Raw genomic sequence first — 115,343 nt, forward strand, 5'->3', positions numbered from 1 at the left:
TAGCTGTTTAAGCAGCGTTTCCCGCGAGTAAGTCGGATCTCCCGGCTCTGTAAATTGAGGGACGATACCGTTAAAACGGTCAACTGTCGTAAACGAATTGCCCTCATGAAGCTTCAATGTGCCACGAATGGACTCGTAAGAAAGCGAAGTCAGCGAAGAGGACGTTTGCTTCCATTGATGCGGGAGGAGTGCCATCAGCGTCGTTGGCTCCATGTCCGCGCGCTTCTGATCGATCTCGACGTCGAAGCGGGTAGTGACTTCGGAGGTGTTCTCATCGAAGCCCGGAGTTACGGTCGTATTTTTAATGAAGGCATAGCCGTGTTTATAAAAATAGTTCAAATCGCTGGCAGCCGGCATAGAGGCAAGAGACAGGTAGTTCTGTCCGCTGCCGAGTCGAACTTTGATCTTGTTGCCGACTTTCATGAAGACGGAGCCTTGCGGTGCGAACAAGCCATAGTGGCGAGTCACGGGTTTGGATTGCGGTGAGCCATCCACGTTGTTAACGGTAAAACCGATGTGGTCTGCCGTCAATGTAGTGCCTTCACCTAAGAGAACCGGATTCCCGTTGTCGTCATAAAAGCTTGTGGAAACCGGGAAGTTCAATTCCGGTGTCGTTGGATCGCTGAATTCCGAATACAGGTACGGCGAGCCTTTGACGAACGTCGTTTTCATTTTCTCCGTGTCGTTGTCGCTTAGCTGAACGGTTGCAGACCAGTCGCCATAGCCGGCTACTTTGTTCTTAATATGCGATGGGGAGATGTTTCCGGCGTTCAAGTAGAAGTCAGGCGCGCCATCGGCTGCTTGGGAGTTGCCTGTGTCATTCACCCAACCCGCACCCGGGTTCAGGATACCGAGGCCCATCGTCGTATATTTGGATTTGAGCGGAAGCGTGATGAGGCTGTCACTCAAGTTTTTAATAAGAACGGACTGCCACCAATCATTAGAAGGAATCGGACCTTTCACGTCATCTGTTTTATTTACAGGGGGACGGGGCTGCGGCATGTTGATGTCGCTGCTCAAATAGCTGCCTTTGCCTACTTCAACGGTCGATGCGGTAGGAAGGGAAGGAATGGTATAAGCCGGTTTCGGATCGCCATCCACATAATCGTACACACTGAAATTGAACAGGGAGTAGCCGTAGCTCGTCGTGCGGGAGATCCCTTTCATACGAACGTAACGTCCACTGGCATATACCTGCGTATCCATCCAGCCGTCTTGACCGTTAATTTCACGGTAAATCGTTGTCCAGTTCTGGGCATCGTCCGATACTTGCAAATCATAGATACGACCGGCTGCATTTTCCCAGTTCAAGCGGATGCGGCCAATGTCATGTTTGCTGCCAAGGTCAACATAAATCCACTCATCGCTCGTGCTCGCAGAAGACCATCTTGTTGTCGCATTGCCATCCACCGCATATTCAGGCAATAAAAGGGGCTTATCTTTGTCAGGCGCAGCGGTTGAAGAAGCCGTTACCGGTTTATTCAAAGCGACATCTTCGCCAAGCACGACAGGGAGCGGGTTGCTGCCGCCTGTACCGTATACTTCAAACTCATAGAGGGAAACGCCATAGCCTCCGCTGCGCTCAAGCGACAGCATGCGGACGTAACGTCCTTCGCCAGATAAGGCGATGGTGTCAACGCCACCGTCTCCTTTGGTATCTGTGTAGATGTCTTTCCAGTTCGTTTCGTCGTCAGATACTTGGATCTTGTACGACTTTGAATAGGCATTCTCCCAGCGGAGCACGGCTTTGTCGATCTTGGCTTTGGAACCAAGGTCTACGTAGATCCACTGCTCGCCGGCGCTGAACGCACTACCCCAACGGGAGTCGGTATTGCCGTCGAACGCTTTGTCCGCCGTCAAACCTCCTTCGGTTGACGAGGCGTAGGCTGCACCTTCATAAGTCAGAAGGTGGGACGTTTCGCCTGCATTCGCAGCCGATGCCGGGGCAGGCATTCCGCTCCAGGACCCAAGAAGCACAGAAAGAGCGAGCGCTGATGATGCGGTTTGGGTCAATTTCTTGCGTATTCTTTTCTTGGGTGAACTCATTCCTTCATATTCCTCCTTTTTCGCCCGATAGGGCTTACTAGCTTGAATGTTGTGAACTGACAAAAAGAAACAACATTCTTCATTATTTTGGAAATTTTATTTCCAACGCGATTATATCTTCTGTCGAATCCTGTTTACAATAAGCGGAAATTCCTAGTCAATTTTTGGAATTAGGCCTGTATGCCTACGAGAAAAAAATGAATCTAGGTCATTTTTTGTCCGCCGGTCGAATAAAAAAGGGTTCGTCTATCATGATGTCAGGTTTAGACTCAATTAGAAAGCGGTCCTGTAAGTTTATTCAATTAAAAATTTAATTGGTCATAGGGACCTAAGTTTATATGACAAACGTAATAGGTCTCAAAATGTTTTCTTAATAAAATATTTACAATCGATCCTAGGTCAAAATAGCCGGGAACGCAAAGCTGTACATATTTACATATTATTCAAAGTGAGATAACACTTACTTGATTTTGTCTTGTTACGATGACCCTATAAATAAGTCAAATTATTTTACTAATTACTGGCTTCGCTAATAAATGAGAGGAGGAACCACCACATTGTCACTGAAATCATGGAAAACGAATGTTGCCGGTTATTTGCTGCTGGCGCCGTCTCTGCTCGTTATTGCTATTTTTGTCCTTATTCCTGTCCTCTATAGCGCAGGCTTGAGCTTGTACTCCTGGGACATGCTGCGCCCGACGCCAACCTTTGTAGGCGTAGATAATTACCAGAGGTTGTTTACGAATGAAGAGTTTTATCATTCATTGAAGATCACCTTTCTTTTTGCAGCTATGACGGTGCCGTTATCGATGTTGATCGCATTGATTTTTGCACTTCTGCTTGATCAGGGTTCCAAAAAACTGATGATCACGTACCGATCGATGTTTTTCGCTCCTATGGTTACTTCCACCGTCGCAATCTCGGTCGTTTGGATGTTCATTTTCCATCCGGATTATGGCCTGGCGAACGCGATAATAGAAAGTTTTGGTTTTAAACCGCTCCGTTGGCTCAATGATACGAACACATCGCTAATGTCATTAGCCATTATGTCGATTTGGAAGACGCTGGGCTACAATGTCATCATTTTGTTAGCCGGCTTGCAGAACACGGATTCCAGCGTGCTGGAGGCAGCGAAAGTAGATGGCGCAAATAAGTGGCAAATTGTTACGAAAATCCGCATACCGCTGTTGACTCCATCGCTCTTTCTATTATTAATTCTGCTAACGATCGAGCAATTCCAGACATTTACTCAAGTCAACGTAATGACAAAAGGCGGTCCTGCAAAGAGTACGGAGTTAGTGGTGGTGCAGCTTTATCACTATGCCTTTGAGCTGTTCCAAATGGGATACGCTTCGGCGATTTCGATGGTCATTTTTGCGATTGTTTTGCTGCTGGTTGTCCTGCAAATGATCGTGGTCGGCCGAAAGGTACACTATCAATAAAATCCGTTATTTTAGAAAGGTATGAGGCAAGATGCGTATATCCAAGCCGGTTACAGTCGGACAAAAAGCAACACTGAAACCCGTGGGTGGGAAAACGACGACAGCAAAACGCGCTGAAAGATTCCGTTCGCTAAGCAAACTGCCGATGGATCTATGGTTGAAGCACGCGGTACTGCTGGCAGGTGGGTTATTTATGATGCTGCCCTTCATCTGGATGTTTCTATCTTCTGTCAAATCGACGGAAGAAATTTTCTCGGGGAGCTTATTCGCTTTGCCGAAGATATGGCACTGGGAGCATTATGGACAAGCCTGGAAAAAGGCTCCGTTCGACCGCTTTTTTATAAACAGTTTGGTGATGTCTGCCGGCATTGTCGTGGGTCAATTGATGACCAGCTCGATGGCTGCGTATGTCTTCTCCTGGGTTCCAATCCGTGGAAGAAAACTGTTGTTTCTTCTGGTTGTCTCTTCAACGATCGTCCCGTTCGAATCTACGATGATTCCATCCTACTTGGTCATTAAAGAACTGGGGTGGATCAACAGCTATGCTGGACTTATCGTGCCAAGCACAGCGAGTGTGTTCGGGATATTTTTACTGAGGCAGTTTTTTCTGACTATTCCCAAAGACTTGATGGATGCTTCACGGATCGACGGGTGCGGGCACTTTCGAACCTTGATACAGATCGTTATTCCGATGTCCAAAACGGTGCTGGCAACACTAAGCCTCTTTGCCTTCCTGCACGCCTGGAACAGCTACCTGTGGCCCTTGCTCATCACGAATACAGCGAATATGCGAACCGTGCAAGTAGGGTTGCGTTATATGATCGATGCGGAACAGGGAACGGATTGGCCGAGTCTGATGGCGGCATCGACGTTTATCATCCTGCCGGTCCTGCTGTTCTTCCTGGTCAGCCAAAAATATTTTGTCAGGGGGGTGATGAACGCCGGTGTGAAATAAGATTTGCAAGAGGATGACGATAAACCAAATTCAAATAAAAAAACAAGATAGGTGGAGGAACCATTTTATGAAAAAAACGATGATTGTTTTGCTTTCGTTATCCATGTTGGGATTGACGGCGTGTGGAGCAGCTAACCAACCGGCTGGGAATACAGACGCAGGGAAGACGGCGGAAAAGCCGAGTCAAACGGCTCAAGCTGAACAAAAACCGGTTACACTGAGTGTATGGACAACCAATAAAGACTTGCTCGCCGACCAGGTCAAAGCTTTTGAAGCCAAATATCCTACGATTAAAATTAAAGCTGAATTCATGGGCGGCTATGATGAAATGGCTCAAAAGGTCATGGCAGCTGTTGTATCCAACACCTTGCCCAATGTGGTCCAGCTAGGCCAACGGCATGGCATCCCGCAAATGGCTGACAGCGGGAAGCTGATTCCGATTGAACAATTCATGAGCGAGCAGGAGAAAACGGACGTATATCCCGCTTTTTGGGATCGATTCCGATATAAGGACAAGCTTTGGACCATTCCGTACAACAGCAGTACGCCTATGCTCTACTACAACAAAACGCTGTTCGACCAAGCCGGTCTGAAGGCGCCGAACACATGGGATGAGTTGGTAAAAGCAGCGCAAACGCTGACCAAAGATACAAACGGCGACGGTAAAGTGGATGTATGGGGCTTTAATACGGCGGCTGATTCTCCTTGGTATGTTCAACCGATGACGTGGAATCGCGGAGGAAGTATCGTGGATAAGGCGGGGAAAGTTACGGTAAACAGCAAGGAAGCGGTAGAGGCGTTGAAGTCGTTCCAGGACTTGGTTCATGTGCAAAAAGCCATGGCGCCGAATCAGCATAACACGGCGGAGCAGGATTTCAGTGCCGGTAAATTGGCGATGATTTATAAATCCGGTTCTGCTTTGGCGGGCACTCAAAAAGAAGTGGGGCAAAAGTTTGAAATCGGTGTAGCTTACCTTCCGATGATCAAGGACCGCAACGTGCCGATTGGCGGAAACAGCTTGGGGATTTTCAAGTCCGATCCAGATGTGGAAAAAGCGTCCTGGACGTTCGTCTCCTTTTTGACGAATACGGAAAATGCGGCAGCGACCAGCATCTCGACGGGGTATGCGCCAATTAAAAAATCGGCAACAGAAACAGAAGCTTTCAAGAAGAAAATGAGCGAAGATCCGAATTTTAAAATTATCATGGATCAAAATCAATTCCTGCGCGGTCAAGGCATCCATCCGGCGGATTCCTTGATTTGGTCGGGGCTCGTTACAGCGCTTGAAACCGTGGAAGGCGACGCCAAGGCTGATCCGCAAAAAGTACTCGACAAGTTGCAAGCCGATGTAGACAGCTTTATGAAAAGCTACAAATAACAGAGAGTGAGGAGTGTTCACAATGTTCATGAATTTAGCCCACCGAGGTGCTTCGGAATATGCACCTGAAAATACATTGGCTGCTTTCTACAAGGGGCTTGAGCAAGGTGCAAACGGGATTGAGACCGATTTGAAGCTATCGAAAGACGGCGTCGTTATTTTATTTCACGATAATGAGTTGGACCGTACGACGAACGGTCATGGTCTTCCGTCGTCCTATACGTGGAAGGAGCTTCAGGAGTTGGATGCCGGCTCCTGGTTCTCCCCGGCCTACACGGGAGAGAGGCTTGTCTCTTTTGAGCAATTTCTTCATTATTTTGGTAGAAAAGAGGCTTTGTTTGCCTTAGAATTAAAGGATCCTAACATCGAGCTGCCAGTTCTGGAGTTGATTAGAAAGTATGATGTGCAGCATCAATCGACGATTACCTCTTTTCGATATGAGAATTTGCAAGCCGCAAGAGCTGTAGACCCATCGATCCGACTCGGACATTTAATCCGAAAAATTGATGAGGAGGCTATTGCTCGTTTGAAAGAAATCGGCGCTGTGCAAATTTGCCCTTGCGCGGATGGACTTGAGCAAGAGGATGTGCGGATTGCGAAGTCACATGGTTTTGAAGTCAGGGCGTGGGGTGCTTTTACCCCTGAGCTGATGAATCATGCTCTACAATGTGGCGTTGACGGCATGACCATCAACTTCCCGGACAAGTTAACAGCAGCAATCCGCATCGCATCGGCCAACAATTAGAGCAGCATGGAGGAATCCGCTTGAAAGAAGATTACAACAGTTTTCGCTGGATGAAACTTCAGAATAAGAAGAAGGTGCTTGAGCTCCTCCATCAGGAAAAGCTGATTTCACGCATCGACATTGCGCGAAGGGCTAATCTGCAGAAGATGACCGTTACGAATATTGTGAATGAATTGCTGGCCGAAGAACTTGTCATAGAAGAAGATGTTTTAGCTATTTCCGGGGTCGGGCGCAAGCCCGTCCTTCTTCGTTTAAATCGAGAAAACCTGTATGCTATCGGTATTGAGGTGACGAAAAGTTATATCATTGGTTTAGTGATGAGCTATAACCGGGAGGTTGTTTATCAAGAGAAGGTGTATCTCGTGGGCACATCGGCTAGTGATGTTACTCCTTGCCAAGGGGAAGCCTTAACGAAACGTCTTGAGAAGCTGATTGACGGATTGTTGGAACGGGTTCCAGCTTTCGTTCGCAATGTGGGGATCTGCGTGGGTATACAGGGCATTATTGATTCGCAAAAAGGGGAAGTCGTTCATTCCCCGTATCTTGGTTGGTTTCAGTTCGGGATTAAAGAGCATCTCTCGAAGCGGTATGCGATTCCTGTGTATATTGACAATAATGTGCGCGCTTTTGCCCGGGGAGAAGTTTGGATGAGGACTGAAGAGCAGCTGCGGCATGCCCTGTGTATTTACTTGGATGAAGGCATCGGCTCCGCATTGGTGATGAATGGCGAGATTTATACAGGTGATGGTTATTATGCAGGCGAGATTGGACATATGAAGATTGGCTGGGGCGGCCCTTTATGTTTTTGCGGGCAGCGGGGATGTCTGGAAGCCTATGTTTCCGTCCAAAGGATAAGGGAGGAGCTCGGCTGGCCCGTAGGAACTTTCACCGATATCATGCGGCTGCTGGAAGAAGGGCATCCGCAAGCAAAGATGTTATTCGAGCAGGTGGGTCGACACCTCGGGTTCATGCTTGGCAATACGCTTAATTTGCTTAATCCTACGGTGATCATTCTTGGTGGAGAGCTTGTTACGGCAGCGGGTTGGTTTAAAGAGTCCATGCTTCAAGCCATTGAAGAAATAACGATCCGTCCAACTCGCGATACGCCAATTATTTATAGTGATTATAATCAAAATAATTGCAGCATGGGAGCTGCTGCGCTCGTTTTTCACCAGTGGATATTTCAATGTGAGTGAAGTAATTTTATAGCAAATGTTCGAATAAGTTTCTACTAGGCTTCAAATTTAAAAGGAGTGATAGAATGGAAACTTTCGACATTGTTATGATCGGCAGCGGACACAATGCTTTAATAACGGCTGCTTACTTAACTCGTGCTGGTCTCAGTGTGCTAGTTTTAGAGAAAAACGATCGCCCTGGCGGCTTTGTGCGGACCGAGGAACTCACCTTGCCAGGATTCAAGCATGATGTGTATGCGGCGGCGCATCCTCTTTTTACAACAGGGCCTGCTTATACAGAGCTGAGGGAGGATTTGGAAGCTCGCGGGTTACGTTATGTGAATACGGACTTGCCGACTGGAGTTTCTATGGAGGATGGGCACACGGCCGTATTGTCACGATCCTTCGAGGAGCTTATCTTAGAGGCGGAGCGTTTGGCTCCTGGAGATGGCGCTGCTCTGGCCGGCATCTTCGAACAGTTAAACCCGCACGTCAACGACGTGTTCGGTTTATTCAGCATGGATCTTTCCAGCCAGGAGGCTGCCCCTATCCTGAAACGGTTGCTCCATGAAGAGAATAGCTCAGGCTATTCGGCGTTTGCCGGGCAGTTATTCGGGACAGCCCGACAGGCGGTGAATTCGCTGAAATCTCCAGTGACGCGGGCCATGCTGGCCTCATGGGTCACCCATCTGGGCCGCACGCCGGATGAAGTTGGAAGCGGCATTTGGGTTCCGCTCACGGCCATGGCCTTGATGGGCGGCGGTATGCCAACTCCGGCAGGAGGCAGCGAACAATTGGTTCAGGCGTTGGTACAGTTGATCAAGGATCAAGGCGGAGTGATTGTAACGGACACGCTGGCCGAGCGTATCGTAGTAGAGAATGGCCGAGCTGTCGGCGTGCGAACCGCGGAAGGCAGGATATACATCGCGAAGCAAGCGGTTGTGGCATCGACTACGCCGGATCAACTCTATCTCTCGCTGCTGGCTGAGAGTGATGCCCCTTCGGCACTGCGCAGCCAAGCGAAGCAGTTTCGGTACGGCCGCGGCTGCGTACAGATTCATCTGGCTCTTAACGAGCCGCCGCGTTGGCCAGATGCCCGCTTTGACCGTGTAGGACAGCCACATCTGACAGATGGGCTGGATGGATTTACGTTAGCGATTGCCCAGGGGATGGCTGATCTGCTTCCGGCGAAACCAACCTTTACTGTCGATTGTTCCACGAATCTTGATCCAACGCGCGCGCCCGCTGGCAAAGCGATCATGCGGATTCAAGTGCTTGAAGTGCCTACTCGACCACGGGGAGATGCCGCCGGTCTGATCGATGTTGGAGATGGCCGATGGACACAGGATCTCACGGAACGTTTTACAGAGCGCGTACTGCAGGTTGTGAGCAAACATATTCCGAATATACCAAGCGCGATCATTGGCAAATATGTTGTAACGCCGGACGTTATCGCCCGATTCAATCCGAACGCCGGACCGGGAGATCCATACGGCGGCGCGCACGATCTGGCGCAGAGCTACCTGCTCCGTCCATTGCCAGGACAGCCAAGCCACCAGACGGTGATACCGAATGTGTATATGCTAGGTGCTGCGACTTGGCCAGGCCATGGAGTGAATGGCGGCTCGGGTTATATCGTAGCTCAGCAGCTATTGTCGCGGTTATAAGATTACATAGAAAGGAGCTGTCTGTTGGCAGCTCCATTGTGTTTTTGGGGGGGAGGGGGGTTTAAGCTCCCTTATTTGCGTTCCGTCAAGAAATACAGGAATGCTATGAAAGTTAGTGCCACCCCGATGCATGCACTCGATACCCAACCGCCATGCGCATAAGTCAATCCACCTAAAAATGAGCCTACTGCTCCGCCGATAAAGAAAATGGCCATGAATAATCCATTGAATCTTCCCCTGGCTTCATTCCCCAGTGAAAAAATAATTCGCTGGCTGGCTACCAGGTTGCCGGAAACCGCCATATCAAGCGTAACCGCGACGACGAAAAGCAGGATGAGCGAAAAAAGTGAACCGTTGTGAAACACGGCAATAAGCAGAAAGGACAAGATTGCAGTTGCAATTGCGCCTATGGTGATCACTTTGGTAAGGCCTTTGTCCGCCAATCTTCCGGCAATAGGAGCAGCGATAGCTCCCGCCACACCAACAAGGGCGAATAAAGCGATGCCTTGTTGGGACATACCATATTCATCCGCCAATCGGAGAGGTACGGTCGTCCAAAAGAGGCTGAACGATCCGAAGAGGCAGGCTTGGTAAAAAGCGCGTCGTCTCAAAATCGGGTTCTTTTTGAACAATTCAATTAAGGAAGCCACAAGCTGCGAGTACGTTAAGGTGCTTTCGGGGCTCCTTTTTGGCAGCACTCTAGCCAGTGAAAGAGCTAGAAGAGCCATGACGACGGCGGATAACACGAAAATGGTACGCCATCCCCAAATGCCGGCGATCAGGCTGGAAATCGGCCTTGCGAGCATGATGCCGAGTAAAAGGCCGCTCATGACGTTGCCGACGACTCGGCCGCGCTGTTGGTCGCTAGACAAATAAGCGGCAAGAGGGACGAGAATTTGCGCAACTACGGAACCGGACCCGATGAGCAAGGCTGCAGTCAGGAACAGGACGGATTCCGAGGAAACCGCGGCCAGGATCAAGGCGAGGACCACGACGGCAAGAGATGTCACGATCAATCGGCGATTCTCTATTTTGTCGCTCAGCGGAACGATGAACAGCAAGCCGGCTACATAGCCGATTTGCGTTAAAGTTACGATCAACCCGGCTGCGCCTGAAGGCAGGCCAAGCGCTGCGCTGATGGGACCCACAAGGGTTTGAGAATAATAAAGGTTGGCTACAATAAGGCCGCATGCCGCTGCCAGAACAACCATCATTGTTGTTGAAATCTCGTTTTGCGGTTTTGAAATGGACTTGCTCATAGAAATGTTCCCCCTCTACAACAATGAATTTACATTAAGTGAACGTTTCGTCTACTTAATAGGTATCACTATATACTGAACGAAGCGTTTTGTAAATACGCTAAATTTCATATATACTGATGGCAAAGGATAGAAAGGGGTCAGTTGAATGGCTCAAAAAGGTCGCCCGAGAGATGTAAAGCTTCAACATGTAATATTGACTGTAGCTTATGAGCTGCTATTGGAGGGCGGATTTGAAGAAGTAACCATTGATAAAATTGCTGAAAAAGCGGGCGTGAGCAAAGCGACCATCTATAAGTGGTGGCCCAATAAAGCCGCTGTCGTGGCTGAAGGTTTTTTTGAAGCTGCGGCCAGCCGCCTGCCTGTCCCGGATACAGGCTCTGTTCTGAAAGACATTACGCAACATGCCGTAAATTTAGCTTTGTTCATGGAAAGCAAAGAAGGTAGAGTGATCTCGGAGTTAATCGGCCAAGGACAGTTGGACTCTGCATTAATCCAGGTTTTCCGAGAATACTACGTAAAGCCTCGACGCTCAGAGTCCGCTATGATTCTGAGAAGAGGGATTGACCGTGATGAGTTAGGAAAAGAACTGGATGTAGAGTCCAGCATCGATTTGATCTATGGACCTTTGTTTTACCGCTTGTTAGTTAGCGGGGAGGCATTAAGCGAGGATAAAGTGAAGCGGATGATTTATACCGTTTTCAATGGATTGATTTCCACAGGCAAGGGAAAGATAAATATATTGGATTTATAGATGAGAATGTAACCTGCAGAGTGGGATACTCTCCATCTCGCAAAGAAGACGCCAGGGAAGGCCCGGCGTCTTTCTTGTTATTTCAAGTATGAGTGCGCTCTCCATTATCCTTAACCTTGAGCTGCATCCGTGTTCATGCAGTTGATTGCCCACATATGGCCGTCCAAGTCCTCGAAGGCCCAATGATACATGAAACCATAATCCTCAGGTTCTTCGTACGATTTCCCACCCAAGGAGACCGCAGTATTCACGATTTCATCCACCTTTTCTCGGCTTTCGAAGGCCAATGCGATCGTCATTTGCGCATACTTTTCCGTATCAACGGTTTCCTTCTGCGTGAGCGACTTTAAAATTTCTTTGGTGAGCAGCATGACCTGCAGGTTGTCGCCGATCACGATGGCTACCGAATTCTCATTCTCGGGGAATTGCGGGTTGAGCTCGAATCCGAGTCCGGTGAAGAACGCCTTCGATTGTTCTACTTTGTTTACGGGCAGATTGAAGCTCGTGAATGTGGACATTAATGCCATTTTTAAACACCTCATCGTCAAATTGGATTGTTGTCATGAGAGCCTTCGTTTATTTTGCAAACCCAGTATATCAATGAACTTCTCAACACACCAGAGTTACATGGAGCCAGATTCTGTTTGTCGATCACACTGGACTTCATATCGACGTCACTCCGTCGCCCGGGGATGAAGCTGTAGCCTGAAGTTGATGCTGAAGCTGAATTGGCGGCGAGGCGGCTGAGCAGCAAACTAGGAGGCTTACGTTGCATTTGTACAACATATTGGCGTGGTCTGACTGCGAATGCGATCCTTCCCTAATTGACGGGAACTACGGTCCGTTATTTAGCCGTAAAGGTATACTTTCCACGCGGAAGTGGAACTGTGGGTCGCTATTTTGCTGATTCCAGCTGTATAACGCGCTATCGCGGATAAATAAGAGCCTGTAGTTCCGCTCGGACAGGATGCAGCCCTTTTTTCTAGAAATAGGGGACTCCAGTTCCCTTTAGAGTGGTGATGGGGGCAAAACTGCTGAAGTGCACGCAAGGAGTGTCATGGATAAACTTTCCTGAAAGTTTTTATATGGAGCTTTATGTGCTTCGTGCTTTTCTGCGAACAGTGGCGCGCTATGTGACATTTTCTGCACTAAACAAATAGCTGAAAAAATGTATACGCTTTAAATTTTAAGTGTGATAGTTTACATAACATAGGAGAAATAAAATTTCAGAAAAGTATTTACAAAATGAAATAATACTCATTATAATGAGGATTATAAGTTAGCTTTATTAACATAAAATTGAGATATCGAAAAAAACGATTGAGGATGTTGCCTATGTTAAAAGGTGGATTAGTGAGCATAGAAGCTGCTATGGCAAGCTTGACGCCGAGTGAGCGCAAAGTTGCACAGTATATTTTGGAACATCCGCAAGAGGTAGTTAGCCTTTCGGTACAGAAATTGGCGGAGTTCGCCGGTGTTAGTGAAGCGACAATTATACGGCTTTCCCGTTCGCTTCATTTCAAAGGGTTTCAGGAACTTAAGATGCGTGTCGCCGGGGATTTGTCGCAGACGTCATTACCGACAGAAGCTTATCAGGAAATTAATGCGAACAGTTCAGTAGGGGAACTCATTAAATCAGTCACAACAAACAATATTGTTTCAATTCAAGATACACTAACCGTTCTTTCGCCAGAAAGTGTAGAGAAAGCTATACAAACGCTAAGCGCTGCGAGGAAAATTGGTGTGTTTGGCGTAGGCGCCTCAGGGGTCATTGCGGAGGATTTCAAGCAAAAGCTTTCACGGATTAACCGGTGGTGCGAGATTGGTACGGGGTTCGATGCCCAAGCTACGATTGCGGCCAACTTGCTTCCGGGTGATGTGGTTTTCGGCATTTCTTACACGGGCCAAACGGAAGATATGATTCGTTCGCTCGCTGTAGCCAAGAAAAATGGCGCAGTTGTCATTACATTGACGAGATTTGGAGCTAATCCGGTGGCGGAGCTTGCTGATATCCAGCTGTTTATTAGCACATTGGAGAAAAGTATTCGCAGCGGAGCGATGGCATCAAGAATTGCTCAGCTGAATGTCATAGATATTTTGTATGTAGGAATCGCGGGTTGCCATTACGAGGAAAGTGTGAAATCGCTGGATATGACTCGGCAAGCAGTTAGTGTAGGAAAACGTATCGGTTAACGGTTTGGTCCTCTTGTGGTTGTGGAGGTTAAACATAGATATGAAAAATTAAAGGGAGGCTTTTTTTATGAAACGTTTATTCAGTGGGGCAGTTTTAACGATGGTCGCAGCATCCTCCATGCTTGTAGCATGCAGCAGTAACACCGCAACGCCAAGTGCAACTTCCGGTACAGCAAGTACTGCACCAACAACAACAGCAGCGCCACAGGATAAAGTAAAGCTGACAATGGGTAGCTGGCGTACAGAAGATACAGAAGCTTACGCAAAGATCATTGCAGAGTTCAAAAAGAAAAACCCGAACATTGATATCGAGTTTAAACCGACCAAGAATACAGAGTATAACACAGCTCTGAATACAGCTCTACAAAGCGGGAATGGTCCTGATATTATTCATCTTCGTCCTTATGCGGCAGGTGCAGCTTTGGCGGATGCGGGCTACTTGGAGCCGTTGACGAATGTTAAGGGCATGGATGTTTTCTCGAAAGATACTTTGCTCGCTGCTACGGGATCCGACGGGAAAGTATACGGGGTTCCAACTGTTTTCAGCTCAACGCAAGTGTTCTATAACAAGAAAATCTTCCAAAAATATAATCTTCAAGAACCTAAGACATGGGATGAACTTGTAAAAACAGCGGATACATTGAAGAAAAATAAAGTAACGCCATTCGCGTTTGGTTCTAAAGAAGGCTGGATTCTTTCGCTGACGGAAGGAACGCTTGGGCCGTCTGTTTACGGAACGGATTTCATGAAGAAAATTCTTAGCGGTGCTGCGAACTTCAAAAGTCCGGAGTATGCGGCTTCCATTAAAATGATGAAAGATTTAACCCCTTATTTCCCGGATAATTATGTAGGAATCGGCATGGACGATATGAGAAATATGTTTGTTACGGAGCAAGCAGCCATGATGGTTATGGGAGATTGGGAGTATGCCGTTATGAAGAAAACGAATCCTGATCTACAAATGGATGTATTCCCGGTTCCGCCAGTGAAAGCAGATGGCAAGCAAACGGTAACGACTTGGGTAGACGGTTCATTCTCCGTTAATGCCAAATCCGCTCATAAACAGGAAGCTCTGAAGTTCATGGAGTTTTTGACGTCCAAAGAGTTCGGAACGCTTGCTGTGAATGAATTGCAGAAACCAAGCACGATTCCAGGTGTAGCGGCAAATGATCCATTGGTAGCTAAAATTGCTAAAAATGCCGACACGATCTCCACGCCATATGCTGCAGTCGTTTATTTTAATGCAGGTAACCCGACGACGAAAGCGACATTGGAAAACTCCATCCAAGGGATGTATTTGAACAAATTAACACCGGAGCAAGTGACAGAGGAAGTTCAAAAGAGTGCAGATTCCTGGTTTAAACCAAAGAAATAAGTAAAGTAAAGGTGTGGGGGACATGAATAACTTGGCCAAAACGTCCGGGTGGAAAAAGGGAGCCGTTCATCTGTTCCCGGTCCCTGCCCTTGCAGTGTATATCCTGTTCGTTATTTACCCGATTCTATCCGCGTTTGGTTACAGCTTCTTTGATTGGAAAGGTCTCGTTCGCGGAGAATTCATTGGTCTAGGCAATTTCGTAGATTTGTTTACGAAGGAGCCGTTTAATCATCTGTTTTGGAACGCCTTTGGCCATAATCTTTATTATTTTGCTGTAGAGATGGCTGTACAAAACGTACTTGCCTTTGTGCTTGCATATTTGGTTTATAGTAAAGTTAAAGGTTCTAATTTCTTGAAAATGGCCTACTTCTTACCGAGATTGCTGTCTGTCATCGTGGTAGGTTTCTTGTGGAAGCTCATGTTGAACCCGAATAATGGCGTTGTAAATGTTATGCTCAAAAAGATCGGTCTTGTTTCATGGGCCAAGCCTTGGCTGGGGGATCCAGCTACGGCGCTAACCTCGATTACCATCGTCAATAGTTGGTTTGGTGTTGGTTTCTCGATGCTAATCTTCCTTGCCGGTTTACATGCAATTTCTACGGAAGTTATTGAAGCGGCTAGGATGGATGGCGTTAAGGGTTTTCGCTTAATCCGCTCGATGATCCTTCCAATGATGAGTCAGTCACTAATCATTATTACGGTTTTCACGTTTATCCATGCTTTCGAAGCCTTCGAGTTGATTTATGCGATGGAAGGCTCGCAAGGTGAGCCCTACAACTCGACGGACACGTTGGCTGTATTCTTTTATCGCATTGCATTCGGTGGCTCGTCCGGCGGAGATTCGGTGGCGCTTGGTCTTGGCTCCGCATTGGCTGTCGTATTATTTTTCATTATTGCAACGATTTCCGCTTTGTTCCTGTATTTCACCAGGAACCAGTCGGCTCAGCATTAAGACAGGAGGCGGACCATGAAAACCAACAAATCAGTTCGGGGGCTCCAATATGCTGCGGCGTATTTGGGGGCGCTGGTCAGTTTGTATCCGATTTTTCTGATGCTGACCTCCTCGTTGAAAACGAATATTCAAATTTTGAAAAATCCGATGTCATTGCCAACGTCCATATCGTTTGCGGCCTACAGTAAATTAGTACATCAAATACCGTTTTTCAGTTATTTCTGGAATAGTCTTGTAGTGAGTGTTGTGTCTGTGGTTCTCATTTTGCTATTTGGTGTTATGGCTTCCTTCTATATTGCCAGATATCCGTTCCGATGGAATGGAGCCTTGTTCTTTTTCTTTCTCTTGGGCATGATGATACCTATCAAACTTGGGATCGTACCTTTGTTTCTTCTAATGAAGAAACTTTCGATGCTAAACAGCATTTGGTCGTTGGTTAGCGTGTATACGGCGATCGGATTGCCGTTAGCCATTCTAATCTTAACGGGCTTCTTCAGAACGCTGCCGAAGGAATTGGAAGAAGCGGCGCGCATCGATGGTTCGTCTGATTTTGGTGTGATGTGGCATGTTTTACTGCCTTTAATTCGGCCAGCGCTCGGGACGGTCATGATTATGAATTTCATCATGGCATGGAATGATTTCTTTTTCCCGCTAATTTTCATACAAGATGATGCGAAGAAGACGATTCCTGTCGGTATGCTTTCCTTGTTCGGGCAGTACTCGACAGACTTAAGTATGCTGTTCGCTGGACTAACCCTGGCCTCTGTGCCGATGATGGTTATTTTCTTCTTGGCTTCCAAACAGTTTATGGAAGGCATGACGGCTGGAGCGGTTAAGTAATTTCGTTTTGAAAAAATCACAAAAAGAACCTCCACATCCACGATACTGGTGGAAATGGAGGTTTTTTTACTTGCGACAGACGATGATTAGTTGTTCACAACGGGGCCTGCCGTTACGATTTCCTGCAAACGCTCCTGTAGATTGTCGGTGCAAACACCGCCATGGAAGGCGATAATTGCGTTAAGGTCCAGCTCTTGGAGCTTCGCAATGGATGCGAGTGCCGTTTCCTGATCCGGTGTATAAGCCGGGTTATAGGATTGCAGAACGCCATCCTTCGCTGTTAGAGCATCGCCGGCGATCAGGGTCTTGCTCGGGATATGATAATAAGAGGTATGATCCGGCGTGTGACCTGGCGTATAGACGACACGAATGCCGCCAACAAACGGTAAAATATCGCCGTCTTTCAGCGCTACGTCGACCTTGACGGGTGGAGCGAGCTTTTTGCTCTTCACGAGCGGGATTTCCCCGGCTAGATAAGGCACGGCTGTTTCGTGAGCCAGCACTTGAACCTGGTCTCCGAGAGCTTCCACAAGCGCCGGAAGGCTGCCGATATGATCCATGTCTTGATGGGTAATAATAATTTTGGTCAACTTCTCGAAAGGAATGGACAATTCCTGGAACGCGGCACGAATCAGCTCTAGTTGGCCGGGAATGCCTGTATCAAAGAGAATGACGTCTTGATCGTCCCATAAGATAGTAGGGATGAAGGAGTTGCTGTTGTTTGCTACGCTTAGCTGAATAGTTGTAATGCCTGAGCCCAATTGAACCAATTCGAACACCGCCTAATTAAGATTGTATACTCTCTTATTATTCCTCTATTGCTGTAGAAAAACAAGTTCTGCGTGGAGGGATAAAAGAGAGCAAGCGAGGGAGGGGACTAGGCGTCCCCTCCCTGTTCGTTTTGTTTATTTCGATAACAAACGGTACAATACCTGCGCTGCTTCAGCTCGCGTTGCGAAGCCTTGAGGCTCGAATTGGCCTTCGGAGCGGCCTTGTATCAAGCCTAGAGCAGCAGCTGCTTTTACATCAGCCAAGGCCCATTCTCCGATGGCGGCTTCGTCCGAGAAAGAGGACGCTGCTGCCGGATCGGTTTTACCGTGCTGAAGCCTGTACGACCGCATCAGTATGGCTGTCATTTCTTCGCGCGAGACCAGAGCGTTCGGCTCGAAATTATCGGTTTCTCTGCCATTTACGATGCCAGCTTGCACGGCAGCCGCAACCTCAGGTGCGAACCAGTCAGATGGTTGTACGTCTTTGAATAAAGTTGATGAATTGGTCACCTTCAAATTCAAGGCTCTTGCCATAAGTGACGTAAATTGTGCGCGTGTGACCTTGCTCTCGGGTTCGAAGGTTTGATCGCTTGTACCGCTAAGAATAAGTTTAGAGGCTAGTTCTTGAATGACATCCGCCGCCCAGTGGGAGGAAGGGACATCAGCGAAAGATTTAGCTACTTCCAGAACGGTGTATTTGCTGAAATGAGAGATGTCGGTACTTAACTCACCACTTAGGTAAGTTCCTCCTACGCGCTCCAGCCCTCCATTATCCGAAATGTAATACACACTGCTAAGTTTCGGATCTACAGCTGAATCAAGAATAAATCGCATCTGAGTAGGTTGTTCGAAACTGGTGAGGCTCAAGGTTTGGCCTGCTTTGGTCGTTACATACAGCTTAATGTTGTAGATCAAACTGCCTAGCTTTACGCTCGCGCCTAGTTGATTTGTAGCCTCACTAAGCACCCCTTCGCCAACAGCTGGCTCGTTATCCGGCTCTATGGCTAAGGTGATTTTACTATCGGAGCGTTCCGGCTCGCTGACAAGATGGATCAGCTGTGTAAACACTTTCGCTGGCAATTCCAGTTTGAGCTTCTCCGCTTGAATCTCAAGCTTCTTATCGCCTAACAATTCGGCGGTGTTAGAAGGTAAAAGAATCTGCTGAGCATTTGTTGGCAGAGAGATGGCAATCTTCTCTGTTCCGCTGGTCTGTAGTTGTTCCGGTTTCACGGAAACAACATTTGGTTCTACAGGGGTTGAGGCCGCCGGTATCGGATAGCTTCCTAATGTCGGCCTTTCTCTGCTATTTACCAGGAGGGTCGCCTTGGCATTCGGCGTAAGCAGCTTCTCTTCCTTGAGGGAGCTGGTGCTGATCTTGACTTGTTTTAGCGTTAGATCTACCGTGCCGGTACCTACTGCCCTGAAAGTTAAAGTACCGAGTTTGACAGAGCCGTTCAGACCGGTTAATGATCCTGTTTTCGTATAGACGAGCTGCGCGTGTGTACCGCCTTCCTGCACAATCTTGATTGGAAGTGCAAAGCCGTTCAGATCGGCAAATTTTTGCGTAGTATCCGGCTGAAGGATGGACTCGTCATAATACAGGTTAAGCTCATAGGCGAAAAGATCATTTAAGGAATCCCCTTGGATGTCCACCGTTACCGATTGATTTAGTGACATAGCATTTGTTGAAGTTGTTACAGAGAACACAGGATCGACAACGGCTGCCGCAACCTGCGGAAGCCAAAGTCCAACAGCTAAACATAAGGATAAAGATAACCCAAGCAACATACGTGCCATATCTAGGTCCCGACCTTTCATTGAAAATTGCTTACGGTGTTAATACGAGCTTGGACTCCTCCTCAGTTGTTAGGGCGGGGGTGGACGCCGGCATCGTACGAACGTGGGTCGCTTGTTCGAAGGAGTACGCCAGTTTAATCAAAGTTCCTTCATCGTACTCTCTCCCCAGGAGTTCGATACCGAATGGAACTTGGTTGTTGTAGCCTGCCGGGAAGCTGATGGCTGGGAATCCGGAATAAGGGCTTAACCGGTTCGCATTCCCTGATGTAGTTGCATACATGACGGCATCTAACGAATTTTCGCCTAATACTTGAGTTAGCGATTGTTGTGTGAGTTTCGTACGTTCCCAAAGATCTTTATAGTAGTTCAGCGTTTCCAATGTTGTCACGTTATCGCGCTGAATCATTGAACTTTTTTGGCTTTGTAAAACATCGTTGGAAGCAATGATTTCCGTCAGTGTCTTGTAGGGAGCGTTCGCGCCGAGTGTAGCCAAGTAATCATTTAAATCAAACTTGAATTCCGTACCGCTCAAGCTGGCGTAGCCGAGGATTTTGGATTGGTTCGGGATGGTTACGTCGATGACGGTTGCGCCAAGCCCTTTCATCTTGTCGATTGCCGCATTGAAAGCGGCGTCGTTGCCTGTAGACAGTGAACGTATAACGCCGATTCTCGCTCCTTTTAGACCGTCCTTATCCAAATAATCGGTGTAACTCTTCGGAATATTACCGGTTGATAGTGCGGTGACCAGGTCGTTCGGGTCATATCCGCTTACAACATCAAGTGCAATCGCAGCATCGGCTACGGACCGAGCCATTGGACCGCCGACATCCTGAGAGTGGGCGAGAGGAATAATGCCTTCACGGCTCGTCAATCCGATTGTAGGACGAATGCCGACGAGTGCGTTGCGGGAGGATGGAATTCGAATGGAGCCGCCTGTATCTGTTCCCAGGCCGATCGTGCCGAAGTTTGCCGCTAGAGCCGCACCGGTACCGCCGCTTGATCCACCGGGATTCGTGGTCAGATCATAGGGGTTTTTGGTTTGTCCGCCAAGCGAACTGAGTGTTGTCGTTCCGAAGGCGAATTCATGAAGATTTGATTTTGCGAGTATAATTGCGCCTGCATTCTTCAGCTTTTTAATCATATACGCATCGGTCGAGGTGTTGTTTGCTTTAAGACAAATACATCCGGCTGTCGTTGGCATGCCAATTGTATTGAAGTTGTCCTTCACAATAACGGGGATTCCATGAAGCGGGCCTCTAGGTCCTTTCTCGCTGCGCTCCTTGTCGAGAGCCGCAGCTTCTTCGAGTGCCTTCGGATTGATATTAAGAATGGCCTTGATTTCAGGGCCTTTTTGATCATATGCATTGATACGCGCCAAATATTTCGTGACAAGCTGGACGGCTGTCAGTTTACCGGCGTTCATCGCATTTTGAATATCCATCACGGACGCTTCCATCAGCTCGAATTGCTTTGTGTCATACAGTACTTTTTTGCCTAATAGGCCTAAATCGGTCAGATCGATTGATCCGTTTTGATTGAAATCGGCACCAGCCACCGAGGACCATGAAGCGTGAGTTGATGTAATACCGTAATAAGGAGCGAGCCAGGCCAAATCGCCGATATCAAGCGCGCCATTGCCGTTTAGGTCTCCGGTAACCTGGTTCGTTTGCAGGCTGAGGTTGCCGACACGCGTTGCCTGGATTACGCCGGTATCTGCAAGGCCAAGTTCAGCGCTGACTTTAATATCCTGTACGCCGCCATTTGCTTTTGCTTTGAATTTAAGGCGGATCAGTGTTTTATTATTGACGGCTGACTCGCTAATGCTGGCGGCGACGACTGTTGCCTTACCTAGCTCTGCATTTTGTCCAACGATAGTAGTTGAACTGTCTACGGCTTGTACATCGATGAAATCAACTCGGGCGGGATTAAACTCGATGATAAACTTCTGGGCGGTCACTTTTCCGGTAACACCGGTTAACGCTACATCAACATCGAATAACGCTCCGCTGATTGTCGTTGAAGGGCCAGTCAGAAGGACGGATTCAGAACCTGGTGGCAAGATGACAACATTAGGAGCTGTTTGATATACAGCTTCTGTTACTGTAAACGAACTGTTCGGTGAATCGACGCTGGAGATAGAGGTTTCTGCGGCAGCATTCAGTGCTCCTATAGGCAACGTAGCTGCAATAAGGGCCGTGGAAAGAATCTTTGAAATAGAGCTTCTGGATAATAAGGATTTCATGAAGACGCCTCCAATAACAATTACGAATTTATCGAACGTGGAAAATTCAAAGAAAATGCTAGGTTGATAGAAATGATGAAAATGATGAATTAACCTGAGACCAATAACTTGAGAGAAATAATAAAGTGAATGTTATGTCAGATAATATCACCTCGATTTGTTTATTTTCACTTATGGACATCATTCTATTACATCATTTGTTAATCAACAAGGTAGATTCTTCCAAGAAAGCGCATGCAAATATTTTAAAATTTATAGAGTAATAACACTAAAAAGATAGATAAACTGGTGAATTATCTCGTAAAATAACGAAAACGTAATATGTATGCGCTTTTATGATTATGTTATGTATTTGATAAAAAATATAACATTAAATACGATTGGGATATGTTTAAGCGTTTAAATCAAAAAAAATACCTAACATGGAGGTTTTCTTACGTGACATTTATTCATGAAAGTAAACTCAGCAAAAAGGTCCTCATCCCGTTCCTTGTTTTGGCTCTCTTTAGTATGATGTTGGTATTTATGAATCCGGCCTCTGCGAGTGCGGCTGCGGCGATCCCTCCGCTATCCGATAGCAGAAATCCCCAGCTGTCTAACGTTATCGTTATCGCAACCGGCGGTACGCTTGCAGGTAAAGCAACGGATGCAACGAGTTTTCAGACTTATCAAGCAGGAACGTATCTGATGTCGGACTTGGTAAACCAATTGCCGAATAAAGATAAAATCGCCAATGTGAACACCTATCAATTTGGAAATAAAGGGTCAGGCAGCTATTCCATTGGCGACTTATACGATCTATCACTTGCCGTGGATCAAGCTTTGGAAGTCTATGATGGCGTTGTTGTGACTTCCGGGACGGATACGATGGAAGAAATCGCGTATTTTCTTGACCTCACGGTTAGAAGTGAAAAGCCGGTTGTCGTTACTGGGGCTATGAGACCTTGGGATGTTATTGGAACTGACGGTCCAGCGAACCTGTACAACGCCATTAAGCTTGCAGGAAGTGGAAAAACGAAGTCGTTTGGTACTGTCCTTATGCTGAATGACACCATTCAGGCAGCGAGAGAAGTGACCAAAACGAACGCTCACCGTATGGATACCTTTGAAACGCCAATCCTCGGCGCACTTGGTTATATCGATGAGACGAATATTAGTATTTATCGTGCTACGGCTAGAGCGCTTAAAGCAGGTGAAGCGGATTGGGCGACGCCATTTGACTTGAAGACGATTACGAAGGACAAGCTCCCTGCCGTAGAGATTGCTTATGCTTATCAGGATGCTGGAGGCGGCGCGATTAACGGTCTGGTGGCCGATGGCGTTAAAGGGATTGTGACGGCAGGAACAGGTGCGGGCGGCATTTCATCGAAGATGAGCGCAGCGCGCAGCAATGCCATCAAGCAAGGTGTTATTTTCGTCACCACAACACGGACAGGTTCAGGTACCATGTACCCTAGTTCAAGCAACGGCATTATCGCCGGGGATAGTTTGAACGCACAGCATGCTCGAATTATGCTTCTGCTTTCCATGGCTTTTTCCAGCGATTTTAACGTGATTAAAGGGTGGTTTGGCACTTATGGTACGCAAGATGTGGAAGAGGCATCCTAATTCAGCGGGAGGTAAGGTTTAATGAATGATATGGATCATCCGAATCTCAAAAGAAGCCTCATCCCGCTCTATTTCGTGTCTCTGATGCTCCTGTTGGCAGTAATGTTCAACCATCCGTCACATGCAGGTGCGGCGGAACCTTCGGGGACGGCTTTCCCGATCCCTCCGCTATCTGACAACAGAGACCCTGGGCTGCCTAACGTTGTTGTGATCGCAACAGGTGGAACGTTGGCGGGTAAAGCAAGAGATGCAACGAGTTTTCAGACCTATCAAGCAGGTACTTACTTGATGTCCGATCTTGTAAACCAACTGCCGAATAAAAACAAAATTGCCAATGTGAACACGTATCAATTTGGTAATAAAGGTTCAGGCAGTTATTCGATGGGGGATTTGTACGACCTATCACTTGCGGTAGATCAAGCATTGGAAGTTTATGATGGCGTGGTCGTTACTACTGGCACGGATACCATGGAGGAAATCGCTTATTTTCTTGACCTCACGGTAAGAAGTGAAAAGCCGGTCGTTGTCACTGGCGCCATGAGACCCTGGGACGTCATCGGCACAGATGGTCCGGCGAATTTGTACAATGCCATTAAGCTTGCAGGCAGCGGTAAAACGAAATCGTTCGGCACCGTGGTTATGCTGAATGACATTATCCAAGCGGCAAGGGATGTAACCAAGACGAATGCACAGCGCATGGATACCTTTGAAACACCGATTCTAGGTGCGCTTGGTTATATTGATGAGACCAACATTCGTATCTATCGCACCACTGCGAAGCGATTCAAAGCTGGCCGGGCGGACTGGGCAACCCCTTTCGATCTGAAGAAAATCACGAAGGATAAACTCCCGGCAGTTGAAATCGTATATGGCTACCAAGACAGCTCAGCCGGTGCGATTAAGGGGTTTGTCGCGGAGGGGGCGAAGGGGATCGTGACCGCCGGCACGGGCGCAGGCGGCATTTCGTCGAAGATGAGCACGGCGCGCAGTAATGCCATTAAGCAAGGTGTTATTTTCGTCACCACTACAAGAACGGGCTCGGGCACGATGTACCCTGGCGGCGGGAACGGCGTTATCGCTGGAGACAGTTTGAATCCGCAGCATGCTAGAATTATGCTTTTGTTGTCCTTGGCTTTTTCCGATGATTTTAATACAATCAAGAACTGGTTTGGAACTTTCGGGACTCAGGCCATTCAACTCAAGACACAAGCGCCTGATATTGAGGCTCCGGTATGGCCGCAGGGCAGCGCCCTTCAGGTTACGAATATCGGACAAAATAGCCTGACTATCAGTTGGCCGGAGGCGTCGGATGATATTGGCGTGAAGCAATACCGAATTTATGAGACGGGAAGCGGCACCGTGGTCGGAAACGTCTACGCTTCAGTGACGAATGGCGTGTATGCTTCGGTTACTAATACTGTCTACTCCTCGGTTACAGGAAGTGTCTACTATTCCTTCAACCTCAGTACTTTAACAGCAGGTACGACCTATACATTTAGTGTTACGGCGATAGATGCTGCGGGTAATGAGAGTATTGGGCTTAGCAAGACGATTCAGACTAACTCACCAAGAAGCTCGTCAGATTCAACAGGCTCGTCAAACTCGGGTTCAGTTTCTCCTGTTGTGCCTGCCAAACTTGATGTGACGATTCCAGCAGGCGGTACGCGCAGTGTAAGTTGGAAGGATGCCATTTGGATTGCCATACCTGAGGGAGCAACGAGTCAAGAGCTTCATCTAACAGCTGAGGCATTGCAAGATGTAGATGGGTTAGTCAGCGATAGTCGTAAGCTGCTTAGTTCTGTTTTTGAGATTTTGAAAAATTTCACACAGAACTTCAACAAGCCAGTAAGCATTTCGCTCTTGTTCGATCCGGCCAAGTTAGGCCTAGATCAGCAGCCATCTGTTTTTTATTACGATGAAACGAAAAAGTCATGGATTGAAATCGGCGGAACTGTCGTGGATAACAAAATAACAGTGGAAGTAGATCACTTTACGAAGTTTGCAGTGTTCGCAGTGGACAAACCGAAGAGTCCGGGAAGTGCGGAAGTTTCCTTCTCGGATATAGCTGGACACTGGGCGGAACTGGACATTAAGCAAGCTGTAACGCAGAAAATCATCAGTGGCTATGCGGATGGAACGTTCAAACCAGACAATTCGGTTACGAGGGCTGAGTTTACAGTCATGCTGATGAACGCGCTGAAGGTTGACAAAAAGGGCACGGCGTCTGCGTTCACAGATCAGCAGCAGATCCCTGCATGGGCTGAAACAGCTGTTGCTCAAGCGGTAGAATTGGGAATCATTCACGGCTATGAGGATCAGACTTTCCGGCCGGACGGCTTGATTTCCCGTGTGGAAATGGCGGCCATGATGTCGGCAGCTTTGGGTACGGCGCCGGCAGCGCAAGCGGCAACTAGCTTTGCCGATGACCAAGAGATCCCGGCATGGGCGAAAGGCCATGTAGAGAGTATTCGCCTACTAGGCATTATCGAAGGACGCAGCGGTAATAAGTTTGAGCCGGCGGATACAGCTACGCGTGCGGAAGCGGTTAAGGTGCTTATGAAAATGATGCAGCGGAAATAGGGGAAGGCCACCTTCGGGTGGTCTTTTTTTTGGCGATGGGATCAGTGATCCTCTATTTTGCTGAAAAGGTACACTTTCGGCCTGGGAGGGGAACTACGGTCCGCTAATTTGACGATTTCACCTGAAAAGCGGGTGACGGAGGCGAAACAAGACCCTGCAGTTCCTCAACAGAGAGCGAAATGCTCGATTTCCTTCAATAGCGAACTGCAGTTCCCTTAAGCAAAGCTTAAGCGGAGTTCATGTTACTCCACAACAACGGCACGCTGAGCTGCCTTTGACCTCGGTTTGCGAGTTCTCTCAATCCATATCGTGAAAACGAGGAGAGCAAGAAGTCCCAAGACGATGAAGAGAGGAAACCAACTTTTAGCAAATCGTCCTGCCTCCATCATCACCAGCATCGCAATTGTTGGCAGCAGGGGCTCGCCGTAGGCTTTCCACCAGTCAAGCGTAAACTTTTCGTAATAATAAAATCCAATCATTGTCAGAGCGGACACAGCCCAACCTCCGGTATAAATCCAAACGGCAAGCACAGGGCTGCTAGCGGCAACCATAGGGACAAAAATGACAACGAAAATTCCGGCGGCAATCATCACCCAGAAGGTGGATTTCGTCTTGCCGATACCTGCCATAATACTGCCGCCTAAACGGCCGACAGAAGAGAAGAGGACGCCTAAGGCCATAAGACGAATGTATGTAGCGGAATCGCCTGTCGAATAGTCGGAACCAAATAAAAACCCATTGATTTGACTCGGATATAAGCAAATGATTGCAGTCAATGGATAAAGCAAAATGTTATTATAGCGGATGCAACTCGTACCGCGATTCTTGCTTTCCTGGGCATCCTGTGCTTTCTCGGCGACAAAGGGTAGGGTGACGATCATGAACGCCCAAGTGATGATTCCAATAAAGCCGGTAATTCGGAAACCGTTTGCCAAATAACCTACGGCCAATACAGAGCTTGAACCTACCATCATGACGAGGAAAGGCTGCTGGAAAGCTTTTGCGATATTGCCAGCCCAGGTTGGCAGTCCGTACGAAAGCATGTTTTTGACCTCCTGAATCGGAAGAGGACCGAACCATAAGGGTTTATGCACACGTTCAACTTTAATACAAATAATAAAGGCAGTCAGGAATGCTCCTACGCCCATCCAAAGTGAAATGTTCTCCAGCAAGCTTAAGCTGCCACGCGGCAAAAGCACGCCAAGCACGGTGCCGGTGGTGGAAAGTGCCGTCGTAATGACCATAAAGAAGGCTTGCGTTCCGAAATCGCGGTTCCCGGAGAAGGAAGCAACGCCGATGTTTAGGATGGAGTTGAAAATAAACATAATCGAACTCAGCAGCAATGCGCCTCGAAGCTCCGGCAAATGGTAGTAGTTTGCCAAAAGTGGAGCTAGAGCTAAGAGCAGCAGTCCGATAATCAAGCTAAAAAGGAAGCTCCCTGTCAAAGCGACGCGCAAATTGGTTTGAACCGCTTCCAGTGGTTTGCGCGAAAATGCATAGATTAAGGAAGAGTTAAAGCCGAAATTGAGAAATAGGGCGATCATTCCGAAAATTTGCAGCAACAGGTTGACCTCGCCAAACCGATCCGGGTCGCCTAATTCCCGGGCGAGTACGATACTTCCCACGGTTTGCAGCATTTGATTGATAAAAAGTCCGAGACCGATGATAGACACGTTTCGAAGTAAAAAACGTTGTGTATCGGATAAATTGAATCGCTGTGTTCGCATGGGGGCTTCCCCTTTTCCGTGGATTAGGTCGGACGCTTATGATATCCAAAGCGTATCAAACACCTTCGTGTATGACAAACCAAGGATTTGAAGGAAAACGGAGAAAAATAAAGATAATCATTGCTTATGTGGGGTTGTTAATTCCTGCGAGAGAAATATGTGGGAAAATCCAATTATTCAACTTGACACACCTATATCCATGAAATACTATGTAATAAACATTAATAAACATTATTTTAATATTAATGAACATTATCATTCATTAACGAGCGAGGGTGAGGGGGTGACGTCTATTGTTATCACATGATTCGATTTGGCATATTTCCGATATGTCGCTTACTTTTCGCATGATTTTATCTGTGGTACTTGGAGGGCTTATCGGTCTGGAGAGGGAATGGAGCAATCATGCAGCTGGACTGCGAACTCATATTCTTGTATGTGTCGGTTCAACAACCATCATGCTGTTGTCTATTTACGGGTTTAATGATTTCATCATTGAACCTAACGTCAGGGTTGATCCTGCCCGTTTGGCTGCACAGGTGATAAGTGGAATTGGCTTTCTTGGCGCGGGAGCTATTATGCGCACGGGCGCGACCGTTTCCGGCTTGACTACGGCGGCCTCGATTTGGGTAGTAGCCGCAATCGGGCTATCGGTAGGGGCGGGGTTTTATTATGTATCTATTTTGGCAGCCATTCTTGTCTTGTTTTGTCTGTTTGTTTTGAATCATTGGGAGAAGTACCTCCTACGGAAACGCCGACACAAAGAATTTATTCTCTGTGTATCGAGTAATCCTGAAAGTTTAAATCTTGTATTCAATAAGCTGACCGAACTCAAAATACACATTCGGACTATGCAGATGATTCCGCGCATGGAAAGGGCTGAAGTGAATAGTTACAACGGTGAAGTTTCATTAGGAATTTCAATTAAAGTACAAAACGATAAGTCATTGACGGATATTTTGAAAACGCTTATCTCCCTTCCGGACGTTCTGGGTGTAGAGCCAAGTGCTCAGCATGAACATTCTGGTGGAAGCAGTAGCGAACATGTAGTTAAATCCTTGCACTCTTAGGGGAGTACAGTCATTCATATCGTAGTAAAGAAAGCATAGAAGCAGTGGCTCTTCCTATACGGGTGGTAGCGGCCAGGCGGCTATGCTTATTTGTTTTGTTTAACAGTAATTAAACATAATCAAGCAAATTATCTGCTAATATTTATGGAAAATTCGTATTGACGAATGTGAAATTCAGATAGTATACTCAAAACAAGCAATAATGAGCAATAATAAACATTTTATTGCAACAAAATATGAGCAGGAAGGAGAAGAAGGGGGTTATGCTGTCATTCGGCATAGAACGGAAGCCGCATATGCGGGTCTGATTAGATTTATTTAACTGTAGTTTGCAACCGCAGAAGTCATTAGACAGAAATGGGAGGAATCATAGATGGAACAAGCAAAATTCGTTCAGAACCGCGTTCAATCGCGTGCCTATCGATTAGTGAAGCCTCATGAGGTAATTGAGACGGTTCTTGAAAAACAAGTGCATGATTGGGATGTTGTCGTGGAACCGACCCTGGGCAGCGTATGTCATGCGGATTTACGCTATTTCAGTGGGCAACGGCGAGCAGAAGTGTTGGAAAAAAAGCTTCCTATGGCACTTATTCATGAAGGAATTGGTATCGTAAAGTCAAGCGGTACACCGGCAGTCAAAACGGGCCAACGAGTTGTAATTGTACCGAACATTCAAGGTTATATGCTGGATGGAACAGATCCGATGAACTGTTGTGAGTCATGCAGAAGCGGCAAGGGCGTAAATTATTGCACACGGGGGCGTTTTTTGGGAAGCGGAACCGACGGCATTGCTCAGAGCAGATTGGTATTTCCGGCAGCAAGTGCAATCCCGATTCCAGATGAAGTGCCGGATGAAATTGCTGTACTGACAGAGCTAAGCTCGGTTTCCTATCAAGCACTCCATCATGTTGCTGATGCACTTAAGAGTGCACAGGTAGTTGTATTCGGAGACGGTCCGGTCGGATATTTGGCAGCTGCTATGCTTCATCATGTTTATGGTGTAAGTCAAGACCGCCTCACTGTATTCGGTGCTGTCCCGGAGAAGCTGGCACAATTTGAATTTGCCACCCGCAGACTGGTGCAGGACTATGATTTCTCCAAAGGTGAAAAGTATGATGTCGCTTTGGAATGCACGGGTGGTAAGTTCTCAGAAAGTGCGATAAATCAAGCCATTGAGGTGTTAAATCCAGGCGGACATCTCATTCTGATGGGAGTCACGGAAGATCGGGTGCCCATTAATACGAGGGACGTTCTTGAGAAAGGAATCACGATGAGAGGAAGCAGTCGTAGTTCTATTGATGATTTCATTCCTGTGTTGGAGGCTATGAAAGATTTGCAATGCCAGGAAACCTTAAGGAAGTTGCTTCCGGATGAACGGACACAGATTCAATCCGCAGAAGATTTCGCACATGTTATGGAACTTGCTGAATCCAACAGAGGGTGGAAGAAGATTCTTCTAAATTTCAAATGGTGATGTTTCAGTAATGACAAAAATAGTGAATTGAAGTAAACTTATCTAAGCAAAAAGAAAGCGTTTACCAAAATAAATAAACATTAATAAGCATCAACATCTTTTATATCAATGGAAGGAGGATCCATTTGAACAAACAGAGACTTTGGGGCAAGTTTCGCCCGTATGTCATGATTGCGCCTGCCATGGCCGGTATCCTTGTTTTTGTCATTTACCCTATTCTGTATCTGATTTATTTAAGCTTCTTTAAATATAACATGCTGAATAAGGCGAAGAGCAGGTTCATTGGTCTGGATAATTTTATTGAAATCTTCACGAGAGAAGACTTTTACAAATCACTATGGAATACGTGCTTGTACACGATTGGAGTTGTCGTTCTGACCTTGGCATTATCCTTGATCATAGCCGTTTGGCTAAGCAACAACAGCAAATTCAATTCCTTGATCCAAGTCGGTATTTTTACACCTCATATTATTTCAATCGTATCGATTGCGCTCGTATGGCTTTGGATGATGGAGCCGAGTGTTGGTTATCTCAATTACATGTTGAAAGCGCTCGGTTTACCACCGTCCCAATGGTTGCAAAGCTCCAGAACGGCTTTGGTTTCTGTCATTCTCGTTTCGGTATGGCACAGCATCGGCTATTATACGCTAATTATCATCGCAGCCATCCGAGGGATTTCCAAAGAGATTCTTGAAGCAGCGGCTATTGATAATGCCAGTAAGTTTAGGGTGCTGTTCTCGATAACGATTCCCATGATTTCGCCACAGCTATTTTTTATCCTTATCATTATGACCATCGGTTCGTTCAAAGTTTTTGATACGGTGAGAATTATGACGGGAGGCGGTCCCAATAAAGCAACCAACACGCTTGTTTACTACATTTATGAATTCCGTACAACGAATATCGGTTATGCTTCAGCGACGGGCGTAGTACTGATGGCGGCAATCGGGCTGTTGACCGTGCTGTACTTCCGATTACTGTCCAAAAAAGTCCATTATTCTTAATGGCAAACTAGAGGATGAAAAAGGAGAGTACAATTGGCCATGAAGCGAACCGTCAGCTTTATTTTCAAAATCGCGCTTCTACTTGTTTTTATATTCCCGTTTCTGTGGATGATATCGACGTCATTGCAGTCTTATGATGAGATTATGACGTTCCCGCCAACGATGGTTCCAGCTATGCCGCAGTGGAAAAATTTCACGGATGCTATGGGTACGGGGCCATTTTTAACCTATACAAGGAATTCCGTCATCGTGACGCTTTCCGTTATCGTTCTGCAAGTGATTGTGATGATCCCAGCTGCTTACGCTTTTGCCAAGTACAATTTTTACGGAAAAGGAATCCTGTTCGGCATGGTGCTGTTGGCGTTTATGATTCCCGGCCAGGTTACCTTCATTCCTGTTTATTTAATGCTGGCGGATTGGGGCTTAATCAAGTCGCTGCTGCCGCAAATTATACCGTTTATGTCCAATGCTTTCGGCATCTTCCTGCTGCGCCAATATTTTATGCAAACTCCGGAAGAAATCATAGAAGCTGCCAGAATAGATAACGCGAGCGAGTTCAGAATCATGTGGAATATCCTGACCCCAATGGCTATGCCTGCCTTGGCGACGGTTGTCCTCTTCAGCTTTGTCAGCCATTGGAACGATTATTTCTGGCCTTTAGTGATGACCGATTCGACACCTGTTCGGCCTCTAACCATAGGCATTTCGATGTTGAAGGAAACAGAAGGTGTGAACAATTGGAATATTCTTATGGCGGCCAATGTGGTGTTGGTTATTCCCATCTTGATTGTGTATGCATTCTGCTCGAAATACATTGTTAAAGCTTTCGTATACTCCGGAATTAAATAAACCGAAACAATCTAATCCTATTAATGGAGGGGTAAATACATGAAGAAAAAAGTTGGCAATATGATGGTCACTGCAGTCGTATTAACGGGTTTGCTAGCAGGCTGTTCATCAAATGGAAGCGGCGTTGAAGGATCAATGGCTCCAGCATCGACTTCGGCTGCAACGGCCAAGGCCTCTGGCGAGCCGGCAAAAGGCAAGGCTACGGTTCAATTTTGGCACTCTCTCGGGGGAAAAACCGGTGAGTATATGACAGCGATGATTGACCGATTCAATGCTTCCCATCCTAATATTGAAGTGGTTGGAACGTTTCAAGGCAATTATGATGAAACCGCTACCAAATTGCAGCAGTCGATTGCCGCCAATACCGCCCCCGACGTGACGATGCTTGAACGCGCATATGTCGAGCAGTTCGCAGACGCTGAGGTATTGCAAGATCTTAACTCCTATATGAAAAGCTCGAAACTTAGTGCAGATGACTTCGTTCCAGGTTTGATGGGGCATTCTACGTTTAATAACAAATTGGTATCCTTGCCTTTAAACCGTTCCACGCCGATTTTCTATATCAATAAGGATATGCTGGATGAAAAAGGACTTGCGGTTCCGACAACTTGGGACGAACTGAACAAAGTTGCCAACGCGCTGGTGATTAAGGAAGGAAGCGAATACAAGCGTTATGGGCTTACGATGGTTCACGATTCGTGGTACCCGATTGCCTTCATTGCGCAAGCAGGCGGTAAGTTTTTCAATGAGAAAGCAACTTCAGTTGATTTTATTGATAACGGAATTGGGGATAAAGTGTTTAGCTACTTGAAGGATATGCAAAAGTCTGGCGCTTTGTACTACCCACCTTCACAAAACTCCGGCAGCATTGTTAATCAGATGTTCACAGACGGTAAAGTCGGGATGATGTTCCAATCGACAGGTGTCATGGGATCGCTTTCCAACCTTAAGTTTAAAATGGTAACCGCTTTCATGCCGAAAGATAAAGTGAATGCTGAGCCTACAGGCGGCGCTAATATTGCCATGACTACCGGATCCAAGCAAAAGGACGCAGCATGGGAGTTCATTAATTGGGTGGAGACTGATCCGCAAGGCGGCTTACAGTTCATAATCGATACGGGTTACCTGCCTTTCACTAAGAAAATGGTCGAAACGAAGCAAATTCAGGATCTATGGACGAAAGAGCCGAACCGCAAGGTCGCTTACGATCAGCTTCAATTTGCCGTTGATACAAACAAAAGCGTCGTTTGGCCGGAAGTTATGAAGGAGTTTCATTCCGTTATGCAGGCAATCATGTATGACAGCAAAGATATCAAATCTTCATTGGATGGATTTAAAAAGGAAACGGAACGAATTTTGAAGTCCAAATAAAATAATGTGGAGGAATGGCGACAATGTCCATAACTGACAAGAACTTAGGGAGCAGGGCTATTCAATGGCAAGCGCACCAAAACTCGAATTCGGAAGTGCCCGAGAATACGATGGCAGCGATGGATTACGCATGGAATCTCGGGGGGATACCCGAGATTGATATCCGGCAAACGGCAGATGGCATCATTATCGGTATACATGACGCAACGCCGAAACGAACACTGTCCGTACCCGAAGCGGATCAAGACAAGCTGATCTCTGAACTTACTTTTGATCAGATTCAGCAATGGGATGCAGGTGTGAAATTCGGCGAGCAGTTCCGTAATGAGAAAGTTCCTTCACTTAAGCGGATATTGGCTGTTTTGTCCGAGCATTCCGACCGTCAGCTTTATCTGGACTTTAAACAGGTAGATTTGGAAGCATTGGCTGCGCTGATTCAAGAATATGGCGTAGCCCGGCAGATTATTTTTGCCCACAATAATCATGAGAATTGTAAAACTGTTAAACGGTTAGTTCCCGAGGTTAGAACCATGCTGTGGATTCCTGCACGTGTCCCAGAAACAGCGATGGAAACATACGCACATATTCGTCAAACAGGGTTTGACTCCCTCAATATGGTTCAGCTTCATCTGCCGGATGCCGAGGAAAAGCAGTCGTGGCGTTACAAACTGCAGAAGACCTTTATTCAAGAGGCTCTGCAGGATTTGGGAGAAGCGGGGATGGAATTGGAAGTGCTGCCGTACAAATTTGATCAGGAAGACTTATTCGAATTGCTGAACATGGGAATTCGGCGTTATGCAGTTGACGAGCCAAGTGTATTTGTTGAGCTATTGAATCGCTATTTTGATTAGGAAAGTGAGGTCAAATTCGATGAGAGCTAAAAGGTGTATGGTGTTGATTGCAGGAGTCGTGCTCACCTGTGTCCTTGGGTCTTCCATGCCTACGGCGAGTGCAAAGCAGCCTTCATGGCATTCAAAAGTGTTTGATTTGTCCGCACAGCCGACGGAGCTGGTTCGTGATAAAACGTTGCAAAATGGCACCGTTCTGCAATCATTTGCTTTTGATAACGTAAATAAACATATCTATACCGTGCAGTTAATGGCAGGCGGGCTTATGCTTCCGGGAGAACCGGCTGCCGTCAGCGGGGCCAATCGCAATTTGAACGGCGATTTAGCTTTAACGCAGCTGGATCTTGAGGGAAACCAGATAGGTTACATGTACTTGAAAGGTTTCGGTCATGGTGTTCAGATCGGAGTTGAAACGGAAGACGGAATTCCCTATATTTGGTCGGAAACAGACTCTGTTGCAGAGGGGAAAGATGGTTGGGGAACCGCCATCACAAGATTCAAGTTTGAGAATGGAAAGATTTTAACTCCCGAGTCGCCGGAGCTTCAGAAACACAAGCTCATCGAAGGGGTGGATCGCACAACGGTAAATATTGATGCGGCTAACGACTTGTTAACCATGCGCTACCGGAAAGATGGTGTTTTCCACTTCGGTGTGTATGAATTGGAGAGTGTTAAGCAGCACCGGTATGACGCTATTGCGGATGTTGTGCAGCCAAGCGTAGGAACATTTCAAGGCTTCGCCTCTTACGGGCAATACCTCTATTTGCTGGAGGGGAGTTCTTACGGCACAAGCGGTTCGGTTGAACCGACAGGCAATACGTACATTACCACTGTGAATTTTGATACAGGAGAAATAGTCGACAAGCAGTTGATTACAGCTGGGAGCTCTTTATCTTTTAGAGAACCGGAAGGGTTAGCTGTACGAATTCCCGATGTTAAACACCCACAAAAAGCGGAGCTTGGTGTAGGCTTTGCCTCCGACTTCACGCCTTTGCGCTTGGCAAATGTGTACACGTACAATCGGATGCTGCCTGAGGCGGCGATTAAAAATCGCAATAAATAGATTTTACTTGACCGAATAAACAGCATATACTAATCTAAAAGCAAAAATAAGCGAATATACTCTTATCTGAGCATAATATTAGCAAAGTTTGCACATAAGAGGGGTGCCTCGTGTTAGCGGCAGAACGAAAATTTAGGATAGTCGAATATGTAAAAATACATCGTGTTGCAACAATCGCTGAATTAGCCCAAGAATTTAACGTTCATGAAGCTACCATTCGAAGGGACCTGGAGGAAATTGAACAGAAGGGACTTGCGAAGAGGACACACGGTGGGGTGACAATCGATCAATGGACGCATAATGAACCTTCGTTTAATGAAAGAGTTGTTCAACAGTTCGATCAGAAAGACAGGATTGGCAAGATGGCCGCAAGCATGGTGGAAGACGGAGAGCACATCATTATTGACTCCGGAACTACAACCCTGCATATTGCCAAAAACCTGGTTCAACGATCAAACATTACTGTAGTCACCAATGATATGAATATTGCTACAGAGCTGCGTGATGCACCGGGCATCAAGGTCATTGTAACCGGCGGCGATCTTTATCCTTCCAGCTATATGTTAAACGGTATGTTCACGGATCATGTTCTGGGTTCCCTCCATGTTCAGAAGGCGTTTATCGGGATTCCTGTCATTCATCCCAAGTACGGTCTCATGCATCCGGAGGCTCAGCTGGTTCCTACCAAAAAGGGCATGATAAATGCGGCTGAACAGATAATCGTTGTAGCGGATGACAGTAAAATAGGTAAGGTATCACTACATACCGTAGCTCCTTGCACATCCATTAATACACTGATTACAGGCAGCAACGTATCGGAAAATGTGGTGCGGCAATTCCGCGACAGTGGAATGGATGTTATCATGGTGTGATCGATGAGTGCGGAGATCAACCAAGTTCAACTAAGGATACCCCGTAGGGGTGTCCTTTTTATATATTTTGGGGATTTACGAATGTGATTGGTTTTGTGTTAAAGTGAATATATCGAACCGGTAGAGGGGAGCAAATTCATGAAACTGGTCTGTTTCGGAGACAGTATAACTTCAAGGACAGAAGGTTATGACCGTCCGTTATTGACCGTAAAACTTGCCTCAAAACTTGGCGAAGAATGGGAAATCATTAACGCCGGCGTGCCTGGGAATAATACATTTGATGCGATAGATAGAATTCAAAGAGACGTCTTAAACCATAACCCGGATCTCGTGACGGTACTATTCGGTGCAAATGATGCAGCACATCATAAGAGGGTTCAATTGCTAGATTATAAGAGGAATCTCACTGACATTGTTACTATTCTTTCACCCCAAAAAGTCATCTTGATTAGCCCTGCACCCGTAGATGAGAAGCTGCAACATGCTCGAACAAATCTTGTGCTTAAGGAATATGCAGAGGCCGTTAGAGAAGTGAGTGAAGCAACGGGAAGTCCGTATATCGACTTTTTCACAAAAATGATGGGGTTTCGCCATCTATCCGAACTATTAAAAGGTCAAAGAAACGATGGTCTTCATTTCGGTGAACTAGGTTATGAACATTTATCTGATGAAATAAAAAAGGAAGTGTTAACTTATGAACGTAGAAACGGTCATGAAAGAGCTTGAAGTTCTGGGCAAGGAACGAACCAAGAAAATATACGCCTCCAATGGTGCGCATGAGCCTCTTTTTGGCGTGGCTACCGGAGAAATGAAGCCCATTGCCAAGAAAATTAAGCACAATCAACTTCTGGCTGAGGAGCTTTACAATACTGGAAACTATGATGCGATGTATTTTGCCGGCGTAATTGCAGATCCCAAGGCAATGACGGAGGCGGATTTTGACCGTTGGATAGATGGAGCTTATTTTTATATGCTGTCTGATTATGTGGTTGCTGTAACTTTGTCAGAAACAGATATCGCCCAGCAGGTTGCCGATAAATGGATCCTTAGCGGTGAAGAGTTGAAAATGTCGGCAGGCTGGAGTTGTTACTGCTGGCTCTTGGGCAACCGACGGGACAGCGAATTTGATGAAAGTAAACTTGCTGCTATGCTCGAAAGGGTGAAAAATACGATTCATGATGCTCCCGAACGAACGAAATATGCGATGAATAATTTCATATACACAGTTGGAGTATCTTATTTGCCGCTTCATGATAAGGCGATAGAGACTGCAAAAGCCGTTGGTCCGGTTGAAGTCGAACGCAATAAGAGCCTGATCGCTTCCGATCGTATTCAAAAGGATGTGGATAAAGGGAGAATTGGTTTCAAACGCAAATATGTAAGATGTTAAATTATTATATATGTGTTAAATGGCATTGTCGGAATTTGTAGATTTATGATAGGATGAACATCAGATTCTCTATACGAGATTCGGATATGGTTAGAAGAATAGGAGAACATTTTTATTATGACCAGTAAGAACAAACAGCATGCGTTTCGGTTAGCATTGCTGCTCGGTTTATTTTCTACACTCGGGCCTTTTACTATTGATATGTACTTGCCCGCGTTTCCGGAAATTGTGAAGCAATTCGGAACAACGGCTTCACTTGTACAACTCAGTTTGACCGCTTGTTTACTCGGTCTGGGCATCGGCCAACTCGTGATGGGCTCTCTGAGTGATGTCTATGGCAGACGCAACCCGCTGCTTATCTCCATGGCCGTTTATTTTGTCGCTTCATTAGCCTGCGCCTTCTCGCCTAATATAGGAGTGTTGATTGCATTTCGGTTCGTGCAAGGCTTTGCCGCTTCAGCAGGTATTGTTATTTCCCGGGCAATTGCACGTGATTTATACAGCGGCCACGAACTCACCAAGTTTTTCTCCCTGCTGCTGCTTGTCGGTAATTTGGGGCCGCTCGTAGCACCGGTTACGGGCAGCGGGATTTTATCTTTCACGACGTGGATAGGCGTATTTATCGCACTCGCGTTATTAGGATTGTACCTGTTGATGATGACAAAATGGAAGCTGCAAGAGACTTTGCCTTCCGATCGCCGCAGGCCTAGCAATTTTATGGAACAGTTAAAGAACTACGGATCGCTCCTGCGAGATCGCCAGTTTGTCGGCTACATGCTGGCACAGGGCATTATGATCGCGGGCGTGTTCGCTTACGTGTCGGGAACGCCTTTTATCTATCAAAATATTTACGGCGCTTCGCCCACGGTATTCGCTCTTTTGTTCGGGTCGAACGGCATTAGCTTAATCATCGGCTCCCAAGTGGTGGGGCGGATGTCGCATCGCGTCTCTGAACAGGCCTTTCTGTTGTTCGGTCTGTGGGTGGCCTTTTTTGCCAGCCTTACAGTTTTAGTAGTAGCCATCGTTCATGGGCCACTTTTCGCTTTAGTAATTCCGCTATTTTTCTTTGTGGCTGCAATCGGTATAACGTCAACGGCAGCTTTTCCGCTTGCGATGGAGAGCCAAAGTCAAAATGCGGGCAGCGCTGCTGCACTGCTGGGCGTCATCCCCTTTTTGCTCGGAGCTGTTGTCTCCCCGCTGGTTGGTATCGCGGGTGAGGATACCGCTGTACCGCTAGGCGTCATTATTTTGTTGACGAGCGCCGCAGCGATGTTCGCTTATTTCATTCTCGTAAAAAGAGGCTCGCGTGGAGTCGCTTAACGATCATTAAACCAAAAAGCCTCTAGAAGCACTTAACTCGTGCGTTCTAGAGGCTTTTTGGCTTTAAAGGCTTATTTCTCCCAAAGCTCGATCAGCCGGCCTTCCGGATCTTCGATCCAAGCAAACTTGCCATAGTCACCGACTTCTTTGTTCTTGGCCAGAGGTACACCGATTTGTTCAAGATGCTGAATCATCTCGTCCAGATCATAGACTTGGAAATTTAACATGACTTGCTGTTCTTTTGGAAAATAGCCGCTATCTTCGGTAAAGAATGAAAAGATCGTTTCATTGCCGGATTGAGGTTGTATGATCGTCCCGTTCCAATCTCCGATTTCAATTTTCAGCACGTCACTGTACCATTTTTTTATAACCTCAAGATTTTTAGTTCTCCAAAAAATGCCTCCAAAACCTTTGATCATCATAGCTAACTCCTGTCTATCATCATATTTGTCTTTCCGATTACTGTAGATATTCGAGATGCACTAGCAAGTTCCTTTTTCCCGTGTGGTTGTTTGAGGGTTGATAACCGTATTGTTATCCAAAGAAAAGGAGCTAATGCTTGAAATTTTCAGCGAGGAGAGCTTCCAGCTTTCAGCATTTTTTCAGTTAACTTTCATATGCCTATCAGCCCAACTTAAGTCTCATTTCAGGTTCGCGTCCTATACTTCAACTATCAACATTAATTCAATTAACTAGCACTCGAAAGGTGGTAATCACATGAATGAAGATATGAAAGATAATATGAAAGATATGAACGATATGAATGATGTCAATGATATGATCGAAGTAAAGGGTATAAAGGTTGATAATAAAATAGGGAATCCTAAATTTAAATCCATGTTTGCAGCTTTTATGGCCGGCGCGGTCGTTATTGGCGGTTTGATGTTCACATCCGATAAGTTGAATTTGTTTGGATATGATGCTGAGTCCACGCCATCAAGCGTTGCTGCAGCCGCTAATTCAACAGCAGCCAATGTCCAAACGGCGTCATTATCACCAACAGGGAATAATAGCGTATCAGCCATTGCAAAATCCGCGAGTCCGGCAATTGTCAAAATTGAGACGAAAGTAAAGCAGACGAATACGGGGCAAAATAGAAGAAACCCATTCCAACAAGGTACCCAAAGTGGGGATACCATTGAAAATGGGATTGGATCGGGCTTTATCTTTGACTCGAATGGATATATTTTAACGAATGAGCATGTCATCGACGGCGCGGACGAAATTAGCGTCTATGTCCAAGGGTACGACACACCTTTTACAGCAAAACTTCTAGGAAGCAGTTATGATCTAGACTTGGCAGTCCTTCAGATTCAAGGGGACAAAGAATTTCCAGCATTGAAAATAGGCAGTTCCGACAATACGGAAGTAGGCGATTGGTTAGTTGCGATCGGCAACCCGTATGACTTCGATTACTCCGTAACGACAGGCGTCCTAAGCGCCAAAGAGCGTGAGATCAGCATTGATGATACCCAAGGGACTAGAAACTATAAGCATTTATTACAAACCGATACAGCGATCAATCCTGGGAACTCTGGCGGTCCGCTTTTAAACTTGAATGGGGAAGTTATCGGTATTAATACGGCTGTTAACTCTGAAGCGCAAGGAATCGGTTTTGCCATTCCATCAAGCACGTTCAGTTCGGTTGTGGATAAGTTGAAAAATAACGAAACGATTCCCAAAGAGCCAGCACCTTACATTGGTGTAGCGCTGCAAAATATTACGGATGATATGTTGTCAGATTTGAAAATCAACAGCACAAAAGGTGCCGTAGTAGCTGAAGTAGAGCATGGTACGCCTGCATTTGAAGGGGGCATTCGTCAATATGACGTTATTTTAAGCGTAAATGGTAAAGCATCTTCAAGCACGGAGGACATTACCAAGGCTGTGCAAGCCGCGTCTGTGGGCGATGAACTGAAAATAACCATTTCTCGCGACGGACAAGAGAAGGATGTTATCGTTAAAGTTGGAGATAAAAACACAGCAACCAGTTATCAAAGCTAATAAAATGGAGACCCCCAGCAAACCGCTGAGGGTCTCTTTCTACGCTTACCAGGGAATTGAAAACCTGTGGCGCGAACTTTTCCAATTCAACGTACCTGTGAATACGAGTGCCGCGAAATAGAGAAGCAAGGAACAAACGATAGAAGTAGTTACGCACCAAACCTGCGGCATGCCATGGGTCATCACATATTGATAAATCAAGTGTCCGGATATCGCCATCAGCATCATACTGATCCCAACTTTGACATAGGGACGAATGTTCCAATAGAACCCGATGGAGTTGGAGATGGAAAAGAAATTCAGCACCGTCTGCATCACAATACCGATACCGATGCCGTAAGCCACACCGATAATGCCCAGCTGGCTGCCTAAAATGTAGATCGTGACAGCCTTGAATGCGGTGGCTATGACATAATTCCACAGCGTAGCCTGCGCGCGGCCGAGTCCGAGCAGAATCGCATGAAGCGGGGCATCGAAATAATGCAGGAAAAACATTGGCGCTAGTATTTTCAGCAGCAATCCTGCCTCGGGTGCATGATAGACAAGTGTCGTTAGCGGAGTCGCCCACTCGTACAGGATCACGGTTGCCGGCGCACCGATCAGAAGCCCCAAGTTCAAAGCCTGATTCATCCGCTCATGGATAAGTAGACTGTTCTTGTTCGCCGCTGCCTCGCCAATCGCAGGAATGAGCGCGGTGGACAAGGACTGGGTGATAAAGCTTGGCATGAACAGCAGCGGAAACGCATAGCCGGCCAGCATGCCGAATTGCTTGGTGGCCATCGCCGTGCCGACGCCGGCGAGCGCTAGGCTCGTTGTGATAAGCAGCGGCTGGAAGGTGCTGTATAACGAGTGAATTATGCCGTGACCGGTGGTTGGAAGTCCGATCTGCAGCAGCTCGCCGAGCGTGCTTTTTCCTTGTTTCAGGTGGGTTGCCCAAGTCTCTCCCGGCATCCTGGATTCGCCGAACAGCTTGTAGCTTGTCACCAGGAAGAGGAGGCTGATCGCTTCGCTGATGACAGAGGCAGCCATTGCTCCTGCGGCGGCATAAGCGACGCCGTAAGGCAGCAACAAGTGGACCAGCGCTAGCACGCAGGCGATTTGAACCGTATGCTCTAGCACATCGGAGGCAGCAATGGTCTTCATCCGCTGCATGCCGCGGAAATATCCTTTTAATACGGCGGAGACGGCTACAATCGGCGCAATGGGTGTAATGGCGAGCATCGCGTAATAAGCACGTTGGTCGCTTAGGAGAATGGAGGCGATCCACTCGGATCCAAGCAGCGTTATGGTCGTGAGCGCTACGCTCAAGAAGCCCGTGACAGCAAGCGAGACATGCAGAATGCGTCTTACTTTCATTCGTTCGCCGCGGGCGGAGGCCTCTGCGACCAACTTCGAAATGGCTACCGGCAAGCCCAACTCCGTAATCGTAATGACGAGCGGGACAAGCGGATGGGCCATCATCAAGATGCCGATACCCTCTGCGCCCAGTACACGCGCGATATACATGCCGCTGATAAAACCGAGAATACGGTTGATGAAAGCAGCGACAGACAATACCAGCGTACCTCTCATGAACGAATGCCCATGTTGTGACATGACTTGTGTCCTCCTGTTTCTGTTTATCGAATAGTTAAATGTATTCAAAAATTGGAAAAGCATGCGAACAAGCCGGTTTTGATGTTGTTTTTGCGGATCGATGGGCCGTATGGAAGGAAAGTTGACGGGGAGGAAGGGCATTTGTCATGGGTATAGATGAAGTGGAATACGTTTAGTAAAGATGATAATATCGGGAGGCTGAGCGTATGGCTGTATCCTATATGGATTTCACTTCTCCAAACGTCCAATATTTCTACGATTTGAAGAACAATCGTACATTCACTAAGGACGCGAACAATTTCATCAACACGCTTGGTATTCAGCAATTGAATACGTTGGGCAATGTATCCTTGCTCGACATCTATTTATCCAAAGCGAACGTGGTCGAGCCGCATGTTCATCAGAACGCAACGGAGCTGGTCTATTGCATTCGAGGCGCAGCGGTCGTGTCCCTCCTGAATCCGTTCACCAAAATGGTGCTTACCTACAACATTACTCCCGGTCAGGTAGCGAATATTCCGCAGGGGTGGTTCCACTGGGAAATGGCTACCGAAGACGATACGCATCTGCTCGCGATCTTCGATGCGCCGGTACCGGAATTCATCGCGGTATCCGACTTCCTCAGACTGGCGCCGAGAAATATGCTTGCTCATACGTATTGCTTGGATCAATCGCAAATCACACAGGCGTTAGCTCCAATCACGAGCACAGTCACGATTGGGCCGCCAGCCGATTGCTCGCATCAACGCCAGGCGCGGCCTGATGCTTACCCACCGCAAGCGGAGCCGCATCCGGAGCCGCATCCGCAAGCTTCTTATACAGGATATGTGTCGCGGCCATCACCATTTCCGGGCATCGGCAACGGCTACAATCGGTAGGGGGAGCCGACGCTTCTTTGCGGCATTCACTTCAGGGAACTAGAGGGCGCTATTTCGAAGAAAAAGCACGATTTCCGTTGTTAGGGGAACAACGTTCCTCTATTTATGCAATTTTGCTGTAAAATCGTGCGATTGCGGAGAAATAAGGGCCTGAGTTCCGCCAAGCTACAAAACAGCTCGATTTTCTATAACATAAAGGACTCCAGTTCCCTTACGTGGCTTGAGGTGTTGCCAAGCGGTGGCAAGCGAAGTGATCACTGTCACATTTTTGATTGACAGCATTTATTTTTTTAGGGAGTATAAAGGTAAGACGGTAAAGATTGAAAGGTGACTCAATGGCCCAAACAGAAAACGACTTAGCGGTAAAACTGGATAACACGACAGAAATCATGCCACCCATAGAGGAAAAGGTTAAGCCTTACGGTTTTGGCGGTTGGCTTTACTTGGTAGCGTTAGGCCTCCTATTAACTTTCGGGAGCTCCTTCTACTATTTGCTGGATACGATACTACCCGTTTACCAAAGTGGACAGTTGTCCCAATTCTATGAGGAAAACTGGAAATATGTTTTTATTATCATTTATGAGACAGCCATGAATTTATTTTATGTGATTTTTCCAGTCATCATTGGTTATTGTATGTTGAAAAAAAAGAAGCTATTGAAATATATGGCGATATATTTTTACTTGATTAACTTTGCTGCTAATGTTGGCTATTATTTTATTTCAAACTCCATTGAGGAAATGGCGACTCAAGAACTAATGGGGGAACAAGGCAGAAATATTGTTAAATCATTCGTTACTTGTTTAATCTGGATCCCTTACTTTATCAATTCAAAACGAGTGAAAAATACATATACGAATTAAGGGAAAAGGCAGCCCGTCTAACCAGATCGGCTGCCTTTAGTCCTCTTACCATTTTATCCCTCTAATGAGCCGAATGATCTCTTCCTGCTCCTCGCCGCTAATCAGCCATGTCCGGATTTCGTTGATGATTCTATCCATATTCGTATAACCTTTAGCCAGTCCGTTTAATCTTGCAGCTAAGGTTGCGTTGGTCAGTTCTTCTTCCGTCGGAAAAAGAGTTCGCAACTTGCCGATGGCATCGGGATACCGCTTCAAATAATATTTCTGATGCCTGTCCTCAGCAAGGTAAAAGCCTCTGAAAGGAGCAACCTCGGTGTCCGGCATGTCTTTTCCTTGTTCCTGGCTGTTCACCATGACCTTCCGAATGATATCCAACTGTGAGGAATCGCGATAGAAGACCAAAGATCTGTACTGCCGGCCTTTGTAATCATTTATATTGACCGGATTATGGTTGCCCCAGAACACGTGCAGGATGGCTTCCAAACTCACAATGTTGGAATCGAAGTCCATTTCGACGGTTTCGGAGTGGTCTCCAAGCTGCCGGTATGTGGGGTTCTCTGTCGTTCCTCCGGCAAATCCCACACGTGTTCTCGTGATGCCGGCCAGCTGCCCGAACAAGGCATCCGGGCTCCAGAAGCACCCCATCCCCAGGGTTATCGTTTGGTTGTTGCTGTTATTCATCAAACTCATCTCCTTATCGCGACTGGACTTGCTCCGTACCGCTTCTCGCTCTAAGAAACATGCGAAGGGACAATAGAAGCATCAACACGCTGATGATCACGCACCCGATAATCAAGCTGTGAAAGTGTGCGGTCGTGATTTGCGTGCTGAAAACCGTTCCGAGCAAGCTCGAAGATAATATGGTTCCCATAAACCGAGAAGTCATGAACATACCCGAGGCAATGCCGGTCTCTGCCGTTGTAACGTAAGAATACAGGGCTGTCTGCAGCCCGAGATTCTGAAACCCGTTGCTGATGCCAAGTACGGATAAGCAGATAAAAATCCAAACCGCTGTGGAACTGTCGTGAATTGTTAGCAGCAGGGAGGTTCCAGCCACAACGAAGAGCGTACCGACGAGCAGCGGAGTTCGCGAACCGGAACGGTCAATCCACCTTCCCACAAGGGGGGTGACGAGGATGCCGAAGCCTGAAATGGACAGCATGATGAATCCCACTTCTTGCCCATTGTAATGCCGTACCTGCTGCAAATACGAAGGGATCCCAAACATAATCGAGTAAAACACAATATTGACTAGAATGAATTGCAAATAAACGAAACAAACGTCGACATTCCGTTTTAGGAACAGGACATCAATAAACGGCTGCTTTCGCTTGGCTTCATACCAGTAAAAACCCGCGCTGAGCACCAGACTAAGCAGGAGCAGCAGCCAGTTGACACCGGATTTGAACGATAGGAAAAAGAACAGCCAGCTAAAAATCAGCGCAGTAAAAAAGACGATGCCTGTTATGTCCAAAGAACCTGCACCTGCCTTCTTACTTGGTGTATCCTTAGGCATCATTCGCAGAGCGAGTACGAATGACACGACGATAAAAGGAAAATTAATAAGAAAAATAGACGGCCAGTCGCTATATTGGATCAAAAATCCTCCGAGCGATGGACCTAGAGCCGCCGAGGTGGAGGAGAACACGGACATGACACTTAGCGCTCTCGCCTGATTCGTCGTGATAACCGAGCGGATGATGCCCATGCCATTGGGGAATAGGGCGGAACTGCCGATCGCTTGAATGACACGAAACGTCATCAGCCAGCCAAAGCTCGTTGAAAGCGGCGCCAGCATGGAGGAAACGGTGATGAGGGCGAGTCCGAGCATGAAGATTTTTTTGCGGCCGAATAGATCGCCGACCTTCCCCATGACGGGCTGTGCGACGGCACTAGCCACATAGTAAGTTGCAATGAGCCAAGAAATCGAGGCATACGTGACATGAAACTCCTCCTGCAGCCTGGAAAAAGCGACGGAAATCATGGTCGTGTTCAAAGGGTTAAGCAGTGTCCCCAAAGCTACAGCTGTTATGAGCCATAGATGGCCGGTTTTGTTTGATTTGGCGGTATTTGACAAGAAGATGAACTCCTTTCAATGGTGCTGCAATCTAACATAAGTAATTTTTAATTGCCAATTTATGTTTAAAAGGAGATATACGCTTGCGCATGATTGTATAAGTAGGCCCGATCCAAGATATATTTTTGATCCTTGTGCAGTTGTGAAACTGGTTCAGTTTGTTCAATTAGATCCTGTAAGGCAGACTCCATCAACTCTTTTCTCACGGGTCCCCATGACCCTTGTTTTAATTGTGTATAGTTCATACTTTCGGTCAAAGTCAGCCCTTTTATCCGCTGGAATAGAGCAACCCACGTAGTCAAATCGCACTTCAGGCTTCCAGAAGGGATTGCAAATTCCTTGAAGCCAACAGCTCCCGCATCTGTGGAAATAGCAAGAAGCCCATAGATATGTTCGACTTCGTTTCCAAGCTGCAGCTTATTAATAAGCTCATGGTCATATCGAAAACATTCGATGCGGGTAATCTTGACTGTTGCTTGCAGCAGAGCGATTTGAAGAGGGGGGTGATCCTGGCAAGTCTGGGCGGTTTCAATCGTACTAATTCTCTCATTCATTGTGATTGACATCTTGTCACATCCTTAAACAAGTGTAATAGCTCGAAAAAGCAAAAATGACCTTCTCCGGAAACAGAGAAAGGTCATAGGAATTCAAAGTCATCGCCTCGCTCTTATCTCCCAGATTCGCTAGCCTAACACAGCGTCTCCGCAAGAATTAGCACCGTGCATTCCTTTGTTAACAAAGGTTTGTCGGTTGCCGGGTATCATCGGGCTAGTCCCTCCACCTACTCTTGATAAGAAAAATCAACCTATTCGATTACGTTCAATATTACTACAAAGCACTCTGTTGTCAAGGATAAAATTCGAGTCAAATATTTACAAAATTAATAAATGAAATAGTTAATTAATTTAATACAAGCTAACTATCATGAGGATAGATGACATCCAATTTTAGTGAAAGAAGGAGCGATCTTTATGAAACTAGTCGTAATGGGAGATTTGCATTATCACGAAATTGACGAAACAGTTCCAGGTTGGTTGGAAGCACGGAATGAATTCTATGAAACTCTGCTGGGACGATTTTTAGAATTGGAAGGTGAGGCTCATATTTCCCTGGGGGATTTGACGAATTACGGGCATTCCTCGGAGCTTCGTGAAGTGTACGCGTTGCTGCGTGAAAGTGATAGAACGTTCTACCATGCTTTGGGCAACCATGATCTGTATGCTCAAACAAGAAGGGAAGTTCTCGAAATAACGGGACAGCCTCGCTATCACGCTGTAGAAAACGAGAAAGCCATCCTTGTATTCCTGGATACAGCTAAAGAAATGGATTTTGAGGATTGGGGTGGCTGGGTCGATGAAGAACAATTGGCATGGTTTGAAGAGGTCATAACGGCATCGGGGACGAAACCAGTCTTAGTTTTTGCTCATCATCCGGTACATAACACGACAACCAATTCCGATAAAGATAAAGGTTCCATTCACCCAAACATCGATATGTGGAAGATCTTAAGCAAGAAAGAAGGCGTAGGGATCTATTTTAACGGGCATACGCACATTGATTCTATTGTTAAGCAAAATAATTGGACGTTTGTTCAACTATCTGCTTGTCTTGATCAGCATGGTCTGCGAATTGTGGACGTTGAGCAGGATGAAATTCGTATCTCGGCTATTGATTTTACGGATGCAGCTCTGACAGGGAATGTTGAGATGTTATACAACAATATGAAACATTTTAGACATAATGCCAGCGCACGTGGGACAGATTCAGAACGGGCGTGCATCGTCTCTTTGCGAATAGAAGCGGAACAACGATAGTTTCTGATCAGAGGAGGTCTTGATGGATGAAAAAGCTTAAGCAGGATGAAGGCGGAATGTTTTTTGAAAGATTAAGCACACACCGAATGGTGGCTTCCATCAAGGAGCCAAAACAAATCGAAATTGCCTTATCTCTTAAACACCAATTAAGCGGCGTATTTCTCTTAACCGGTCATATCGGCGTCATTAAAGGTTATGTAGATTTGTTCAATAAGCACCAGCTGCCAGTCTTTCTGCATTTGGAGAAAATAGGCGGCTTAAGTACCGACTCTTATGGCATGGACTACTTGGCCAAAGTGATTAAACCAACCGGCATTATTACGACGAAAACGAATGTTGTAAAAACAGCGAAAAAAATGGGTTTGCTCGCCATTCAACGCTTCTTCCTGGTCGATACGGAAGGCGTGGAGAACATATTCAAAAGTCTTGCTCAAGTGGAGCCGGACATCATTGAGGTCATGCCGGCACGGATTCCGCAGATGATCGGAGAGATCAAGAAGTTCACGACCCTTCCCATTATTACAGGCGGTTTGGTGTACGAACGAAGCCAGGTTATGGATGGATTTAAACACGGTGCAACGGCGGTATCTGCTTCGAAAACGGATTTATGGCGAGAGATCTATACGACGGAAGAAAACATCATTCGGAATATTGGTTGATGGAATAATTTTCATAATATTAATAACTACTTAACACTCATTTAATACTGGGCGATTATGATGAAGCCAGACAAGTAAATAGTAATAGGTTGGAGTAGTGGAGAAGCCTGATTAGCGGCCGACTTGAAGTCGGCGGTTGATTTAGGCTTCTTTCTTTTTGGCTTCATACTAAAAAATTGGGAGGAACTACAAATGTTTAAGAAAAAATTAGTATCGATTCTTGCGGTAAGTTCAATCATCATGCTTTCAGCATGCGGAACAGGTGGTGCGGGAGACAAGGCGGCTTCGGGTTCAGCAAATACAGCTTCCTCTCCACAAGGCAAAATCGTTATTAAATATTGGACAGCTAACGGTGGAAAAATTGAAGAAGCCAAACAGAACTTGGTGAAAAAGTTTAATGAGTCACAGAGCAAAATTGAAGTTCAGCAAGCAAACCAAGGCAACTACGATGATCTTCATGCGAAAGTGCAAGCGGCATTCGCTGCTGGGAACGCACCTGCCGTTTTTGACCTCGAGATTGCCTCTACCGGGATTTTCGCCCGCTCAGGGATGCTTGTAGATTTGACTCCTCTTGCAGCGAGGGATGAGGCACAAGTCAATATTAAGGATTTTAACCCTGGTCTTATGGGGAATGCGTATATCGATGGCAAGCTGTATGGGATTCCATTTATGAGAAGCACCCCGATCTTTTACAAAAATGTCACGATGCTAAAAGATGCCGGTTTGGACCCTGCCGGTCCGAAAAACTGGAAGGAATTAGAGGAATATTCCCGCGTTCTGAAAGCAAAAGGGAAGACACCGATGACGATGGCCGTTGGCGTTTGGGAATACGAGGCGCTTGTTGCTCAAAGCGGTGGTAAGGTACTAAGCGAGGACGGGAAAAAAGCTGCATTTAACTCCCCTGAAGGCGTTGCACCTGTAGAGTTTTGGAAGAAGATGTCCGATGACGGTTTGATCAAGTTTACGGTAGGAAAGACAGCAGGTGCTGACGCTGAGAAAGATTGGACCAACCAAATTTCCGCTTTTAAAATCGGATCTACGGCAGGCGTTTCAGCAAGCTTAGAGGTTGCGAAAGGAAATAACTTCGTAATGGCAACCGACTTTATGCCTGCTAATAAATCGTATGGAGTTCCAACAGGCGGATGCCAATTGGCCATCACGTCCAAGCAGAATGATGCTGAAAAAGAAGCGACTTGGGAGTTTGTGAAGTTCATGACATCCAAAGAAAACACGATCTATCAGCATAAATATGTTGGATACCTGCCTAACCGTCTATCTGCTTTGCAAAGCGATGAGCTGCAAAACTACTATAAAGAGTTCCCGCAATACAAAGTAGCTTCCGATCAATTACAGTATGCCGTCATGCGTCCGAACGCAAATGCCTACGCTGAAGTTTCAAAAACGATCATTGATGCTATGACGAAAGCCATCCTTGAAAAAGATGTCAAACCGCAAGATGCCATGAACGAGGCTGCGGAAAAAGCGAATAAATTGTTGAGCAAGTAATCCTGGTAAGGAGATGAACGTATGGCCAAGATCCAACTAGTCAATATTGGCAAAAAATATAAAGACGATACGATTATCAGCGGTCTGAATCTGACGATCAAAGATGGGTCATTTACCGTGCTTGTCGGCCCATCCGGCTGCGGCAAATCAACCACCTTGCGCATGATTGCAGGACTTGAAAAACAGACCGAAGGACAAATATGGATTGGCGACAAATGTGTAAATGATACGCAGCCTGGGCTTAGGGATGTCGCCATGGTTTTCCAAAACTATGCGTTATATCCAACCATGACCGTACGTGAAAATATCGAGTTCGGGCTCAAGAACAGAAAAGTACCCAAAATGGAGCGGGAAACCTTGATCCGCGATATCTGTGAAATTGTGGCGTTAACGCCTCATCTGGACAAAAAGCCGCAAAACTTATCTGGGGGCCAGCGTCAGAGGGTGGCGTTAGCCCGGGCGATGGTCAAGAAACCAAAGGTATTTATTTTGGATGAGCCGCTCTCCAATCTGGACGCCAAGCTGCGCAACCAGATGAGAACGGAGTTGATTCAGCTTCATAAAAGGCTGGGCAGCACATTTGTTTATGTTACCCATGATCAAGTGGAAGCGATGTCGATGGGCGATGAGATCGTCGTTATGAATAAAGGAGTTATTCAGCAGTCGGATTCTCCTTTGAAGCTTTATAACGATCCGGTGAATGTTTTCACAGCACAGTTTATCGGTACTCCGGCTATTAATATTTTTGATTATGGCCATGTTCAAGGGTTAAAGGTAGAGGCAGCTTCGGAGATCGGGTATATCGGTTTCCGGGCTGAACATGCAGTGATGTCTCCGAAGGATCGCACAGACGGGTTTGTTGTGGAAGGTGAAATTATTACCAGAGAAAGCCTGGGAGCGGAAAATATTTATCAGATCGATTCACACATGGGGACGTTTTTCGTCAAAACCTTTCTTACCGCTTTGGAAACGAATGATCATATTAACGTATTGATTCCTTATGATCAGCTTTACTATTTTGACTTAGAGGGCCAAAGAATTCGCGACATATCCAGACATGTCCAACGTGAGAAAATCCTTGTAGCTGGCGGCGGTGTTTAATATGACCATATGGGGAAAACTGCGTCCGTACGCCATGGTGGCTCCAGCCATTACTGTGTTTTCGTTGTTTTTTATCTATCCGATCCTTTATATGATGTACCTGAGTGTGTATGATTGGAATTTTATTAGCCCTAACAAGAACTTTGTCGGGATGCAGAACTTTACGGATCTCTTAACGGAAAAAGAATTTATACAAGTAATAAACAACACATCCATCTATACCGTTTTGACGGTTACGTTCATCATTGGACTTTCCTTAATTTTGGCGCTTTGGCTGAATAAAACGGGTGTGTTCCAAAGTTTTGTGCAAGGAGCGATCTTCAGTCCGCATATCGTTTCTTGGGTATCCATCTCCATGATCTGGGCTTGGGTGATGGACCCGCAGTATGGTTTATTAAACTGGTTTATCGGTTTGTTTGGCTTTGCCAAGCTCGCCTGGCTCTCCTCGCAAAAGACATCTCTGATTTCGTTAGTTATCGTCGCCGTCTGGAAGGGGCTTGGCTACAATACCCTGGTATTTATCGCCGGATTGCAAAGCATACCGAAGGACATCTACGAAGCGGCAGCACTGGATCGATCCAAACCTTGGACGACTTTTTACAAATTGATCCTTCCGATGCTTTCGCCTACCATCTTTTTCCTCGTGATCATCAATATGATTGGATCTTTTCAGGTTTTCGAGACGATCGCGATCATGACGCAAGGTGGGCCGGTTAACACAACGAATACCCTTGTTTATTACATATACGAATACGGTTTCCGGTTCTTTAAAATTGGTTACGCCTCTGCGGCGGGAGTCATCCTGTTGTTCATTGTCGGCGTGCTAACCATCATCTACTTTAAACTGATGTCCAAACGTGTACATTATCAATAAAAGGAAGTGACTCCATTGAAAGCTGAACAGATCATGGAAGCGGATCGCACGTTGTTATATGTAAACAGCAAAGAAGAAATTGCATCAAAAATACTTCAATATATAACCCGTGCAATAAGCGTGATTGGCATGATTGCGTTAGTCCTTATTTTTGCAATGCCATTCATATGGATGCTCTCTACTTCTCTTAAAACGCTGCCTGAAACGATGATTTTTCCGCCAAATTGGATCCCAAAACAGTTCATTTGGAGCAATTACGCCAAAGCTTGGGGATCAGGTCCATTCTTGCACTATATTTCGAACAGTATCATCATCTCGATCAGTATTCTCGTTTTGCAGATGCTTACGATTATTCCAGCGGCTTATGCCTTTGCTCGCTATAAGTTTAAAGCGTCGGGAATTTTATTCGGCATGGTGATGGTGACTTTAATGATCCCGTCGCAATTAATTTTCTTGCCTGTTTATTTACAGTTGAGCGCTTGGAAGCTGCTGAATACGCATCTTGCTCTTATTCTTCCCTTCGCGTCCAGCGCCTTCGGCATTTTCCTCCTGCGGCAATCGTTTAAACAAGTGCAGGAAGAATTGATTGAAGCAGCGCGGCTCGACAGCGCCAAAGAGTGGCAAATTATTATGAAATTAATGGTGCCTATGGCGAAGCCGGTGCTGGCGACCTTTGCTTTGTTCAGCTTTATCGCGCATTGGAACGATTATTTCTGGCCGCTTGTTATGACGACAGACGATGTTGCGCGGACGCTGCCCCTAGGGATTGCCAAGATCCGGGAAGAAGAAGGGGTCGCGAATTGGAACGTGCTTATGGCGGGGAATATGATTCTGGTAACGCCGATTCTCATTGCCTTCTTTTTTGCCCAAAAACATATTATTCGGGCTTTCGTGTACACAGGGGTCAAATAATCCGTTGAAAATTAGATAGGATGGCGAGGGAGGCGTGATCAATTGGGATCATGCCTTTTTCTTTTGAAATCGATGAACATGTGATTTTTATCACATACATCTCTTTTTCTAAAAGCTACAATAAAAGCATAAAAGAAAAAGGAGATGGTTCGGATGATGAAGTGGCTCAGAGAGAATAAGTACGCAGCAATGTTATTGACACTCGTTCGGTTGTATGTAGGGTGGGCATGGATGGTAGCCGGATGGCACAAAATAACCGGCGAAAAGGCATTTGACGCTACAGGCTACTTGAAAGGTGCGATTGCGAAGCCGGTTCTTGAGACAGGTACAACGGATTTAGTCTATGGCAACTTTGTAGCTTTCTTGAAAAACTTCGCGCTGCCGCATGTTGGCATCTTCAATGTAGTCATTCCTTGGGGAGAATTATTGGTCGGATTGGGGCTTCTGTTGGGAGCTCTGACAACAACAGCGATTTTCTTCGGACTAATCATGAACTTCATGTATATGTTCGCAGGAACAGTTAGCACGAATCCTTGGTTAGTGCTGCTTGGTTTCATTGTCATTGCAGCTGGTGCCAATGCAGGGAAATTTGGGGTAGATCACTTAATCTTACCGTATTTGCACAAATGGTTCGATAAGATCGTTAACAGGTTTCATTTAACATTTAAGCTTAGATAACATGAGGGTAGAATCAAATGAACAAAATTCAGCAAAGCGCCTGTTCTTCCACTCATAGATGGAGAGAAGATCAGGTGCTTTCGTATAAATAACTTGGGAGGGATCAGGCATGGAGGTTAATGTGGGAAGTCGCCCTATCGGACTCGCTTCTTCGAATCCGGCCAAACTTGCTTATGCAACGGACCGTTTGGCCGATGAACATGAACAATTGCGCAGACAATTACGGAATCTCGAAGCGAGTGCCAAAGAAGTGAGCTGGATCGATGATACGGCGGAAGGCATGCACATTCTTCAAGATTTAAGACTGAAGGCAGCGCATTTCGAGGAGGACTTGGAGCGGCATGCCGCGTGGGAAGAACAGGAGTTGTACCCTTTCCTGATCAACTACTTTCATAGTCAGCAAGCGCCTACGATTATGCCATCCTTTTGGGTTCTGGAAAAAGATCATCAATTGGGAGTTTCATTTCTTCATTCGTTCAAGGAGGCCGTTGTCGATATAACGCCTATTTTCAATAAAAAACAGTTAACCGAAACGGCCTCATACCTCCTGCAGGCGTGTTTGATATTAAATGATCATCTCACCATGGAAGAACAGTTTGTTCTGCCTTTAACGGATAGGGTGCTAATGGATCTGGAATCCTTCTTTTCATAGGAGATATGTGGCGAGGAGATTGGGGCTATTACATTCTGCATATTTCTAACGGACAGTTTTCACAATGACAAATATTTCGCAGATAGTCTACATTTTTAATAACAATTTGACCATTGCGATAGGTAATCGCATCTTCTTTCCTCATTTCGCTTAACATCCGGTTGACACCTTCGCGTGTAGAACCAATCATATCCGCCATTTCTGTGTTGCTAAGCTTATAATTGATCAAGGTATGTTCGCCTGAAGGAACTCCATAGGAGTTACTAAGTCTTATTAACAAAGAACAAAGCGCCCCGGGCTTCCCATACATCATTAAATCGCGAAATTTGGTTTCGGTCATCCGGTGCATGAGCCCCATCCATTTCATGAATTCAATAGCCAGATCACCGTGCTGCTGCAGCAGGTTCTCCAAGTCTTTGCGCATGATGACCCCAACTTTGCAGTCAGCGGTAACTTCGGCACTGAAGTTTTGCACGGAATTCTGAAAGGGGTCTATTTGCCCGAATAAGTCACCTGTTTGATGCAAATGCAAGATGAGGTTTTTGCCTGTTTCTGATGTTTTGGTGATGCGGACTCCGCCTTGGAAGACGTAGAACAATCGGTCTGCTGGTTCACTTTCCCAGAACAGGTACTCGCCTTTTTTGGCCAGCTTCATCTGCATAGCGTTTTTCAATCTATCTAAATTAGTCTCAGAGAAAAATTTCATCATAGTGGATCAGCTCCTCCACGGTTTTTGGCTATCTTCATGATAGTCTTTTTTAACACTTTTGTTTATCAGGAGATTCACTGATTTATGAACTCTTTTCCTGATACCGAAGTCAGGGTTTTCCCTGACAGACAAGTAGGATGGAACCGTCTACAATGGTAGTAGAAGCGATTTCGTACGGATTCATAAAGATTGGAAGTGGTATAATGGCAACCGGTCAAGTGAACATCATGGAGGTTTTAACACGACTTCGAGATATGACGTCAAGCGATTTCGTCGCATTGGCTCCTTTCGTCGATCAACCAGCGCGTAAGCGTTGGATGTACATATTGGGAAACAAAAATGATCGCTGTCAGCAAATGGCCATAAAAATGGGGGAAGGGCTCGCGGGCGCAGCCTTGCGGCTGGGCAGATGGGTTAAACTCGATGCGGCCAATCCGAGAGCAGCGCAAGAAAGGCGCGAATGCCCCGTCATGCTTGCCGAGCAATTGCAGACTGCTGCCGCATTCCCGCTCATCAGGGGTCCTTCTACTTCTACGGGGATGAAGGGACTGCTTTTTATTGGAAGACGCACGGATCAGGGCTATGAAGAAAACGAGATAAAAGCCATTCTGGATAACCTCGAAAGGTTAGTAACCTATATAGAGAGACCTTGCGAGGAAGCCTCGCGATGAATGGCGTTTCTGGATGAGGCTTTTTTTGTTATGATGGGAAAAGGAAATGAGGCTTAAACCGCGGAGTAGCCGCTGAAAGGGGGAAGGAAATGCTAAAGATTCTGGTTGTGGATGACCATGCCATCGTAAGATCGGGGCTTGTTATGCTGCTAAACGGCAAGCATGATATGGAAGTGGTCGGCGAAGCTGCCGCTGGTGAAGAAGGCATTCAGGCCGCCCGGATGCTTATGCCGGATGTCGTGTTAATGGATCTAAGCATGCCTCCAGGTATGGACGGACTTACTGCAACTGAAAAATTAAAGCAATTAATGCCAGACATGGCGATTTTAATTCTTACGATGCATGATGACGATGAATACTTGTTCAGGGCTATACACGTTGGGGCGTCCGGTTATATTTTGAAAAGCGCTCCGCATGAAGAGTTATTGACAGCCATTCGCTCCGTTGCGGCAGGAAATGCTTATTTATATCCGACGGCTACCAAAAGGCTGATGAACGAATACATGGAGCGCATGAAGAGCGGGGAGAATTCCGGCCCGTATGAATCGCTTTCCGAGCGTGAAAGAGAAGTTTTGGCACGTATTGCGAAAGGTTTCTCCAATAAAGAAATTGCAGAGCAATTGGTAATTAGTGTAAAGACGGTGGAATCTCATAAAAGCAATGTCATGGAAAAGTTAGGGTTAAAAACACGCCCGGAATTAGTGAAATATGCGGCTAAGAAGGGGCTGTTGAACTTTGAATAAGGAGCATATGCCGGAATCGGAGCTATTGCAGGACTTGAAACAATCCCTCAAGCAGCTATCCGATGTGAAGTTTGCTCTTGATGAGTCTTCCATCGTTGCTGGTACGGATGCCAAAGGCAAGATTCTTTATGTCAATGATAAGTTCTGTAAAATCTCGCAATATGCCAGGTCTGAACTCCTTGGCAAAGACCATCGGATTATTAATTCCGGTTATCATGATAAAGCGTTCATGGCGGATTTATGGGCAACGATTTCTGCAGGCAAAGTCTGGCACGGTGAGATCAAAAATAGAGCGAAAGACGGTACATTTTATTGGGTCGATACGACGATTGTCCCTTTTGTGGATGAACAAGGCCGGGCTTATCAATACTTAGCGATCCGTAATGAAGTAACGCAATTGAAGCGGGTAGAGGAAGAGCTGCAGCTGATGATGTCGCAGGTCATGCAGATTCAAGAGGAGGAACGCAGGAAATTCTCGCGAGAATTGCATGATGGCATTGGTCAAAGCCTGTTCTCTTTGTTGATCCAAATGGACCGGCTCATTGGAGACGAACCGGAATCCGAGATAGGGCATCTCCGGCAAAATGTTTCAGCCATCATCGAAGAGGTGCGCAGTCTGGCGTGGAAAATTCGGCCATCCGTTTTGGATGATCTCGGCGTTGTTCCTGCGATTCGCACGCATATCGAGAACTACACGGATCACTATGGCATTCGAGTGAAACTGGATAGCAATTTACGTAAGAGATTAGGGGCGCTAGAGGAGACTACGATCTATAGGGTTATTCAGGAGGCTCTTACTAACATTGCGAAATATGCGGATGTGTCGGAGGCTAGTGTCCTTGTCCACGAGAAGGAATCAGCTGTAGAAGTGGAGATCTCGGATAAGGGAAAAGGCTTCGAAAGCGGACGGAATTCTAAAGGCGTTGGCCTTTTTAGCATGGAGGAAAGAGCAAAAAGTATCGGAGGCAAGCTGGATATTCTCTCTGAAATGGGGAAAGGCACGAGAGTGCGGTTAACTATTCCCCGTAAGGTCGATTGATTTAACTGCGGGGGAACTACAGTCCCTTATTTCTCGGAAAGGGCATGTTTTTCACAGGCGAGGGGAACTACAAGCCTCTATTTCTCTGGTTTTAGCTGAAAAACGAGCTATGGCGGAGAAATAAGATCTTGTAGTTCTGCTCAGATGGAAAAATGCACGTTTTTCTCCGAATAGCGAACTCCAGTTCCCATTCTCAGCCTGCACGCCTGCTCCAAGTGACTTATTTGCTCAGCATGACTGCCTCGCGCCAAGTGACTAATCTGCTCAGCATGACTGCCTCGCGCCAAGTGACTAATCTGCTCAGCATGACTGCCTCGCGTCAAGTGACTAATCTGCTCAGCCTGCCCGCCTCGCGTCAAGTAACTAATCCGCTCAGCCTGCCCGCCTCGCACCAAGTGACCAATCCGCTCCTCAAGCCTATCTCGCGTCAAGTAACCAATCCGCTCAGCCCGCCCGCCTGTGCCAGGGAACCTCGCCCCTTTGTTTATGTTGTACTCTGTACAACATAAAACAGCTTTTAACCCCAGCACCCCGATCTTCATTGCACAAAGTACAATGATTTCAACCCAAATAGCGCGAAAACTGCGCTATCCTGCCCGAATCGTTGCACAGAGTACAACGTAGAAGGCGGCAGCTGCCGATTCGAGGCCTCTATGCTGCACAAAGTGCAACATAGAGGAGGCCTTGGCCAATATTAGGGCTGTTAAAAGTACCCTCAGAAACATCTCTCCAGCTAACTCACTTTTTGATCGAATCGTCTATGATTATGGATGGAATCCCCCATTATTAATTTCAATAATTGGAGTATCTTTAATGAAAGTAGAAGCCCCTTCTTTGTTATTACCTCGTACATATACTTCCGAATTTCATGAAAACGTTACCAAAAACCTGAGGTTTCGTGGGGTTTTGACCTCCGCCATGCGTCGGCGACACCGAGCCGGTTGGAAACTGCTGATCCACATATATGCCATTCCTATTTTCTGTGAAGGGGGTGATGTTAGCCCGCTCATTGTCCAACTCGTAAGGAAAGATGTTCTTAGACTGGCCAATCGAAAATATGCCATGGAGGTGTCGATTCTCTTGCGTAAAAAGGGTAATCAGATTTCGCTAGTGTTAATCTTAGCGCTGCTTTTCAATGTGCTCATGATCTGCCCTGATAACGTTCCGACGGTATCAGCGGAAAGCGGAAGTTCTTCAGTCACGGATAATAGTTATGAACCCGTTTCGGTTTTTGATAAAGACTTTACTACCACGCCTCTAGGATTAACAGGCTCCGATCTTGGATTCGATTACTCCTCCTATACGTCAGGCTCGGCTTCGGCCGTCATTGAAGCAGATCCCTATACAGGGACTCGAGCTCTTCATCTGAAAGCAAATGGTATTGTTACGGATGGAGCATTAAGAAATGAATTTCAAATCAGCAAGACCTTCGGAGAGCCCTACACAGGAACAATTTCTACGGAAATTACGTTCATGCAAACCGGTACGAAAAAGGATGATCGCATCATTCAGTTTTTTCCATCATCCGGCACAACGTTCCTGGTTGGAGCAGGTGTGACGGCGAGTAAAGGTTTGGGCTACCTTTTATCGACAGCGCCTTCAGGTTCGTTAGGTGCGTATGAGCTAGGAGAATGGCATACCATTCGCTTGGATTTTAATACAGTTTCCCAAAAATACAGCTTGTACTACGATGGGAATATTGTGCAAGCCCGCAACAATATGAACAAAAGTCTCCCTATCTACAATCTCAGGAGATTGGTTATTGCTGCGCCCGGCACTTCCGGGGATCTTTGGATTCGAGGCGTTAGAGTCACTCATTCACCCTTCATGCCTGAGCCACCGGCACCGAAAATCGTTACTTCCGGATCGCGTAATTCGCGCGTCATGTGGACATCGGAGCACTATGCCTATGCATCAAAGTACCGGCTTCGCATTAAGCTGAAGGGCGAATCGGATTGGAGGCCGATCGGGAATGCGACAACCTTGTATAAAGATTATACGGGAACCAATCTTATTCCGGCTTCCGATATTAACGCCTATTACGATATAACGAAATCCGCATCTACACCATTAGTAAATGGTCAACCGTATACGTTAGGCTTATCTGTTGTTACACGCGATGAATCAGGTGTGTACAACAATGGCGTGCCAAGAGATTTTGAAAGTAAAATAACGGAATTTGATGGTACGCCTTATGCAACAACACCGCTCCCGACACCGGATACAAGCGTGGTTGGGGAACTCACGTCCTATGCGAATTATTATGGATATATGTGGAAGCTGCAAGCGGGATCGACGATAGGAGACTATCCATTTGCAGATAATACCTTAATCCAGTTCGCAGAAATTCCAAGTAAATATGCAAGCATGGAACGAATCGTTACCACGCACAAGGACGTGATGAGATACCCCTTGGGCGCTGATGGTGCCGTACAAAATCAGATCATCGGCTTCAATGCGAAGGACAAAGCGACCGTCTATGTGGCCATGGATAAAAACGCAATCCTGCCCGCATGGCTGGCCGATTGGACCAACACCGGTGATGTGATTAAGATGACAGGTGCGACATCGGGATACACATTTAATATTTATAAAAAGAATTTTGCCGCCGGTTCTTCCGTGCTGCTGGGCTATAACGATTACGCCAATTTCGATCTGTCCCAGAACGCCGGCTATTTTGCAATGGTAGAAAGAGCCACAACGGGATTGAAGCTAAATCCAGTGACGGAATGGGTCAATACATCCGCGTATGCTTTAACTGGTTCAGTTAGCGAGAGTGTCTATTTATCGGTGTATCAAAATAAAACGCCTATTACGCTTCCGAACAATGGATTTATTAACGGAGGGAACTTCGAATTGAATGTAAACCTGGTACCCGGTGCCAATTTATTTGAAGTTTATGCAAAACGTGATAAATCAACGTTCTTCGATCGTGTCGATGCCACAATCAATCAGGACAGTATTATTCCCGATATTCGCATTGCAACGCCTCCTACCACAGTTAGAGATGCCGTCTATACGCTTACAGGCTCGTTAAGTAAAGCAGCAAGATTAACCATTAAATTAAATGGCGAGAGTGTTGTCGATGCTGTTTATCAGCAAGCAGATGCGTTTTTCTCATATCCATTAACTTTACAAGAGGGAAATAACGCAATAGAAGTTTCTACTGTCGATTTAGCTGGTAATACCAATAAAGCCAGTTACACAATTGCTTACATATTCTGGGCAGGACAAGGTGCAATCCATGATATGAAAGGAAATCTTGTACATACGCTAGAGCCTTCAAAGGATATCTATGCCGAAAAGAAAGTCGTCAACACAACGGGGGCAGATAAACAGCTTACGTTATGGTTTGTTCTGTATAATGCCGACAATGCGATGATTGATTTTGCCTCTTCGGTTGCGGAGCTTAAGCCTGGAGAAACAAGGACTTTAGGCGCTGGATTCACGCTTCCGGCTGAAGTCACGAATTATAAAGTCAAAGTATTCATTTGGGACAGCTCGAATAACATTGTCGGACAAAGCCCGCTCGCTGAGGAGCTCGTCGTGCAGTAATTATTGATTAGGAGGAAAGCATCATGAAGAAAGCCCTAACGTTAGGGATAAGCTTTTTACTCATGTTGAATGTTCATCTATTGCCTGCAGCGACCGTTGTGAATGCTGCCGCATCGACATCCAGTAACCAAACCCAGGTGACAGCACCGATAGATGCAGCTGCGATTGCCAATGACGGCAGTGTTGAACTGTCGTGGTCCCTTGTACCCGGCGCAACGACGTATGCTGTAAAAAGAAGTACGGAAAGCGGCGGCACTTTTACGACGTTAACCAGTTCTTTAACTGCGTCTTCGTATGTGGATACAAGCGTTACGAATGGCACTATATATTACTATATGGTTACTGCGTTGAACGCAAGCGGAGAGATTAACGCCAGCGAGGAAATTGTTGCAAATCCTGCTATGGTTTTGACCGTGGCTCAGAACGGAACCGGTGATTTCTCCAGTATTAAGTCTGCTCTTGAATCGATCCCCAGCAACAACACATCTCGTAAGATTATCTACATCAAAGAAGGTTCATATAACGAAAAAATTTCCGTTACTGTGCCTTATGTTGCTTTAATCGGCGCAGGTAAAGATAAAACGAAAATCTTTTATAACGACAATGAATTCACACCGACCTCGAGCGGCGCGACCTCAACCTTAGCGGCTTTAGATACGGCAACGCTTACAGTCGGAGGAACCAAGGATCGATCGGATGGCACAAGAGCTGCAGCGACCAATTTTTATGCAGCCAACTTAACCATCGAGAACTCCTCCGACGTTACGAAAGGCAGGGCATTAGCAGCACGTGTCATTGCAGATCAAGTTGTCTTTGAAAATGTCCGATTTGTCGGTTACCAAGACACACTTTACACAGGCGTCACCTATTACGACAAAACCAGCAGGCAATATTATCGCAATTGTGAGATCAAGGGTTCCGTTGACTTTATTTATGGACCGGCAACTGCGGCTGTTTTTGACCACTCTGACATTATAAGTATAAACGGTCCTTCGCGTTCCGGAGGGTATATCACAGCTGCAGCTACGCAGAATCCAACCGGCGATCTTCCCGGTATCGTATTTATGAACTCCCGTCTATTGAAAGACGCTACCACACAGGGGAAACATTATTTAGGCCGCCCTTGGCAGGACCAACCAACGGTGCGATTTATCAATACATGGATGGATGATCATATTCACCCGGACGGTTGGACGGTAATGACGGATAATCTTACCTACCATTATTCCGAGTACAACAGCTCAGGACCTGGAGCAAGTCCCTCCACGCGCAAGCTGCAGGATGATACCGATCCTAGCCATTTTACCATGACAGCGGAACAGGCTAGCCAATTCACAATACCCTGGATATTTGGAGGATGGGACCCGAGCCAGAGAATCATTTATCCAAAACTGTTTGAATCCGTTGTGCCAATAGTAAATCCTGCACGGCCAGATGGAACTTTGGGCTCTTATACCAAACCAGTTCTCGTTTATATGGAAGTAAATAACGAGGCTCCTGCGGCGAATCGCGTGCAGTACCGTATCGATGGCGGACAATGGGCGTTTTATACCAAAGAATTCGCAGTAAGCGATACGGGTACACATCGTATAGAATATCGTTATGTTGACGCTTTAGGGACTCCAAGCACAAGTGCAATAACTTCTCTTAAAATAGATCCTGCTGAACAGGCAAGAGTACCGGCATTCCCTGGTGCTGAAGGCGGCGGGATGTATGTAACAGGCGGACGCGGTGGCTCCGTGTATGTGGTGAATAACCTGTTGGATTATGCGGATGGCACGCCTGCTATCCCGGGCTCATTTCGTGATGCGGTGAGTCAGCCGAACCGGATGATCATTTTCAGTGTTTCCGGCGTCATCCATTTGGCTAGACCTCTGACTATCGGTCAACCCAATCTTACGATTGCCGGTCAAACCGCTCCGGGCGACGGTATCGCCCTTAGCGGTTATGCGGTGAAAGTAGGGAGTGGAACAAGTACTGCTGGAGGCAATATTATTGTCAGATATATGCGATTCTGGGGCGGCGAAGTTGAACTGGATGATACGTTTAACATCACGGGAGATAACGTCATTGTCGATCACGTTTCAGGGAGTTGGAGTACGGATGAATTATTCTCTTCCGAGAATAACAAAAATTTTACGCTCCAATGGAGTTTCATCACAAACAGCTTAAACCACTCCATTCACACGAAAGGCCCTCATGGTTACGGTGGGATCTGGGGAGGATCGAATATTACATTTGCCCATAATTTAATTACGAACCATATTAACCGTAATGTTCGGTTTGCAAGGGCGACGGATATCGTGAATTATCCCCAGAAGATTGACTATCGGAACAACGTTATTTATAACTGGGGCGGCAATACGGCATACGGCGGGGAAATGGCAACAGGGATTAATATGATCAACAATTACTATAAGCCAGGACCTAACACGTATAGCGCTTTTAACCGAATTGTCGCGCCCTCGGCTGGCGATGCTGGTGGGGGAGCTTTTTATGTCAATGGCAACTATATAGTAGGCGATCCTGAAGTATCAGCTAATAACTTGGTGAAAAATGCGAACGGCTCTTATAAAGCAATTAACCCGGATTCAACATTTACGCTCAAAACAACGCCTTTCATCTACCCGGACGCGAATGATCTGGTTGGAGGACCGACAACGACGGATACGGCTGAAGCGGCCTATGAGAAAGTGCTGCAACATGGCGGCGCTTCGCTTCCGAAGCGGGATTCGCTTGATGCTCGTATCGTTGGTGAGGTAAAGAACGGAACCGGAAGAACCGTCAACAAGATTGCGTACGATGGTGGCTTACCGGAATTATTGTCGGCCCCTGCACCAATTGATACGGACGGTGACGGAATGCCGGATGAATGGGAGCTTGCCAATGGATTAGATCCGAATGATGACGGTCTAGATACTGCTGGAAATAAAATCTCAGGCAACGTCAACGGCAGTTTCGGGGATAGCAACGGGAACGGTTATACCAATATTGAGGATTACATCAATTCATTGGCCGATGTACCTGTGCCACTGAATCCAACTGTTTCTATCGAGACGCCGGTTATGCACCAAGCTTACCTCCTGAACGACCCGATCAACATTCGTGCAGAAGCAGCTGGCGCCAGCGGAAAATCGATAGCTAAGGTAATTTTTTATGATGCCGATAAGAAGATTAGTGAAGATGTAAGCGAACCTTTCGAGTTTACTTGGGAGAACGCTCCGGAAGGCCAGCATTACATTTATGCAAGAGCGATCGATAATAATGGGGTAACGACCTTGTCAGATGCTGTCATTACCTACGTGAACGGACCTGAAAATTTGGAGTCATGGGTGTCTCAGGATATTGGCACTGTTAAAATTCCAGGAACCGCCAACCTAACCGGCAATGTGTACAAAGTGAAGGGTTCTGGCGAAATCAACATCAAGGGTACGACAGACTCATTCCATTATGCCTATAAACCGGTTAAAGGCAACTTTGAAATTTATGCGAATGTCGCCTATGAGTCGGAATACGATGATGATGTTAAGACAGGGTTTATGATGCGCGAGAGCCTAGAGCCATCATCGAAGGCAACCGGGGTCTTCTTGTCTACAGATCCAACCGATGATTTTAGCGTCGATACGAGCGGTAGAAAGATTTCAGTCATAAACCGCAGTAAAACGGGGGGCGGGTATACCGAGCAGTTGCGAAGAAGTACGACTTTGAAAGCGCCATACTGGATCAAACTTGAACGCAAAGAAAACACAGTTTCCGGTTACGTTTCGAAGGATGGCTTGGATTGGTCTTTGGTCGCTTCAAATGTTGTTGATTATGGGGAGACGGTTTATGTCGGCATGGCCGTGGACGGAGCAAAAACAACCACAAACATTGATTATTTCATGTCGGCCAGCTTTACGAACCTTCATTTGTCATCTTCGCCGCAGTTTACTCTTGATAATGCTGCAAGCGAAAGTGTTGAGATCCCGGACTATACCCTCTCGGGGACTGTCACAGATCGTGCGAAAATAGTTGTAAGCAATAACGGAGTTTCGGTCGTGGATGCCGTATATACAGAAGCGGGGGAGCCTTTTTCTAAAAAAATCACCTTAAACGAAGGTGTTAACTCGATTGTCGTATCGGCATCGAATGAAGAGCTGTTCGGCAACGTTTCAAGCTCCAAGACGATTGTGGTTACTTATCATAAAGCAGCAGTCATATTTACACCTTCTGTCGATATCCCCAAAGTTGTTGATTCACCAGCCTATTCATTATTAGGCAGCATTAATAGGGATGCGAACGTAACGGTCAAAGTCAACGGTACGGACGTTCTCAACAATGTTAGAACATTAAATAACGTGACGTTTACTGTTCCTATGACTTTGAAGGAAGGCATGAACATAATTGAAGTAAAAAGTGTTGATGATTATCAAAACGTTGGCCTGCAAACTTATCAAGTGAATTATGTGAAAAACTGGGGAGACCAGCTGTTTGGCGTGAAAGGCTTATCTCTGACAGATCGTAGTGGGAATGCGGTATCCGGTCTCATTGGTTCCACCGATGTTGCAGTGAGCATGTCTGTTCAAAACAATTCGGCAATAGGTCAGAACGGTGTTCTTGTCCTTGGGTTGTTCGACCAGCAAAACCGGATGGTCCGGTATTCCTTTGTGTCAAGTTCGTTCTCCGCTGGTGAAGATAAGCAAATGAAGGCCATTATGAGGGTTCCTGATATTGTGATGGGCTACAAACTAAAAGCTTTTGTCTGGAATAACACATCCAGTCGAATCAGAATCTCAAACGAAATTATCATTCCTTAGAGTTGTTATTTTTATCATGCGATGGGAGGCGGAGGGAGGGATGTTAGTGGCATCCCTTTCTATGTCTTCTTATTCCGAGGAGGATTATGCTTGAAAAGTTTGCGAAATTGGACGATTGTAATACTCGCCGTTATGGTGTGTGCGGGCGCGATGATTTTGTCCGCAGTGGCTTCTCCAGCTGACGTTCGTGCAACGTATAATGAACAAGATGGCCGAGTGACCATCTCCGGCCAATTAAGCTCGGAGGCAGGTAAGCTCGTCGGCTTGCAAGTAATCAATCCACTGAATCAGTTGGATTTATTAGACCAAACCGCAATTGGCTCAGACGGCTTATACCAATTCAGCTATGTGTTGAAGCAAAAAATAAATGGTACCTATTTTGTTAATGTTAATGTGGAACGGTCGGATCAAGTGCTTGGTACAACGTTTGAGGTGAAGTCATTTACAACACCGGATCATGATAGCGATAATCCTCCGAATTCGAATGTGGGGATAGGAGGAGCTGTAGTAGAGTCTACCCCGCACGTTGTGGTGGATCAGACTGGTGCAATCGTTTCGGCTAGGTTGGATAAGGAAGCGGTGGACAAAGCTTTTTCGACCGGCGATAGCCATTTGGTTGTTGAGATTCAACCTGTCGAATGCGCCAAACAATATCAATTGTACGCACCGGCTAGTATGTTCTTAACGGCTGCTGAGCAGCAATTGACGATTGTAACGGAGTTTGGATCGCTAACGATTCCTAACGGACTGTTAAGCAATGTCGATCTTCATTCGGCCACAGAAGTCGGTTTTGTCATAGCTAATGCTGATAGGAGCAGCATTCCGGATGAGATGAAAGGTCAAATCGGTCAACGACCCGTCCTTGAACTGAGCATCTTAGTCGACGGAAAACCAGTAAACTTTAATAATCCTAGTCAGTCAGTTGCCGTTACAATTCCATATCAACCTACAGAAGGAGAATTGAAAAATCCTGAGCATATTGTCGTATGGTATATCGATCATGCGGGTGAAGCTCGTGCCGTTCCAAGCGGGAACTATGAGGCTTCAACAGGGACAGTGACGTTTAAAACCACACATTTCAGTACGTTTGCTGTAGGATATCAACAGAAGAGTTTTGCTGACTTGAGTGCGGTTGATTGGGCGAAAAAGGGGATTGAAGTGATGGCATCCAAGGGAATTATATCCGGCACTTCGGATACGTCATTTCAACCAGCGGCGAATATAAGTCGCGCTGATTTCATGATGTTGTTAACGAAATCTTTTGATTTTAACGCCGATGTGACGACGAACTTCCGTGACGTGCACCCCATTGACTACTACTATGAAGCGGTTGGAATCGCCAAACAGCTTGGCTTAGCAGAAGGTCAAGGGGACGGGGCATTTCATCCGAATGAACAAATTTCCAGGCAGGACATGATGGTGCTTCTTGCAAGAGCAATGGGCGCAGCAGGCATGAAGATTGCCAAAGGTGCGGCAAGTGATCTTGAAACGTTTAGCGACAAGTCGTATGTAGCTTCATACGCGGTAAATGATATTGCCGCACTGATGAAGAGCGGATTTGTGGAAGGCAGCGGAAGCATGCTCAATCCGACCGGATATGCGACTAGAGCGGAAGCGGCTGTATTGCTCTATAGGATTTATAACAAACAACAAAATCAAACTGTGGTCCCAGATGCTCCGGATATTTATTTCGAGCGATGAGATCGAACATAGGGGAGGGTGCCGAGCAGATGCTGCTTGGCACTTTTTTCTGTGAAGGGGAACTACAGTCCGCTATTTTCCATAATTTATATGGTTTGCGTGTATGAAGGGAACTGCAGTTCGCTATTTAACCGATTTCACTGTAAAAGTGCGCAGTAAAGGACAAATAAGAGCCCGTAGTTCCGCACAGAGAAGGAAACGGTCGGTTAGTACACGAATAGAGGACACCAGTTCCCATGAGCAAACCTTTATCCGGAATTCAAATCATAATACAGCAACATTTTATCGTAATCTGGCAAAACATATAGCGTTTGGGTTTTGTTAAGCTATCCTTAAGGTACGACCAAAAAAACGATTATGACAAGGAGTCATTATGAAAACTCACAAAGCTGGGGAAAATAAGGAGCTCAAATTATGGTACCGGGAGCCTGCAAAACAATGGACGGAAGCATTGCCGATCGGGAACGGCCGCTTGGGCGGAATGGTTTTTGGCCAGGTCAAGGAGGAAAAAATTCAGCTAAACGAAGATTCCATCTGGTACGGCGGACCAAAAGAGGGAGAAAATCCGGATGCGCTGCAGCAACTTCCTCACATTCGCAAGCTGTTGTTTGACGGGGATGTGGAGAAGGCAACCTATCTGACCAGGATGTCTATGTTTTCTACGCCCAAATATTATAATCCGTATCAGCCTCTTGGGGAGATGAAGTTGTTTTTCACGGATTTGCAAGGGGATGTCCATGCTTATCTGCGTGAATTAGACTTGCAGACAGGGATAACTCGGGTAGCGTTTAATGTTGGCGATGTAACTTATAACAGAGAAATATTCACAAGCTACCCGGATCAGGTGATGGTGATTCATTTGACTTGCAACAAGCCTGGCGGTCTAACCTTCTGTGTGAATTTAAATCGGCGTCCTTATGAGGGAGATAGTTATGCTCGGACCTCGGACAGCATTGTCATGAACGGAGAATGCGGCAGAGACGGTGTGGAGTTTAGCGGAGTGCTCAAAGCAAAAGCTCCGGATGGCGTGATTCAGACGATTGGCGATTTTATTTCCGTGGAAGGCGCTTCGGAAGTAACGCTTATGTTTGCAGCGGGCAGTACCTTCCGAGAGGCTGATCCCGAAGCGGCCTGCTTGCAGCAGCTTGAGAAAGCAGGATCCTACACGTATTCGGAGCTAAAACAAAGACACCTCGATGATTACCAAACGTTGTTTAACCGCGTTGAATTTAGCTTGTCAGCCTCGGACGAGGAGCAGCCACCAGCAACGGACGAACTCATGAAGGCCGTAGTGGAAGGGAATCCGAAGCATAGAAAGATGCTGGCTGAGTTATACTTTCAGTATGGCCGCTATTTGACCATTGCGAGTTCCCGTCCTGGAAGTCTGCCATCCAACCTGCAAGGGATCTGGAATGACAGCTTCACGCCTCCGTGGGAATCAAAATATACGATTAATATTAATACTCAAATGAATTATTGGCCGGTTGAGGTTTGCGGGTTATCGGAATGCCATGAACCGCTGTTTGATATGGTTGAAAGAATGCGAGTCAAAGGGAGAATAACGGCGAAGACGCTTTACGGCTGCAGAGGTTTCGTCGCCCATCACAATACGAATATATGGGCTGAAACTCGTCCTGAGGGCATCCTCGCAACAAGCGTCCTTTGGCCGATGGGAGCGGCGTGGCTCAGCCTCCATCTGTGGGAGCACTACGCTTACACAGGGAATACGGAATTCTTGCGTGAGCGGGCTTATCCTGTGTTGAAAGAGGCTGCGGAATTTTTCATGGATTATTTAACGGAAGCCCCAGATGGAACGTGGGTGACAGGTCCTTCTATTTCTCCGGAAAATAGTTTCATTTTGCCAAATGGGCTCCGAGGTACGCTATGCATGGGACCTTCGATGGACTCGCAGATCGTGCATGCCCTGTTCGAAGCTTGCATCAAAAGCAGTCATCTCTTGCAGTGCGATGAAGATTTCCGTGATCAACTGTCAGAACGGATGGGGAAACTTCCGCAGCCGCAAATCGGAGCAAATGGCCAGTTAATGGAATGGATGGAGGAATACGTGGAAGCTGAGCCTGGTCATCGGCACATATCTCATCTGTTCGCGCTTCATCCTGGCAGACAGATTGACATTCATACAACGCCGGATCTGGCCGAAGCCGCAAAGAAGACGTTGCGAAGCAGGCTGGCTAACGGGGGCGGCCATACGGGATGGAGCTGCGCTTGGATCATTAACATGTTCGCACGGCTCGGAGATGGTGACTCTGCGCTTGCTTATGTGTTGAATCTGTTTGAGAAGTCTACGTATCCGAATTTATTTGATGCACATCCACCATTCCAGATTGACGGGAATTTCGGAGCAACCGCAGGTATCGCCGAGATGCTGCTTCAGAGTCATATGGGTGAGCTCAATCTGCTGCCGGCTCTTCCTGGCGACTGGGCGTCGGGTTCGATCAAAGGCTTGAGAGCACAAGGCGGGTATGTCGTCGATTTGGCTTGGGAAAAAGGGCAATTAAGCGAAGCGACGATTCAGGCATCTACGGATGGTCATTGTACAATTCGCACCTCATCGCCGGTTGTCGTTGTCTTGAACGATCAGGAAATCGCCCGTTCCAATGGGGAACAGACAACGAGCTTCAACGTGCAGATGGGCAGCGTATATAGTGTGATTGCGCAATAAGTGTTAACACAAACACAACACCATTGTTAAAAAACACATTCCTCATCAATCCAAGGAAGGGTAAGATGGAGATATCCAATTCCGTTGGATAATTACGATAAGAGAATGGGGCAGAAACGAATGAAAAAAGGGATGGTTATCGCATTAACCCTGGTGTTGACAGCTGGCGCGCTTTCGGGCTGCGGCGGCGGAGCAACAAATCCAAAGTCTGGCGAAGCAGCCAAAAAAGATGAAGTTCAAAAGTTCTCCATGTCCATGACGACAAGCGGTTACAAATATGCGGAGCAATCAGCAGATGTGAATAAGGAAAAATGGGTGAAAAAACTGGAGGAACTTACGAATGTAGATTTGGACCTTCGCATGATTCCTCTCAAGGATTTTGACCAAAAAATGTCCCTAATGTTTGCTTCCAACGATATTCCGGATCTTGTCCAAAATGTTGGGGGAGCTACGACCAAAGGGATGTCTGGATCTGTTGAAGCCGGGGTCTTCATGCCTTTGGACGATTTGCTCAAGCAGTATGCTCCAAACATCATGAAAGCGGTGCCAAAGGAAGCATGGCAGGAAACCAGTTTTAACGGTAAAATCTACGGTATTCCATCGTGGCTTTCCAATCCTTCCCGCCGTGCGACTTTCATTAGAGCGGATCTGCTTGCAAAAACAGGACTGCCTGCACCGAAAACCGTGGATGAGTTTTTGGCTGTGATGAGAGCGCTGAAGGCTAACGGGGTAGAGAACCCGTACCAAATGCGCGAAAACTTCAAATACGCAGATACGATTCTAGGAGCCTTCGACGTGCTGCCTGCTCAATTTGAAGTTAAGGGAGATCAAGTTGTACCGAAGTTTTTCGATGTGGAAAACATGACCAAAGCGCTTCAAACTTTTAAGACTATGTTTGATGAAGGCTTAATTCCAAAAGATTTCGCATCCATCAGCTCAACCGACTATAATAAGAATATCGAAGCTGGTAAGGTAGGCATGTGGTCAGCGAATGCCCAAAGCTTGTCCGGTTACCGTAACAAACTAAAGAACCTTGTGCCTGATGGGAAAATTGAGATTATTTCCTCCCCTCGCGGACCGGAAAACTTCGGCGGACATTTGCTCTACTCCAGTATTAATACTTCTTATTACATTAATAGCAAAGTGTCGAAGGAAAAAGCGATTCGGATTATTCAGTTCCTGGAATGGATGCTGACTCCGGAAGCTGAGAAATATTTCTCCTTCGGTATTGAAGGTGAAAATTATACAACGGAGAATGGCGCCATTAAATTTACGCCACCAACAGAAACCTCAGCGATTGAGGAAGATCAATTCCGCGGTATGTTCTGGTTTGTACACGATGTAGTGTACAATAAAGCCAAGGAAGAAATGTCTGCAGACGGACGCGACATGATCAAGTACTTGGATACGATTGTTTCCAAAGAAGGTTTGGGTTCTATCCGGTTCGTACCGCAGCTTGAATCGTTCTCGAAATATCCGGATGTAGCGCCAGCAGGCGATGATGTAGGACCTAAATTAATTATTGACCATATGATTAAGATGATTTACGGCAAGGAACCGATCTCCGATTGGCCGAAAGTGATTGAGGAGTACAAAACAAAAGGCGGCAACGATATCCTGAAAGAAGCGACTGAGCGTTATAAGAGTGGCAATGGGGCTATCGTTTCCAACAACAAAAACTAAGTTCAGCTCACAGGAAAAAAGGATTTGTCCCCGCAATGGGTGGACAAGTCTCTTTTTTCTTAGGCGCATTTTTCGATCAACGTTAGAAGTGGAGGCGTTAACAACATGAGATTGTTAATTGTAGATGATGAACCGGTAATTCGCAGCGGCTTGATGATGATGGCCCAGAGCTATACCCACAAGTTTCAACAAATTGAAACCGCGGTGAATGGGCTTGATGCTCTGGAGCAAATGACTCGGTTCGAACCGGACCTGCTTCTTACGGATATTCGAATGCCCAAAATGGATGGCTTAGAGCTTTGCCGCAACGTATACGAGAAATATCCCCATATTATGATGGTCGTTGTTTCGGGCTATAGTGATTTTGATTATGCACAAAAGTGTCTGTCTTACGGGGTCAAGCACTATCTGCTGAAGCCGGTTACACCGCCGGATCTGCATGATGTCTTTGACGTTATTATGAAATCGCAATCACAAGGGTATATCCCTGTATCCCGCTATGTGGAATGGGTTGAACGGATAGAAAACAGCATTTGGTTGCTGCAGGAAGAAGAGTTGCAGAAAATTATAGAGGAGTTAAAAGAAGATTGCTCCCACTTGTCTGCGGCTCAGTTGAAAGGTCAGCTCCTCGATGCGGCCGTGCTGCTGCACAAGCAATTTCAAGAGAAAAATCGCGTGATCAACGCGGATATAACCGAAGATTTTCGCTCATCCTCCAAGGCTGAGTTATTTAAAGAATTTGAGGAACGGCTGCAAACCGCCATGATGGATATTTTGGTTGTCCGCCGAGGCAATTTCAAGGACCCTATGGAGGAAGCCAAAACCTATATAGATAATCATTTGTCAGTGGATATTTCATTAAAAGAAGTTGCGGATATGGTCGGGATTACCCCGAACTATTTCAGCACCTTATTCAAAAAAATGAGCAATGAAACCTTCGTCAGCTACCGGATTAATAAAAGAATGGAGAAAGCTCGTGAGCTGCTGGCTATTCCTCATAAACGAACCGTGGATATTGCAGCAGAAGTAGGCTACGATGATTACCCCCATTTCACAAAAACATTTAAAAAAGTTTTTGGTATCTCTCCCTCGGATTATCGGGAATCGTTGGGGATGAAATGAAAAAATTCAATTTATATCCGAAGCTATTTTTATCCTATTTCGTTGTCATTATGATTTCTTTGACGAGTGTCGGTGTGTTTTCATACTGGAGTTCATCCAATGAGCTTGATCAAATTGTGGAGAAACAATTAACACAGGTGGTTGGAAACGCAGCGCACCATACGGATCTGTATATCCGAAGTTATGAACGATCCATGGTTTCGTTATTAAGCAGTAACGATGTCAAACGATTCGTTGATCTGCCTGAAGGGGAAACGGGCTACCCTTATTATGAGGCGAGAAAGTTTATTAAGGAGCTTATCATTGAGCCGGCGTTTGCGCGTAATCCGGAAATTTCTAATATCTATATGATTAGCTTTAATCAGAATGCGATGTATTTCTATAATGATACCGTTGGGGGATCTTTCAATAAGGAAGAAGCCCAGCAACAGCTGGAGTTTTTCAAAAGTAATACGAAACCAGATGGCAGCTTGAGTGTGTTGAACCACAGTATTCTGTCAGGACAACAAAATATAACGTTGGTTCGACAGATTCGTGGACTTTCCTCAACGGAACCCAAAGGAATTCTTGTTGTGGAGCTGCGGGCGGCTGAGCTTTCAGAATTGTGGAAAGGCATAGATTTGGGGGAAGACGGCTATTTTTTTATTACCGATGATAATGGCAAGTATGTGTATCAGCCGGATACGGACAAGACAGCCACGGAGCTGCCCGAAGCTATACGGAGTCAGGTGCTGGAGGCTGGTCCTCACGCTTTCATGGCGACAATTGACGATAAGCCGCAAATGTTCATGAGCCGCCGCTCAACTTATGGCGATTGGCGCCTGGTCGTTGCGATGTCGGTGAATGAGCTGCGCAAACCGAGCGATACGATTCGAACAACGACGATCGTTGTCGGCTGTTTTACGCTGGGCATCGCGCTATGGATCGCTTTTCGCTTCGGAAGATCGATCACAGGGCCGATTCGCATCTTGAGAAGCGCCATGCGTCAAACCGAGCAGGGGAACTGGGTCCAGATTCCGTTGCCCGAGCATCGGGATGAGATCGCGGAGCTGATGGGCCGGTACAACTTGATGGTGACGCGCCTCTCAGAGCTGGTAGACAAGGTATACCAGGCCGAACTCAGCGATCAGAAAAGCCAGATGGAACGCCAGAAAGCAGAGCTGCAATCTTTGCAGCTGCAGATTAATCCTCATTTTTTATATAACACACTAGAAACGATTGTTTGCTATGCGGTCATAAGAGATTCGAAGGAAATCTATGAAATTGTCAAAGCGCTTGCGTATATGCTGCGTTATTCCGTGCAGACCAATCTGGAAGAGATCACCGTTTCCAATGAATTAAAACATGTCATGTTCTATCTTGTCGTTCTGAAGCATCGCATCGGCCGGGAATTTGAAGTTGATGTAAGCATTCATCCAGATTATTTATTGAATAGCATGGTTCGTTTAACCCTGCAGCCGCTGATTGAAAATGCTTTTCAGCATGCTTTTGCTGACGGTGTGGAGGACTATCATTATATTCGCATTGATGCCGGTGAGGATGAGGATAAGTTCTGGGTAAGCGTTGAAGATAATGGTCTTGGTATCAGCGAGGCCAGGCTGGAGGAACTGCGCGAGAAACTGCACACAAATCAGCTTGCGGATAAGGAGCGCGATTCTTCGAAAGGAATCGGCGGTATCGGAATCATCAACGTCCACCGACGTATTCAGATGGTCTATGGCGAGCAGTATGGCTTGCAGATCGAGAGTGAGGTGGAGAAGGGGACCAAGCTCATCATGGTCATGCCTACTTCAGCTCGGGGCAAAAATGGTTGAGATAGCGCTATACGTAGAACTGGAATATCTTGTGTGAACCTTGCCTTTGGCAAGGTTTTTTTGTGTTCAGATTGTTGAAAAACACACCTAGAAATGAAGTTTCTCCATGGTTTGACTCTGGGGACCATAGTATGATGAGACCATCAAACATTCAGATGGACAGAAAGGAAAGACGACCATGGCTTCAAAGACAGATTCGGCAGGACAGACGGTATATACCTTTGCATCGAGAAAAGCGAAAAGAGCTTTTGTCATGAAACATTGGCCTTTATATGTGATTTCAATTCCGGGACTTATTTATTTCGTCATTTTTAAATATATTCCCTTGCTCGGTTCGACCATTGCGTTTCAAAACTACAACATTTTTAAAGGGATAGCTGGCAGTCCATGGGTTGGTTTGGAACACTTTAAACGGATGTTCGCTTATGATGAATTTCTTACCATTTTAAAAAACACACTATTGATCGGCATGTACGATTTGCTTTTTGCGTTTCCCATACCGATTATACTTGCGCTGCTGTTAAATGAAATCCGTTTCAATGGGTATAAAAGATTGCTGCAGACGGTCATCTACATGCCGCATTTTCTATCCTGGGTCATTGTTGGCGGGATTGTGATTGGCATTTTGTCGCCGTCGACAGGCATTATCAATCACGTCTTAGGCTTGTTCCATATTGAGCCTATTTATTTTCTTGGTGAAAACAGCTATATTCGTTCGATTCTGATTACGTCGGGAATATGGAAAGATAGCGGATGGGGGACGATTATCTATTTGGCCGCAATCGCGGGCATTAACCCGGACCTCTATGAAGCGGCTGAAATCGATGGGGCGGGCAAGTTACGCCAGGTGATGTCGATTACGGTCCCTTCCATTTTGCCTACCATTACAATTTTGTTCTTATTGCATATTGGAAGCTTTCTGGATTTCGGGTTTGAAAGAGTCTACGTCTTCTTAAACTCGCTAAACAGTGAGAACGGCCAAATTCTGGATACTTACGTTTACCGCGCTGGTCTTATAGACCGCCAATACAGCTATACAACGGCAATCGGACTCTTCAAATCAGTCATTGGTTTATTGCTTATTATGCTTGGCAACACCCTGAGTAAAAGAACGACTGGAAACGGCTTGTACTAACATGCGTTCAGTCATAAGGAGGAATAGGGAACGTGATTTTAACAAAAGGACAGCGCGCATTTCAGCTTTTTAATATGATTTTTCTGCTTATCATCGGCCTTACGATGTTTCTTCCGATCTTGAATGTTATTTCACAGTCATTCAGCAATGCGGTTGCGATTAACAGTGGAAACGTAGGATTCTGGCCTGTAGGTTTTACACTCGAAAATTATCACATGATTCTGAAGGATCCTTCGATCTGGATCTCATTCCGAAACAGTGTCATCATTACGGTTTTCGGCACATTGATTAATTTAATGGCAACGGCAAGCCTGGCGTATCCTTTGTCCCGAGCTGAATATATTTACAGAAAACCAGCGCTGTTACTGGTGCTGTTCACGATGATTTTCCATGCGCCGCTAATTCCCAATTACCTGCTGCTAAAAAATCTGCATATGCTCGACACGCTGTGGGTCTTGATCATTCCAGGCGCAATTAGTGCCTATAACTTGTTCGTCATGCGGTCATTCTTTATGATGCTTCCTGTGGAGATGTTTGATTCTGCTAAAATGGACGGCTGCGGCGAGTTCCGCATGATCTGGAGTGTCGTTCTCCCGTTGTCGAAGCCGGTCATGGCGACAATGGGCATCATGTACGCTGTCGGGAACTGGAATATGTATTCTCAAGCGATTTATTACATCACCAGTAGATCCCTAATTCCATTGCAAGTGCGCCTGCGTGAAATTGTTATCACCGATAACATGGGGTCAGCCGACGTCTCATCGGAATTGCTGTTGTCCATTTCACCGGAAGGGCTGAAAATGGCGGTGATCGTCATAGCGACGATTCCGATTATGTTGGTGTATCCATTCCTTCAAAAGCATTTCATTAAAGGGATGATGGTTGGCTCGATTAAATCTTAGTTTCTATATCTATGGAAGCCACGTTTATTTATAGAAAAGGCCCCTGGCAGGGGCTTTTTTTGTTTAAATCTAAGTATGGAATCGAATCTACTCAAACAAATATCTTTCGTTGTAAAGACGGCTGTGCAGCAAAGTTGAAGGGCTACGTTGCATTACATACAACGTAATGGTGTGGTCAGACCGAGATTGCGGTCTTTCGTTGCATAGCATACAACCATTTGTTGCAAAAGGTGAATTGTAAGCGGTTTAAATGCAACAATCGTTGTATAAAGTGCAATATAGAGGCGGAGTGAGGCCCCTTTACGGCTAAATGGTTGCGCAAAATACAACATAGCTGTCACAGTTGCTGCTATCGCACCAGCGGTTCCTCCAAGTGCCCAGCCAGCTTACCTCTCCTATGAGGATGCCCTCTCCGCCAAATGTCTCAGATTTTTCGCGAAACAGCCAGTCCTATGTCCACGCGTTAATTAACCGTAGTATAATAATTGACGGCATCTACAATTTTAAGTAAGATAAGCACGATTCGATCTAGTTGTATAATCCACAAGGAGGGCTTTATGTCCAGAGAACCTTTTTATTACTCCCAAGAATTTGCCCGGCAACTTGATAAAGAAGATGAGCTAGCCCGCTTTCGAGAAGAATTCTATGTGAATGCGGAATCGATCTACATGGATGGCAACTCCTTGGGCTTGTTATCCAGACGCGCAGAGCGAACACTTTTGGAAGTCGTTGATGCTTGGAAAACCCAAGGCATCGATGGTTGGCTGCAAGGCCGGCATCCTTGGTTTTACCTATCGGAAAAATTGGCGGCTTTAAGCGCTCCGCTAGTTGGCGCATCAGAAGATGAGATCATTGTGACGGGTTCCACGACAACGAATTTACATCAGCTTGTGGCGACTTTTTATAAGCCTGAGGGGAAGAAAACGAAGATTTTGGCGGATGAATTGACGTTTCCATCGGATATTTATGCCCTTCAAAGTCAATTGCAGCTGCACGGATATGATCCGGCGGAGCATCTGATTCAAGTGAAAAGCCGTGATGGGCGTATCATTGAAGAAGAGGATATCATTGCGGCCATGACGGATGAGGTTGCATTGATCATTCTGCCGACGGTGCTTTACCGTAGCGGTCAGCTGCTCGATATCGAGCGTTTAACGGCTGAAGCGCATGCTCGTGGAATCCTCATCGGCTTTGACGGATGCCATTCGGTCGGTGCCGTTCCCCATCACTTAAGTAAATGGGACGTTGATTTTGCTTTTTGGTGCAATTACAAATATTTGAACAATGGGCCGGGCGGTACAGCAAGTTTATACGTAAATCGCAAACATTTCGGTCGCTCGCCAGGTTTGGCGGGTTGGTTCGGTTCACGGAAAGACAAACAGTTTGATATGGAGCATCAATTTGTACCGGCGGAGCATGCAGGTGCTTTTCAAATTGGCACACCGCATATCTTAAGTATGGCTCCGCTTATCGGCTCTTTGGAAATGTTCGCAGAAGCCGGCATCGAGAAACTTCGCGCAAAATCCTTGCATATTACTGCGTATATGATCGATTTGATTGAACAGGAATTGGCCGGAATGGGCTTCACCATTGGGAATCCAAGGGGTGACCTGCGCAGAGGCGGCCATGTTTGTTTAGAGCATGAAGAAGCGGCGCGCATTTGCAAATCATTAAAAGAAAATAAGATCGTACCGGACTTCAGAGCTCCGAACATTATTCGACTGGCTCCGGTTGCACTTTATACAACTTACGATGAGGTGTGGGAGACTGTGCAGCGTTTAAAAGCTATCATGATTGAAAAGCAATACGAGAAGTTCGAGAATACGCGCGACGTAGTCGCTTAAGTAGGAAGGAAAGGATGACGACTATGTTTGATATTTCTCGCCCATTGGTAACAGGTGTGCCGACTTGGCCCGGAGACACGCCATTCTCTTACGAGGTCAGTTGGACGAAGGAACAAAGCGGTTCCGTGAATGTCGGGAAACTGACGATGAGTATCCATACGGGCACGCATATTGATGCGCCATTTCATTTTGACAATGAAGGTCGGAAGGTCATGGAGCTGGATCTGGAGCTGTACATCGGACTTGCGCGGGTTATTGAGATATCGGGTAAATCGAGCATCGGTGCAGAGGAATTGAAGGCGTTTGAGTTGGGCGGCGTCACCCGGTTGCTGATTCGTACAAATTCCTGGACAAATCCGAATGAATTTCCTACAGAGATTGCTTATTTGAGGGACGATGCGGGACCTTATTTAGCTGAAAAGGGAATACGGCTTATTGGCATGGATGTCCCCTCTGTTGATCCGCTGGATAGCAAGGAGTTGGCTGCGCATCATACTCTGCATGCTAACGATATTCATATTTTGGAAGGTATTGATCTGGCAAAAATTGCGCCTGGCGATTATGAATTAATCGCACTTCCTCTACCGCTTGTTGAGGCGGATGGAAGCCCTGTCAGAGCCGTTTTGCGCCCTTTGACATAATCGAAAACAAGAGTAGGAGTGAATCACGTGTCCAATTCAGAGAACCATGAACAAACACAGTCAAAAGCAGCGGATGCCAGCATTCATGGCGACTTTTCCAAAGAAATGTCCTATGGCGATTATCTCCAGCTAGATAAGGTGTTGTCCAGCCAACAACGCCTATCCGGGCATCACGATGAAATGCTGTTTATCATCATCCATCAAGCCAGTGAACTTTGGATGAAGCTGATTTTGCACGAGTTGGAGGCCGCACGTCTTCTGATTCAGCAAAATAATTTGGAGCCGGCTTTCAAAATGTTAGCCCGCGTCTCCAGAATCCAGCAGCAATTGATCCAATCCTGGGATGTTCTGTCGACATTGACACCCGCTGAATATATGCAATTTCGGAACAGCCTGGGCCGCTCATCCGGGTTCCAATCCTTCCAAAATCGGCTTATCGAATTCATGTTGGGAGGCAAGCAGTCCAAGGTTTTGTCGGTCTATGAGCACCAACCGGAGCTCCACCAACAATTGAGCCAAGCTCTTCATGAACCTAGCCTTTATGATGCTTCGGTGAAAGCTCTTTCTATGCGAGGCTTGGAAATCGATGCGGATCATTTGCAGCGGGATTGGTCTCAGGAATACAAGGGGAATGCCAGTGTCAAAGCCGCGTGGTTGACGGTGTATCAAGATGTGGAGCGCTACTGGGATCTCTATGAACTTGCGGAGAAGCTGGTTGATATCGACAGCCGCCAACAACAATGGCGTTTCAATCACATGGTAACGGTTGAAAGGATCATCGGATTCAAGTCGGGGACAGGCGGATCAGCTGGTGTGGAGTATTTGAAACACGTTGTTGCGCAGCGTTATTTCCCGGAATTATGGAGTCTCCGCACAGACTTGTAGCCGAAAGGATCCGCTCCGCGGTGGGGCGGATCTTTTGCATCATCATCCAAAAGTTCACGGATTGTTCACTTACACGGAGGTTTTCATTTTCTCTATACTTACAAAAGTAAACTGAGAGGATGATGTAAATTGCCAACAACGAAAAGAGAAGAAGTTTATTTTGGGCTGATGATGTGTTTGGGGATGGTTCTAGGCATGACGTTTTATAATTTATTTACCAATGGATTGATAGGCGCAATTACTTTGAAAGAAATTATTTTTCAACTCATTCTAGTCTTTGTTATCGCCTCCTTATTGGAGTTACTTGTCGTTGGTCCCATGGCCAAGAAGATGGCTTTCTCGTTACCGTATGACAAATCCAAGAAGCTATGGGTGATTGTATCTCTGGCCTTTTTTATGGTGAGTGGGATGGTGCTTTGCATGTCTCTTTACGGGTTAGGGAATGCTTATTTTTCTAACGGGCTGAATGGCGCGTCCCTCCTTGGGAGTTATTTGAGGATCGTAGCTAAAAATTTCATTTTCGCTTTTCCTCTTCAACTCATTCTGGTAGGGCCGATTGTTCGATATTTATTTGCTGCTTTTATTAAAAATAGAAGAGTGAACCTTCCCCATGCATAAAGGGGAGGTTATTTTTTTGACATCGGCGTCGGCGAGGGAACTACAGTCCGCTATTTCGCTGAAAAGGGGCAGTTCCCGCAAGCGAGGGGAACTACAGTCCACTATTTCGCCAATTTTGCTCGAAAACGTGGCATGGGGGACAAATAAGCGCCTGTAGTTCCGCTCCGAGGGGAAATACGTCGTTTTCGCCAAAATAGAGGCCTCCAGTTCCGCTAAGTAAAATACGGAGCGCTGCTTCGCCGGCGCATGGCGGCGGTCCCTGCCAGTCGAATTCTGAACGAGCTGAATCCGATACGTGTTGCGGCATAGGACCCAACAATCAAAAAGTTGTATTGCAACTTTGGTGAAGAGAAGATACAATTTCTAATAAATTCGCTTACGGAATGGACGGTGGGTTTGTTTTGAAATTGCCCTTCCTCTTACGCCTCGTCGATAGCCGCAAAAGTGCGCTTTCAACGATCATCGCCTCCAACTTATTTATACTTTTGATACCGCTTGCAATGGGGCTTTTTCTGTATACGAAGGTGGAACAAAGCTTGGAGAGAAGCACGACAAGATCGAATGGCGCCATGCTTGAGCAGTTGAAGCTGTCGCTGGATAACAAATTGGCGGAAGTAGATACGTTAATGCGCCAAGTTGTGTTTGACCCGAAGCTGGATTATATGCTTAGAATCCCTGCCCATCCAAATGATGTTGACAAATATGAATTCATTCAATTCATGCGCGACAAAATGAGTAAGTATCACAGTATGACCAGCAATTTTATCCTCGATTATTATGTCTACTTCGCAAACAGCGATACCATCGTCAAACCGGACTTGGTGTCGGATTCGCGGACGTTTTATTCCATTTATTACGCTTATAAGGACATGTCATACGAAGAGTGGCATCAGCTGCTGGATAAGGAGCATAAAATGTCCTACTTGCCGGCAACTCCCTTATCCGACGCGCAAGAGCAAGTCCCGAAAAATGTGATTACTTATATGCAATCCCTTCCCGTTCAATCGCAATCCCAAAATCTCGGAAGTTTCATCGTGCTGATTGATGGTGATCAAGTCAAGGAATTGTTCGCGCAGATGGAGTCGGCGAGCCATAGCTCTGTTTATATCATTGATCATGCAGGTAAAACCATTATGAGCAACAGCGATTCTCCGTTCCCAAGCGACTTGTTAGAGCGCGTTCAAGAGAGTTCCGGCCCATTTGATTACCGGCTCGCAGGGGTTGACCAAGTGGTTTCGGTGACCTCCTCGCAAAAAGCGGGTTGGAAATATGTATCGATTATGCCCAATGACGTATTCATGCAGCAGGTGAATCAAATCCAGAGTTGGTCCATCGGCCTGTTTATTCTTTGCTTAATTTGCGGTTTAGTGGCTGTCAGCATAGGCGCCTACCGTACGTACAAACCTCTCCAAAAAACAGTAAACGCGATTATGCGCGGAAAAGAAATGATTAGGCGCCCGGCCTCGAATGAATACGAGTTTATTCGGCAAACCGTCGAGGGCTCCATCCATGAAGAGAAGAACCTGCGCATGACGCTAACGCAGCAAATCCCGTTCATTCGGGCCAACTATTTATCTCGTCTTCTGAATGGTCACATGGATGTCGATGTGTCGGCAGCAAACGGGGACTCGCTGCAATTTATGGATTTGAAATTTACAAGTGACTGTTTCGCCGTGCTGCTCGTCAAGATTGAGGATATTCCGTTTGTAGCGGCAGAAGAAGATGAGAAGCAATGGGCGCATGCCAGGTTCATTATTTCAAATATTGGCGCGGATCTGATTGCGGCGAATCATCGAGGATTTTCGGTTGAACTCGACCGGGATCGCATTGCGCTTCTCATGAATCTAACAGCAGATCGCGAGGAATTCGCCGAATCCGATATCCGGGATATCGCGGATTCGCTCTTTAGCATCACGTCGCAAAGATTCCATATTGGCATTACGATTGCCGTCGGCGGGATACATTCAGGCCCCAAAGCCATTCGAGACTCGTATCCTGAAGCACTGGCAGCGCTTGAATACAGGTTGATTTTGGGGAAACATGCCACGATCCATTTTCAGGATATTCTTGAAGTGAAACAGCATTACTACTATCCGCTTGAAAGTGAGATCCAGCTGATTAATTTCGTGCGAAGCGGGGATACCGAAAATGTGGAAAAGCTGCTTAATAAAATATATGCGATGAATTTTGACTCCGGTCATATGACGCCTGAGTTAGGCAAAGGTTTGTTTTTTAACGTGACAAGTACGCTTCTGAAAATAGTTAACTCCTCGAATACGAATCAGGAGCAAGTACTTGGCGCTGACTTTGATCCGATCAAAGAAGTGTTCAGCTATCCAACTGCGCAAGGGATGTACTCGAAAACGAAGGAGTTATACGAAACGCTGACCCGTTCGTTTAATGTGGATCGATCCGGCCATAGCACGCAGCGCCTGGAGGAAATTATTGGCATTGTACACGAGCACCTCGATGACTCGAACCTTGGCGTGGCACAAATTGCGGAACGTATTCAAATGACACCGCAGTATCTATCTACCTTCTTCAAAAAACATCAGGGACAAAACCTGCTGGATTACATTACGCATAAACGGATTCAACAAGCCAAGCAATTAATGGAGAACAAAGAACTGACCATTGTACAGATCGCTCAAAAGATTGGCTACAATAATGATGTCGTTTTCATCCGGGCATTCAAGAAGCTCGAGGGCGTAACGCCAGGTAAATACCGTGAGACGATGTTACCGGAAATCATTCACTCAGACGCATAAAAGGCAGCCTCTTGGGGCTGCTTTTTCTTTCACGCCAGCTACTGACGATTTCTAAGATGGACTGATGAATTCTCATATCGCCCGTATTTCTTACTAAAATACAACGGGGATGAGAACTAGGCAGTAGTCAGGTCGGGGCTGGGGAAGCATACTGGGAACAGGTGCTGGAAGACGAACGCGGTGCCAACCAAGCTTAGGGTTACTCATATAAAGGGAGGCATGAAGAATGAAGAAACGTTTGAAACAAGTTGGATCTATCGTATTGCTTTCGGCTCTGGTGGCTTCGGCAGCTGCCTGCAGCAGTAATTCAGGATCCGAAAGTTCATCGGCTGCGCCACAGACGGGCAATAGTGCTGAACCGGCAAAATTGACTAAATTATCGTACTGGGTACCGAATCACCCGGCAGCTTCAGGTCAGATGAAAACGTATGCTGAAATGGGGATGTACAAGGAGCTTGAGAAAGTAACCGGCGTCAAGGTTGAGTTTCAACATCCGCCCCTTGAGGTTCCACAGGCCCAAGAGCAGTTCAACTTAATGGTTGCAACGAACGAGCTGCCGGATGTTATTGAAGCGAGTTGGGGAGCCACCAGCGGTGCGGTCGTCCGATATCCCGGTGGGCCGGAAAAAGCGATTTTAGATAAAAAAATCATTAAATTGAATGACTTGATCGATAAATATGCACCAAACCTTAAAAAGCTGCTGAATGAGCATCCGGATTGGAAAAAGCAAATTTCAACAGATGAAGGAAGCATCTATGCTTTCCCGTTCTTACGTGGAGATGACAAGGTCAGAGTATTCTTCGGGCCATCGGTCCGCCAAGATTGGCTGGATAAACTGGGCCTCAAGATGCCGACGACAATCGACGAATGGTACACCGTCTTAAAAGCATTTAAAGAAAAAGACCCGAATGGCAACGGCAAAGCGGATGAGATTCCCATTTATTTGGACAAAAACCTGTTTGCTACGGATGCGCCTTTCCTTGGAGCTTGGGGCATTAACTACAGCTTCTACCAGGACGGAGGAAAGGTGAAGTATGGTCCGATCCAGCCCGAATACAAAGAATTCCTGGCCACGATGAACAAATGGTATAAGGAAGGTTTGCTTGATAAGGATTTCGCAGCGCCTAACGATAAGCTGTTCGATAACAAAATGACGACCAATCTCATAGGAGCAACCGCTTCATTTAATGGGGGAGGCATTGGGAAATATGCAGGGCTTATGAAGGACAAGGATCCGAAATTTGATCTCGAAGCGGCTCCTTATCCGGTGTTAAAAGCAGGGGATAAAGCGATTTGGGGGCAAAAGGATTTTGCTTATAACGGCGTTGGAGCAGCGATTTCCACAGCCAATAAAAATCCGATCGAAACCGTCAAATGGCTGGATTATGCTTACGGTGACAAAGGCGATCTGCTCTTCAACTACGGGGTGGAGGGCACCAGCTATAAGATGGAGAATGGCAAAGCAACCTTCCTTCCTGAGATTTTGAATCCACCGGCAGGAACCAGTATCCAGCAAGCCATTGCCAAGTATAATCGGGCAACATGGAGTGCTCCTTTTGTCCTCAGCGATAATTTCCAAATGCAATATTTGGCTCTGCCTCAACAGAAGAAAGCATTGGAAGTCTGGTCGCAGCCAACGGCTGAACGGAAGATCCCGCTTGTTTCTCCAACGCAGGATGAAAGCAGCAAATTCGCCTCCATTGTAACGGACATCCAAACGTACCAAGATGAGATGCTGTTGAAATTCATTATGGGGGTCGAACCGATCAGTAACTTCGATCAATATGTGAAAAAGATTCAGAGCATGGGGATTGATGAAGCGATTAAAATCCAGCAAGGGGCTCTTGAACGTTTCAACAAACGTTAAGAAATAATTGAATGGGGGGATGAACCGGAATTGTTTATCCCCTCGATTTCTTTTAGAAACTTGAAAGAAAGGATAGGGAGACGATGAGGCAAAGTCCTGCGAATGGAAAGGCTGAATATGCCGTAACGACAATGAAAACGAGTCGCAATCCGACTGTCCTGCAAACTATACGCGCAGATGTGAAACGGCACTGGTCCATTTACGTCATGGCGCTTCCCGTCATTGCATATTACCTTATATTTCACTATGGACCGATGTATGGATTGCAAATTGCGTTTAAAGATTTTTCGCCGGCCAAAGGAATTTTGGGAAGTCCATGGATTGGATTTAAACATTTCGTAAGCTTTTTTAACGGAATCTACTTTTGGCGCTTAATAAAAAATACGATCTTGATCAACCTTTATGATCTATTGTTCGGGTTCCCGGCAGCGATCCTTCTGGCTCTGCTGCTTAATGAAATCCGCCATAGTGTATTTAAGCGGGTTGTTCAATCCATCTCGTATTTGCCGCATTTTATTTCAATCGTGGTTGTGGCCGGGATGATGATCGATTTCTTAAGCCGCAACGGGCTTATTAATCAATTGACTGGAATCTTTGGTATAGAGCCGATTGATTTCTTGCAGAATGAGAACTGGTTCCGCTTTTTGTTCGTTTCGTCCGGCATTTGGCAGGGCATTGGCTGGGGCTCGATCGTGTATTTGGCGGCAATGTCGACGATTGACCCGACGCTGTACGAGGCGGCCAGGATGGACGGCGCTAACCGCTGGAAGCAGACGCTGCACATTACGATTCCAGGCATCATGCCGACCATTGTTATCTTGTTTATTTTACAAATGGGCAATATGTTGACGGTTGGCAGCGAAAAGGTGCTGTTGCTTTACAATCCGCTTACCTATGGAACTGCAGACGTTATTTCGACCTATGTCTATCGTAAAGGGGTATTGGAGGCAAGCTACAGCTTCACCGCAGCAGTGGGATTATTTAACTCGGTCATCAGTTTTATTCTGATCGTTGCGGCCAATAGCTTTGTCAAACGGATCAGCGAGAACAAACTGTGGTAAGGAGATTTGCACATGAAACTAACCAGTGGAGAGCGAACATTTGGCTACTTCAATATGCTGTTGATGCTCGTGCTTTGCGCCGTCACGCTGTATCCCTTCTTATATGTCGCGTTCGCTTCGCTAAGTGATGCGACATCCTTGCTGCAGCATCGCGGTATCATGCTCAAACCGGCGGGGTTTGATCTCGGTGCCTACAAGGCTGTTTTTGAGAATCCGATGATCATGAAAGGGTATCAGAATACGCTGATCTATGTCGTGCTAGGTACGACAATTAACTTGCTCATGACGTCGATCGGCGCCTACGTGTTGTCCAGGCCGAATCTCTACTTTAAAAATATCATCATGTTCTTCATCGTTGTGACGATGGTTTTCCATGGGGGACTCATTCCGAGTTACCTGCTTGTGAACTCTCTGGGGATGATGAATACGATGTGGGCCATCCTCATTCCAGGTGCGATTAATACGTTTAATATGATTATTATGCGAACTTCTTTCCAGGGCATCCCGGTCAGTTTGGAAGAGTCGGCCAGGATGGACGGGGCCAATGATTGGGTGATTTTATTCCGAATCGTCATCCCGCTTTCGATGCCGGTTATTGCCGTTATGATTTTGTGGTATGCGGTTGGGCATTGGAATTCTTATTTTAACGCGCTTGTGTATTTGCGGAACCGTGAAGCGTATCCTCTCCAGCTCGTGCTCCGTGAAATATTGATTTCCAACAATACGGATTCCATGATGGCGGGTGGAGGCGACGACAAATATGCCATTGGAGAAACCATTAAATATGCGGCAATTATGGTCTCTACGCTGCCGATCATTTGCTTATATCCGTTCCTTCAGAAATATTTTGTTCAAGGTGTGCTGATTGGTGCCATTAAGGAGTAAGCAGGGACGATTTCACCATGAGATAGAGGCGGAAGGAGGGATCCTGTGAGAGGCGTTTCTTTTGAAAATGCTCCGAGCAGCTGGAATGAGGCTTTACCGATCGGCAATGGACACTTCGGCGGTATGGTGTATTTCGAAGATAACAAGCTGACGTTGGCGCTTAATCATTATGAAGTTTATTATCAAAAGCTGCATCGCTACAGTAAGAAGTATCGGAATGGTGAGGGGCCGGATTTTACGTTTCAGCATGGACGTACATTTGAAGAATTGAAAAAGCTGGCTGAAGAGAGGTATCGCGATCCCGAACAAGGCCCGTTTTTCCTATATGGCGACGCATTAAACCCGAACAGCATGTACAGGAAATATGGCAAACCCTCGGGTGGGGCCTCCCATTATCCGACGGGGGAACTTCATCTTTTTCCATCCAAGGAGCTTTCAGACCCTGATCACTATTCGTTATCCCTTGATATTGAGAAGGCAGTTGCTCAGTTAAATGTGGTCAAAAATGAGGATAAACTTGGCGTACGCACGATCATTGCTCAGGATGGCGATTACGTGATCACCTCAATCAGCCAGACGAATGGCGCGTTGTTACCCTCGGTTGCGCTAACTGTTCCCCCTAGAAGATATGTGGATATGCAAGTGACGTATCATCAATTGGATGATACGACCTTTTATTACGTGGGCGCTTTCTACTCGGACGGTGAAGAGAAGGAACGTTACGATCCGTTCTCGTTCATAGTGATGATGAGAATCATTGGTGCCAAAGGAAGTGTAGTTGCCGGTCCCGACGACAGCTTGCAAATTGCTCTTCGGGATGCGGAGGCAAACCTGACACTGCTAACAACGGTGGTCACGGAGGAAGAGACCAAGGAACTCCTTTCGACTGCGCTGATGAGGTTGACGAAGCCAGCTTCGCATGTGGAAGTGGCAGAAATGGTGGAGCATCATCAAGCCTATTGGAGAAGCTTTTGGTCCCGGAGCTCGATCACCTTGCCGGATAAAATGCTCGAAGATCTCTGGTATATCAATCTATACGCAATTGCCTCCAGCAGCGGGAATGGCGGCAGGATGCGCGAGCAAGCATGCGGATTAAACGGCTTGTGGGATATTAAACAGCCAACCAAGTGGGGCAGCATGTGGTATTGGGACGTTAACATTCAAGCGGCATTTTGGCCGCTTTATACGGCTAATCGGCTTGAAGTTGCTGAGGCGTTCAACGAGGGGCTGCTTTCTTATGTGCAGCTCGCTGAGCGAATGTCGCAGCAGTTTTATAGGCTTGAAGGCGTTGCGGGTGATTACCCGCATGCCATGTATGTAAGCATTTGGCCTTGGTGTGCGCAATTCCTATGGGATTATTACCGCTACAGCATGGACGTTGATTTTCTTAGAGAAAAGGCATATCCGCTGTTTAAGCGGATTGCCAGATTTTTTGAAGGTTATTTACAGCTGAATGAGGGCTCGGGGCGCTATGAGATATTTCCTGACATTTCTCCGGAGCAGGGGCCTCTGACTCGGAACTCAACTTGTTCCCTTGCAGCAGTTAAATACTTATTGAAGATCGCTTCGGATGCGGGAGAGCTGCTTGGTGAAGCGGAAGAGGATCGGCTAAGGTGGATGGCGCTTGCGGACAGCTTGGCTGAGTACCCAACAGCTGTTTCCAAATCGTATGGAGATGTTTTCCTGGACTCGGAATGGGCGCCTGCCGATATGCATTTGCGGCACCCTTCGCTGCTTATGCCCATTTATCCCATTGGAGAAATCGATAGAAATAGTGAAACCCATCTGCGGAAAAGAGGAGAAAATACGCTCCGGTATGCAGCTAATCAGACGGAATATGGGATGTTTCAATTCGGTTGGCTGTCCTGTGCCGCTTCGAGATTGGGAAAGGGCAACGCAGCGCTTAGGCTGCTCTATGAACAAGGCATCGATTTGTCGCTCAGGTGCAATGGCTTGTTTGCGGAAGAAACGGAACGGTGGATGAACTATTGCAACATCACCAATGAGCCGTTGTACCATCCGCACATGATGGAAGCCTCGGGTGAATTGGTTGCTGGCGTGAACGAAATGCTGCTTCAAAGCTATGATGGCGTGATTGAGGTGTTCCCGGCGCTGCCTGATGGTAAGCCAGAGCCGGAGCTTTCGATGGGCCTCTACGAACATGAGGTAGATTGGAAGGTTAAGCGATATGAGAAATGGAGCGACTGTTCCTTTCGAGGCCTGCTGGCAGTAGGCGCCTTCGAAGTTAGCGCAGAGCTGAAAAATGGCCGAACCGCTTGGGTTACGATCCAGAGTAAGGCCGGCAAGCGGGTTGTGATTCGCAATCCGTTTCACGTTAGCGATGAGGTAATGGTTGCAAACAAAGAGGGTCTATCTTGGAACAGGGTGGACCATGTCGAAGAAGACGGACGGATTTCTTTTGAAACGGAGAAAAACGGAGAGTATGCGGTTTATCCTCGCGGAGAATTTTCCACTCCTGAGTTATTTGGAGTTGACTCTGATGGGCAGGCCGTCGAGCGAGACTATCCGCTTGTTCATGAAGCTCATACACATCGGCGAGTGTTCCTTGGCAAAAACCAAGATACACAGCATGCCAGACTACTCGACCACTTCACCTTTGATTATTACTCCGGTAATGCCAGGGAATCGAGGTTGGCTGCTTATCGGTTGGATTTTGGCGTGGCATCGCATCTCCTGGAGAAAGATTATACCAACGTGCTGCCTAGACAGGTTCATGTGGATGGGGTTCTCGGTCAAACGTTCCGTAAAGTAACGTTGGATTCGATGTTTAAGCCTTATAACGGCATCGGCTGGGAGTGTGCTGAGGATCTCGAGGCGACCGATCGCTTGGGGCCGGACGAACTGCGGAGGGATTTTATCGGTGGAAAGAGGGAAGCGACGTTTGTGGTGGAGCTTCCAAAAGGCAGATATGATTTGCTTTTCGTATCCGGCGATAAAGAGGCGCCATCCTATACGGAGATAGAAATCGTTGGAGGAAGCATGTGGACACCGGAGAAAACGCTGAAGGCAGGCGAATTTGCAACGGATATTTTGCCAATCACGCAAAGAAGTGATGGTTACATGAAGCTGCGATTTCGCACCTGCGAAGGCTCGGAGTGGAGAATGAATGCGCTGATTATTAATAAAAATTACACGTATTTGTAGAAGCGGGAAGGGTTGATACAGCTCTAATTAATAGTAGATTCTCCGGTTGAGGCGAGTTAGCAATTGTCGCTTAGGAGCTGGACAATGGGCGGAGTGGATGTTGCCTTTTCCAATTAAAGCCAATTCTCCAGCTATAATAGGTGTCTGATCTACTTTTACCTATTTAACTGGAGTTAGCGAAAATAAGACCGATAAAGCCCCAACGGGCCTTTATCGGTCTTATTGCTATTCCCACAGCTGCTTGCCAGCTACTGCGGGTTCGTTGTCCAAATCCCTGCGGTTTTCAGAAACACGCGCTGCGGCAATTTCAAAGCAGCCATGATGAGCTCGGCTACATCCTCCGGCTGCATCATGCGGTCCTCGTCACCTATCGGCAGACCCGCTTTGACGGATAACTCTGTGTTCACGGTGGATGGCGTGAGCGCTGTAACACGAATGTTTGACTTGCGAACCTCTTGCATGAGGGCTTCCGTCATTCCGATAACAGCGAACTTTGAGGCGCAATAAGCTGAACCCGTGGCAAAACCTCGCTCTCCAGCGGTTGAAGCAATGTTGATGATACTTCCGCCGTTTTGGCTCAACATGGTTGGCAGCGCAGCACGCGTCACATGATACGTGCCCATCAGGTTGGTTTGAATAATTTGCTCCCATTGATCGGGATCCATATCGACCAACTTGCCGAACTGTGCTGTTCCGGCATTATTGAGCAGGATATCCAGGGAACCCAGTTCCCCGATTAGTAACTCCACTGCACGCACCGCTTCTGCTCTCTTGGAAATGTCCGCTGTAGCAATGCTCACTTTGATGCCGTATGTACTTGTTAAATCTTGTTGAAGGGAATCGAGGTCAGCATGGCTGCGCGCTACTAATCCAAGATGAACACCTTCTTTCGCTAGCGCGATGGCGGCCGCTTTGCCGATTCCTTTTCCAGCTCCTGTAAGGATGGCCGTTTGATTGTGTAAGCTCATGAGAAATCTCCTTTTTATTCGGTGAATTAGGTAATCGTCTTTATGAAAGTATGGCCCCATTTTATGCGATTTAATGGACGGAGTCAATTTTAGCTGCTGGAATATTTTTCTATTGCCAATTGGGTAGATTCATCTGTATGTTAGTTTATATTACATTAAAAATTCAGACATTATGATAAGTTGATGGGATACAAACATGGTAAACGTTATCATATAATAAAGGCGTAAGATGAATGTCAAAAATAATAACATAAAGTGAGGGGTTCATGGATGATTCATGGAGTAATTAGAAAATCGGTGTTAGCTGCTGCTTCGGCTGCTTTACTGACAATTACAGCTTGCAGTAACGGGGCTGAGCCGGCGAAAGAAGCAGGAAAAACGCAAGCCTCAACACAGCCCGCCTCGAAACAACAAGTTACGCTTACTTTTGAGGAAAACTGGTCCACCCCGAACGTTGATAACCAGCTGTACAAAGAGAGAATTCAGAAATTTCAACAGTTGAATCCGGATATTAAGATTGAAATGCAGGATATCCCGTCAGCTCAATATCGGACCAAGCTCCGTACCGAGGCAGCAGGCAACAGCATGCCGGATATGTTTATTCTGTATCCAGGTGTCGATATGGATCCATTCATTGATGCCGGCGTACTAATGCCGTTAGATGAAATTATGGATACATGGAAAGATATTTTGCCGCCACAGTCGTTAGGTGGATATAAAGTAAATGGTAAGCAGTATGCCGTTCCAACCAAGATGACTTTTGTCGATATTATCTACTACCACAAAGATATGTTAGCGAAAGTAGGCTACAATGAGTTTCCGAAAACGTACGCCGATTTCCTCGATCTGGTGAAAAAGCTCAAAGCTTCAGGCGTGACACCGATGGGAATTGGCAATAAGAATCGTTGGCCGCTTCAATCCACGGTCATGTCCGCGGTTGAGGATCGTATTGCCGGTACGGATTTCTTGACGAAGGTGAAGCAAGGTCAAGCTAAGTTTACGGATGCTGATTATGTGAAAGCACTTGGCATTTTCGATGAGTTGACGAAGCTTGATGCCTTTAATGCTGATTTGAACACCATGGATGAAGTGCAAGTGCAAGATTACTTCCTGCAGAAGAAATCGGCTATGACCATGACGAGCTCTACGATTGATACGAAGTTCCGTGTCAGCAACACAGAAGGTGGCGCTAATATTGGGATCGCTTTGTTCCCATCCATCGACGGCGGAAAAGGAACGGCTGGCAAAAGTGCAGGCGTTGTCCAATACGGTATCGGCTTAAGCAAGGAATTAACGGGAGCTAAGAAAGAGGCGGCTTATAAATTCCTGAAATATTTCTACTCCCCTGAACTGTACCAGAACTTGATGAGTAAAGGGATTGTCGTACCGGCTAAAGTCGAAATGCCTGCGGACACTAGCAAATATTTGAAAGAAATGCTGGAGTTAACGAAATCCGGCGATGCGCTTGTCTTTGACAGTGTGATGCCGGCGTCCGTCAAAGATTCGATTGAGAACGGGCTGCAAGCCATTACGATGAAACAGAAAACACCTGAGCAAATCGCCAAAGAAATGCAAGAGGCTATGGATAAAGTGAAAAAATAATCGGCTAGCGAAAGCGAAAGTAAGCTCGAAGCTAACGATTTGAAAGGGTGACAGAGATGAAAGCTTCCATCGGAGCATTTTCCTTCTTTCAGCTTTTAAGTCAAAACGAAATGAATATATACGGTTATCTGGAGACGGTGAAATACCGGTATCGCTTGGATGCTGTAGATCTTTGGAACGGCTTTTTCGCCAACCGTGAGGTTCCCATCTGGGAACTTCCGGATGACGATGAGTTGATGAAGATCAAACGCAACCTGGATGAGAGAGAATTAACAGTTGCTAACATAGCGGTGGATCGCGCTCATTTGTGGGATGCTGATCCGGATACCAGGCAGCAGCTATATCAGAATGCGATAGCACATATGAAGGCGGCGAAATTGCTTGGTGCCAAGACGGTTCGTATTGATGCCAATCGCGGCCCTGGAGAAGTGACAGAGGAGCAGTTCGAATACACGTTTCGTACTTATCAAGAATTGGCTCAGCAAGCTTCCGACTACGGTTTTACAGTGGGGCCTGAGAATCATACAGGGATTTCGTTGGATCCCCTTTGGATGAAGCGCGTTGCTGAAGCCGTGGATCATCCGGGATACGGTATTTTACTGCATATCGATCGTTGGATAGACGGGAATCAAGGCAATGAAATGGTGGCTCCCTGGGTAAATCACGTCCATTTGGACAAACGGACATTAAGCTCGGAGAATACGGAATCAACAATCAAGTTCCTGAGTGAGTTTGGTTATCAGGGGTATTGGGCAGTAGAATATAATGCTTTGTCCAATCCTTATATCGAGATTGAGTGGGCATTGGCAGCTGCGAAACGATTGCTTGCATCTGCGTGCCCGAACAATGGATAAGTGATCTGGAGGCGTGCGTGATGGAATATGCCAAGATTCGAATTGGTGTTATCGGAACAGGAATTATAGGGAAAGCCCACTTGGATCAGTATGCAGCCATAGAAGGCGCCGAGGTCGTGGCTCTGTGCGATATTAATGAACAGGAAGCGCGCCGAGTCGCAGACAAGTACGGAGTTGCTCATGTCTACACGGATTATAAAGAGCTGTTGGCGCGAGACGATATCGATGCGGTGGATGTATGTCTGCATAACAACTTTCATGCGCCATTAACGATTGCTGCTCTGCAGGCGGGTAAACACGTATACTGCGAGAAACCGATCGCAGGCTCCTATTATGATGGCAAAGCTATGGTTGACGCAGCCAAGGAGTATGGCAAGAAACTTCACATTCAACTGAGCACGCTTTATAAAAAAGAAACAAAGGCGGCCAAAGCGCTGATTGACGGCGGTCAATTGGGTAAATTGTTCCACGCTCGGTCGAATGGCTTCCGGCGTCGCGGTAGACCTTATGTCGATGGCTTCGGCACCGCGTATTTCACGAAAAAAGCAAGCGCAGGCGGGGGAGCTTTACTCGATATGGGCGTCTATCATATCGCTCAAATGCTCTACTTGCTTGGTGAAACCGAAGTAGAGCGAGTCACCGGGAAACTCATCCAAGAAATGGACATGGATGAGGCCCGGCGTGCCGAAAGCGGGTTCGATGTGGAGGAGTTGGCGCTTGGATTCGTTACTTTACGCAATGGACTCACGCTAGACATTTTTGAAGCTTGGGCCGTTAATCTTGGTGGCGTTGAGGGAAGCAGCATTATGGGATCCAAAGGCGGTATCCGGCTTCCATCGTACCATTCCGGAGAGATGACTTCCGATATCACCTTTCACACGACGGTAGCCGACATCGACCTGGACAGCAAGATTGATCTTAACCGCATGGATATTCGTTGGCACAGAATGAGAGAAAACGAAGAGGCTTACGATTCATCGCAGAAGCACTGGATTGCTGCTCTGCAGGGACGCGTAGAACTTATGCCGACTGCGGAAATAGCGCTTGCGACGATGTTGATTAGCGAAGGTTTATATTTATCCGATTCGCTCGGGCGGGAAACAACGGCTGCTGAAATTGTGGCTGCGTCCCGTTCGCTGTCTATCCCATTGTAAGAGAGGCAAAAGCCGTTCTTCGGCTGCCAAGAGGCGGAGCCTGCGGGGTCTCCGTCTTCTTGGCATCTCTCAACTTATCACTTAGCGCATAAGGAGGGCTATGTATGCATGTAACGAGGCGGATGGGCTGGGCAATTTTTATCGGCATGCTGCCAGCCTTGATTATTTATATTGGCATCGCCATGATTCCGATCTTGATGTCATTTTATTACTCATTTTTCGATTGGAACGGTTTATCCCACATGTCTTTTGTAGGGTTGGACAATTATATCTCGGTCTTGAAAGACGGGATCTTCTGGAAAGGTGTGCAGAACAACCTGTTTATGATGGTTAGCGGTATTGTGGGGCAGCTGCCGGTAGGTTTGTTTTTTGCCTTGCTATTGAACCGCTCGATGCGCGGGCTCAAAGTTTACCGCTCGGTGCTTTTCCTCCCAGTCATTATCTCGGCGGTTATCGTCTCACTCATCTGGAACATGGTCTACGGTACGGAATCGGGTCTAATGAATAACATGCTCGGACTTTTCGGCTTGGAGAGCTTGAAACAAAACTGGCTGGGTTCCCCGCGTTGGGGCATGCTGTCGGTAAGCATCACGTATCTATGGCAAAATTACGGTTTCTATATGGTTATTTTCTTGGCCGGTTTGCAAAATATTTCTGAAGAAGTAAGGGAAGCAGCGGTCATGGACGGCGCTACGGGTTGGAGGCGATTCTGGTTCATCACCCTCCCGATGCTGAAAGAAACGATCTGGGTCACTCTGATCTTCTCCATCAGCAACAGCTTCCGGGTTTTCGATCTCATCTATGTCATGACAGCCGGTGGGCCGGCTCATAATACCGAAGTGATGACCATCTATATGTATACCCAGGCCTTCAACAACAGTTACTTCGGACTTGGGAGCGCAGTTTCTATTCTTATTTTAATTTTTAGCCTATTAGCCATCTATGCAGCCAAGTTAGTCACCCGTCGAAACGGCTAATTGCTGTATGTAGAGAAAGGAGGAACTTATGCGAACATCTTTAGGGAAAAAAACGATCATTCATTTGATCCTAGCTATTCTAAGTGTTATTAATGTCATTCCGATTGTATGGATGGTTGTCAGTTCATTTAAGTCAGAGGAAGATTATGCGACGAATCCGCTGGGATTGCCAAAGTTTTGGCAGGTCAGCAATTATACGAGCGCTTGGAAAGTCGCGCATTTAGGTACGTACTTCTGGAACAGTGTCATTGTTACTGTTGGTGCAATTGTATTAACGGTGCTGCTTAGTGCATTGACCTCCTACTTTCTTTCCAGATTTAACTTTCGTATACGCGGATGGCTTTACGGTTTGTTTATTATTGGCATGACGATTCCGATTCACGCTACGTTAGTGCCGATTTTTATTATTATGAAAAAAATAGGCTTGTTGAATTCCCATCTTGCCCTGATTCTTCCTTACACGGCATTCCACCTCTCGATCACCATCTTCATTCTGGTAGGCTTCATGCAGGCCTTCCCTAAAGATATTGAGGAATCTGCGGTTATGGACGGGGCTGGACTGTATAAAATTTTCTGGTCCATCATACTTCCGATGACTCGCCCTGCTCTGGCGACGGTGATTATTATCAACTTTATTTATAACTGGAATGAGTTTTTATTCGCACTCGTTTTGATCAATAAAGCGGCTCTCAAAACACTGCCGTTAGGCTTGGCTAACTTCGCCGGCACGGAAACAAGGTTTCAGACGCTTCAGATGGCTGCCTTATCAATGGCGCTTATTCCGCTTGTTGGCTTTTACTTGGCCATGGAGAAGCAGTTGGTGCAAGGGATGACGGCGGGCGCTGTTAAAGGGTGATGATGTGATAATGGCGGCACTTTAACCGCTCGAAACATTTCTCAAGTCATTCTACATCCTTTTCAAGTAGGTTGACCCCGTTTTATAGTAAAATGAGGAAATACCGACGAAGGGGATGGACCTTGATGATACTAAACAGATATCCTTTCTTGCACTTCAGTTTGAGAACAAAGTCGATCGCTATCTTCATCCTTCTGGTAACGCTCCCCTCCCTTTTAATCGGGAATGTCATTCTGAGCCGTTATGATGCTGTTCTGCGGCAGCAATATATTGATGCCATGGAAAAGAATTTGAATACCATTGAATTGAATTTATCCGAGAAAATAAAAGCTGTTGAAGATTTATCGAACTACATGATTTATCAAGAAAACTTTAGACGGTTTATGGAGACGCCAACCACACCGGGCAATATGGTGCAAATGAACAAGGATCAGACGACCATCGAGGGATTTATTGCCTTTCAAATTATGTCCAAGGTGTACATTAAATCGATTTCACTTGAAGGTGTTGGAGGCAATCAACTCCAGATGGGCGAGCCTGTCAAAGGGTTGGAACAATCGTGGACAGACCTTGCTCAGCAGAGAAGAGGCGGGGTCATCTGGACGGACTCCTATGAACTGGAGAGCGGTTGGACGGGAAATAAGCGCGTTGTTTCGATGGTTCGAGTCATCAATTCCTTCGATACCCCTTCGCGTCCGGTGGGCAAAGTAATCGTTCGTTTGGATGAGTCGGAAATCACGGACTTATTAATGTCAGCTGTTCCTCAGGATCAGGGGTCGATCTTTATTGTTCGGCCTGAGGGCAGTGTCGTTTTGCATCAAAATCAAAACTTGATTGGACATCCCTACCCAAGCGATGCACTATTGAGCCAATTTCAAGGGGGGCTGTCCAAAAAAGTCTCTTCCTTGAAGGAAGCCGGAGCTTCTTATGTTGTTTTTAGTCAGCCCATGAAGTCGACAGGCTGGTACATCGTAGCGATGGTTAAGGACCAAACCATCGTGCAAAAAACAGAAGCGATTAAAGCCTCGCTCAAATTTTTGATTTTGATTATTCTTATTTTTGGATTAATCGCTTTAATCGGGTTCGAGTTTGCTATGATCCGCCCTATGCTCGAATTGAGCAAACAAACCTCCAAGCTCAAAAAAGGTGATTTCTCGGCGCAGGTCAAAGTCAGATCGCGGGACGAGGTCGGGGAGCTCGGCCGACAGTTCAACAACATGGTTATGACCATCAAGGAGCTGATCGACAAAAAGTATAAATTAGAGATTCGGCAGAAGGAGTCGGAGCTTCGTATTTTGCAAAGCCAAATGGACCCTCATTTTTTATATAATACGCTGGATATGATCCGTTGGACGGCAAGATTGGAGAAAGCGGAGGAGACGAGCCAATTGATCGAAACCCTATCGCTTTTCTTTCGAATGGGGCAGAATGGCGGCAAGCGATATACAAAGTTGCCTGAGGAATTGGACTTTGTTCATGCTTATCTGGATTTGCAGCAGAAGCGAATGGGAAGCAAACTCCAATTCACCCTGCACATGGACGAGGAGTTGAACCATGCCGTCCTCTTAAAGAAAATCATTCAACCTTTGGTGGAGAACAGCATCAAACATGGTTTTAAGCGTGGGGGTGGCCGCATCGAGGTGCGCTGCTATAAGGCGGAGCAGGATGTGCTGATTGATGTGGCGGATTCCGGCGTCGGTTTTGTGAAGAACAAGCTGGAGGCCATCCGTCAGGTGCTTCAAGACCGATCCGGGGACGAGGGCATTATGAACCATGCGATCTGCAACATTCATGAGCGCATAACGCTAGAATACGGCGAGGGGTATGGCATCGAGCTACCTTCGGAACCGCCCTTTACCGGAGCTTGCGTAAGGATCAGACTTCCATTTCAAATGAGTGCTCAGGAGGAAAAGCGATGACCATCAAAATGCTAATTGTAGATGATGAGCCCATTATTTGCCAAGGATTGCGTCGTACCATTTCCTGGGAGACGATTGGTGTTGAAGTTGTCGGAGAAGCGTATGACGGAATTGAAGCGCTCGCTTTCCTTGAGCAATGTCCAGTGGATGTCGTATTGACGGATGTGAACATGGAAGGCATGGACGGACTTGAGCTTGCGAAGGAATTGAAGCTGCGCTTTCCACAGTCGCGTGTGATCATTGTTAGCGGATATGACCATTTTGAGTACGCCAGGCAGGCTCTGCGGCTTGGAATTGAAGATTATTTGCTGAAACCGGTGAATATCGGTGAGTTGATGGGCATGGTGCAGCGGATTGGCGAAGAGATCACGCAAGAACGGAAGCTTGAGGGTGAGCAAGAAGTAGAAAGAACGCGCAAATGGCTGATGGGGCAGCTGCAGCAGAGAGTCATCGATCAAAATGAGGATTATGTGCCTTTGATAATGACAACCGGGTCATGCAGCTATTGGATGATCGCCACGCAGCTCTCCGATTATGCGGAATGGAGCCGGCGATCGTCCGAAGAAATGCGCAGAGAGATACGGAGCCTCTGGGAAACAAGCGTTGATACAGCCTTGCGATCATCCGGGCTGGAGACCGTTTCATTTTTCCAACATCAGAATTTGCTGTTGTCGCTAGTCGTCGGACCTCAATCGATGAGCACGAAGAATCTTCATGGCATTTTGAGCGGCGTACTGAAGTTGTCGGAGGATCTTGATCTGCATGCCAGTATATCCCGGCCCTTCCATAGTTCAGATCAGATTCACGCTAGCTGCATGGAGGCTATTTCCTTATTGCACTATGCCGTGCTATCATCCCATGCTCCAATTATTTTCCATGATGAAGAACTGATTTTCAAAAGAAGCCATCGTCTTCCTGAGCTGATCGTATGGGAGAAAAATCTGATTCATGCTTTATTTCAAGAAAATGATGCGGAACTGCGCCAGCAAATGGATGAAATCATGCAGGAATTTCGCGAGAGCGGCAGCTTGATTAAGGAAATATGGCAGGCGTTTCAGGAGCTGGTCATTATTCTTCAAAGGCGGCTGCGTGCGGCGGGGATCGATTTGACGGGATATCTCAATGTCTTTCATTCTCAGGAGATCGATCTTTTGGTGCACAATTCCTACAGAGCGATGGAGTCCTTGCTGCGAGCGGAGCTGGAGTCGATGTTCTCATTAATCAACAACTCCCTTACAGGGAAAAATCATTGGCTTGCAGACAGGGTGAAATCCTACATTGAAGCCAGGTACAACAAGGATATTAAGGCATCTGAGGTTGCTGCATGGCTAAAAATAACGCCGAATTACTTCAGCATCCTCTTCAAGCAAAAGTTCGGCAAAGGGTTCGCAGAGTATCTGAACGAAGTTCGCATCGAACAGGCGAAGGCGAAGTTGTCCGGGACCGATGATCGCGTCTTCGAAATCGCCGAAAGCGTCGGCTACAAAGAATATAAATACTTCTGTTCCATTTTCAAAACATACACCGGAGTAACGCCAACGCAATATCGGAAACTTGTCCATTCGACTTAAGAGCTTAGAAAGGATAGCGTGGCACCTATGTCAGTAATCGGAAGACTGAAAAATCACCCGTTCGGCGTCATCAAAGCATTCAGCTTTATTTTATATGGCGCCTTCGCGATTTATAGTGCATTTTTCCCGTTGTACTTGAAAGAATTAGGCGTTTCTAGCGTAGCGATAGGCTTGCTGCTGGCCGGCGGGCCTATTCTTTCGTTATTCGCCAATCCGTTCTGGGGCTACTGGAGCGACCGTTTGTCTAATGTAAGGCGCATTCTGATCATTCTCCTGATCGGCAGTTTTCTTAGTCTGCAAACAGTCTTTTTTACGAATTCTTTCCCGTTCCTTGTCATTTTTTTACTTGTTTTTTTCTGCTTTCAGAGCCCTTTGTTTGCTCAATCCAATAGCCTTATTTTGGAGGCGATCGAACATACGAATCACAAGTTTGGTTCTTTCCGCTTATGGGGGGCGCTCGGTTGGGCGTTGATGGCTTTAGCGACAGGTCCTGTGATGGAGTGGTTGGGCATCCGGGATTTGTGGAAAGTATGCGGCGTCATGATGGGGTTAGCCATTGTGTTCGCTTGGATGCTGCCTCAGGCTAAGAATAGTGGGAAGGGGGAGTCTGGTAGCTCAATCCAAAGCGGCAAGAAAGGAAATTATTTGCAAATTATGAGTGATAAATGGTTTCTGGTCTTCATTCTGATGGGAATTCTTATTTCGATTCCGAATGCGATGAACAATACATTTGTCTCTATTTACATGTCCGAGCTGGGCGGGAATAGCTCCTTGATCGGCTGGTCCGCATTTTTCGCCTCTATATTTGAAATCCCTGTTTACTTGCTGTTCGACCGTTTTTTACGAAAGGACCGCAGAAGTATGTTTTTCTGTCTGGCGGCTGTTAGCTTGTTGTACGCGCTGCGCTGGTTTCTGATGGCAGCGGCGACATCGCCTTATCACATCCTTTTCATCCAAGCGTTAAATTCCATCACGTTCGCCGGCTATTACTATGTAGGGACGCAGTTGACGGCATATTTGATTCCGCCGGCATTCAGAGCGTCAGGGCAAGCCCTTTATGCTTTGAGTTGGGGAGGCCTGTCCGGTATGGTTGCCGGGATCGCCGGTGGCTTGATCTTCCAGGAACTGGGCGCGCATACCATGTATACGATCAGTGCGATGATGGCGCTTATAGGTGTAGCGGGGTTCACTTCAATGTTCGTAATTGCTGCTAGAATGGAAGTGCGCCAAAAAAATGCTACACAGTACGAAAAGACTTTATTATAATGGATTTATAAGAATCAAATCTTTGACAAATTAGGTCGAAGGAGGATCTCCTTGAATTCTTTGGATGAACAAATTCAACGGGTGATGGACGAGCATCGGATCGTTGGATTAGCGGCCTCCGTGATGCGTGAAGGGAAACAGATTTGGAGCGCGGGATATGGATGGGCAAATGAAGATAGACGCATTCCAGTTACATCTCAAACCATATTTCGCATCGCTTCTATCTCGAAGACGGTGGTTGCGACAGCGGTTATGCAGCTTGTCGAGCAAGGCTTATGCGGAATCGATCAGGATGTAAGCGAAATACTCGGATATCCGGTACGCAGTTCCAAGTATCCGGAAACGCCGATAACGCTCAGGATGATCATGACGCATACTTCGGGACTGCAGGATGAATATGTTCGTTTTGTCGTTGATTCGCGCAGCGAGAATCCACCGAAGATTCGTCTAACGGATCTCCTTCTTCCGGGCGGGGCTTATTACACCGACAGTCTCTGGGGAGAGGGAAGGCCGGGAGATCCGGATTACTTTGAATATTCGAATCTGGGGGCTGTCATGCTAGCGACGGTGGTGGAGCGGCTTTCGAATGAACGGTTTGACGAATACTGCAAGAAGCATCTGTTCGAACCGCTTCATATGTGCGACACTAGCTTTAACATCGGGGATATGAAGGACATAGACTCCGTTGCTGTGTTGTATGAATATTCAACGGACGATGAACGATTTTTCGCCAGTGCGGACGATTTTCGCGGGAAGAAGCCGGGAGCCATTGATTACAGCGGCTATGTGCCGGGCACTAACGGAGCGTTATTCAGCCCGCAAGGCGGACTTCGCACAAGCGTAGATAACTTGACTCGATTTATGGAAGCGCATTCTAACGGCGGTAAATTGAACGATGTTCAAATCCTGAAGCCGGAATCTGTGGATCTGATGCACGCGCCGCATTGGTCAGGGCATCGACAAGAGGGGTTTTTCCGCAATTGCGGGCTCCAGTTCCAGATCACGGACGATTTGCTCCCGGGACACCGACTGATCGGGCATTCCGGTGATGCGTATGGGCTGCTAAGCGATATGTATTTTCATAAACAGGAAAAGTGGGGCTTCATTCTGCTCATAAACGGTGTCATTCAGAGTAAAGGACAAGGCGTTTATTTTGAGGCGGAAGAAGAGCTTGCGCAAGTATTGAAGACTGCTTTCCTCGAATTGTGAGGGAGAGAAAGAGATTCGATATTTACAACATGTTATTTCGATGTTAGTATATATTACATCATTAGTATTCTAGCTTCTGGCGGTCGTAGGAGACTCTATCTCTCTCACATCCCGCTCAGAAATCGATCGGAATGCTAATAAGGAGAGTGGTCGTTTGGTTTACGACAAAGATACAATTTACATCATCGGCGACGCGCAAGCTTCTGTGAACAATCCGATTACCCAACAGTTTAACGCCTTCTTTATTGGTCTTGTCGTCGATACGGCAAGCCACAAGATTATTGATGCAGGATGTTCATCCACCATACCGCTCACATCGGATTTTGTCCGCTCGATTTTCATTGGGCACAATATGCTTCTCCTTGATGTGGTGGCGGAGGAAATCCGCCAGAGATATCACGGATCATCTCAGAAGGCCCTGATCGTAGCGTATAAAGACGCGCAAAAAAAATACAAACTAGCACTTAGCGGCCGGGAAGAGCTGGGATTCCAATCTTCCGGTACAGTGTAAGCTGCTTTATTTATCCGTATGGCAACATACACGTAAATAAAACCCAGCAAATGGTTTCTTGGGACGCAGGTTCCCGGGGCTGTTTGCTGGGTTTTTGTTATTTCACAAACCTGGAGGCGACCTATGAAACTTTATATTTCCATTGATATGGAAGGGATAACCGGACTTGTTGATAACACGTTTGTTGATTCAAGGCAATACAACTACACGCGCGGGCAGCACATCATGACAGATGAAGCGAACCATGTCATCAGATCCGCATTTGATGAAGGCTGCAAGGAAGTCATTGTGAATGATAGCCACTCTAAAATGAATAATCTGCTCATCGAGAAGCTGCATCCCGAAACGCAGTTGATCTCAGGCGATGTGAAGCCTTTTTCCATGGTGCAAGGATTGGATGCTTCGTTCTCTGGCGCGGCTTTTCTAGGTTATCACACGAGAGCGGCGACCAAAGGCGTCCTCAGCCATACGATGATTTTCGGCGTTCGGAATATGTATATCAATGATAGAGTCATTGGCGAGCTTGGGTTTAATGCTTATGTCGCCGGCCATTACGGTGTGCCTGTTCTACTGGTCGCTGGGGATGATGAAACCGCTATTGAGGCGGAGGAGCTAATTCCAGGAGTTACGACAGCCATTGTGAAAAAGCGGATATCGCGAACTTCGGCCATGTGTTTGACCCCCGAGAAAAGCGGACTGCTGCTTCAGGAAAAAACAAAGGAAGCGCTGGCTAACGCGGGCCGAGTGAAGCCGCTTGTGCCGCGGGATCATCCGGTGCTGAAGATTGAATTTGCCAATTATGGCCAAGCGGAGTGGGCTCATCTGATGCCGGGTACGACGATAGACGATAACAGTCCGACTGTTACCTTTCAGGCGAAAGACATTCTTGAGGCGTACCGGGCGATGTTGGTGATGACGGAGTTGGCGATGAGAACGGCATTTTGTTAAAAAGCGAAAGTGGGTGATAGCGTGACACAATATATTCTTCGTCGATTTATCTCCATGATTGTCACACTGTGGCTAATTATTACGGTTACTTTTGCCCTGATGCACGCTGTTCCGGGGTCGCCCTTCGAGAAAGAGGGCAAGAGTTCGAATCCGACGGCGGTTCAAAATTTAATGGAATTTTACCATTTGGATCAACCCATTACGACACAGTACCTGCTTTATTTAAAATCACTGCTTTCCTTGGATCTTGGGCCCTCCATCGGCCACTATCCCGATACCGTCAATTCCATGATCTCCCGAGGATTTCCAGTTTCGTTTAAGCTGGGAATCGTATCGATCCTGATTTCAATCGTTACCGGCATTGCGCTAGGCACAGTCGCTGCGCTCCGGCAAAACCGTATGATCGACTATCTCGCCATGATCTTCGCGGTTATCGGCATAGCAGTACCGAATTTCATCGTAGCTACTTTGTTGATTAAATATGTGGCGGTCGAATGGAAGCTCCTTCCCGTAGCCACTTGGGGAACGTGGAAGCATGTCATTCTTCCGGCGCTTGCCCTTTCAACCGGACCGCTTGCGATCATTGCCAGATTGACGAGAGCGAGTATGTTGGAGGTGCTGACAGCCGACTACATCGAAACGGCGAGGGCGAAAGGCTTGTCGCCAGCGACGATTGTTATCAAGCATGCGCTCCGCAATGCAGTGCTTCCAGTTATTACCCTGCTCGGGGCGCTGGTGGCCAATGTTCTTACAGGGAGTTTTGTCATTGAAAAGATTTTCGCGATCCCGGGAATGGGGAAATACTTCGTCGATGGCATTAATAATCGGGATTACTCGCTCATTATGGGGACGACCGTATTTTATAGTGCGCTGCTCGTTGTGATGATGTTTCTGGTGGATGTGGCCTACGGGCTGGTTGACCCCCGCATCAAGCTGCACAGGAAGGAGGGGTAAGCGATGAACGTGCCGGATTCCTTATTTGTTCCAATGGTCAATAACAAAGGGACGGCGGAAGCGATCGTTCGAGTGCGCCTGTCGTTTTGGCAGGAAGCTTGGATTAGATTGCGTGCCAACAAATTGGCCATGGCGGGGCTAATGATCATTATTGTGATGGCGCTGCTCGCGATAGTCGGGCCTCATCTTACAGACCAAAGCTATTCGAAGCAGGTGCTGCTGGATGCCAACCAGAAGCCATCGGCCGCTCACTGGTTCGGTACGGATGAACTGGGCCGCGATGTCTACGCCCGAATTCTTTATGGGGCACGCATCTCCCTATTTATCGGCCTAATGGCGGCTTTCATCGACCTGGTCATCGGCATCATTTATGGCGGCATCGCCGGGTACTTGGGAGGGCGAATCGATAACATCATGATGCGGTTCGTTGATCTATTGTACGGAATTCCTTATCTGCTCGTAGTCATCCTGTTGATGGTTGTCATGGGGCCGGGGCTGCTGACGATCATTGTGGCCTTAAGCGCAACGGGCTGGATCGGAATGGCGCGAATTGTACGCGGGCAGGTGCTCAGCCTGAAATCATCGGAGTATGTGCTGGCGGCAAGAACGTTAGGTGGAGGTGCGGGTTACATCATCCGCAAGCATTTGCTGCCTAATGCCATCGGCGTCATTATCGTACAAGTGACGTTTTCGGTGCCCTCCGCCATATTCGCGGAAGCGTTCTTGAGCTTTCTTGGCCTGGGTATTCAGCCTCCCTTGGCAAGCTGGGGTGTAATGGCCAATGATGGTTTGTCGACCATTTTGTCGGGGCAATGGTGGCGGTTATTTTATCCGGCGTTTTTCATATCGATCACGATGCTTGCTTTTAACTTGGTCGGTGATGGCTTGCAGGACGCTTTTAATCCGAAAAGGAGGAGGTAGCCAAGGTGAAAACGACGAATTCGCCCGACGTTATATTGGAAGTGGATAATCTGCACGTCTCGTTCACCACGCATGGTGGAGAAGTGAAGGCGGTTCGGGGCGTCAGTTTTTCTTTAGGAAAAGGAGAAACTTTGGCTATTGTAGGCGAGTCCGGCTGCGGCAAAAGTGTAACGGCACGCAGCGTGACGCGTCTTCTTCCCGAGCAAAGCTCGGAGATCAGCCAAGGCAGCGTTCGGTATAAGGGAAGGGAGCTGACCGCGCTTAGCGAAAAGCAGCTGAGAGAGCTGAGAGGCTCGGAGATATCAATGATTTTCCAGGATGCCATGACGGCGCTGAATCCCACCATTTCCATCGGTGAGCAGATTATGGAGGGAATTATTCGCCATCAGAAAATATCACGGGCAGAAGCGCGTAAGCAAGCCACAGAAATGCTGGGATTGGTTGGCATTTCTAATCCTGAGATGCGCTTGAAGCAGTATTTGCATGAGTTTAGCGGTGGGATGAGACAACGGATTATGATTGCCATCGCAGCGGTTTGCAAGCCGTCGGTGCTTATAGCGGACGAGCCGACTACCGCACTCGATGTCACCATTCAAGCGCAAATCATCGAGCTTTTCAAAATGCTTCAGAAGAAAACCGGTGTGTCCATCATCATTATCACACATGATCTTGGTGTTGTTGCAAATATGGCCGATCGGGTCAATGTGATGTATGCCGGCAAGGTGGTTGAATCGGGCACCGTGGATGAGCTGTTCTATAACCCGCAGCATCCCTATACCAAAGGGCTGTTGGCTTCTATGCCGCGCTTGGACACGGACAAGTCGCTTCCGCTTACGCCGATTGCAGGAACGCCGCCGGATCTGTTTGCTCCGCCGCAAGGCTGCGCATTTGCAGCGCGCTGCAGTTATGCGATGGAAGTATGCGGTGTTTATCAGCCGGAGCAGACTGCTGTCTCGAGCGGCCATTCCGTAGCCTGTTGGCTGCAGGATCCGCGCTCTCAAGTTGTATTCCAGCCGTCGATTCAAAGAAATAACATGACGGCTTTAGGATAAATAAGACGATGAACGAAGGGGAGAAGTGCTCATGAAAAAAATGTCAGCATTGCTAATCAGCTCCGTATTGGTAATTGGTACGCTGCTCGCTGGGTGCAGCAAAGATCCTGGTTCCGGATCGCAAGCGTCTGGAGCCAGCCAGACGGAAGCAGCCAAAGAAACGAAGTCCAAGGTCCTCCTTTACAACAATTTAAAAGAGCCGACATCTCTCGATCCTCCGAAAGGATTTGACCAAGTATCCTATGACGTTGTCAATAATGCCTTCGAGGGGTTAACGCGGCTTGGCAAAAACCAGACGCCTGAGCCGGCGATGGCCAAAGAGTGGAAAATCACGCCGGATGGGAAGAAGTATACCTTTACGCTGCGCGACGGCATTAAATGGTCCAATGGAGATCCGGTGAAAGCTGCCGACTTTGAGTATGCGTGGAAGCGTCTGCTAGATCCCAAAACAGCTTCCGATGCGGCATTCCTTGCCTATCCGATTGAAGGCGCAGAAGCTTATAATTCCGGCAAGGGATCGGCGGACAATGTGAAAATCAAGGCGCTGGACGATAAGACGCTGGAGGTTACTTTGGCACAGCCTGCTTCTTGGTTGGTGGGTATGGTTTCCAGTCCTGCCTTTTTCCCGGTACATAAGGCGACAGTGGAAGGCAACGCCAAATGGGCGGGTGAAGCGGCTACCATCGTAAGTAACGGACCGTTCAAAATTACGGAATGGAAGCACGATAGCGAGCTTAAAATGGTAAAGAACGATCAGTATTGGGATGCCGCAAACGTAAAATTGGCAGGCGTTACTTTTAAAATGATCAATGATACGAACACAGCTTACCAGCTCTTCACGACCGGCGAGCTTCATACGACGGGATCCATTCCGGCTGATATGAGCGACAAATTATTCGCGGACAACAAAGTGAAGGTGGAAGATGCCGCAGGTACGGCGTTCTATCGTTTTAATGTGAAAATGGCTCCATTCGACAACGTCAACATCCGAAAAGCTTTCGTTGCGGCTGTAGACAGACAGAAACTTGTAGATTTGGTGTTGAAGCAGAAGCAGAAACCGGCTGACGGTTATGTGTCACCGGGGCTTAACGATCCTGCAGGGGGAGATTTCCGTAAAGTGGGGGGCAGCCTGATTAAGTTTGATGCAGGGGAAGCGAAAAAGCTGCTGGAAAAAGGGATGCAGGAAGCTGGTTACTCGAAGCTGCCTGAAGTTACTTTGACGTATAACACCAACGATGTTAGTCAACGGATTGCCCAAACGCTGCAAGCGATGCTCAAGGATAACCTTGGTATTGATGTGAAACTGGCAAACAAAGAAGGAAAAGTGCTGACTACGGAGCAAAAGAATCTGCAACTGCAATTATCCCGTTCATCCTTCCTTCCTGACTTTGCGGATCCGATCAACTTCCTGGACGGTTTCCAATCAACGAATCCTTTCAGTCGTACCGGGTGGGTGAATCCTACGTATGATAAATTGATCAAAGATGCCTATGTAGAAACAGATGAAGCGAAACGATTCAAAATGATGCATGATGCGGAGAAGATTTTGATGGATGAAGCTCCGGTTCTGCCGCTCTACTTCTATAACTCGACCTACTTGCAAAGCGATAAATTGGAAGGTGTCGTTAGACATGCTTTTGGTTTCCTGGACTTTAAGTGGGCCGATTTGAAATAAATTTGGATGGCGGAGAGGTGCGCCTTGAAGGGGTACTTCTCCCTTTTTTCATGCAGGAAAGGAGAAGGGTAATCATGGCTGAACTGATAAAGCCTAAGCGGCTAAGCCCCGGTGATACAGTAGGTATTATGGCGCCGGCCTCCTGGGTAGACACGGAGCAGGTGCAAGCGGCCTCAACCGTTTTGGAGAAAATGGGGCTGCAGGTGCGGCTGGGAGATACTTTGAATAAGCAGTATGGCTATCTGGCGGGAACGGATGAGGAGCGAGCCGGGGAACTGAACGCTATGTTTGCTGATCCTGCTATCAAAGCTATCATTTGTGCGCGTGGCGGCTATGGTACCGGAAGAATTGCGGATTTGCTGGACTATGACCTGATTCGCGCTAATCCGAAGATTTTCTGGGGATATAGTGATATTACTTTTTTACATGCTGCTATTCGTCGATTTGCGGGTTTGGTTACTTTTCACGGCCCTATGTTGATTGATCTGGGCAAAGATGAACTGCACCCGCTCACGGTTCAGAATTATGAAACGCTCCTTCGTCCTTCCGTTCTTCGCTATACCGAAGAGATTTCCCCGCTCCATACGTTAGTGGAAGGAGAAGCTTCCGGACCTATTGTTGGAGGCAACCTTTCTTTAATCGTGAGTACGTTGGGGACGCCCTATGAGTTGGATACAAAGGGGAAACTTTTTTTCATTGAAGATATTGACGAAGAGCCTTACAGAGTGGATCGTATGTTAAATCAGCTAAAGCACGCAGGGAAATTTGCGGATGCGGCAGGCATATTAATTGGCGATTTTCATAACTGTGAGCCGGATAAACGGAAAGTGTCGTTTACGTTAGAAGAAGTTTTTCATCATCATATCGTACCGGCTGGGAAGCCGACATTATCTGGATTTAAGATTGGCCACTGCTCTCCGAATATTGCAATTCCCTTTGGTATAGAGGCGAGGATGAGTACTTACGAGAAGTTGCTGGCATGTACGGAACCCGGTGTAGAGGCATAAGGAGGCAAATTCATGAGCATGATTCAAAGCGTTGAAGTGATGCGGCAGTCGACACCGCTTAAGAAACCATTTAAAACGGCATTGCGTACCGTGTACAGTACGGAATCTATCATTGTCCGAATTCAGAGTAATGACGGCAGGGTTGGTTGGGGGGAAGCCCCGGCGACCATTGTCATAACAGGTGACAGCCTGGACAGTATCCATTCAGCCATTGTACATACATTCACTCCGTTGTTAGTTGGCAAAAGCTTGCTGGCCTATGAACGTATTCTGCAGGAAATTCATCAATCGATGATCGGGAGCAGCAGCGCTAAGGCGGCTGTGGATATGGCGATCTATGATTTGGTTGCGCAGCACTGCGGTTTGCCGTTGTATCAGTTCCTTGGCGGTTATAAGGATCAGATTGAAACGGATTTTACGGTTAGTGTCAATTCCCCCAAGGAAATGGGAGAAGATGCGGTTCGTTATGTGCAAGAAGGCTTCAACGTATTGAAGATTAAAGTTGGTAAGGATGACATTCTCGAGGATATTGAAAGGATCAAAGAAATTCGCAGGTGCATTGGCAGCGGCGTGAAAATCCGCATCGATGCGAATCAGGGATGGCAGGTGAAGGATGCCATTCGTACGATACGGCGTATGGAGGATTTGGGTCTGGACATTGAACTGGTTGAACAGCCGGTGAAAGCGGGAGACATCGAAGGGTTGAAGATGGTGACGGATCACGTGGAAACCCCTATTATGGCAGATGAAAGTGTCTTTTCACCCATTCAAGCCTTCGAGGTGCTGAAAAGCCGTGCGGCGGATTTGATTAATATTAAGCTGATGAAATCCGGAGGTATATACAAAGCGCAAATTATTAATCATATTGCGGAAGAATTCGGGGTCGAGTGCATGGTGGGCAGCATGATCGAATCCCGAGTGGCTGTAACGGCCGCCGCTCATCTTGCGGCCAGCAAGAAAAATATCACCCGTTGTGATTTCGATGCGCCTTTAATGATGCTTCAGGATATTGTGGTTGGCGGTGTGAAGTATGATGGAAGGGTCATGACCTTTCCGAAAGCAGCTGGACTTGGCATCTTGGATGTGGTTCACAGCCAAAGTCCAGTGGGGTCGTGAGTATGGAGGTGAGTGTAAGAATGCCGAAACGGATGATGGTGGCAGTGTCTGTTGCAACTGTATGGTCAAAGCCGGATTCGCCGCGTCCTGTTGACGAGCCGGCATTAAGGTGCCCGGCCGATATGAGAGAGTGGCTGGGGCATATGACACTTGGCGATAGGTTGGATTTGTGCCTGGCGAACCGTGTTCAGACGCAGATTCTTTATGGGGCATCTGTGCTTGTTACGGAAGAAGTAGAGGGCTGGAGCAAGGTGCTTATCCCTCAACAGGGAACGCGCAAGGATACCCTGGGTTATCCTGGATGGGTGCCAAGCTGCCAGTTGGTTGATGAATCGGATGTACCTCTCGGCACGAAAAGAGCGGAAGTGATTTCCGATAAAGCATGGTTGTATAAAAGTCCGTCCCAACAGTTGATTGAGTTGAGCTATCTGACCTCTCTGCCTGTGCTGGAGGAAATGGAGAAGCTGGTGAAAGTGCAGACGCCGGAGGGGGCGGGGTATCTGCAAGTGGATGATATCCGCTTGATTGACGGTCCTCTAGCAACTCAGGCAGGAGTAGCTGACATTGGGCAAGGGGTCGTGGAACAGGCGAAGAGGTTCCTGGATCTGCCTTATTTATGGGGAGGCTTGTCCTCCTATGGTTTTGACTGTTCCGGTTTTGCGTATACCATGCATAGATATTATGGGATTTTGATTCCTCGGGACGCATCGGTTCAAGCGAGGCAGGGAACTCCCGTTGAGAAAGAACAGTTGGAAGCGGGGGATTTGCTCTTTTTTGCCCATGATGAAGGTAAGGGTGCTATTCACCATGTAGGGATCTATGCAGGGGAAGGTCGGATGATTCACTCTCCGGAAACTATCAGATCTATTGAGCTGGTGGATTTGAAAACATGTAAGCTCGCCAAGGAGCATTGTGGGTCTAGGCGGTATTGGAAGTAATATAGAAAAGCGCGTAAGATGTTGTCTTATGCGCTTTTTTGCGTTGTAGGGGTGGTTGTGGCGGCTAACGGACTGAGAGGACTCTATTTGCTGTTTTTGGGGTAGGTTCAGCATCTAACGGACTGAGGGGCCGTTATTGGTGCTGAAAATGCCGAAAACGGCGGCAAAATCCATACATAACGTTATCTCAGTCCGTTAGCAGGCCGGATCAGTCGAGTATGGCGGAATAACGGCTACTGAGTCCGTTACAGAGTATTGGCTTCTGGGGTGACGGCAATAGATGAATAAAATTAAGATTAATTCCTATTTCATGATACAATAGCTTTCTATCAGATGAATGGAACGGAGTGATTACATGAGCAAAGGCAAAGGAACAGGCAGAGGAACGGACAAAAAAGGCTGGAATAGGTGGCAAGCCAGTGCCAATCGAGCAAAAAGCGCCCCGAAACCGTACAAAAGCAAAGGGGTTAAAAAAGAAAGTGACAATCAAGTAAGCGCCAGCAGTAAAGAATAGATTGCAAACTAGTTAAAAGAGACCTACATATACGATATGTGGGTCTTTTATGCATGTCCATTGAATAAAATTAATATTACAGGTAACAATTTCTAATAACATAGTAAAGAAGGTGAACTAGAATGAAAGATAAAAGACGAGAAGATGCTTGGACAGATAATCATGATGTCACGTTAGCTCAAACGGTAATTAGCCATATTAAAAATGGGAGTACACAGCTAGCTGCATTCGAAGACTCAGCGAGTAAACTGAATCGCACGGCGGCCGCCTGTGGGTTTCGGTGGAATAAAGAACTGAGGCATCAGTACGAAACCGAAATCAATGACGCTAAATTTTTCAGAATGAAACGCAAACAACAAAAAAGAGACATCCATGCAGCAATCCCTGTCATGCCAACACTGGATGATGAACCGATCATGCCGAAATATGAGGATGCATTCAGGCAAATCATTAAGATCGCCAAGGATCAAGCGCAAAAATTTGAGCAGTTGCTTCACGAGAATTCAAAGCTCAAACTTGAGATAGATGAATTGAGAAGCCAAAAGGAAAACGCAAACGTTGTGAGAAGCAATGAAGATGTGGCCACAGAGGATCTTCAGACGTTCCTCAAAATCATGAACAGAGCAAGAAATTTAACTTCTTTGAATTTGAATGTATAAGTCTTCCTTTCACTCCACATGATAAGATTACACCACGAGAAGGAGTGATTTAGTTATGGCAAACAGTAACACATTAGTTGTTCCAGAAGCAAAAGCGGCTTTAAATCAATTGAAATTTGAAGTTGCTCAAGAGTTAGGGATTGCGTTGCAGCCCAATGGTTACAATGGCCATCTGGCGACGCGCGATGCGGGTTCAATTGGCGGTACCATCACTAAGCGGTTGGTACAAATAGCAGAGCAGCAATTGCAAGGTTTCAGACGTTAATCATTTACAAATAGCAAGAGCTAAAAAGACTACAATCACTCTTCCTCCTTGGGTGAATGGAGTCTTTTTTATGCTGCAGAGAGCATCGCCTCTATTTCCGAATACTTGGAATATTTTACGGGCGATTGGGTGAAATTAGGAAGGCCAAACTAATCTTGCTTCAAGGAGAAAGCCACGATGAAATGCAAAATAAACCGGAACGCGGCTAAAATTTTAAAAGATATGTTGAGTCAAGAAGGTGCGGAGGGGAAGATGGTCCGAGTCATTATTACACAGAATCATGGGGATCATGGCCATTATGACGTTATCTTGGATGATGCAACTGAAAATGATGAAATCGTAGAAACCGATAAAGGGATTCCTGTGTTGCTGGATAAAAGAGAGAGCCTGTTAGACGGCGTTTGGATTCAATATTTTCATGTTCCGGAAGAAGGTTTTTTTATTACGAATCCATCTACAGGATTTCTTGAGAAGTAATGAAATGACGTATATTCTTGTCGCAAAAGACGGACAGGAACATACGTCTTTTTCATTTTCATTTCTATTCACGTTTAATAAAAAATTTAAAAACGCTATTTTTCAAATAGTCCAGCGAATAGAAGACAGGTCGATCATCTTCATCGAAATGCAGCTGTTTTAATAATAAAATTTCATTGCCGAGCACGTTTACCGCATTCTGATCCATCTCTTCGGAGCTGCTTAACGCGCAAATTTCGGTGATGGCGTAGGCGATGTTGATGCCCATCCTGCTCTTTAAGAAATCAAAGATGGCTCCGGAAAATTCACCCTCAAAATGGCCTGCCACCAAACTCTGCGGGAAAATATTATAATAAAATGCCACTTTCTTGCCGTTTGCTGTTCGCGAACGCTCCAAAATGACAACCTTTTCCTCATCATCGATTTGCAGTTGTTTTCTCCAATCTTCCTCAGGTTCCCGTGTGTAGATCTTGATGTCTAATTCGCTTTCGATGTACCCCTCATTTTTAATCATTTGCCCCACGCTTTGCAGCTTGCTCAGGGGATTGATAATGAAGTCCGGACGATTGTTGACGTAGGTCCCGACACCGTTTTTGCTTATGAGCACCTTCTCCCGCTGAAGCATCTTGAGCGCTTCCCGGAGCGTAGGGCGGCTTACCTCGTATTTCTTGGCGAGCTCCGGCTCAGACGGAAGTTTGTCTCCCGGCTTAAGCTCGCCTTCGTTAATGCTTCGTTCAATCTCTTCTTTGACTCTGAGATAAAGCAGCTTTTTCTCCAAATTTCAGCGATTCCTCTCTATAGGTTAATGATGGTATGTTCAACATTTACATAAAATTTAAAGCTGTCTGACAACAATAGTGTACCACATTTTTTAAAATTTGAAAGACAAGTTAAGCCGTATTATTAACAAAATAAAGGGATTTATCTACACAATTATTTAACATTGGATTGATTGACACAAGCGAGATATCTTACCTATAATTTTAGATGTCAGACAGCATGATACGCATCGGGGAAGGAAGGAGGACTTGCTAAAAAGAGGGTGACAGGATGTTGAATGAAAATAATTTGAATTCACGGAGGGGCATTTTAAATGAGGAAAAAAATGTTAGGTCTAATGTCGATTTTAACTTTGGCGGTTCCTTTCTTCACTAGTGCGAGCACCACTCATGCTGCAGGTTACTCAGAGCTGGCTGCCTACTGGGCACCTCAGATTTACCAGGATGTGAATGCTGATCTTGATGTAAGGGCGGATTTTATTAC

Annotated in this window: 95 protein-coding genes and 1 riboswitch (2 of these 96 cut by a window edge); of the genes, 79 read left to right on the plus strand and 16 right to left on the minus strand. The window is 46.6% G+C overall.

Features of this window, described 5'->3' with window-relative positions:
• A protein-coding gene (locus AC3WTJ_RS04795; RefSeq protein WP_492520813.1) for a discoidin domain-containing protein crosses the window boundary here: on the minus strand, window positions 1-2,046 show its 5' end (the start). Its footprint begins 3,915 nt before the window's first position; only the first 2,046 of its 5,961 coding nucleotides appear in the window; it begins with the start codon at window positions 2,044-2,046; the stop codon falls past the left edge of the window.
• A 557-nt stretch (window positions 2,047-2,603) separates the two neighbouring features.
• Here AC3WTJ_RS04795 and AC3WTJ_RS04800 point away from each other — a divergent pair.
• The 6 genes from AC3WTJ_RS04800 to AC3WTJ_RS04825 all read left to right on the plus strand — a co-directional run bounded on the left by AC3WTJ_RS04800 (window position 2,604) and on the right by AC3WTJ_RS04825 (window position 9,408).
• Window positions 2,604-3,488 carry a carbohydrate ABC transporter permease gene (locus AC3WTJ_RS04800; RefSeq protein ID WP_492520814.1) on the plus strand — a complete coding sequence of 295 codons (885 nt, stop codon included), beginning with the start codon at window positions 2,604-2,606 and terminating at the stop codon, window positions 3,486-3,488.
• Between the two features lie 31 nt (window positions 3,489-3,519).
• Window positions 3,520-4,443, plus strand: a complete 924-nt coding sequence (locus tag AC3WTJ_RS04805; RefSeq protein ID WP_492520815.1) for a carbohydrate ABC transporter permease — start codon at window positions 3,520-3,522, stop codon at window positions 4,441-4,443.
• Window positions 4,444-4,510: 67 nt separating this feature from the next.
• On the plus strand, window positions 4,511-5,821 hold the full coding sequence (locus AC3WTJ_RS04810; protein WP_492520816.1) for an ABC transporter substrate-binding protein: 1,311 nt from the start codon (window positions 4,511-4,513) through the stop codon (window positions 5,819-5,821).
• 22 nt (window positions 5,822-5,843) lie between these two features.
• The gene (locus AC3WTJ_RS04815; protein WP_492520817.1) at window positions 5,844-6,566 is read left to right on the plus strand and encodes a glycerophosphodiester phosphodiesterase; all 723 of its coding nucleotides are present in this window, start codon (window positions 5,844-5,846) and stop codon (window positions 6,564-6,566) included.
• Window positions 6,567-6,586: 20 nt separating this feature from the next.
• Window positions 6,587-7,762, plus strand: a complete 1,176-nt coding sequence (locus AC3WTJ_RS04820; RefSeq protein WP_492520818.1) for an ROK family transcriptional regulator — start codon at window positions 6,587-6,589, stop codon at window positions 7,760-7,762.
• A 65-nt stretch (window positions 7,763-7,827) separates the two neighbouring features.
• Window positions 7,828-9,408: a phytoene desaturase family protein gene (locus AC3WTJ_RS04825; protein WP_492520819.1), complete on the plus strand. Its 1,581-nt coding sequence runs from the start codon at window positions 7,828-7,830 to the stop codon at window positions 9,406-9,408.
• Between the two features lie 71 nt (window positions 9,409-9,479).
• On the opposite strand, the gene AC3WTJ_RS04830 is transcribed toward AC3WTJ_RS04825, so the two are convergent.
• Window positions 9,480-10,667, minus strand: coding sequence for an MFS transporter (locus AC3WTJ_RS04830; protein ID WP_492520820.1), 1,188 nt, complete (start codon window positions 10,665-10,667; stop codon window positions 9,480-9,482).
• A 148-nt stretch (window positions 10,668-10,815) separates the two neighbouring features.
• Between AC3WTJ_RS04830 and AC3WTJ_RS04835 the strand changes: the two genes are divergently transcribed.
• The gene (locus AC3WTJ_RS04835) at window positions 10,816-11,421 is read left to right on the plus strand and encodes a TetR/AcrR family transcriptional regulator (RefSeq protein WP_492520821.1); all 606 of its coding nucleotides are present in this window, start codon (window positions 10,816-10,818) and stop codon (window positions 11,419-11,421) included.
• 110 nt (window positions 11,422-11,531) lie between these two features.
• Here the strand turns inward: AC3WTJ_RS04835 and AC3WTJ_RS04840 are convergent, their stop codons facing one another.
• A complete protein-coding gene (locus tag AC3WTJ_RS04840) occupies window positions 11,532-11,948 on the minus strand; it encodes a VOC family protein (RefSeq protein WP_492520822.1) in 417 nt (138 codons plus the stop codon).
• An 808-nt stretch (window positions 11,949-12,756) separates the two neighbouring features.
• Between AC3WTJ_RS04840 and AC3WTJ_RS04845 the strand changes: the two genes are divergently transcribed.
• The 4 genes from AC3WTJ_RS04845 (at window position 12,757) to AC3WTJ_RS04860 (ending at window position 16,781) form a co-directional block, all read left to right on the plus strand.
• On the plus strand, window positions 12,757-13,614 hold the full coding sequence (locus AC3WTJ_RS04845; RefSeq protein WP_458351857.1) for a MurR/RpiR family transcriptional regulator: 858 nt from the start codon (window positions 12,757-12,759) through the stop codon (window positions 13,612-13,614).
• A 67-nt stretch (window positions 13,615-13,681) separates the two neighbouring features.
• A complete protein-coding gene (locus AC3WTJ_RS04850) occupies window positions 13,682-14,989 on the plus strand; it encodes an ABC transporter substrate-binding protein (protein ID WP_492520823.1) in 1,308 nt (435 codons plus the stop codon).
• 22 nt (window positions 14,990-15,011) lie between these two features.
• Entirely contained in the window at window positions 15,012-15,941 is a 930-nt protein-coding gene (locus AC3WTJ_RS04855; RefSeq protein WP_407868407.1) for a carbohydrate ABC transporter permease, read from the plus strand.
• Between the two features lie 15 nt (window positions 15,942-15,956).
• Window positions 15,957-16,781, plus strand: a complete 825-nt coding sequence (locus AC3WTJ_RS04860; protein ID WP_315955461.1) for a carbohydrate ABC transporter permease — start codon at window positions 15,957-15,959, stop codon at window positions 16,779-16,781.
• Between the two features lie 86 nt (window positions 16,782-16,867).
• Here the strand turns inward: AC3WTJ_RS04860 and AC3WTJ_RS04865 are convergent, their stop codons facing one another.
• The 3 genes from AC3WTJ_RS04865 to AC3WTJ_RS04875 form a co-directional block, all read right to left on the minus strand.
• Complete coding sequence (locus AC3WTJ_RS04865; RefSeq protein ID WP_492520824.1) at window positions 16,868-17,551, minus strand: MBL fold metallo-hydrolase; 684 nt, start codon at window positions 17,549-17,551, stop codon at window positions 16,868-16,870.
• 135 nt (window positions 17,552-17,686) lie between these two features.
• Window positions 17,687-19,348: an S-layer homology domain-containing protein gene (locus tag AC3WTJ_RS04870; protein WP_492520825.1), complete on the minus strand. Its 1,662-nt coding sequence runs from the start codon at window positions 19,346-19,348 to the stop codon at window positions 17,687-17,689.
• A gap of 31 nt (window positions 19,349-19,379) precedes the next feature.
• Complete coding sequence (locus tag AC3WTJ_RS04875) at window positions 19,380-21,590, minus strand: amidase family protein (RefSeq protein WP_492520826.1); 2,211 nt, start codon at window positions 21,588-21,590, stop codon at window positions 19,380-19,382.
• A 438-nt stretch (window positions 21,591-22,028) separates the two neighbouring features.
• On the opposite strand from AC3WTJ_RS04875, the gene AC3WTJ_RS04880 reads away from it, so the two are divergent.
• Both AC3WTJ_RS04880 and AC3WTJ_RS04885 read left to right on the plus strand, forming a co-directional pair.
• Window positions 22,029-23,198, plus strand: coding sequence for an asparaginase (locus AC3WTJ_RS04880; RefSeq protein WP_492520827.1), 1,170 nt, complete (start codon window positions 22,029-22,031; stop codon window positions 23,196-23,198).
• 21 nt (window positions 23,199-23,219) lie between these two features.
• Window positions 23,220-25,778, plus strand: a complete 2,559-nt coding sequence (locus AC3WTJ_RS04885; RefSeq protein ID WP_492520828.1) for an asparaginase domain-containing protein — start codon at window positions 23,220-23,222, stop codon at window positions 25,776-25,778.
• Between the two features lie 242 nt (window positions 25,779-26,020).
• On the opposite strand, the gene AC3WTJ_RS04890 is transcribed toward AC3WTJ_RS04885, so the two are convergent.
• Entirely contained in the window at window positions 26,021-27,505 is a 1,485-nt protein-coding gene (locus AC3WTJ_RS04890) for an oligosaccharide flippase family protein (protein WP_492520829.1), read from the minus strand.
• 329 nt (window positions 27,506-27,834) lie between these two features.
• On the opposite strand from AC3WTJ_RS04890, the gene AC3WTJ_RS04895 reads away from it, so the two are divergent.
• From AC3WTJ_RS04895 to AC3WTJ_RS04945, 11 genes are all read left to right on the plus strand, one after another.
• Complete coding sequence (locus AC3WTJ_RS04895) at window positions 27,835-28,575, plus strand: MgtC/SapB family protein (RefSeq protein WP_492520977.1); 741 nt, start codon at window positions 27,835-27,837, stop codon at window positions 28,573-28,575.
• A gap of 373 nt (window positions 28,576-28,948) precedes the next feature.
• Window positions 28,949-30,049 carry an alcohol dehydrogenase catalytic domain-containing protein gene (locus tag AC3WTJ_RS04900; protein ID WP_492520830.1) on the plus strand — a complete coding sequence of 367 codons (1,101 nt, stop codon included), beginning with the start codon at window positions 28,949-28,951 and terminating at the stop codon, window positions 30,047-30,049.
• A gap of 167 nt (window positions 30,050-30,216) precedes the next feature.
• Window positions 30,217-31,053, plus strand: a complete 837-nt coding sequence (locus tag AC3WTJ_RS04905) for a carbohydrate ABC transporter permease (RefSeq protein WP_174806808.1) — start codon at window positions 30,217-30,219, stop codon at window positions 31,051-31,053.
• A gap of 39 nt (window positions 31,054-31,092) precedes the next feature.
• Complete coding sequence (locus tag AC3WTJ_RS04910; RefSeq protein WP_127455984.1) at window positions 31,093-31,902, plus strand: carbohydrate ABC transporter permease; 810 nt, start codon at window positions 31,093-31,095, stop codon at window positions 31,900-31,902.
• A gap of 39 nt (window positions 31,903-31,941) precedes the next feature.
• Entirely contained in the window at window positions 31,942-33,273 is a 1,332-nt protein-coding gene (locus AC3WTJ_RS04915; RefSeq protein WP_492520831.1) for an ABC transporter substrate-binding protein, read from the plus strand.
• Window positions 33,274-33,296: 23 nt separating this feature from the next.
• Window positions 33,297-34,124: a glycerophosphodiester phosphodiesterase gene (locus AC3WTJ_RS04920; protein WP_492520832.1), complete on the plus strand. Its 828-nt coding sequence runs from the start codon at window positions 33,297-33,299 to the stop codon at window positions 34,122-34,124.
• A 19-nt stretch (window positions 34,125-34,143) separates the two neighbouring features.
• The gene (locus AC3WTJ_RS04925) at window positions 34,144-35,184 is read left to right on the plus strand and encodes a phage baseplate protein (RefSeq protein WP_492520833.1); all 1,041 of its coding nucleotides are present in this window, start codon (window positions 34,144-34,146) and stop codon (window positions 35,182-35,184) included.
• Between the two features lie 110 nt (window positions 35,185-35,294).
• Complete coding sequence (locus AC3WTJ_RS04930; protein ID WP_492520834.1) at window positions 35,295-36,056, plus strand: DeoR/GlpR family DNA-binding transcription regulator; 762 nt, start codon at window positions 35,295-35,297, stop codon at window positions 36,054-36,056.
• A 138-nt stretch (window positions 36,057-36,194) separates the two neighbouring features.
• Complete coding sequence (locus AC3WTJ_RS04935) at window positions 36,195-36,782, plus strand: SGNH/GDSL hydrolase family protein (protein WP_492520835.1); 588 nt, start codon at window positions 36,195-36,197, stop codon at window positions 36,780-36,782.
• Window positions 36,751-37,446 carry a DNA alkylation repair protein gene (locus tag AC3WTJ_RS04940; RefSeq protein WP_492520836.1) on the plus strand — a complete coding sequence of 232 codons (696 nt, stop codon included), beginning with the start codon at window positions 36,751-36,753 and terminating at the stop codon, window positions 37,444-37,446. Before AC3WTJ_RS04935 ends, AC3WTJ_RS04940 begins: the two co-directional genes overlap by 32 nt.
• A gap of 117 nt (window positions 37,447-37,563) precedes the next feature.
• Window positions 37,564-38,766: a multidrug effflux MFS transporter gene (locus AC3WTJ_RS04945; RefSeq protein ID WP_492520837.1), complete on the plus strand. Its 1,203-nt coding sequence runs from the start codon at window positions 37,564-37,566 to the stop codon at window positions 38,764-38,766.
• Between the two features lie 71 nt (window positions 38,767-38,837).
• Here AC3WTJ_RS04945 and AC3WTJ_RS04950 read toward each other — a convergent pair whose 3' ends face one another.
• Complete coding sequence (locus AC3WTJ_RS04950) at window positions 38,838-39,185, minus strand: VOC family protein (protein WP_492520978.1); 348 nt, start codon at window positions 39,183-39,185, stop codon at window positions 38,838-38,840.
• 298 nt (window positions 39,186-39,483) lie between these two features.
• Between AC3WTJ_RS04950 and AC3WTJ_RS04955 the strand changes: the two genes are divergently transcribed.
• Window positions 39,484-40,770 (plus strand): S1C family serine protease, encoded by a 1,287-nt coding sequence (locus tag AC3WTJ_RS04955; RefSeq protein ID WP_492520838.1) that lies wholly within the window; start codon window positions 39,484-39,486, stop codon window positions 40,768-40,770.
• A 45-nt stretch (window positions 40,771-40,815) separates the two neighbouring features.
• Here the strand turns inward: AC3WTJ_RS04955 and spoVB are convergent, their stop codons facing one another.
• Window positions 40,816-42,366 carry a stage V sporulation protein B gene (spoVB, locus tag AC3WTJ_RS04960; RefSeq protein ID WP_492520839.1) on the minus strand — a complete coding sequence of 517 codons (1,551 nt, stop codon included), beginning with the start codon at window positions 42,364-42,366 and terminating at the stop codon, window positions 40,816-40,818.
• Between the two features lie 206 nt (window positions 42,367-42,572).
• On the opposite strand from spoVB, the gene AC3WTJ_RS04965 reads away from it, so the two are divergent.
• Window positions 42,573-43,244 carry a cupin domain-containing protein gene (locus AC3WTJ_RS04965; protein ID WP_492520840.1) on the plus strand — a complete coding sequence of 224 codons (672 nt, stop codon included), beginning with the start codon at window positions 42,573-42,575 and terminating at the stop codon, window positions 43,242-43,244.
• Window positions 43,245-43,579: 335 nt separating this feature from the next.
• On the plus strand, window positions 43,580-44,107 hold the full coding sequence (locus AC3WTJ_RS04970) for a DUF2569 family protein (RefSeq protein ID WP_492520841.1): 528 nt from the start codon (window positions 43,580-43,582) through the stop codon (window positions 44,105-44,107).
• 45 nt (window positions 44,108-44,152) lie between these two features.
• Here AC3WTJ_RS04970 and msrA read toward each other — a convergent pair whose 3' ends face one another.
• The 3 genes from msrA to AC3WTJ_RS04985 form a co-directional block, all read right to left on the minus strand.
• Window positions 44,153-44,788, minus strand: coding sequence for a peptide-methionine (S)-S-oxide reductase MsrA (gene msrA / locus AC3WTJ_RS04975; RefSeq protein WP_492520842.1), 636 nt, complete (start codon window positions 44,786-44,788; stop codon window positions 44,153-44,155).
• Window positions 44,789-44,801: 13 nt separating this feature from the next.
• On the minus strand, window positions 44,802-46,184 hold the full coding sequence (locus AC3WTJ_RS04980) for an MFS transporter (RefSeq protein ID WP_492520843.1): 1,383 nt from the start codon (window positions 46,182-46,184) through the stop codon (window positions 44,802-44,804).
• Window positions 46,185-46,249: 65 nt separating this feature from the next.
• Window positions 46,250-46,750 (minus strand): hypothetical protein, encoded by a 501-nt coding sequence (locus tag AC3WTJ_RS04985; RefSeq protein ID WP_492520844.1) that lies wholly within the window; start codon window positions 46,748-46,750, stop codon window positions 46,250-46,252.
• A gap of 98 nt (window positions 46,751-46,848) precedes the next feature.
• Window positions 46,849-46,981, minus strand: a riboswitch (SAM riboswitch).
• A gap of 174 nt (window positions 46,982-47,155) precedes the next feature.
• Between AC3WTJ_RS04985 and AC3WTJ_RS04990 the strand changes: the two genes are divergently transcribed.
• From AC3WTJ_RS04990 to AC3WTJ_RS05025, 8 genes are all read left to right on the plus strand, one after another.
• Window positions 47,156-47,998 carry a metallophosphoesterase family protein gene (locus tag AC3WTJ_RS04990; RefSeq protein ID WP_492520845.1) on the plus strand — a complete coding sequence of 281 codons (843 nt, stop codon included), beginning with the start codon at window positions 47,156-47,158 and terminating at the stop codon, window positions 47,996-47,998.
• Between the two features lie 26 nt (window positions 47,999-48,024).
• Window positions 48,025-48,657: a glycerol-3-phosphate responsive antiterminator gene (locus AC3WTJ_RS04995; protein WP_407868385.1), complete on the plus strand. Its 633-nt coding sequence runs from the start codon at window positions 48,025-48,027 to the stop codon at window positions 48,655-48,657.
• A gap of 192 nt (window positions 48,658-48,849) precedes the next feature.
• Window positions 48,850-50,163, plus strand: a complete 1,314-nt coding sequence (locus AC3WTJ_RS05000; RefSeq protein WP_492520846.1) for an ABC transporter substrate-binding protein — start codon at window positions 48,850-48,852, stop codon at window positions 50,161-50,163.
• Window positions 50,164-50,184: 21 nt separating this feature from the next.
• A complete protein-coding gene (locus AC3WTJ_RS05005) occupies window positions 50,185-51,264 on the plus strand; it encodes an ABC transporter ATP-binding protein (RefSeq protein WP_492520847.1) in 1,080 nt (359 codons plus the stop codon).
• A gap of 1 nt (window position 51,265) precedes the next feature.
• A complete protein-coding gene (locus AC3WTJ_RS05010; RefSeq protein ID WP_407868382.1) occupies window positions 51,266-52,138 on the plus strand; it encodes a carbohydrate ABC transporter permease in 873 nt (290 codons plus the stop codon).
• A gap of 129 nt (window positions 52,139-52,267) precedes the next feature.
• Window positions 52,268-53,050, plus strand: a complete 783-nt coding sequence (locus AC3WTJ_RS05015) for a carbohydrate ABC transporter permease (RefSeq protein WP_492520979.1) — start codon at window positions 52,268-52,270, stop codon at window positions 53,048-53,050.
• Window positions 53,051-53,203: 153 nt separating this feature from the next.
• Window positions 53,204-53,728, plus strand: coding sequence for a DoxX family membrane protein (locus AC3WTJ_RS05020; protein WP_492520848.1), 525 nt, complete (start codon window positions 53,204-53,206; stop codon window positions 53,726-53,728).
• 109 nt (window positions 53,729-53,837) lie between these two features.
• A complete protein-coding gene (locus tag AC3WTJ_RS05025) occupies window positions 53,838-54,380 on the plus strand; it encodes a hemerythrin domain-containing protein (protein WP_492520849.1) in 543 nt (180 codons plus the stop codon).
• Window positions 54,381-54,408: 28 nt separating this feature from the next.
• Here the strand turns inward: AC3WTJ_RS05025 and AC3WTJ_RS05030 are convergent, their stop codons facing one another.
• Window positions 54,409-55,089 (minus strand): Crp/Fnr family transcriptional regulator, encoded by a 681-nt coding sequence (locus AC3WTJ_RS05030; protein WP_492520850.1) that lies wholly within the window; start codon window positions 55,087-55,089, stop codon window positions 54,409-54,411.
• Window positions 55,090-55,292: 203 nt separating this feature from the next.
• Between AC3WTJ_RS05030 and AC3WTJ_RS05035 the strand changes: the two genes are divergently transcribed.
• The 3 genes from AC3WTJ_RS05035 (at window position 55,293) to AC3WTJ_RS05045 (ending at window position 57,542) form a co-directional block, all read left to right on the plus strand.
• On the plus strand, window positions 55,293-55,760 hold the full coding sequence (locus AC3WTJ_RS05035) for a GAF domain-containing protein (protein ID WP_492520851.1): 468 nt from the start codon (window positions 55,293-55,295) through the stop codon (window positions 55,758-55,760).
• 89 nt (window positions 55,761-55,849) lie between these two features.
• Complete coding sequence (locus tag AC3WTJ_RS05040) at window positions 55,850-56,503, plus strand: response regulator (protein WP_492520852.1); 654 nt, start codon at window positions 55,850-55,852, stop codon at window positions 56,501-56,503.
• A gap of 7 nt (window positions 56,504-56,510) precedes the next feature.
• Window positions 56,511-57,542 carry a PAS domain-containing sensor histidine kinase gene (locus AC3WTJ_RS05045; protein WP_492520980.1) on the plus strand — a complete coding sequence of 344 codons (1,032 nt, stop codon included), beginning with the start codon at window positions 56,511-56,513 and terminating at the stop codon, window positions 57,540-57,542.
• A gap of 140 nt (window positions 57,543-57,682) precedes the next feature.
• Here AC3WTJ_RS05045 and AC3WTJ_RS05050 read toward each other — a convergent pair whose 3' ends face one another.
• Window positions 57,683-58,072: a hypothetical protein gene (locus tag AC3WTJ_RS05050; protein WP_492520853.1), complete on the minus strand. Its 390-nt coding sequence runs from the start codon at window positions 58,070-58,072 to the stop codon at window positions 57,683-57,685.
• A 550-nt stretch (window positions 58,073-58,622) separates the two neighbouring features.
• Between AC3WTJ_RS05050 and AC3WTJ_RS05055 the strand changes: the two genes are divergently transcribed.
• The 18 genes from AC3WTJ_RS05055 to AC3WTJ_RS05140 all read left to right on the plus strand — a co-directional run bounded on the left by AC3WTJ_RS05055 (window position 58,623) and on the right by AC3WTJ_RS05140 (window position 90,667).
• Complete coding sequence (locus AC3WTJ_RS05055; RefSeq protein ID WP_492520854.1) at window positions 58,623-61,097, plus strand: FxLYD domain-containing protein; 2,475 nt, start codon at window positions 58,623-58,625, stop codon at window positions 61,095-61,097.
• A 23-nt stretch (window positions 61,098-61,120) separates the two neighbouring features.
• The gene (locus AC3WTJ_RS05060; protein ID WP_492520855.1) at window positions 61,121-65,893 is read left to right on the plus strand and encodes a pectinesterase family protein; all 4,773 of its coding nucleotides are present in this window, start codon (window positions 61,121-61,123) and stop codon (window positions 65,891-65,893) included.
• A 90-nt stretch (window positions 65,894-65,983) separates the two neighbouring features.
• Complete coding sequence (locus AC3WTJ_RS05065; RefSeq protein WP_492520856.1) at window positions 65,984-67,594, plus strand: S-layer homology domain-containing protein; 1,611 nt, start codon at window positions 65,984-65,986, stop codon at window positions 67,592-67,594.
• Between the two features lie 373 nt (window positions 67,595-67,967).
• Window positions 67,968-70,277 carry a glycoside hydrolase family 95 protein gene (locus AC3WTJ_RS05070; protein ID WP_492520857.1) on the plus strand — a complete coding sequence of 770 codons (2,310 nt, stop codon included), beginning with the start codon at window positions 67,968-67,970 and terminating at the stop codon, window positions 70,275-70,277.
• A 120-nt stretch (window positions 70,278-70,397) separates the two neighbouring features.
• A complete protein-coding gene (locus tag AC3WTJ_RS05075; RefSeq protein WP_492520858.1) occupies window positions 70,398-71,960 on the plus strand; it encodes an extracellular solute-binding protein in 1,563 nt (520 codons plus the stop codon).
• A 105-nt stretch (window positions 71,961-72,065) separates the two neighbouring features.
• The gene (locus AC3WTJ_RS05080) at window positions 72,066-73,082 is read left to right on the plus strand and encodes a response regulator (RefSeq protein ID WP_492520859.1); all 1,017 of its coding nucleotides are present in this window, start codon (window positions 72,066-72,068) and stop codon (window positions 73,080-73,082) included.
• Complete coding sequence (locus tag AC3WTJ_RS05085) at window positions 73,079-74,896, plus strand: cache domain-containing sensor histidine kinase (protein WP_492520860.1); 1,818 nt, start codon at window positions 73,079-73,081, stop codon at window positions 74,894-74,896. The genes AC3WTJ_RS05080 and AC3WTJ_RS05085 overlap by 4 nt, the downstream gene beginning before the upstream one ends.
• Window positions 74,897-75,074: 178 nt before the next feature.
• Window positions 75,075-76,031, plus strand: a complete 957-nt coding sequence (locus AC3WTJ_RS05090; protein WP_492520861.1) for an ABC transporter permease — start codon at window positions 75,075-75,077, stop codon at window positions 76,029-76,031.
• A gap of 74 nt (window positions 76,032-76,105) precedes the next feature.
• Window positions 76,106-76,933 (plus strand): carbohydrate ABC transporter permease, encoded by an 828-nt coding sequence (locus AC3WTJ_RS05095; RefSeq protein WP_492520981.1) that lies wholly within the window; start codon window positions 76,106-76,108, stop codon window positions 76,931-76,933.
• A 557-nt stretch (window positions 76,934-77,490) separates the two neighbouring features.
• A complete protein-coding gene (gene kynU / locus AC3WTJ_RS05100; protein ID WP_492520862.1) occupies window positions 77,491-78,777 on the plus strand; it encodes a kynureninase in 1,287 nt (428 codons plus the stop codon).
• A 14-nt stretch (window positions 78,778-78,791) separates the two neighbouring features.
• On the plus strand, window positions 78,792-79,418 hold the full coding sequence (gene kynB, locus AC3WTJ_RS05105; RefSeq protein ID WP_492520863.1) for an arylformamidase: 627 nt from the start codon (window positions 78,792-78,794) through the stop codon (window positions 79,416-79,418).
• 27 nt (window positions 79,419-79,445) lie between these two features.
• A complete protein-coding gene (gene kynA, locus AC3WTJ_RS05110; RefSeq protein WP_315955413.1) occupies window positions 79,446-80,303 on the plus strand; it encodes a tryptophan 2,3-dioxygenase in 858 nt (285 codons plus the stop codon).
• A gap of 129 nt (window positions 80,304-80,432) precedes the next feature.
• Entirely contained in the window at window positions 80,433-80,921 is a 489-nt protein-coding gene (locus AC3WTJ_RS05115) for a DUF2798 domain-containing protein (RefSeq protein WP_492520864.1), read from the plus strand.
• A 401-nt stretch (window positions 80,922-81,322) separates the two neighbouring features.
• The gene (locus AC3WTJ_RS05120; RefSeq protein WP_492520865.1) at window positions 81,323-83,689 is read left to right on the plus strand and encodes a helix-turn-helix domain-containing protein; all 2,367 of its coding nucleotides are present in this window, start codon (window positions 81,323-81,325) and stop codon (window positions 83,687-83,689) included.
• Window positions 83,690-83,915: 226 nt separating this feature from the next.
• A complete protein-coding gene (locus tag AC3WTJ_RS05125) occupies window positions 83,916-85,556 on the plus strand; it encodes a type 2 periplasmic-binding domain-containing protein (RefSeq protein ID WP_492520866.1) in 1,641 nt (546 codons plus the stop codon).
• 131 nt (window positions 85,557-85,687) lie between these two features.
• Window positions 85,688-86,617, plus strand: coding sequence for an ABC transporter permease (locus tag AC3WTJ_RS05130; protein WP_492520982.1), 930 nt, complete (start codon window positions 85,688-85,690; stop codon window positions 86,615-86,617).
• A 12-nt stretch (window positions 86,618-86,629) separates the two neighbouring features.
• Window positions 86,630-87,502, plus strand: a complete 873-nt coding sequence (locus AC3WTJ_RS05135; RefSeq protein ID WP_157322498.1) for a carbohydrate ABC transporter permease — start codon at window positions 86,630-86,632, stop codon at window positions 87,500-87,502.
• 45 nt (window positions 87,503-87,547) lie between these two features.
• Window positions 87,548-90,667, plus strand: a complete 3,120-nt coding sequence (locus AC3WTJ_RS05140; protein ID WP_492520867.1) for a glycosyl hydrolase family 95 catalytic domain-containing protein — start codon at window positions 87,548-87,550, stop codon at window positions 90,665-90,667.
• 248 nt (window positions 90,668-90,915) lie between these two features.
• Here the strand turns inward: AC3WTJ_RS05140 and AC3WTJ_RS05145 are convergent, their stop codons facing one another.
• Complete coding sequence (locus tag AC3WTJ_RS05145; protein ID WP_492520868.1) at window positions 90,916-91,635, minus strand: 3-ketoacyl-ACP reductase; 720 nt, start codon at window positions 91,633-91,635, stop codon at window positions 90,916-90,918.
• 270 nt (window positions 91,636-91,905) lie between these two features.
• Here AC3WTJ_RS05145 and AC3WTJ_RS05150 point away from each other — a divergent pair, with 270 nt between their 5' ends.
• The 22 genes from AC3WTJ_RS05150 (at window position 91,906) to AC3WTJ_RS05255 (ending at window position 114,080) form a co-directional block, all read left to right on the plus strand.
• Window positions 91,906-93,237 (plus strand): extracellular solute-binding protein, encoded by a 1,332-nt coding sequence (locus tag AC3WTJ_RS05150; RefSeq protein ID WP_492520869.1) that lies wholly within the window; start codon window positions 91,906-91,908, stop codon window positions 93,235-93,237.
• Window positions 93,238-93,293: 56 nt separating this feature from the next.
• Window positions 93,294-94,091 (plus strand): sugar phosphate isomerase/epimerase family protein, encoded by a 798-nt coding sequence (locus AC3WTJ_RS05155; RefSeq protein WP_492520870.1) that lies wholly within the window; start codon window positions 93,294-93,296, stop codon window positions 94,089-94,091.
• Window positions 94,092-94,111: 20 nt separating this feature from the next.
• Window positions 94,112-95,245 (plus strand): Gfo/Idh/MocA family protein, encoded by a 1,134-nt coding sequence (locus tag AC3WTJ_RS05160; protein WP_492520871.1) that lies wholly within the window; start codon window positions 94,112-94,114, stop codon window positions 95,243-95,245.
• Between the two features lie 104 nt (window positions 95,246-95,349).
• A complete protein-coding gene (locus AC3WTJ_RS05165) occupies window positions 95,350-96,222 on the plus strand; it encodes a carbohydrate ABC transporter permease (RefSeq protein ID WP_492520872.1) in 873 nt (290 codons plus the stop codon).
• 28 nt (window positions 96,223-96,250) lie between these two features.
• Window positions 96,251-97,078, plus strand: a complete 828-nt coding sequence (locus tag AC3WTJ_RS05170; RefSeq protein WP_127456419.1) for a carbohydrate ABC transporter permease — start codon at window positions 96,251-96,253, stop codon at window positions 97,076-97,078.
• A gap of 125 nt (window positions 97,079-97,203) precedes the next feature.
• Complete coding sequence (locus AC3WTJ_RS05175; RefSeq protein WP_492520873.1) at window positions 97,204-98,997, plus strand: sensor histidine kinase; 1,794 nt, start codon at window positions 97,204-97,206, stop codon at window positions 98,995-98,997.
• On the plus strand, window positions 98,994-100,568 hold the full coding sequence (locus tag AC3WTJ_RS05180; RefSeq protein ID WP_492520874.1) for a response regulator transcription factor: 1,575 nt from the start codon (window positions 98,994-98,996) through the stop codon (window positions 100,566-100,568). Before AC3WTJ_RS05175 ends, AC3WTJ_RS05180 begins: the two co-directional genes overlap by 4 nt.
• Before the next feature lie 27 nt (window positions 100,569-100,595).
• A complete protein-coding gene (locus tag AC3WTJ_RS05185) occupies window positions 100,596-101,834 on the plus strand; it encodes an MFS transporter (RefSeq protein WP_492520875.1) in 1,239 nt (412 codons plus the stop codon).
• Between the two features lie 51 nt (window positions 101,835-101,885).
• Window positions 101,886-103,043 carry a serine hydrolase domain-containing protein gene (locus AC3WTJ_RS05190; protein ID WP_492520876.1) on the plus strand — a complete coding sequence of 386 codons (1,158 nt, stop codon included), beginning with the start codon at window positions 101,886-101,888 and terminating at the stop codon, window positions 103,041-103,043.
• Between the two features lie 154 nt (window positions 103,044-103,197).
• Window positions 103,198-103,554, plus strand: a complete 357-nt coding sequence (locus AC3WTJ_RS05195) for a DUF3870 domain-containing protein (RefSeq protein WP_492520877.1) — start codon at window positions 103,198-103,200, stop codon at window positions 103,552-103,554.
• Between the two features lie 123 nt (window positions 103,555-103,677).
• Complete coding sequence (gene dppA, locus AC3WTJ_RS05200; RefSeq protein WP_492520878.1) at window positions 103,678-104,502, plus strand: D-aminopeptidase DppA; 825 nt, start codon at window positions 103,678-103,680, stop codon at window positions 104,500-104,502.
• A 21-nt stretch (window positions 104,503-104,523) separates the two neighbouring features.
• Entirely contained in the window at window positions 104,524-105,456 is a 933-nt protein-coding gene (locus AC3WTJ_RS05205) for an ABC transporter permease (protein ID WP_492520879.1), read from the plus strand.
• A 3-nt stretch (window positions 105,457-105,459) separates the two neighbouring features.
• Complete coding sequence (locus AC3WTJ_RS05210) at window positions 105,460-106,377, plus strand: ABC transporter permease (protein WP_492520880.1); 918 nt, start codon at window positions 105,460-105,462, stop codon at window positions 106,375-106,377.
• Between the two features lie 5 nt (window positions 106,378-106,382).
• Window positions 106,383-107,429, plus strand: a complete 1,047-nt coding sequence (locus AC3WTJ_RS05215; protein ID WP_492520881.1) for an ABC transporter ATP-binding protein — start codon at window positions 106,383-106,385, stop codon at window positions 107,427-107,429.
• A 31-nt stretch (window positions 107,430-107,460) separates the two neighbouring features.
• A complete protein-coding gene (locus AC3WTJ_RS05220) occupies window positions 107,461-109,104 on the plus strand; it encodes a peptide ABC transporter substrate-binding protein (RefSeq protein ID WP_492520882.1) in 1,644 nt (547 codons plus the stop codon).
• 74 nt (window positions 109,105-109,178) lie between these two features.
• The gene (locus AC3WTJ_RS05225) at window positions 109,179-110,111 is read left to right on the plus strand and encodes a S66 peptidase family protein (RefSeq protein ID WP_492520883.1); all 933 of its coding nucleotides are present in this window, start codon (window positions 109,179-109,181) and stop codon (window positions 110,109-110,111) included.
• A 12-nt stretch (window positions 110,112-110,123) separates the two neighbouring features.
• Window positions 110,124-111,227, plus strand: coding sequence for a dipeptide epimerase (locus tag AC3WTJ_RS05230; RefSeq protein ID WP_492520884.1), 1,104 nt, complete (start codon window positions 110,124-110,126; stop codon window positions 111,225-111,227).
• A gap of 20 nt (window positions 111,228-111,247) precedes the next feature.
• Window positions 111,248-112,165: a C40 family peptidase gene (locus AC3WTJ_RS05235; RefSeq protein WP_492520885.1), complete on the plus strand. Its 918-nt coding sequence runs from the start codon at window positions 111,248-111,250 to the stop codon at window positions 112,163-112,165.
• Between the two features lie 355 nt (window positions 112,166-112,520).
• Window positions 112,521-112,679 (plus strand): DUF3934 domain-containing protein, encoded by a 159-nt coding sequence (locus tag AC3WTJ_RS05240; protein ID WP_315955384.1) that lies wholly within the window; start codon window positions 112,521-112,523, stop codon window positions 112,677-112,679.
• Window positions 112,680-112,801: 122 nt separating this feature from the next.
• Window positions 112,802-113,338 carry an RsfA family transcriptional regulator gene (locus tag AC3WTJ_RS05245; protein WP_492520886.1) on the plus strand — a complete coding sequence of 179 codons (537 nt, stop codon included), beginning with the start codon at window positions 112,802-112,804 and terminating at the stop codon, window positions 113,336-113,338.
• A 55-nt stretch (window positions 113,339-113,393) separates the two neighbouring features.
• Window positions 113,394-113,603, plus strand: coding sequence for an alpha/beta-type small acid-soluble spore protein (locus AC3WTJ_RS05250; RefSeq protein WP_492520887.1), 210 nt, complete (start codon window positions 113,394-113,396; stop codon window positions 113,601-113,603).
• Between the two features lie 177 nt (window positions 113,604-113,780).
• Window positions 113,781-114,080: an iron-sulfur cluster assembly accessory protein gene (locus AC3WTJ_RS05255; protein WP_127456377.1), complete on the plus strand. Its 300-nt coding sequence runs from the start codon at window positions 113,781-113,783 to the stop codon at window positions 114,078-114,080.
• 64 nt (window positions 114,081-114,144) lie between these two features.
• On the opposite strand, the gene AC3WTJ_RS05260 is transcribed toward AC3WTJ_RS05255, so the two are convergent.
• Window positions 114,145-114,858 (minus strand): GntR family transcriptional regulator, encoded by a 714-nt coding sequence (locus AC3WTJ_RS05260; RefSeq protein WP_407868336.1) that lies wholly within the window; start codon window positions 114,856-114,858, stop codon window positions 114,145-114,147.
• A gap of 315 nt (window positions 114,859-115,173) precedes the next feature.
• Here AC3WTJ_RS05260 and AC3WTJ_RS05265 point away from each other — a divergent pair, with 315 nt between their 5' ends.
• Window positions 115,174-115,343, plus strand: the 5' end (the start) of a protein-coding gene (locus AC3WTJ_RS05265) for a hypothetical protein (protein WP_492520888.1). 1,165 nt of this gene lie beyond the right edge of the window; the window shows 170 of its 1,335 coding nt (coding positions 1-170); it begins with the start codon at window positions 115,174-115,176; its stop codon lies off the right edge, out of view.

This window comes from Paenibacillus sp. FW101-FHT12H11, from assembly GCF_058790355.1.

What these genes read in the sequence shown, in the direction of transcription:
- AC3WTJ_RS04805 (WP_492520815.1), top strand. Translation starts at nt 3,520, where the DNA reads ATGCGTATATCCAAGCCGGTTACAGTCGGACAAAAAGCAACACTGAAA.
- AC3WTJ_RS04810 (WP_492520816.1), top strand. Translation starts at nt 4,511, where the DNA reads ATGAAAAAAACGATGATTGTTTTGCTTTCGTTATCCATGTTGGGATTG.
- AC3WTJ_RS04815 (WP_492520817.1), top strand. Translation starts at nt 5,844, where the DNA reads ATGTTCATGAATTTAGCCCACCGAGGTGCTTCGGAATATGCACCTGAA.
- AC3WTJ_RS04825 (WP_492520819.1), top strand. Translation starts at nt 7,828, where the DNA reads ATGGAAACTTTCGACATTGTTATGATCGGCAGCGGACACAATGCTTTA.
- AC3WTJ_RS04830 (WP_492520820.1), bottom strand. Translation starts at nt 10,667, where the DNA reads ATGAGCAAGTCCATTTCAAAACCGCAAAACGAGATTTCAACAACAATG.
- AC3WTJ_RS04835 (WP_492520821.1), top strand. Translation starts at nt 10,816, where the DNA reads ATGGCTCAAAAAGGTCGCCCGAGAGATGTAAAGCTTCAACATGTAATA.
- AC3WTJ_RS04840 (WP_492520822.1), bottom strand. Translation starts at nt 11,948, where the DNA reads ATGGCATTAATGTCCACATTCACGAGCTTCAATCTGCCCGTAAACAAA.
- AC3WTJ_RS04845 (WP_458351857.1), top strand. Translation starts at nt 12,757, where the DNA reads ATGTTAAAAGGTGGATTAGTGAGCATAGAAGCTGCTATGGCAAGCTTG.
- AC3WTJ_RS04850 (WP_492520823.1), top strand. Translation starts at nt 13,682, where the DNA reads ATGAAACGTTTATTCAGTGGGGCAGTTTTAACGATGGTCGCAGCATCC.
- AC3WTJ_RS04855 (WP_407868407.1), top strand. Translation starts at nt 15,012, where the DNA reads ATGAATAACTTGGCCAAAACGTCCGGGTGGAAAAAGGGAGCCGTTCAT.
- AC3WTJ_RS04860 (WP_315955461.1), top strand. Translation starts at nt 15,957, where the DNA reads ATGAAAACCAACAAATCAGTTCGGGGGCTCCAATATGCTGCGGCGTAT.
- AC3WTJ_RS04870 (WP_492520825.1), bottom strand. Translation starts at nt 19,348, where the DNA reads ATGGCACGTATGTTGCTTGGGTTATCTTTATCCTTATGTTTAGCTGTT.
- AC3WTJ_RS04875 (WP_492520826.1), bottom strand. Translation starts at nt 21,590, where the DNA reads ATGAAATCCTTATTATCCAGAAGCTCTATTTCAAAGATTCTTTCCACG.
- AC3WTJ_RS04885 (WP_492520828.1), top strand. Translation starts at nt 23,220, where the DNA reads ATGAATGATATGGATCATCCGAATCTCAAAAGAAGCCTCATCCCGCTC.
- AC3WTJ_RS04890 (WP_492520829.1), bottom strand. Translation starts at nt 27,505, where the DNA reads ATGCGAACACAGCGATTCAATTTATCCGATACACAACGTTTTTTACTT.
- AC3WTJ_RS04895 (WP_492520977.1), top strand. Translation starts at nt 27,835, where the DNA reads ATGTCGCTTACTTTTCGCATGATTTTATCTGTGGTACTTGGAGGGCTT.
- AC3WTJ_RS04900 (WP_492520830.1), top strand. Translation starts at nt 28,949, where the DNA reads ATGGAACAAGCAAAATTCGTTCAGAACCGCGTTCAATCGCGTGCCTAT.
- AC3WTJ_RS04905 (WP_174806808.1), top strand. Translation starts at nt 30,217, where the DNA reads ATGATTGCGCCTGCCATGGCCGGTATCCTTGTTTTTGTCATTTACCCT.
- AC3WTJ_RS04910 (WP_127455984.1), top strand. Translation starts at nt 31,093, where the DNA reads ATGAAGCGAACCGTCAGCTTTATTTTCAAAATCGCGCTTCTACTTGTT.
- AC3WTJ_RS04915 (WP_492520831.1), top strand. Translation starts at nt 31,942, where the DNA reads ATGAAGAAAAAAGTTGGCAATATGATGGTCACTGCAGTCGTATTAACG.
- AC3WTJ_RS04920 (WP_492520832.1), top strand. Translation starts at nt 33,297, where the DNA reads ATGTCCATAACTGACAAGAACTTAGGGAGCAGGGCTATTCAATGGCAA.
- AC3WTJ_RS04925 (WP_492520833.1), top strand. Translation starts at nt 34,144, where the DNA reads ATGAGAGCTAAAAGGTGTATGGTGTTGATTGCAGGAGTCGTGCTCACC.
- AC3WTJ_RS04935 (WP_492520835.1), top strand. Translation starts at nt 36,195, where the DNA reads ATGAAACTGGTCTGTTTCGGAGACAGTATAACTTCAAGGACAGAAGGT.
- AC3WTJ_RS04940 (WP_492520836.1), top strand. Translation starts at nt 36,751, where the DNA reads ATGAACGTAGAAACGGTCATGAAAGAGCTTGAAGTTCTGGGCAAGGAA.
- AC3WTJ_RS04945 (WP_492520837.1), top strand. Translation starts at nt 37,564, where the DNA reads ATGACCAGTAAGAACAAACAGCATGCGTTTCGGTTAGCATTGCTGCTC.
- AC3WTJ_RS04950 (WP_492520978.1), bottom strand. Translation starts at nt 39,185, where the DNA reads ATGATCAAAGGTTTTGGAGGCATTTTTTGGAGAACTAAAAATCTTGAG.
- AC3WTJ_RS04955 (WP_492520838.1), top strand. Translation starts at nt 39,484, where the DNA reads ATGAATGAAGATATGAAAGATAATATGAAAGATATGAACGATATGAAT.
- spoVB (WP_492520839.1), bottom strand. Translation starts at nt 42,366, where the DNA reads ATGTCACAACATGGGCATTCGTTCATGAGAGGTACGCTGGTATTGTCT.
- AC3WTJ_RS04965 (WP_492520840.1), top strand. Translation starts at nt 42,573, where the DNA reads ATGGCTGTATCCTATATGGATTTCACTTCTCCAAACGTCCAATATTTC.
- AC3WTJ_RS04970 (WP_492520841.1), top strand. Translation starts at nt 43,580, where the DNA reads ATGGCCCAAACAGAAAACGACTTAGCGGTAAAACTGGATAACACGACA.
- msrA (WP_492520842.1), bottom strand. Translation starts at nt 44,788, where the DNA reads ATGAATAACAGCAACAACCAAACGATAACCCTGGGGATGGGGTGCTTC.
- AC3WTJ_RS04985 (WP_492520844.1), bottom strand. Translation starts at nt 46,750, where the DNA reads ATGTCAATCACAATGAATGAGAGAATTAGTACGATTGAAACCGCCCAG.
- AC3WTJ_RS04990 (WP_492520845.1), top strand. Translation starts at nt 47,156, where the DNA reads ATGAAACTAGTCGTAATGGGAGATTTGCATTATCACGAAATTGACGAA.
- AC3WTJ_RS04995 (WP_407868385.1), top strand. Translation starts at nt 48,025, where the DNA reads ATGAAAAAGCTTAAGCAGGATGAAGGCGGAATGTTTTTTGAAAGATTA.
- AC3WTJ_RS05000 (WP_492520846.1), top strand. Translation starts at nt 48,850, where the DNA reads ATGTTTAAGAAAAAATTAGTATCGATTCTTGCGGTAAGTTCAATCATC.
- AC3WTJ_RS05005 (WP_492520847.1), top strand. Translation starts at nt 50,185, where the DNA reads ATGGCCAAGATCCAACTAGTCAATATTGGCAAAAAATATAAAGACGAT.
- AC3WTJ_RS05010 (WP_407868382.1), top strand. Translation starts at nt 51,266, where the DNA reads ATGACCATATGGGGAAAACTGCGTCCGTACGCCATGGTGGCTCCAGCC.
- AC3WTJ_RS05015 (WP_492520979.1), top strand. Translation starts at nt 52,268, where the DNA reads ATGATTGCGTTAGTCCTTATTTTTGCAATGCCATTCATATGGATGCTC.
- AC3WTJ_RS05020 (WP_492520848.1), top strand. Translation starts at nt 53,204, where the DNA reads ATGATGAAGTGGCTCAGAGAGAATAAGTACGCAGCAATGTTATTGACA.
- AC3WTJ_RS05025 (WP_492520849.1), top strand. Translation starts at nt 53,838, where the DNA reads ATGGAGGTTAATGTGGGAAGTCGCCCTATCGGACTCGCTTCTTCGAAT.
- AC3WTJ_RS05030 (WP_492520850.1), bottom strand. Translation starts at nt 55,089, where the DNA reads ATGATGAAATTTTTCTCTGAGACTAATTTAGATAGATTGAAAAACGCT.
- AC3WTJ_RS05035 (WP_492520851.1), top strand. Translation starts at nt 55,293, where the DNA reads ATGGCAACCGGTCAAGTGAACATCATGGAGGTTTTAACACGACTTCGA.
- AC3WTJ_RS05040 (WP_492520852.1), top strand. Translation starts at nt 55,850, where the DNA reads ATGCTAAAGATTCTGGTTGTGGATGACCATGCCATCGTAAGATCGGGG.
- AC3WTJ_RS05045 (WP_492520980.1), top strand. Translation starts at nt 56,511, where the DNA reads ATGCCGGAATCGGAGCTATTGCAGGACTTGAAACAATCCCTCAAGCAG.
- AC3WTJ_RS05060 (WP_492520855.1), top strand. Translation starts at nt 61,121, where the DNA reads ATGAAGAAAGCCCTAACGTTAGGGATAAGCTTTTTACTCATGTTGAAT.
- AC3WTJ_RS05070 (WP_492520857.1), top strand. Translation starts at nt 67,968, where the DNA reads ATGAAAACTCACAAAGCTGGGGAAAATAAGGAGCTCAAATTATGGTAC.
- AC3WTJ_RS05075 (WP_492520858.1), top strand. Translation starts at nt 70,398, where the DNA reads ATGAAAAAAGGGATGGTTATCGCATTAACCCTGGTGTTGACAGCTGGC.
- AC3WTJ_RS05080 (WP_492520859.1), top strand. Translation starts at nt 72,066, where the DNA reads ATGAGATTGTTAATTGTAGATGATGAACCGGTAATTCGCAGCGGCTTG.
- AC3WTJ_RS05085 (WP_492520860.1), top strand. Translation starts at nt 73,079, where the DNA reads ATGAAAAAATTCAATTTATATCCGAAGCTATTTTTATCCTATTTCGTT.
- AC3WTJ_RS05090 (WP_492520861.1), top strand. Translation starts at nt 75,075, where the DNA reads ATGGCTTCAAAGACAGATTCGGCAGGACAGACGGTATATACCTTTGCA.
- AC3WTJ_RS05095 (WP_492520981.1), top strand. Translation starts at nt 76,106, where the DNA reads ATGATTTTTCTGCTTATCATCGGCCTTACGATGTTTCTTCCGATCTTG.
- kynU (WP_492520862.1), top strand. Translation starts at nt 77,491, where the DNA reads ATGTCCAGAGAACCTTTTTATTACTCCCAAGAATTTGCCCGGCAACTT.
- kynB (WP_492520863.1), top strand. Translation starts at nt 78,792, where the DNA reads ATGACGACTATGTTTGATATTTCTCGCCCATTGGTAACAGGTGTGCCG.
- AC3WTJ_RS05125 (WP_492520866.1), top strand. Translation starts at nt 83,916, where the DNA reads ATGAAGAAACGTTTGAAACAAGTTGGATCTATCGTATTGCTTTCGGCT.
- AC3WTJ_RS05130 (WP_492520982.1), top strand. Translation starts at nt 85,688, where the DNA reads ATGAAAACGAGTCGCAATCCGACTGTCCTGCAAACTATACGCGCAGAT.
- AC3WTJ_RS05135 (WP_157322498.1), top strand. Translation starts at nt 86,630, where the DNA reads ATGAAACTAACCAGTGGAGAGCGAACATTTGGCTACTTCAATATGCTG.
- AC3WTJ_RS05145 (WP_492520868.1), bottom strand. Translation starts at nt 91,635, where the DNA reads ATGAGCTTACACAATCAAACGGCCATCCTTACAGGAGCTGGAAAAGGA.
- AC3WTJ_RS05150 (WP_492520869.1), top strand. Translation starts at nt 91,906, where the DNA reads ATGATTCATGGAGTAATTAGAAAATCGGTGTTAGCTGCTGCTTCGGCT.
- AC3WTJ_RS05155 (WP_492520870.1), top strand. Translation starts at nt 93,294, where the DNA reads ATGAAAGCTTCCATCGGAGCATTTTCCTTCTTTCAGCTTTTAAGTCAA.
- AC3WTJ_RS05160 (WP_492520871.1), top strand. Translation starts at nt 94,112, where the DNA reads ATGGAATATGCCAAGATTCGAATTGGTGTTATCGGAACAGGAATTATA.
- AC3WTJ_RS05165 (WP_492520872.1), top strand. Translation starts at nt 95,350, where the DNA reads ATGCATGTAACGAGGCGGATGGGCTGGGCAATTTTTATCGGCATGCTG.
- AC3WTJ_RS05170 (WP_127456419.1), top strand. Translation starts at nt 96,251, where the DNA reads ATGCGAACATCTTTAGGGAAAAAAACGATCATTCATTTGATCCTAGCT.
- AC3WTJ_RS05175 (WP_492520873.1), top strand. Translation starts at nt 97,204, where the DNA reads ATGATACTAAACAGATATCCTTTCTTGCACTTCAGTTTGAGAACAAAG.
- AC3WTJ_RS05180 (WP_492520874.1), top strand. Translation starts at nt 98,994, where the DNA reads ATGACCATCAAAATGCTAATTGTAGATGATGAGCCCATTATTTGCCAA.
- AC3WTJ_RS05185 (WP_492520875.1), top strand. Translation starts at nt 100,596, where the DNA reads ATGTCAGTAATCGGAAGACTGAAAAATCACCCGTTCGGCGTCATCAAA.
- dppA (WP_492520878.1), top strand. Translation starts at nt 103,678, where the DNA reads ATGAAACTTTATATTTCCATTGATATGGAAGGGATAACCGGACTTGTT.
- AC3WTJ_RS05210 (WP_492520880.1), top strand. Translation starts at nt 105,460, where the DNA reads ATGAACGTGCCGGATTCCTTATTTGTTCCAATGGTCAATAACAAAGGG.
- AC3WTJ_RS05220 (WP_492520882.1), top strand. Translation starts at nt 107,461, where the DNA reads ATGAAAAAAATGTCAGCATTGCTAATCAGCTCCGTATTGGTAATTGGT.
- AC3WTJ_RS05225 (WP_492520883.1), top strand. Translation starts at nt 109,179, where the DNA reads ATGGCTGAACTGATAAAGCCTAAGCGGCTAAGCCCCGGTGATACAGTA.
- AC3WTJ_RS05230 (WP_492520884.1), top strand. Translation starts at nt 110,124, where the DNA reads ATGAGCATGATTCAAAGCGTTGAAGTGATGCGGCAGTCGACACCGCTT.
- AC3WTJ_RS05235 (WP_492520885.1), top strand. Translation starts at nt 111,248, where the DNA reads ATGCCGAAACGGATGATGGTGGCAGTGTCTGTTGCAACTGTATGGTCA.
- AC3WTJ_RS05240 (WP_315955384.1), top strand. Translation starts at nt 112,521, where the DNA reads ATGAGCAAAGGCAAAGGAACAGGCAGAGGAACGGACAAAAAAGGCTGG.
- AC3WTJ_RS05245 (WP_492520886.1), top strand. Translation starts at nt 112,802, where the DNA reads ATGAAAGATAAAAGACGAGAAGATGCTTGGACAGATAATCATGATGTC.
- AC3WTJ_RS05250 (WP_492520887.1), top strand. Translation starts at nt 113,394, where the DNA reads ATGGCAAACAGTAACACATTAGTTGTTCCAGAAGCAAAAGCGGCTTTA.
- AC3WTJ_RS05255 (WP_127456377.1), top strand. Translation starts at nt 113,781, where the DNA reads ATGAAATGCAAAATAAACCGGAACGCGGCTAAAATTTTAAAAGATATG.